Below are 115,343 nucleotides of genomic sequence, written 5' to 3'. Positions count from 1 at the left end.
ATAAGGCGTGTTTACACCTATTTATGGCTAAAAATTCGCGCTAACAAGTCTGTGTAAATGGCCTCAATTTTAAGTAAATCATCAACCGGGACATGCTCATTTACCTGGTGAATAGTACTGTTTTTAACGCCACACTCAATAACTTGGGTATGCTGGTTTGCAAAAAATCGCCCATCCGATGTACCGCCACTGGTACTTAACATGGGGTAATTCCCTGTTTGCGCATAAATGGTGTGCTCTAATTGCTGCAATAAACTCCACCCGTTTGTTGGTGCTGTATAATAGGGCTCACACGCTCGTTCCCATTCCATCTCAAGGTGCTGGGCGTATTCACTCAGTGCTGTTGATATACAGTGCTTTATTGTACTGCTTGTATAACCATGGCTATAGCGCACATTAAAGGTAATTTCGCATTCACTAGGGACTAAATTATCAATAACATTGTTTATATTAATGCCGGTCACTTGCAAGGTGGTTTTAGAGCTTGGCTCATCTTCAGGCCATGTTAAATTACTTAAACAATTTACAATATTACCCGCAATATGCGCCGCATTTATAGTGTTCTGCGGGTAAGCAACATGCCCGGCCTTGCCGTGTACTTTTATTCGAGAAGAAATAGCGCCTCGACGACCATTTTTAATTGTATCGCCTACGTGTGTAGAGCTTGTCGGTTCACCAACAATACAGCCATCAAGTTGTATATTATTTTTTGCAAGGCGCGCGGCTATTACTTCTGAGCCAAATTCCGCCTCTCCTTCCTCATCTGAGGTAATAAGCCAGTAAAAACGCCCTTTTTTATTTTTTGTATCGTTTAATAGTGCCTTAGTAGCACCAAGCATAGCCGCCACGCCGCCCTTCATATCGGCAGCGCCGCGACCATATACGGCATTATTAATAATATTGCCGGCAAAAGGTGGGCTTAACCAGTTGCCGGACTCTGCAGGTACAACATCAATATGCCCAGAAAACGCAACACATGGCCCTTCTTGCTCAAAATTTACGTAGGCAATTAAATTAGTAACACCTTCACAAATAAACTGCTCACAATTAAAACCAAGCACAGTTAACTCATTACTAAGCCAATCTATGGCACCGCCTTGGCTAGGCGTTACAGACTCAAATCTTATAAGCGTTTGTGTATTTTTTACCACCGCGCTTAAAGGCTTACTTACACTGTTTTGCGATACTTTTGCAAAAGACATAACAACACACTCAATAACCACAAGATAGGTTATTAGAGCGCGACAATATGACCAAATAATGGCAAAGATAATACAGTGCGATGACCGTTAAATACCTACCTGTGTCAATTAATTAAAATACTTTTTACAGCAACTTTAATCTAAATCAATAAAGTGATTCATACGCTTCAAACATTTTTGAAACTTTGATCTAGAACAGGTTTTTAGCGCTTGGAGGTTGTAATAATAACGTCAATCAAAAAGTAGTTATTGGAGCACAACATGAAAACCCAAATCAGCATTGCATTACTTACCTCTTTACTTGCTATCACCCCTGCGGCACACGCTAACCTAAGCGTTAATGTTGGCGCTATTAATGTAAATCCAGATAACAGCAGCTCGACAATTAACGAAGCGCCAACACTGGGTCTAAAAGGCGACTCTGATACGCAGCTGGGTATTACAATCGACTATGCATTTAACGATAAGTGGGTGGTAGAGCTTATTGCCGCTACGCCGTTTTCACACGATGTAAATGGCGCAGGTGGGTTAGCTGGTAATAAAATTGCCGACATCAAACAGCTTCCGCCATCATTGGTTGCGCAATACCACTTTTTAGATACAAGTTACGCACTACGCCCGTTTATTGGTGTAGGGCTTAATTACACCACCTTTTTTGACGAGCAGCCTTCACAAGCGCTAAAAGCAACCCTAGGCACTGATGATGTTGAAGTAAAGCTAGATGATTCGTTTGGCTTTATCGCACAAGTGGGCGCTAACTATAAAATAGACCACAACTGGGGGTTACATGCCATGGTATCACTGATTGATATAGATACCGACGCCACAGTGTATGCAAACGGTGCAAAAGCCCTTACATCAACCGTTGAGCTTGACCCAGTCGTTGCTATGTTTGGCGTAAGATACCGCTTTTAATTAAGCTTATAGCGCCCATGTTCTATGTGTTTAAGGCCGAAAGGCCTTATTTTATGAAAATTATTTAGGAAGGTTGTTCACCTTTTTTTGCTCAAGCATTTCTTTCCAGTGCATAATTTCAGCGGGTAAAATAGGCGCTACACCATCAAAGCCCGCTACTTCAAGCATTTCTTCAATAGTTATAATGCCTTTTTTGTTTTTAAACACACCGCGCACATACGCTATAGCGTGCAGGCCACGGGCAGAATGAAACTTTTGTTCAATATAAAAATACTTGTGATCCCACCCCACCAGCTTGGTACTAATGGTATAACGCTGCATAGGTTTAATATCGCGAATATAAGTGATGGCTGTGGCATTAACAATAGGGAACCAACGGCGTTTCATTACTTGTTTTAATAGGCCAATTCGCTCAATCATCCAAGTGCGCGACAAGTCCATCATAGCCAAATAACGCGAGTTTGTTAGGTGCAGGTTTATATCGCAGTCTGTTGGCAGCGCTTTATAATCAATATCTACCGTATCAAGTAACTGTTGATAGTCACGGTTGCGCTTAATTTTAAAAAATAATAAAAGAAGTCTAATATATAAGTTCACGATAAGGTCTTACCAGTATAAAGTTAACTCAGTGTAACATAGCCACTTGTTAAGGCGAATGTTCTGTTTTAATCTCAAATTATAAATATAAAAAAGCCATAGTATGAAATATAAATTAGCGACACTTTTTACCATCAGTTTATTATGCATTAGCACCTGCGCACTGGCCGATTTTACTATTAAAGGCCCAGGCACAGTGACGTACCCAACGGGTGTAGAAAAAACATTTAATTTTGGCTTTGCATGGCAACAGCAACTTGGTAAATTTTCAATAGGTAGTAAAAGCTACGATATGTCGCAATTACCTAACTCATACTCGGTAGCAATAACTTTGGCTAAAGACGATAGCCAAGTGTGGGTACAAGAGTTTAACAATGGCTTTATTGAAGCGTTTGACTGGCAAATTGGCAAACACACTGTCTCTTTAAAAAAGCAGCAGTTTAAAGACCCTGTAAAAGGCAATTACGTGATTGAGCTCAATGGCCGCAGTTACTTTTTTACGCGTAATAACGCAAGCATAGTGATTAATTTTGATGAAAATGGCATAGAAACAATTGCCATTGATGGGGTTACTAAAAACATGGGCACTAAAAACTAGGGCCTGTTGACCTTTGCGGATTGAAATTTGTTCAACCATCAAAGAACAACACGCCCTAGCGCCCATTAAATCGGCTATTAAACTTTAACCGTTTTGCGATTAATACCGTAATCTCGTAGTTTATTTGCCACTGCGGTATGACTTAGCCCTAAACGCTTAGCTAATTGTCTTGAGCTTGGGTAAGCCGGATACAATTTACGTAGCAAGGTTGCTTCAAAACGTTTTACAGCTTGATCTAACGACCCTTCAAAGTCTGACTCTAAATAACCTAAATCAGGGGTAAAGGTAGGCAATTGTAAATGCTCTACGCGTAGCTCACTATCATCAAGTAACGACACCGCCCGATAAATTGCATTTTCTAGCTGACGCACATTACCTGGCCACGGGTACTCTTGTAAAAAGCGCAGGCACTCTTGCGATAAAAGCGGAATTGCATGGCCGTTTTGCTGTGCGTACTTTTGAATAAAATGCTCAGCTAATGGACCTACATCCGCTTTACGATCTCTCAGTGGTGCAATCTCTAATGTGAGTACATTAATTCGATAGTATAAGTCTTCTCTAAATACGCCCTCTTGCACCATGGCCGGTAAATCTTTTTGTGTGGCTGCAATAATACGCACGTTTACTTTTACTTCGTTCTCGTCGCCTACTTTTCTGAATGTACCGTCTTGCAAAAAGCGCAGCAGCTTTGTTTGTAGCTGTGTAGACATTTCGCCTACTTCATCTAAAAACACAGTACCGCCATCTGCTTGCTCTAGTACCCCGCGTTTAGGTGCGGTGTTTTCTTCATATCCGGCGTAACCAAATAGTTCAGATTCAGCCACATCATCAGGCAAAGATGCGCACGAAAGTGCAATAAACGGCTTAACCGAACGATTAGAGGCATAGTGGCACGCACGGGCAAGGAGCTCTTTACCTGTGCCAGTTTCTCCGGTTATTAAAATGGGGGCTTCTAGCTGTGACATTTTTCGTGCTTCGCGCACTACACGGCGCATAGCAGTACTAAAGTTATGAATAGTTGCAAAGCTTTCTTGTCCATAACGCCTAAAGGCACTGACCTGCTGACCAAGACGGCTTTGCGATTTTATATTTATAACCGCACCAGCTAACACGTCACCTTCACCCCCTTGCGGGACGGCAATCGGTAAAATATCGGCTATAAAATCTTCACCGGCAACATCTACGCGGGTTGTTTGTCCAAGTACTTCTTTGCCTTCTAACCAACGCGTAAAGTTAAACCCTTTTAGTAGGTTATTAATATTGGCCCCTACCACTTCTTTTTCGCTAAGTTGCAGGTCTTTACAGGCGGCGTCGTTACACAAACGTACCCACCCTTTTGCGTCAATCGAGATAACGCCATCGGGAAGTGCACGCAGCAGTGTATTTAATTCGTTATGCTCTCGCTCAGAGGGTAAAAAAGCGGTTGTGCGAACATCATGTACGCCATCAATCAAACGAATAGAAGGCATAATCTTTTGAAACTGCTCAAATTCAATTTCAGGAAAGCTTACATACATACGGCAATTTACCGAATCAACCTCAATCCCCTTTAGGTCAACATCGTAGTTAACTAAAATATTTAGGATCTCTTGGGCTATACCTACGCGGTCGGCACAATGAATATCTAGACGCATACATCCTCGAATAAGGAAAAACTATATTAGCCGAATAATACGCTAACTCCGTTATTCAATACAGTAAATTGTAAACAAATTTGGACAAACCATCGTTTATATAGCTGTAAATTCATGTCTATGAACATCAAACTGTAATAACGAGTGGCTTAAAACAAAAACGCAGCGTGTTAGCTGCGTCTTAAAAGGGTAATACTTATATGCTATTAGTTTTGCGGGTATGGGGTCCAGTCTCCGCCATCTAATTGAATATAAGGGCGTTTATTAACATACATCATTATTGTATCCGCGTTTTCAGCGACTTTAGGTGCACGAGGCAGCGAATCAACTAAGTCGGCAATATTGCCGTTACCTGCAAAAAAGTTTGTGCTAAGCACGCCACTAATTAGCTCCGATAAACCAAAGTAACTTGTTGATTCGCTTACAAGCGTTTGTGAATAGCTTTGTACATTTTTACCAATAAACTTAATCGCCACCGGAACAGATACAATACTTGGGCTTGGTATCTCACGCAGCCCTGCAAATTGTACTTTATCACCTTTTAATGCCGCGCCGTGTTCAGGTACTATCATCAGCATGACATTACGGCCACGTTTTTCTAAGTTTTTAATAAACCTGTTAATGTCGTTAAATAAGTTTTTATGTCTAATCGGGTAGCTTTCAAGGCTACTCATGCGGGGCTGATTCGCTAATTGATTGCCATCATGTAAACTAGTTGTATTATAATACATAGCGCATGGCGCACAGTCTTCACCTTTTTCATTTAGCCAAGCGTTAAGAACCGCACCATCTGAATAAATAGGTTTATCGTCAAAGCCATATTGAGCTACAGGTAAGTTAGTTATATCGTAAGGCGGCTCATCTATTTTGCCAAACCTTTTCACCAAACCTTTGAACTCATCGAAGTGGCCGTCGTGATTCATAACCACACTACTTTTGTAACCTATGTTTTCTAAATTCTTAAACAAGTGGCACTGTTCAGGCGCATTTTCAAATAAAGCTGTTTGACTTGTTTGACCACAACTTGCTCGTAGCAGGCGAATTGCAGCAGGTCCAGAGTAAGAAGTAGCCGAATTAAAATCAGAAAACACTACATCAAAATCGCTGTATAAATCATCAAGGCTAACACCTATGGTCTCTAAATCAGCCACAGCCATCGAGCATATATTTAACACAATGACATCAAATAATTCGCCATTATATTGCTGAGGGAATTGGCTTGCTAACAAACTTTGCTGCTGATAAAACTCTTTTAATTGCTGATCAGGCGATTTTGCTTCTTGCGTTACCACCTGTGCTTGTAAACGAGGCGCCGCTGTTTGTACATTATTAGCCGCCACTGGCTGTGTAATTAAATTATCCTCATTGTTTGTGCCCTGCCACGCTACAAACATAAGCCCAACAATAGTTACTGTGGTAAAGCGTATCCACTGTGAGCAATACCAAAAGCACACAGTAATAACAAACAATGCTAATAGCATATCAACATTAATAACACGCGCCATGAGCTCTAAAAAATAGCCAAAGCTAAAGTCTTGTACGTTACCAGCTTGGCGAGTTAAACGGTCTATTGGCGGCAACCACGAATCTTTATAAAGTAAAACAATGGCCATTACCGCGCCTAACCAATGCTTGGCTTTATTTAATAAAGGGCGTGTGTAAGAAATAGCAAAAAAAGCAGCCAGTGCTGCATTTGCCAATAAGCCAAAGTCGATTACACCATAATAAAAAAGTGCAAACTTAACTAAAAAATAGAGGTTCCACACCCCTAAGCCTGATAATTTCACTATTTACCCTTCTTTATTCTATTAGGTTTGTAAGGTTCGAGTACTTCATGTTTAAACGTAAGCTGAGCATAATATTTTTTTATTTTTTTCAGTATCAACGACCCCGACATACATAAAAATACGCCAACTAGCATCGCTAAAATTGCTGTAATCAATAATTGATTAATACTCATACGTTACCCTTTATAGCCATTTTGAACGGCACGGCATCTGCGCGTTCGTTTTTAGTAAACTCGGGTGTTTCTAAATCAGCTGCAACACTTGCATCTATTTTGTGCGAAAATTTATAGCTGTCATTCTCTGTTAATTGGGCAGAATAATCGGTTATATCTTGGCCAGCATAATAACGCCTAAGCTGCTTACATTCTTGCTGAATATAAAAATGATCGGAAATAATATTTTGCTGCGCAAAAAAGTCGTTTGTTTCCAATTTAAACAAGTGCTTTATTGCATTGTTTACATCATTTTCGCGACACGCATGTAAATACAAATACACCGTATTTTCTACCAAGCTAAATACATCACCTTCACGTTTGATATGAAATAAATGCAAAGGGTGGATGGGGTCAATCCGGGGTAAAAGCTCAAGTTTAACCAACACGCCACTCACCCCTAAATTTACAGCAGAGTCACTATGAACTTCTACCTGTTTGGTAAAGTCCATAAATGGTAGGTAGCCTTTAGAAAAAGTATTTTCAGTAAACTGAAGTACATGTTCAATAGAAGGCGGTAATGGTCTTGAAAATTGAAACCCTTGAATTGACTGTACTTGTGAGAGCAACCTAGAAGGCTCTGAAAAACTATACAAAATAAGATTAACACCTAAGGTCAAAAATAAGCATTCATCTTGATGGCGGATCACGCCATCAACGTTTTGAATCACCAATTTAAGCCAGCGACCACAGTTTTTCCTCAGCTCAAAACATTGTTTAGCAAGCTGAGCTATATCAGTATAACGCGAGACTGCAAACACCAATGTTGCCGCCTCTAATTTAGGACCTTTTGAAAAAAGCGCATTGTTGTCTTTTATTATTTTATATTTTGCAGGAAGCTTGGTCCCTTCAGGAATAGCTCCTTGCACAATCCATACGTCATCTTCATCTGCAAATACACTCGATGTTGAGACTTGTTTTTCAGTAATGCTATCTTGCTGTACTTTAAAACAGTCACTTTCAATCATTAACGGATACTGCACAGAAGCTATGACACCTGTACTGTGGTGCCAATAATCGTACTCTAGCACGCGCACTGTTGAATCATTCTCGACATATACTAGCCCGTCAAGGTCCGAATTTAACCGCCTTAATAAAAAGCGATAGTTAGTCACCTCAGGGCCTGAAACTAAAAATAAAACGGTCGCCTCTGATTGTGTACTAAATTTTTTATAGGCCTGAAGACTTTGAATCAGTTGTTTTTCATTTAATGAGGCTAAATCAGTCGTACTAAAGTGAACAATAACTAATGCTTTATTTAGGTGTTTATAAGCATTTAGCTCTTTAAAAGTACTGTTAATTATTTGTTGCTTTGGCCAGTCGCGCGTATCTGCAGAAAACCTAAACGGATGCACTTTATGGTGGTCATATGCCTGATTTAAAGCACCGCTAAAAGGACCTTCAAAAAATATTTCTATCTGAGAAGAAACAATATAAATATCAGAGGTCGAGGTCTTATTAATTGCATGTAATGCTAGTTCAGTAGCAAAATTGTCTAAAGGGGCTAAAATTGCATATAACGATGCAGGTTTTAGCTCTGCAGCAGAGGGCTGCAAGCCTGAAATGTTAAAGTTATGCACTGAATTTAGCCTATAAAAAATACTTTTTTACTAGTTTTACCCGTTATTCTATATATAATAGACAAATATTGTCCACTTTAAATAAAAATAATAAACTTTCGTACAAAGGTAACAATGCACAATTTAACGACCAAAAGCTCTGAAACCTTAACATCAAATGACATTGAGAACCTTGCTCGACGTTTTGGTGGTAAGAGTGAAGATTACATTGAAATTGTTAATAAACAGAAGAATAAACAAACAATAAAGAAATATGCATTACTAAACGAAATACACCGTGTAGTAAATGCGTAAGTAGTTATTAAAACGACAGGTAAATAACCCTTTGCAAAGAATTTTTTTAAAAGGCATTAAAGGCGGTACTGGCGCTACCTCTATGGTTGCCAACTTAGCCTGCGTATTAAAAAAATCAGGCTCTGACGTAATTGCTGTAGATTTAGATTCTAAAAGCGACTTGGGTCTGCACTTTGGGCTACCCTGGCAATACAGTCAAGGTTGGAGTAATGAGGATCGCTTTGAAGAGGCTTTAGCGCACTTTCATCAAGATAGCGATGGCATTGTATTTTTACCCTTTGGTGATTCAAGTGTGAGTAATACAGCGTTATTTAGCCTTATTAACAATTGCAATAAGCTGGATTATAACAAAGATACTTGGCTCCTTTTTGATTGCCCAGCGCATATCAATATCACTGATTACCCACTAAATAAAAACGACATAGTAATTGAAATCGTTAATTGTGATGCTATTTGCCACAGCCTAATTTATAAAAAGCTACAAACGTTAAAGCATACTGATAATCAGTGGAAACACTTCTTTTTAGTTAATCGTTACAATTCTGCATCAACACTCGAATTTGATCTCTTTTCTTTGTGGCAATCGACTTTGCCACTTATGGCGCCTTTCTTTATAAATAGTGATGAAGTAATTAAAGAGTCCACAGCCTATAGAAATGTAGCGCTAAATTGTGCTCCCTACAGTGTTGCTAACGATGACTTTGAAACACTTGCCGGTTGGCTTGTAAGTAAATCGGCCTTGTAGTTATGAGCTTTTCTTTGTTTTATAAGCGCCCAATACACAGTACTTTGTATTTACTGTTAAGTGTTTTTTTTACTGAAAAACTTGTCCGTTATATTTTATTTAAGTTTCACAGTTATTTTAACCAGCACAAAGTAAACGTGATTGAGGCCTTTTTAATGCCTTTTATTACGCTAATTAGCTCATTGTTTATCAACATAAAAGACCACAGAATTAACTTTGAGCTCATTTTATATGATTACTATCCGCATCTTCGCCTGCCGTACCGCACGTTTATTTATACAAATATTTTGCGCTTTATCATCCAAAGCGTTTATTTATTATTTTTTAAATACAAACCAAAAAATAATTTTGTAAGAGAGCGGTTATCAAATCAGTTTTATAATGGGGTAAGTTATTTACTTAAACAGTTGCGTTGGTTTGATTTAAAACTGGGTAGGTTACTAAAACGTTTGCTATCAAAAAATGACAAAGGGCCAAAAAAGAGCGCTTTTAAAACCATGGCTGACGCTAAGATTTGGCAAAACAAACTAATCAAATATGTGGTTGTAGCCTTTATATTATTTTTACTGGCTATTTTTATAACCATTCCATTTAGCCTAGAAGCACAAGCCGTTTTTATTAGCTTTATTTTGATAGTGGCATACGGGCTTAAGCGCGTTAAAGGGCAAATGGCCACGATTGTAATGATCACCCTATCGGTAACCACTTCATCGCGTTATTTATGGTGGCGCTACACTGAAACCCTTAATTGGGATGACCCTGTAGCACTTACATTAGGCGCAGGCTTGCTGCTGGCAGAAACCTATGCGTGGCTAGTGCTCATTTTAGGCTTTTTTCAAACTATAAATCCGCTTGAGCGCAAACCTATTCCTTTACCTGAAAACACCGACTTATGGCCAACCGTAGATGTATATATACCCACTTATAATGAACCACTAAGCGTTGTACAACCAACCACACTGGCAGCAATGAGCATTGATTGGCCTGCAGATAAGCTCAACGTATACATTCTGGATGACGGCAAACGCCCTGAATTTAAAGAATTTGCCCAAAAAGTGGGAGTCGGTTATTTAACACGTCCTGATAATAACCACGCTAAAGCCGGTAACATGAACAGCGCCATGCGCTATACCAACGGCGACTATATCGCTATTTTTGACTGCGACCACGTACCTGCCCGCTCATTTTTACAAATGACCATGGGGCAATTTTTAAAAGACAGCAAAGTATGTTTAGTTCAAACGCCGCACCACTTTTTTTCTGCAGACCCATTTGAACGTAATTTAAATAACCACAGCCAAATACCTAATGAAAACATGCTTTTTTATGGGTTAATTCAAGATGGTAATGACATGTGGGATGCCACCTTTTTTTGTGGCTCATGTGCCGTATTAAAACGACAAGCACTTGATGATATTGGCGGCTTTGCATTTGAAACGGTAACCGAAGATGCTCACACTGCACTTCGTATGCAACGTGCCGGTTATAAAACCGCGTATATAAATATTCCTCAGGCTGCGGGCCTTGCCACCGATAGCTTATCAGCGCATATTGGTCAGCGTATTCGCTGGGCACGGGGTATGGCGCAAATATTTAGACTCGACAACCCTATTTTAGGTAAAGGGCTCGATATACCACAGCGCCTGTGCTACTTAAACGCCATGCTGCACTTTTTATCGGGCATTCCGCGCATAGTATTTTTAACCGCCCCCTTAGCACTTATATACTTTAATGCTTACATTATATATGCACCTTTTTTAGCTATTTTTATTTACGTTGTGCCTACGCTCATACAAATAAAAGCGACCAACTCACGGATTCAAGGAAAATATCGCTACTCTTTTTGGGGAGAGGTGTATGAGTCTGTTCTTGCATGGTACATATTAAAGCCGACCACCGTTGCGCTAATAAACCCTAATAAGGGTAAGTTTAACGTAACAGAAAAAGGCGGCTTAAATGATAAAGAGCATTATGATTGGGGTATATCTAAACCTTACTTGGTGCTTTTACTGATAAACTTAATCGGCATGCTGGTAGGTGTGTTACGTTTGGGTTTTGGCGATCCAAGCCAAGTGGGGGTTTTACTTATCAGCATGGGCTGGGCAATTTATAATATTATTATTTTAGGCGCTGCGGTTGCTGTTGCAGCAGAGGCAAGGCAAGTAAGGCAGTCGCACCGTATTAAAGCGAACTTTCCGGCGGGCGTGCGCTTAGCAAATGGGCATACGTTAAAAGTTAAAATTACCGATTACTCTGATAATGGGGTGGGTATTGAAACAGAACATGCTCATTTATGCCGTGTAAACGACAAAATAGAGCTTTTAATGAGCCGCGGTAATAAGCAATTTTCGTTTACAACGTATGTATGTAACACCCGAAACAAACAAATAGGCTTAACGTTAAAAGATCTTTCACTCGAAAAGCAAAAAGCATTTATACAATGTACTTTTTCAAGAGCGGATGCGTGGCTTGATTGGCAAAATAACTTTCGTCATGACCGCCCTTCTTATAGCTTTAAAGAAGTACAAAAAACAAGTTTAAGAGGATTTAGCAATTTATTGTTTCATGCTCCTAAACCATTACAACCCTTTGTAAAACTAATGACGAAAATTGTTGTTTATATAAACTCTTTCACCCCTAAAAAACCAATAGTGCATAATAATTATGATTAAAAATTTGCTTAATACATTTCTAATACTGTTTTTAACATGCAGTGCTTATAACGCATGTGCTATTGAGCCAATGCACGATAAGTCTGTATTTATAAATGGCTACCCTGAGAGCGCAAACGTGTCTAGCTTAAGGTTAGACTTTGCTGCTTTAGGCTTTAATGGCTACAAGCTTGATGGCATAAACAACAATTCAAGAGTGGATTTTACAAATCGCATTGACAAGTTAAGCACCGACTTACAGCTTAATTTCTCGTATACAAACTCGCCCTCGTTAATTGCAAACGTGTCGCATTTAAAAGTGTACTTTAATGAAAACTTAGTGACTGTACTGCCCATAAATGAGCAGCTGAGTGTTGTTAAAAATACCGTTAACCATAGCCTTAAACTCAATGCTAAATATGTGCAAGACTACAACCAAGTTCGTTTTGAGCTAGTTGGTTATTATGACTTACGTTGCCAAGACTACTTTAGCCGCTCTATCTGGACCGAAATTAATAAGTCGAGCAACATCACACTCAATCAAAAACAGCTGGCAATAGACAGTCGTTTAGAGTACTTACCAGAGCCCTTTTTTGATGCCAAAGATTACAATAAGTTAAGCTTACCGTTTGTATTTGCAAAAACACCTAGCACCAAAACGATTGAAGCCGCGGCGACTCTTTCTAGTTGGTTTGGTGCACAAGCTGACTGGCGTGGTGCTGATTTCCCGGTGGTGATTAATAAGTCATTAGATAAACACAGCGTGGTTTTTATTACCAACGATTCAAAACCTGACTTTTTAAAAGACTATCCAGATGTTGAAAAGCCAACCGTTGAGATTATTTCAAACCCAGAGAATAGATACAGCAAAATGTTGCTTATTTTAGGGCGTGATGAAGAGGATTTAAAAACCGCCGTCACGGGTTTGGCCTTTGGTCATACAGTAATGACCGGCAGAACAGCAAGCATAGAGGCTATTAAGCAACTGCCGCTGCGTAAAGCTTACGATGCTCCACGTTGGTTACGCGCCGATAGACCGGTGCATTTTGACGAATTAATTGATTTTGATACCCAGCTTCAAGCACAAGGGTTAAATAATGGTCCAGTTAAATTAAACGTGCGCTTTGCACCCGACTTATTTACCTGGCGCGAAAAAGGCATCCCCATTACATTACAGTATCGCAGCACACCCGAGAGCGAGTCTTTAGACTCTCGATTGAATATGTTGATTAATCAAAAGTTTATTAGTGGATACTTGCTAGATAATGACGACTCTACACTTAATACTACAAAAACCTTATTGCCACTTATAGCCAATACTGATACCACACAAAACGCAGAAAACTTTTCACTGAATGGCATCAACTTAGCCACTCGGAACGAGCTAAACTTTGATTTTAGATTTGCGGTATTGAAAAAAGGTGAATGTGCGATAGCGCCGCCAGGTGGTGAGTTTGGTGTTATTGATGGTAATTCAAATATTGATGTAAGCGGTTTTGATCATTACATTGCCTTGCCAGATTTAAATGTATTTGCAAACAGTGGCTTTCCGTACACTAAGTATGCTGATTTACAGCAAACGCTTGTACTGGTTGATCAGCAGCCTTCTGCAAAAGCGTTAACTTTGCTGTTTAACCTTACCGGTCATTTTGGCGCAATAACCGGTTACCCAACCCACAGAATGGCGGTTGCCCACTTAAATGAAAACGTTGATTTAGACAACAAAGATATTTTAGTTATTGCAAAGCCTAGCAGCACAGCTCAGCAACTGGATGAAGATGCGCAAACGCACGTGCTTTTAAATAATAACCAGCGCGAAATAAAGCAAGCTATTTACAACGGGGCATACGATGAGCTAGCCACAGATAAAATACAAGTCAGTGTAAAAAGTAGCGGAGACATGGCAGTCATTACAGCGTATCAATCGCCTTTTGATTCTGAGCGCTCTGTTGTGTCACTTAATGCCACCACTGAAAAAGCATTTGGCTTAATTGATAAAACCCTTATGGACTCACAAACATTAAGCCAATTAAAAGGCAGTGCTGCAGTTATTAACTCACAAGGTGTTAAAACAATAAAAACTGAAGAGCAATACTTTGTTGGTCATATTCCTGTACACACACTGGTGTGGTTCCATTTATCTGACCATCCATTTATTTTAGCTCTGCTTTCTATATTAACGCTGTTACTAATTTCATTTATTTTATGGCGATTACTACAAGCACTCACCCATAAACGTTTAGCTGAAGGAGATGAATAATGACATTACTTAACCGTGCATTATTAGTAGCCGCTTTTTTAAGTTTTTCTGTATCAGCGCAAACGCAACAGTGCGAGCCTTGGCAGGGGTGGCAAGTATTTAAAAACCACTTTATCAGTGATGAAGGTCGCGTAATAGACTTAGGCTCAAAGCAAAACATTACCACCTCAGAGGGGCAATCATACGCGCTATTTTTTGCATTGGTAGCAAACGATAAAGCCGCATTTGATACCATTTTAGATTGGACGCAAGAAAACCTCTCTGAAGGCGATTTAAGTACACGTCTGCCTGCTTGGCAATGGGGTGAAACAGGCAATGATACCAATGGCATTATAGACTCAAACCCAGCATCAGACTCTGATTTATGGATAGCATATAGCTTATCTCAAGCAGCTATTTTATGGGATGAACGCCGCTATAGTATTTTAGCCGCGGTGTTAGCACAGCGTATCATGCGAGAAGAAACCGCCTATATCTCAGGTTTAGGACTTACCTTATTGCCCGCCCCTGCAGGCTTTGAATTTGACAATGATACTTTTAAGCTCAACCCAAGCTATTCGCCTTTGTTTATTTATCAGCAGTTTAGTAAGTTATACCCGCATTCACCTTGGCAACAATTACATGAAGGCTCTGCAAAACTTATTTTAGATACCGCTAAAAATGGGGTTAGCCCTGATTGGGTGATGTATAGCCCAGCAAAAGGTTTTTATTACGATAAAAAAACAACCGATTTAGGCAGTTTTAATGCCATTAGGGTCTACTTATGGGCCAGTATGATGGCGAATGACGCCCCTTACAAAGCTCAGTTGAGCGAGCAGTTTGCACCTTTTGTAGAAGCTATAAACAACCGTGGCTATGTCCCTTTAAATACCTATGCGAGCTCAGGCAAAACCCAACAGCGAGGCCCATTAGGTTTTAATGCTGCCCTACTGCCAATGCTAAAAGAAAAAGGAGACGATTCATTGGTTATGGCCATTCAACAAAAGCTGATGGTCGATAAATCATTTACACGAACTCGCTATTACGACAGTGTGTTAAACCTCTTTGGTAACAGTGCGCTTAATAAACGCTTTTTAATAACAGCAGACGGGACGCTCAAGCCAAAGTGGAGCACTGAATGTCGTTAAAATGGGCTGTTGTTTGTTCGTTAGCAGTCAGCGCAAGTGTGAATGCTAAAACAAATAATGACATTGATACACACTCTGTTGAGTGGCTCTTGAGTCAGATCAATATTGGTGAAGTACAAGAAAATAAAGACTTAATTGCCGATAGCTTACAAAAGTTATTGGCAATTGCACCTAATCGAATAGAAAGCCAGTGTGCGCTTGCTCGTTATGAGTTTGCTAATGGTAAAGCGGTGCAAGCAAATCAAATTTTAAAAAAAATAGATAATAGCAACATACGCATTCACCCTTGTGTTGAGCAGCTAAGGTTAATTGCTCGGCTAGAAAACCAAGATAAAGCAGATATACAGCAAGCAAAATTACTTGCGCGTGCCGGGCGCTTTGAACAAGCACGATTAATTTACAACTCTCTTTTTAAAAACACCTATCCAAGCTTAGCATTTGAGCTAGAGCATTTAAGTTGGTACGCACAAGACCAAAGCCAATGGCAAAACGTAAAAAAAGGCTACGAAAGGCTACTACGCAGTTACGAAAACATCGGGGCGGTTGATATTGCATATGCACGCCATCTGTTGAGAAAAAACCCAACCGATGACAGTGCGTTAACTATTTTAAGTAAATATGGCTCGACTTCTCGCTACAGTAATGAAGTAGAAGCGATATGGTTAGGTGCTTTATCTAATATGCAATTAAATAGCACAACTGATAAACAGTTTCAGCGCTACTTTAGCGTGTATCCGTTTAGCAGCAAAGGTGAATTGCAATATCAAGATTTCAAAAAAGATCTAAAAGCACGACAAAAATTATTAGCCAACCCTGCCTACCAGCTATGGGTTAAAGGTGAAGCCTTACTTGAGCAAAACAAGCTCGTTGCCGCAGAGCCACTTTTATTAAAAGCACTCAGAGGGCGCCCGAAGGATGGCGCGATTATGCGTAGCTTGGGCATCTTATACTTACGAATGGGTAAAAATCAAAAGTCATATAATTACTTTACACGAGCACAAAGCAACACCGCTGATTTTGCAGAGCGTGAAACATTAAAAGAGTTAGCTGCAACGGCTAAGTTTTGGCTTTATATTCGTCAAGCGAAAGAAGCAACAAACGAACGCCAATTTAAAACTGCAAAATTAAAGTTAGACTTAGCTGATACCTTAAATCAAGACCCCGCTACTATTTTATATAACCGTGGCTTATTGCAATTTGCACAAGGTAACTACTCTCAGGCAGCCGCCATATACCAAACTGTGCTTAAAAATGAGCCTTTAAACAACGGCGCCTTAACAGGGTTATTAGAAATTGCTGAATTGGACAACAATGAACAATCGTTAATCAAATTTTATAATGCGTTATCTAGTGCCCAAAAAGCGCAACTAAAACCGATATATTCAGCAACGTTAAGTAGCCAGCTTCGCGAAAAAGCACGTCAATATAACGATGCAGGCGATACAGAGCTTGCTGAGAAAACCTTAAAAGAGGCCATTGAACTGGCCCCTGAGCAGCCTTGGCTTTATTACGATTTAGCGTTTATTTATCAACAAAATGGGTTAACTCAAAAGGCAAAAACGTTATTTAATAATGTGCTTTGGCAGTTTCCTCTTAATCCACAATTACGTTATAGCCATGCTTTATTTTTACGCTCAATAGATGATTATCAAGGCGCTTTAAACACCTTAGATTATGTGCCGGTTAATGAGCGAAATGACGACATAATTACTCTTGAGCAGCAGCTTAGGCTGAACGAATCTCTGCGACGAAGTGAGCGCCACTTAAATAGCAAAAATAGAACCACGGCTATTTTTCATTTAAGTAATTTAGAAGCGCAAAATTTAACACCAGTAATGAAAGCCGAGCTATCGCGTAGCTGGTATCAAATAGATGAGAAAAAACACGCCATAAAGTTAATTAATGATGCATTAAAGACTGAGCCTACTTTATCACCTTATTGGCATATGCTGTATGGAGAATGGCTACTCGAGCAAAATGAGCGCCCAACTGTAGAGCAATGGTTTACCAATTACAGCTTACCTAGTAATGCCAGTACTGGCGAAATAGAACAGTACGTCAATTTATACACTACATATATTAATGAGTATTACGAAGGCGGCGAACTACTAGCAAAGCTAAACCAGCTTGATCAAAAGTACCCAAGTACCCCCGCAACGACCACGGCATTAATAAATGCTAATTTAGCGCTTGAGCAGCGTGAGTCGGCAATTATTGTTTATCAACAAAAACTAAAAAACAATCAGCCAATCGACCCTCAAGCTATGTTAGCAGTTGCAAAAGCATACAGGGAGCTTGGCAACGACTTTCAAGCGAAAGAAGCCACTGAGCGCGCAATAGCACAAACAGATGATCAGCAAGCCTATTTACAACGCCAAATTATGGCCTCGTTAAATGACTTTAATTACGCAGGTGATGCGTTAGCTTTAGCCAATCAATTAATAGCTAAATCACCCAATGATAAAGAGCTTAGTTACTTGGGCGCTGAAGTTGCCCGAAATTTTAATGAGCAAGACCAAGCTAAGCAATGGTATTTAAAAACACTATCGAGCGAGCAACGCCTAAACGATGAATCGTTTTACAAACAAATTGCGCGTATAGATGAAAATGATGCGTGGTATATAAACGGTGCTAAACGCGAGCTTATAAATGAGCAAAGCAAAAACCAAGCATACATTGCCATTGGGGTTAACTTTAGTGGCCAAACAAGCACTGAAAGCGAAGCGACGCTTGGCGCTGGCTTAGTCCCTATTGAGGCCTATTTTCCACTTTGGCAGGGTCAAGGGTTTATTAAAATAGACCCAACTAGCATCAGTGCACAAACAACACGCTTTGATGAGCAATTTGCTGGTAGCCGCTACGGCCAAGGTGCACTGTGTATATTTACCTGCGATATTGATGAAGTAAGCCCTGAGCAAGATGGGGTCGATATAGGTATTGGCTGGCAAAATGAAAATTGGCGTGTTGATGTGGGTACTACCCCACTTGGCTTTTTAATTGAAGACATAGTATGGGGTGTAAACTACGCAAACAGCATTGGCGATTTTGGCTATAGCCTAGAGCTCGAAAAACGCCCTGTAACAAGCTCTGTGCTCTCTTATGCTGGGCTTGAAGATGTGAATACCGGTGAAATTTGGGGCGGCGTGCGTTCAACTGGCCTAACTGCCAACCTATCTCATGATTTAGGTGGCGATTGGGGCTTTTGGTCAAGCGCCGACTTTACGCTTTATAAAGGGCAAAATGTTAAAGATAACCAACGCTATAGAGTAATGGGTGGGTCGTATTATCGCGTAATTAGCAATCAAGAGCGCGAATTCACTGTCGGCGCAAGCCTATTACATTGGGCGTATCAGTATAATTTAAGTGAAGAAACATGGGGCCATGGCGGTTACTATAGCCCACAAAACTACGTTGGGTTGTCACTGCCTTTAAGCTACGATGCGCGCTGGGGTGATGATTTTGTTTATCGCTTAAAAACGGGCATATCGTATTCGCAAACAAAAACCCAAGCGATTGACTTTTATCCCAACGATACAGACTTGCAACTACAAGCCTACGATAGAGAGTCGATAACCGGAGTAGACCCTGTATTTGAGAGTGATGACAGCGCAGGAGTGTCATACAATCTTGAAGGGAGCTTTGAGTACCGTATAACACCGCATTGGTTTTTTGGTGGTTACTTAGCAATTGACCGCTCTGATTTTTATGAGCCGAACTTTGGCCAGCTGTATATTCGTTACTATTTCAATCCTGTGTACGGGACGTTAGAGTTTCCTGGCACCCCAATTATTCCTTATGCAGACTTTTAACGCAGTGCAAGGTGATACATCGCGAATGCTTCCCCTCGCACTAAGGTATATGTATACTTGAGCGCAATTGTAACTAGGATAAGGGTGTGTCTCTTACCTTATGGTGTTACTACCATTTAGCAAATCATTATCTTAGCTACAAATAATATACAGATGGTCGAGCGTTTTATACCAATCCGCATAATTAAGTGATCTATTTTGAGGATGGATAAACGTGTTGATAGCAAGGCAAAAATTCGCTAATTAGTTGTTCTAAATAAGAATTTTTTAACGCAGATAACGACACGTTTAGCCCCTGAAAATGATTAAGTATTAATACGGATTGGTATTAGTGCCCCAGGGCACAAAAAAGCTAAAGCAAAAAATTATAAGGCCATTACAACAATTCTTAAAGTTAGGAAGTAAATATGAGTTCAGCTCCAGATAGTGGTTGGTTTGGCCACCCTAAAGGACTTTCGACATTGTTTTTCACTGAGATGTGGGAACGAATGAGTTACTACGGCATGCGAGCTATGCTCGTATTGTTTATGACAGCAAGCTTACAACAAGAAGGGTTAGGCTTTACTGTTGCATCAGCAGCTGCAATTTACGGTTTATACACAGGTGCCGTTTATTTCTTAGGCTTACCTGGTGGTTGGCTAGCGGATAGATTATTCGGTGGCCAAAAAGCCGTATGGTACGGCGGTATCATTATCATGTGTGGCCATATTATTTTGGCCGTGCCTCATGAGTATTCATTTTTTATTGGTTTAATATTTGTAGCTACTGGTACTGGTTTACTTAAACCAAATATCAGCGCAATGGTAGGCCAGCTTTACAGCGATGCTGATGAGCGCCGTGATGGCGGTTACGCTATATACTACATGGGTATTAACTTAGGTTCTTTGATTGGTTACTACGTATGTGGCTACTTTATGGAAAATGTTGGCTGGCACTGGGCATTTGGTGCTGCAGCGGTAGGTATGGCGATTGGCTTAATCCAATATAAACGTACATTAAATAACTTACCAGAACACAGCGCACTACCTGCTAACCCTTTAAGCCCTCAAGGCACTACACGCACATGGGGTGCAATTGCATTGTTTGTTGCTGTTGTTACTGGCGTTACAGTAGCCGCTATGGCGGGTGTAATTGTTATCAATCCATCGGTTGTAGCCGGTTACACAGCCGTTATATTTACTGTTATATTTTTTGTATATTTTGGCCTTATTTACTTTAAAGGCAATTTAACCGGTGAAGAAAAACAAAGAATGTGGGCACTATTTTTAGTGTGTGTTGCTTCTGCGTGTTTTTGGTCTGGTTTTGAGCAAGCGGGTTCATCACTTAACCTATTTGCTCGTGATTACACAGACCGCCTTATCGGGACTTTTGAAATTCCCACTACGTGGTTTCAATCATTAAACTCACTGTTTATTATTGTACTGTCGCCGTTTTTTGCAGCGCTTTGGATTAACTTATCTAAAAAAATGATCTCGCCAACTTACAGCGTTAAATGTGCACTTGGCTTAATTATTATGGCTTCTGGCTTTTTAGTGATGTTTATGGCTGCTCAGTACGCTGCTGAAGGTTTAAAGGTTGCGCCTTACTGGCTTGTTACTACTTACTTTTTACATACAGTGGGTGAGCTTTGTCTAAGCCCTGTTGCATTGAGCGCAGTAAGTAAATTATCACCTCGGCGCTATACAGGCCAATTAATGGGTGTATTTGTTTTAACCTACTCTATTGGTAATGTTATCTCGGGCATACTGGCGGGTAACTTTGATCCAAACAATGTACAAGAAATCCCTAACTTATATTTACAAATTGCCTTATTTAGCATTGGCGTAGGTATTGTTCTAGTGCTTATGAGCTTTAAAGCAAAAGTATGGGAAAAACAAGGCTTAGAAGAAAATGTAGCATAATATTGTACGTTTAATTACGCATACTGCTATCTAATATTTCCTCCATAGCCAGCCGCTATGGGGGAAATTTTCTCAAATTTCTATATCACCTCACTGTAAACTGTTATTATCTGCTGATTAATTTTTAACTTGTCTCAGGGACGCAGTACATGCGCTTGTTAACTTTATATCGCACCCCATTTTTAATTTTTTGTATTTTTTTATTATCTGCCTGTGGTGGTTCAGACGATCAAGTTACAACTAACCCTAACGATCCTATTGAGCCAGAGCCAAGCGAGTTAACCGTATCTACAACGACCGGTTTAGATGTCAGCCTTGATGAAGGAAGCTTTTTACTGACTGTACCGGCCAATGCTGTATCTCAAAGCACTGAGCTTACCTACGAAAAAACAGTGCTAGATGATGCGAATGCACTGCTAAATATTATCTCAGATATACACCTACTGACTCCCAATACGCTTTCCTTTAGTAATCCAATTACAATTACCATAAAAATACCTGATGATTACCAATTAGGTGGCCAGCTATTTATTGCTAGACAATCTGGCGATAGCTGGGCAGTTATTGAAAACTCTTTTGTTGCAGATGGCTTTGTAAGTGCGCAAGTAACAACACTTGGAACCTTCGCTTTAATGATGCAGCGTAATGAGGCCTTTGCCGATATTGGCCCAACGTGTGATGCCACAGCCACAGAGCAATCAGTAAGGTTTATTCATGTTGCCGATTTACATGCACGATTTGGTTATGAGGAGCAGTATTTTAGCCGCATAAAGGCGTACTACAACCAAGCACTTGCACAAACGCCGCACACCCTGTTTACCAACGGGGGTGATGACTACGAAAAAGGCACGGTTGCTGAACAACTGTCACAAGGCAGTGCCACAGAAGAAGCCATTAAAGCCATGCAGTTTGATTTACGCGTAGTAGGAAATCACGACTATGCATGGGGCCCTGAAAAATTATTAAGTTATTCCCAAGATGAGAATGCCATCGTACTTGCTAGTAATACCCGCTATGAGGGTGAGCAGCTTCAAGACTTTGCAGCTGTAGGCTTTGCTAAAGTCCAAGTTGGTTGTGTTGCCTTGGGCGTATTTGGCATGACATCCGTACCATGGAACGAGCTAGACGAACCAATTGATGAGGAGCCTATTCCTGATTTTATCAAACAATTTAAAATGAGCTGGCAGTGGCAACAAATCGCACAAAGTATAGTAAGCCAATACCAAGACGAGGTTGACTATATGCTAATGCTAAGCCATTTAGGTGAAGGCCTAGATATTGATATGGCAACCGATGTAAGCGGTATTGACTTAGTGTTAGGTGGCCATACTCATGGCGGAGAAAGTTATAATACGCTCGAGAACGGCGCAGTGGTTATTCAACCAGACTTTTATGCCAAAGGGATCACTGATGTTACCCTTACCTTTAATCTGCAAGATAAAACATCGCCAACGATAGATTACAACACCATTGAAACTGACAGCATTAGCGAACGTGATGAACAAACCAAACTTGCGATTGATGAAATTATGGGGCGTTATGCGCCCGATGCAAACACAGAAATTGCTATTTCTGAAAATTACCCGAGTAGTTTAGAACTTACAGAAATAACGGCATTAGCTGCAGCCCATGCAAGTGATATAACGGCCGCTCTGCTCAACCCTGAATTAGTACAAACAAGATGGACACCCGGCACCTTAACACAAGAAGACTTTCATAAAGCCTACTATGTTGAGCGCCAGCCCTCTAACACTCCAGGCTTTAATTCGTTATATAGCGTAACGGTTACAGGTAGCGATTTAAACACCATGTTTGCCAGTCAGCCCGATTGGTTTTTACTCAAACCAGATGATATACAAGCTGCGAGCACTTACCAGGTTGCGTTGTTTAAAGGCGCAGCGCTTAATCCTGAGCTATTTTTTAGCGGAGTTACCTTTTCAAACGTAGAAGCCATTGACGAAGCATGGTGGTTACTCGATCAATATGCACGTTTTAGAACAAGCCAATGCTTATATCTAGATACCGATAATCAACTCTTTTCATGTAACGAGCAAAGCAATGTCACCGTGTGGAATTTTGACGATGCAAATAGCCCTTTAACGCCAGATTATGGTCCTTCAGTATTGAGCTATTTTGACCCAGAACAGACAAACTGGGGCCCTGAAGAAACGCAATATAATACAACTCAAGCACTTGGTATTTCAGATTTTTCTGATGGCAGCTCTGGTGTAATGGCGTTTTCACGCCACGCCCCTACTGAGGGGTTATTAATAACCTTAAATACACCTGCCAATGGTGATTATGCAAGTGAAGGCATGGTTTCTGATTACACCTTAGTAATGGATTTATATTGGCCTGAAGAAGGCAAAGATATTTATCGCGCTATCATGCAAGCAAACACACAAGATTACCTTACTGATGATGCCGATATGTTTATCGACCCAACGGGCGGTTATGGCAAATCAACCAGTGACAGTGGTTACTTTGGACAAACAGAGCCTGAAAACTGGCACCGAGTTGCATTTGTATTTTATACCGCCCCCAGTAATGGGGTATTTGAAGTGTACATAGACGGCGAGCTTGCTGGTGTGAAAGAAGACGGTGAAATAAATAACACCTGGGCATTAACGTCAGATGTTTTACTCTTTACAGACAACAACTTTGAAACAGTGCCTGGTTATTTAAACGCCCTTTTATATGCTGGGCGCGCCCTGACTCGAGACGAAATTAAAAGCATGGGCAGCGCACAATCAAAACTGACATTTACCCCTACAACACGGGTATTAAACCAAGCTATTGAGCGCCATTACCAAGCAGCACCAATGGTAAAACCTAACCTTTGGCTCGAGCAGCGCAACACGTTTTTTAACAACCGCACACAAAGTGTAAACAATTAAATACAAAAAACATTACGTAACTACATTTTAAAAGAGGTTTTATTTTTATAAAACCTCTTTTTTATTCATTTATATCAACACCTTAAACTTTAATAAACTAAAAGCATCTAGCTAATATATGCATATTTACTCTAAAGCGTAAGGTATAAACCTACTAAGTAAGTAAACGTCTTATTAAATTTACAGTTTGCTCAAATGCTAAATCTGCTCCCCCTCTTCCCCAAACTTAAAATCTAGTTGATTATCTAGCTCAACACGACAACAACACATAATCGCAGTAGCAATATTTATTGCAGGAGTAAAAAAAATGAGTGAAGCAAATAATCCACTAGGTTTAGTTGGTATTGAGTTTACTGAATACGCAACACCTGATGCAGACTACATGGATAAAGTGTTTACTGATTTTGGTTTTTCAAAATTAAAAAAATTTAAAGACAAAGATATTGTCTACTACAACCAAAACGACATTCACTTTTTACTAAATAACGAACGCGATGGTTTTTCTGCTGAATTTGCAAAAAGTCATGGTCCAGCAATTTGCTCCATGGGTTGGCGCGTAAACGATGCTCAGCATGCATTTGAAACAGCTGTAGCACGTGGTGCAAAACCCGCAACCGACTCAACCCATAAAGACTTACCTTACCCCGCAATTTACGGTATTGGCGATAGCCTGATTTACTTTATTGAGCAATTTGGTGATAAAGGGTCTATTTATGAGTCTGACTTTGAAGATTTATCATCACCTAATGTAGTTGAAGATAAAGGCTTTATACGTATAGATCACTTAACTAATAACGTTTATAAAGGCACTATGGAAACATGGGCAAACTTTTACAAAGACGTGTTTGGTTTTACAGAAGTACGCTATTTCGATATTAAAGGTCAAAAAACAGCGTTGCTATCGTATGCATTAAAATCACCCTGTGGCACCTTCTCAATTCCTATTAATGAAGGTAAAGGCAATAACAATAACCAAATCGACGAGTATTTAGGCGAATATAATGGCCCTGGTGTACAACATCTCGCGTTTTTAACTGACGATTTAGTAAGCTCGCTTGATAAGCTTGATAAATCGACCATTGCTACTTTAGACATTATTCCTGAGTACTACGACACTATTTTTGACCGTGTGCCTTGGGTTGCAGAAGACAAAGAAAAAATTCGCGAACATCAAATATTAGTCGATAGCCAAAGTGAAAATTGTTACTTATTACAAATATTTTCTAAGAATTTATTTGGGCCAATTTTCATTGAAATGATCCAACGTGTTGACGATGGTGGTTTTGGTGAAGGTAATTTCCAAGCATTGTTTGAGTCAATTGAGCGAGACCAAGAGCGCCGCGGCGTTTTATAACTTTTTTGAGTAAATTAAAAGCAGCGATTTTCGCTGCTTTTTGTCGTTTTAATATTTAAAAAGTAGGGTGCAAGATACAAGTATGCTTAAATAAATGCATGCACCTCACATCAAACCTAAAGGATAAGTAATGAGCCAAATTAACGAAACCCACGACATTAAATTAACCAGCTGGGTAGAGTCGGCCAATATTAAAGGCTGTGACTTCCCGATTCAAAATTTACCTTTTGCAGAATTTCGTACTAAAAACACAAATGAAGAATTTAGAGGCGGGGTTGCTATTGGCGATCTGGTTATTGATTTAGCAAAATTGAGCCGCTTAAACATTTTTACCGGTGATGCTAAAACAGCGCTTGATGCAGCAAGCGAATCAACATTAAATACATTTATGGGTTTAGGTGGGCAATACTGGTCAGCACTGCGTTTAGCGCTTTCAAAAGCATTGCGTGAAGGCGCACAGCAACAAAGTGAAATACAAAGTACGCTAATAGCTCAAGCTGATATAGAGTTTTCACTGCCGTGTCGTATTGGTGATTACACCGACTTTTATACCTCAATTTACCATGCAACAGCCGTTGGTAGCTTGTTTAGACCAGACAACCCGCTATTACCAAACTATAAATGGGTGCCGATTGGCTATCATGGTCGCTCATCATCTATTGATGTATCGGGGCAAACGTTTCATCGCCCTAAAGGGCAAACTAAAGCACCCGATGCAGATACCCCATCATTTGGCCCATGTAAACGCCTAGATTACGAGTTAGAGCTTGGTATTTACTTAGGTAAAGGCAATGCGCTGGGTGATGCTATCGCCATTGAAAACGCTGAAAACCATGTATTTGGCTTTTGTGTATTTAACGATTGGTCAGCACGAGATTTACAAGCATGGGAATACCAACCATTAGGCCCGTTTTTAGCTAAAAACTTTGCATCTACTGTATCGCCTTGGATTGTCACCACTGAAGCACTTGCACCTTTTAGAGCGGCTTGGACACGTGATGAAAACGACCCGCAACCAATGCCGTACTTAGAATCTGCTGCTAATCGCGAGCAAGGTGCTTTTGATATTCAAATGGATGTTAAAATTCAGACTCAAAAAATGCGTGATGAAAACCACCAACCTACGCAGGTCTCTGCCTCAAGCTTCAAACATTCATATTGGACTGTGGCGCAAATGGTGGCTCATCACACTGTTAATGGCTGTAACTTTATGCCAGGTGATATGCTCGGCTCTGGCACTCAGTCAGGCCCTACACATGAAGAAGCCGGCTCTTTATTAGAGCTTTCTCGTGGTGGTAAAGAAAAAATAACCCTGAGTAATGGAGAGCAACGCAGCTTTTTAGAAGATGGCGATAATGTAATTATGCGTGGCTGGTGTGAAAAAGAAGGCTATGCCCGTATCGGCTTTGGTAGTGTAGAAAGCACAGTGCTTCCTGCTAAATAACCCATTTATTTAAGGCAAATAAAAAGCCAGCTAGTTAATTAACTAGCTGGCTTTTTTTATACTTAACGTGCTGAGTGATTAAAGTTCTTTTTCAACTTCATCAAATAGCGCAGTAATATTTTGTGCAGGCTCTTTTGTCGCTAAGCTTACAACGACAATGGCAATACTTGCTAAAATAAAGCCTGGTACAATTTCGTACATGTAACTGCTTAAGCTTTGCCCATCAATCATAAACGGTGAGTAAATCCAAAACAGAACCGTGCCAGCACCCACAACCATACCTGCTAGTGCGCCTTCAAAGTTCATGCGTTTCCAGTACAGGCTAAATAGAACCAGTGGGCCAAATGCCGCACCAAAACCAGCCCATGCATTACTTACTAAGCTTAATATTGAACTGTCTCTATCGTACGCTAAGTAAATAGCACACAAGGCCACTGCTGCTACGCTAATACGCCCTACAGTGACAAGCTCTGTGTCGCTTGCTTCTTTGCGTAAAAACGTTTTGTAAAAATCTTCAGTTAACGAACTTGAGCTAACAAGTAATTGCGAAGAAATTGTACTCATGATAGCCGCCAAAATAGCCGCCAATAAAAAGCCAGCTATTAATGGATGGAACAACAGCTCAGAAAGAATTAAGAAAATAGTTTCTGGGTCTTCAACAACAATGTTGTTTTCATACGTATACGCGGCACCAAATAAACCTGTGCCCACAGCACCTATTGCAGCTACTATCATCCATGTCATACCGATACGGCGAGCTGTTGGCATATCACTTACGCTACGCACCGACATAAAACGTACAATAATATGAGGTTGACCAAAATAACCCAAGCCCCACGCCATTGCCGAAATAATCCCTAATGCAGAGCCTGCGCCTATCCAATTAAGCATATCTGGGTTAACGCTATGAAGCGTTGACTCTAGTGGCTGCTCTAATAAAGAGTAAGCAACTGTCGGTACAAGTATTAAGGCAATAAACATAATACAGCCTTGCACAAAGTCAGTTAGGCTAACAGCTAAAAAGCCACCAAATAAAGTATATAAAACAACAACACCGGTTGTGATATATAAACCCATTTCGTAACTTAAGCCAAACGAGCTTTCAAACAATTTACCGCCAGCGACAACGCCTGACGAAGTATAAAGTGTAAAGAACACAATAATTACTACCGCGGAAACTACACGTAAAAGGTTTGATTTATCATTAAAACGATTAGAGAAGTAGTCTGGAATTGTGATTGAATCGTTTGCTTTTTCTGTATAAACACGCAAACGCGGCGCGACTAATAAGTAGTTTAACCACGCACCAATAACCAAGCCTATTGCTATCCATGTACTGCTAAAGCCTGTAACAAACATAGCGCCGGGTAAACCCATTAAAATCCAACCACTCATATCCGACGCGCCAGCAGATAATGCTGCAACACTTGGAGATAAACTACGCCCGCCTAGCATATAACCCGATACATCACTTGTAGACTGTTTGTACGCATAAAGCCCAATGCCTAGCATGACTATAAAATACAATGCCAGTGAAATAATCATTCCTGTTTCCAAATTCGCCTCCACAAAGTTGTATAAAACAGGCTTTTAATCCGAATAATGACTCTTAAAATATTATAATAAAGTCACTATTGGGGTAAAAACCATCCGTCTTGACTATATCATGCTTAAAGGTGATAACTCCAACTTGTTACAGTGAAGTGAATAAAAAACAGTCACACTGACTATTTAGCCCTCAAACACTCGGCATATGGTAAATTTATTTACATAGATAGCTAATATTTAATAACAATTCATTAAATCAATAATAATTACCTAATGCTATTTTAAGCGTTTTACCATATATTATAGCCATTACGACTATTTATTATTTTGTACGGAACTATTTATGTATTTTTATGCTGCACGCCAACCTATTTTAGACCGCGAAAAGGAGCTTGTTGGATACGAGTTATTATTTCGTGATGGCGTTGATAATGTATTTCCAGACATAGACGGTGACGAAGCAACAACTAAATTAATTGAAGGGAGTCAGTTTAACTTTGGTTTAGAAGATTTAACTGGCAACAAACCCGCCTATATTAACTTTACCCTCGAAACCTTACTAAAAGGTTACCCTACTATGTTAGGTAAAGAGACGGTAGTGGTTGAGATCCTTGAAACAGTGCAACCAGGTAAGCGCTTGCTGGCTATTGTTAAAGATTTAAAAGAAAAGGGCTACACGCTAGCACTTGATGACTACATACACCAACCGGTATGGCGCCATTTTTATCCGTTTATTGATATTTTAAAAATAGACTTTTTAACCACGGATGAAAGTGCAATAAAAACCATAATTAACGATATTAAAGCCTACCCACACATTAAGCTTTTAGCTGAAAAAGTAGAGACTTACGAGGCTTATAACTTAGCGCTTGAGCTTGGGTTTGAGTATTTTCAGGGGTTCTTTTTTTCAAAGCCAGAAATGGTACAAAGTAAAGCACTGCCGCCATCTGAAATGGCATTAGCTGAGCTGCTTTACGAAACCTCATCTGTTGAAATGGATCTTAAAAAGATCACTGATGTGTTTGAACGCGACGTAAACTTATCCTACAAATTATTGCGTTATTCAAACTCAGCTGCGTTTGCACGCAGGGCAGAAATAAACACAATCAAACAAGCATTAATAGTGCTAGGCGCCAACGAAATTAAAAAGCTACTATCTTTGTTATTTGCAGCGCAAGTTTCTGCTGATAAACCAGTAGAGCTTATTAGATTATCGCTAACTCGTGCACGGTTTGGCGAACTCCTCGCTATTTCACACGGCCAGTTTAAAGATACCGGTATGGCTTTTTTAACGGGCATGATGTCGCTTATGGACGCCATTTTAGATGAAAGTATGGAAAGCGTTATGCAAAAACTTCCGCTTTCTACAGAGATAAAAGCTGCACTATTAAATGACGAAGGCTTACTCGCTAAATACCTAAACTTAGTTAAATATTATGAGCACGCAGAGTGGGAAGCTGCAAATAACATCGCAAAAGAATTAAATCTAGGAGGAGAGGTGGCCGATGCTTACCACGAATCTTTAGCCTGGGTAAATGAGCAGATGCAACTGATGGTTAAAGAATAATAAACATTAAGAGCCGTTTATTAAAGCTCAAAATGCTCATAAAAATGCCAGCAATTGCTGGCATTTTTATGGCTGTTATTTATAAGCTTTCTAAGAAGTCTTCATCAAAGTCTTCAGGTTCTTCTTTAATTGGTGGGTTGCCGTCATATAGCTCATAAAGCTGGCGCTGGAAGTATATATCTTTAACAAACAAATACGGGTCAAGAGAGTCATTAAGTAGGCCTTCTTGTGGGATAAGTGCCGCACGAGCTTCAACCGCTTTTAGCGCAAACACTAAAATAGTTTGCGGTGTAGTCAGTGCGATTTCTGGTAACACAAAGTTATCAACTACGTCGCCAGTTAAATTACGTGCTGTAGTTGGTCCCATCGCCGGCAACATAATATATGCGCCGTCGCCAACACCCCACACGCCCAATGTTTGCCCAAAGTCTTCATCTACCAGCTCAAGTCCGAGTGAACTTGCAACATCAAAAATACCAAACACCCCTACCGTAGAGTTAACTAAAAAGCGCGCTAAGCTTACGCCTGCGTTGCCTGCTTTACCTTGCAGCCCTGCATTTATCATATCAACAGGCGCACTAATATTATCGGTAAAGTTAACAATACCATTGCGTACAGGTACAGGGGTCACTTCTACATACCCTACAGCCACAGGGCGTAAAATATAGGCATCGAGAATATCCATATTAAAGTCGTACAATGGACGGTTAATGCTTTGCAGCGGGTCGCGCTCATCAACTTTGTTTTCTGGTACTTGTGCACATCCGGCTAGCACCAATAAACATAAAAAAGTAAAACTATGCTTTAACATCTAATGTCCTTAAGGTATTAATGTATTAATTTGAAGTTGGTAGTCACTTACGTTTTCACGTTGTAGTGCCTCAGAGTGACCCTCTAACTCACCACTACTTGGCATAACTGACTCATCAATTGAGATCCGCGCTGTGATCACAATATCTTTTGCACTTGATAAGTTTAACCCATCAACCATTGCATTAGCATCAGTTAGTTGCACTGTTAGCGGAAAGCGGTACTCAGTTAGTTTAACAACCGCTAATGGCATAGGAGAGCCTTGAGCAGCCTTTGCAAAAATAAATAAAGTTCCCTGCTGTGGCTGCTTATCGAAAAGCTCATCTGCTAAGCTCACAGTAACACTAATAGCGCTGTTAGCAGAGACAGGCATTACAGAGCCCTCATTTTGCATTTGTTGTTCAATATCTGAAATACGCTGCGCTATCATTGAGTAACGCGTATCACTTTTATCCATGCTGGCCAGTAATACTTCAAACGCCGCTTTAGCTTGCGGCCAGTCCTTGCGCTCATAAGCAATAAGCGCTAATAACGAAATAGCATCCAGGTTTGTCGGTTCAACCTTCAGTACTTTCGATAGCATACCCGCTGCACGTGTCATGTTCTCTTCACTGCCTTCAAGCAGTAAAACTTGGCTGTAGCTAATGAGTACTTGCATGTTGTCTGGGTTCATTCGCAGGGCTTTATCAAACGATTGCTGTGCCATATCAAATTCGTTTAACGACATAGCTACACGTCCAAGCAACATCCACGCAACTTCGTCATCCCCTGATTCACTAAGCTTAGTACGCAGCGCTAAAGCAAACGCTTGTAACTCGTTTTGGGTTAGTGGCTCACCTTTTTGCATTACTGCACGCTCGCCATAATCGGCAAGGTTATCCATTGCATCATACCATGCTGCTATTTGTTGTTGGCTCCCTGTAAAGGTGTAAAAAACGCCGGTGAGGGCTAATAAAAATGCCGCGCCTGTTAAAGCAAAAATACGGTTATTACCTTTGCTATTAAGCGATTTTTCCGGTGATAGCTCGTTCAATAAACGACGTTTTAACTCAATAACCGATTCACTATGACTTTGTGCATCAATACGTTGATTGTCTAAGTCGTTTTGCAGCTCAACTAAACGCTGCTCGTAAATGCTGATCAATTCTGCATTAGCATTGTGAGTAATGGTTTGCACGCGCTCTTTTTTTAAAAAAGGCAGCATAATAAAAGCCAGTGCAATTAGTGTGAGTAAAGCAAAACACGCCCACATTAAAATCATTAATTTTGCTCCTGACGTTTATTTTCTGCAATTAACTTAGCAAGTTTTGCTTCATCATCGCTGTTCCACGTTTGCTTAACCGATGCCTTACGCTGGCGAATAACAATAAAACCAAAACCCAAAATAACAATAAGTACAGGTAAAACCCAAAGTACTAATGTGGCCGGTGTCACAGGCGGATCGTAATGAACAAAATAACCGTATCTGTCGATCATGTAATCGATAACTTCGTCTTTTGTTTTACCTTCTTTTACCAGCGCTAGTACCTTATCGCGTAAATCTTTTGCAACAATGGCATCTGAGTCTGCAATATTTTGGTTTTGACATTTAGGGCACCTAAGCTCTTTGGTTAACTCTTCAAAGCGCACTGCTTGTTGGTTATTATCAAACTGGTAGAGATCTTGCTCGGCGTACACTGCCATACTTATAAAAAAACTAAGAGTTAATAAAAATAGCCTCATTAATTTAGCTCCTGCATAACAGGGGCAAATTTAGCACGCCATACACGCGGGTTTAAATCTCCCGTATGGTGTAATAAAATTTTACCCGTTTTATCCACTAAAAAAGTCTCTGGTGCACCCGACACGCCTAAATCAAGAGAAAGCGTACGATGCAAATCAAGTATATTAAACTGATATGGGTCCCCTGCACGGCCAAGCATATCTGTTACATCTGTGCGCAGCGCTTGCATATCAAACGGGCCATCAAAATCAGCGTCATAACCTTGTACATAGTACAAACCAATAATTTTTACGCCTTGCTCTCGAAGTTTAGTTAAATAACCAAGCTCTACCAAACATGTAGGGCACCAAGTCCCCCATACATTAAGTAAATAAACTTCGCCTTTTAGGCTTTCATCTGTCCAGCGCTTATCATCTTGCATTAAATCAGGCAGATTAAAGGCAGGCATAGTTTGGCCTAGCCGCCCCGTTTGTATCTCCCGAGGGTTGGCAAATAACCCTTGGTATAAAAATACGCATACAAAAGCAAACACTAAAAGTGGTGCAATAGCTAAAAGTTTACGGTTCATAAAACACTCTCCGATTCAGCCTTACGCATTGTTTTAGCTGATGTACGATAACGTTTATCAAATAAAATCATAAACCCTGCTAATGACATAAGTACGCCACCAATCCAAATCCAGCGGACATACGGTTTATGATAAATTCGAAGTGACCACGCATCACCACTTAACTTCTCCCCTAACGCTAAATATAAATCACGTTTAAAACCGGCATCTATTGCAGCCTCGGTCATAAATTGCATTCCGATGTCATATTTGCGTTTTTCAGCGTGTAACCGAGTTACTAGCTCATTATTTTTTAGAACTGATACAACGCCTGCATGGCCACTGTAATTTGGCCCTCTAATAGTCTTAACGCCATCAAAGCGATATTCATATTCGTTAAGCTGAGCTATGTCACCTGGCTTCATAGATACATCGCGCTCAACCGAATAAGCAGACGTAAGTGATACACCTGCAATAATAAATGCAATACCAATATGCCCAAGCACCATAGCCCAATAACTTACAGTAAGGCGTTTTAAACCTTCTGTTAAGGTGCCATGCACAGATGATTTAGTATAAATATCAATCGCTGTTGATACAGCAACCCAAACTGCAAGTGTTGTCGCTAGTAGCGTAAGTGGCTTTACGAGATCGTAACTTGAGAATAACCAAGCGCAGGTTATGACTACACTTGCTAATACACCCATTAAAATTTTGTTTTGTAAAAAAGCCCATTTATTTTGCTTCCAGCGTAAAAGTGGCCCTATTCCCATTAAAATAGCAAAAGGCACTAATAAAATGGCAAACATTTTATTAAAAAACGGTTCACCAATAGAAATACTGCCTAAGCCCATTTCTTTATGTACCATGGGTAATAACGTGCCTAACATAACAATTAATGTAGCAACTACTAAAAATATGTTATTAAGCCATAACGCCACTTCGCGAGATACAAATTTGTATCGACCTTCGCTGTATACCTGCGATACACGCAGTGCATACAAGGCTAAACCTCCACCTACAACAACACCTAAAAAGGCGAGAATAAATAATCCCCTATCTGGATCGGTAGCAAACGCATGCACCGATACAATAATACCCGAGCGAACAATAAAGGTGCCTAACAAGCTTAATGAAAAACCAGCTATTGCTAATAATACCGTCCACGATTTAAAAATACCGCGTTTTTCGGTTACGCTTAATGAATGCAGTAATGCGGTGGCGACAAGCCAAGGCATTAGTGCTGCATTTTCTACCGGGTCCCAAAACCACCAGCCGCCCCAGCCAAGTTCTGAATAAGCCCACCAACTGCCAATAGTAAGACCTAGGCCTAAGAAACCCCAAGCGGTCATTGTCCACGGGCGTGACCATTTAGCCCATGTGTTATCAAGCTTACCTGTTAAAAGTGCTGCAATAGCAAAAGAAAAAGCAACCGACAGCCCAACATAACCCATGTACAGTAGTGGCGGGTGAATGATCATACCAGGATCTTGTAGTAGCGGATTTAAATCGCGCCCTTCAACAGGAAAATAAGGTAGTAAACGCTCAAAAGGGCTTGAAAGTAATAAGGTGTACATCATGAAACCCACACCTAAAAAGCCAAGTACTCCCAACACACGTGCACGTAGTACCCACGGCAGCGATTTAGAGCGCACAGCTACCGCTGCAGTCCAACCAGCTTGCATCACTAGCCACAATAAAATAGCGCCTTCGTGTCCACCCCATGTAGAGGTGATTTTATAATACCAAGGCAGCGTACTACTTGAATGATACGCCACATAAGACACCGTAAAGTCATCTGTTAAGCTGGCATAGATAAGCGCAGCAAACGAGAGAAGTACAAAAGCAAACTGTCCAACGGCTAAAGACGGGGCCGCACGCATTAAACGAAGATTACCGGTATGCGCGCCCCACAGCGGAAAAATACACAGTAAAACGCTTAGCACCATGGCAAGCGTTAAAGAAAAATAACCAAGTTCTGGGATCATATTAGCTACCGCTATCTAGGTTGTATTTAGGTTTTTCGTGTTTAATTCCTTTTACGGCCTCTGCAACTTCTGCTGGCATGTATTCTTCATCATGCTTGGCCAGTACTTCAAACGCTTCAATTACGTTTGGCTCTACAAGTACACCTTGCGCTACAATACCTTGCCCTTCGCGAAATAAGTCAGGCAAAATGCCTTGGTATTTAATTGTTACCAATGGCCCTGTATCAATCAGCTTAAAGCTGACTTGCAAACTTTGCTCATTACGAATAACAGAGCCCGGCACAACCATGCCGCCAATACGCAGCTTTTGCCCTATTTGCGGTTTTTCTTTATCAGGGCCCTTACCTTCGATTAATTCGCTTGGTGTATAAAACAAGTTTATGTTTTCTTGAAGTGCATAAAGTACTAAGCCTATAGAAGCACCAATGCCAAACAACACTGCAATAATTACCAATAGGCGTTTTTTACGTCTTGGGTTCATGAGATTTGTTCCTGCTTCGCTTTTTTAATTCGCGCTTCGCGCGCAACTTGCTGCTCTACTGAGGCCATAATACGTTTTGTATCACGTAAAGAGCTAAATAAAATGCCCAACAAAATTAAGGCGCATGTACCAAAAGACAGCCACACGTAAAACCCGTAGCCCCCCATTGCAATAAAATCAGAAAAAGAGTCAAACTGCATAATTTACCCCTTACTTAGCATCGCTCGAACCCATGGCCGATGCTTTTCACGTTGTAATATTTCATTTTTTAAACGAATTAACGTTACAGTGCCAACAAAAGTACCAAACGCTAAAATATTCACCATTAGTGGCCAAAACATACTAGGGTCAATAGCTTTAGTATCAAATTTTGTGATTGTTGCGCCTTGGTGCAAAGTATTCCACCACTCTACCGAGTAATGAATAATAGGTAGGTTAATAACCCCAACAATGGCCAAAATAGACGCCGCTCGCCCTGCTGCTTTTTTATCTTCAAATGCATGATAAAGCGAAAGTACACCTAAGTATAAAAATAATAAAATAAGCTCAGAGGTTAAGCGTGCATCCCACACCCACCAAGCTCCCCACATAGGTTTGCCCCATGCAGCGCCGGTAATTAAGGCAATAGCTGTTACGCATGCTCCCACCGGGGCAATAGCAATTACAGCAAGTTCAGCGTTACGTAATTGCCACACTAAAGCGACAATAGCTGCTATAGCCATGGAAGAATACGCCCCCATAGACAAAATAGCCGACGGTACATGAATGAAAATAATACGGTAACTGTCTTTTTGTTGGTAATCAGCTGGCGCAAAACCTAAGCCCCAAATCCAACCAACAAGCATACTTATAACCGTAACAACGGCAAAATAAGGCAGTAACGTATTACATAACTGGTATGCGCGCTCTGCTTTTGCGTAGGGATGTAACCACTTCCACATATTAACTTACACTCACTTTTAATGCTGATGATATGGCGATGGGTGCACACATAATAGCAACTACTAACATGGCCCCAAGAATGGCAAGCTGCCCGCTATAGTCCAGCGACATAGTACTGGTATCAATGGCTGACGTTGCAAAAATTAAAACAGGAATATACAAAGGCAACACTAATAGGCTCATTAAAATACCGCCTTTTTGTAATCCCACAGTAAGGCCAGCCCCAATTGCACCAATAAAGCTTAATAATGGCGTGCCTAATAATAATGTTAATACGGTGGCTAACAGCGCTGAGCTCTCTAAATTAAGCAATAAAGCAAATAACGGTGTCATTAATACTAATGGTAAACCGGTAACAACCCAATGCGCCGCGACTTTAGCCAGTACAGTGAGTGATAGCGGGTACGATGAAGCAATAAGCTGCTCCAATGAACCATCGTTATAGTCGTCTCTGAATAATTTATCGAGTCCAAGCATGGTAGATAGCAAAGCGGCTACCCAAATAATACCTGGCGCCATTCTGTTTAACAGACCGGGCTCTGGGCCAATTGCTAACGGAAATAAAGAAATAACAATGAGAAAAAACAAGATAGGGTTGATAATTTCAGCACGCTGGCGAAACGCAAGCTTTACATCTTTACTAAATACCGCACTAAACAGCAGCCAATATGAATGTTGACGAGTCATCAGTAACGATACTCCAAGGTCACCGTTTGTAGGTTTTCAAACTGTGTTGATAGATCTTGATGGGTTGTTAGTAAAATAGCGCCACCACTTTTCAAATGCTCAGAAAAACGTTGTTGTAAAAATGCAACGCCATTTTTATCAAGTGCAGTAAAGGGTTCATCAAGCACCCATAGTTTTGCATCGCTTAACCATAAGCGTACTAAAGCCACACGACGCTGCTGCCCTGCCGAGAGCATTCTAACTGGCACATCTTCAAGACCCACTAAGCCAAGTTTGGCTAAAATTGGATATAAGTCGGGCTCATTTGTATAGCCATTAATGCGTAACCAATGGCGTACGTTTTCCAGTGCGCTGAGCTGTACATTGACACCGGTTTTATGGCCTATAAATAGTAAGTCTCTGGCGTACTCTTCATAATGTTTGGTAATAGCTTGCTGGTTATAAAAAATAGCGCCTTCATCAGGCACACTAAAGCCTGCGACAATACGCAATAATGATGTTTTACCAGCCCCGTTAGGACCCGCTAATTGCATGATTTGACCGCTATTTAGGCTAAAATTAAGATCCGCAAACAAACAACGTTCTTGCTTGATGCAGGTGACGGACTTAATGTGTAACAAGATGACGTTTCTCTATGCCAAAAATTAGGCGTTAGTCTACCATAATGATAGGGTAATACGAATATTGCTTTAAAATCGATTCACGAAAATTAGCGAAAACTTGATTTAAAATAATGAATAATCCAACGCAAATCACATTATCTAATTCATTGGTTAATAACCAAAGCGCCCCGAGCACTTCGGACGAATTAGTACAATTACCCGAGCAGGTACTTGCGGCTAAAAATATTCAGTTTTCAAAAGGCTCAATTACACTCGATGTTTTGATTGATAAACACTGGCAAACACTACGCTTAGGCATAACCCATGCCCCTCAAAACACAGATAAAATAGCAAGTGCTAACATACAGCTCAGCTCTGATGGAAAGCAGCTAAGTATAACTCCCAACAATACCAATATTACACTTAGCAGCGCATCACAACTGCAGCGTTTTTTGAATTATGTTAGTACCGGTAGTGAAATACAAAGTAAACCCTTGCCAGTCAATGTACAGCTCTCGCCGTCACCGCAGCTTGTTATTCCGAATCTTAATGCCAATATTGCAATCAATAAACAAACCGCACAGCTGTTAAATACCGAGCAGCCATTACAGGTACTTATTAATACAACCAATAAAGGCGCACAAATAAATGTTATTAACCGCTTTGCTGACACCGTTCATACTCAAACTCTCAGCCAACATAAAATTTCGCAGTTATTAACTAATTTACTGCCAAGCGCGCAGCTACAGGCAACGCCAAAATTAGCTATTATTTCGCACCCTAATCATAGCGGCTCGTTTACAACTCCGATAACCAATAAACAGCTTAGTGAATTGCCCAGTAAACCCATGGCAGTAAATATTATTCATCAAGCAGATAAGCTGCTCATTAAAACTAACTTACCTAAAATGCAGGTCGCACTTAACAACTCTTTTAGTAAACCCTTTACCGACTTAGTTTTATCACAGCAGCAAAGTGTAGTTAGCACCCCCGCTGATAAAACAAGTCCGCAGTTAAGTGCACAAAGCCCTATAAAGTCATGGTTACAAAGCAGCTTTAGTGATTTAAAAACGCGAATTAACGATGCCGTCAAATACTTTGAAAACAAACCTTTTACGAGTAAAACGCCACCTTTGCAAGTTCAACAAGCTAAGCTTGATGTAAATAAAGCATCTACACAAATAAACACGTTAACAAACCCTAATTTAAGCAAGCTAAATATAACCGCAGAAGTTGCTAATAATTCTTTTACTCCTAACAGCCCTTTAGCTAAACACTTTGCGCAGCTTCCTCCTTTAGTACAAATAACCCAGCAATTAAAGGCGAGTGTGTCGTTATGGCAATCAGTAAACAACATGGTTCAGCCGCAAGCAGTGAGCGCCCAACCAACAAATGCAAGTACCCAAGGCAACTCTTCTGCGCCGCTGAGTTTAAAAGTACTAAATACCACAACTTCACAGGTAAATACTCCCAATCAACCTAGTTTGTCTCACTCGCTTTTTAAAACCGCAGCAAGTCAACAATTACAACCTGTAGAGGCCAAATTATTAACCTCGCTTTTAAACTTGCCAACAGAGAGTGAACACCCAAATAGCGCTTCCAACCCTAAAACATTGTTGAGTAGCCAAATTACTGACATAGCAAGTAAAGCGACACAAAACACACCTGATCTAACGCGTCTAGTAAATCAAGCTTTTAATAGAATGGTCTCTAGTACTAATGTGCACCCAGCCACCATACAGCGAGAGCTTTTAAGTACCTTACAACCGCTTACTACGCCAAACGACACACTACAAAGTAGCTTTACAAAAGGGCTTGAGCAACTTGCGGTTACTATTTTAGCGGCGCCAATAATAAGCCAACCTAGTACTTCGCTAACGTTTAATAACCACACAGGCGTAGATGCCCTACTTAACGTGCTTTTACCTACTTTTAAAGTAGGTAATGGCGCAGATAAACTATTAGAGCAACTTCAACAAACACAAATACAAGAGCTTGCCCCAGAGCTGCTGCAAGTTAAAAATACCCTTAGCCAAGTACAAGTAACTACGCCAAACCAACAAAGCGACACAAACCCGCTAGCACAGTTTTTATTTCCGATGAAACTTCCGCCTGAAGCGGGACAAACAGAAATAACCTTAGGGCAATATAAAAAAGCCAGTGTAGATAAAGCCGAAAAAAACGTGTGGTTTGTTAGGTTAAATTTTGATTATGCACAGCAAGGACAATTACAAATAGTGGCAGAGCTTATGGACAAAGCACTCGATTGCCAGCTGCTTGCCTCTAGCCAAGAAGTAAGCGCAATGGCACACCCTCACTTAGACAGCCTTAGGGCTAAATTGGCTCAGCATGGCTTGCAAGTAGGCGAGCTAAACTTAAAACGTGGAGATGCTAGTCATCAAGCGTTTTATCAATCGCATGCCATTATAAATATTAAGGTTTAACATGACTGACACCTCTAATTTTGCTGCAAATAATAAATCCGCGATTGGCCTGTTATATGAAGCAGGAAGCACCCCATCGGTAAGTGTAAAAGGGTTTGGGGAGTTGGCCGATGAAATAATCAAAGCTGCAAAACAAAAAGGCATTATGATCCACCAAGATGAAGCACTTGCTAAAACACTCTCACACTTACAATTGGGAGAGGAAATACCTAAAGAGCTTTATTATGTTATTGCTGAATTGATTGCTTTTTCGTACGTGCTTCGTGGTCAGTTCCCACCTGGCTGGCAAGACTTTCAAGGTAAGCTAAATGTAAGGGCATAACTAGGTGGATGAATTATATCTACCCTTTAGTAAGTATGACTGCACATGGGTATTGTGTGTAGTTAAAAGCAAAAAAGACGCTAGGCGTCTTTTTGTTTATGTAACGAAAATAATAGTTCAGCCTCGGCTCTAGGAAGCTCGCACTCGCGTATAACCTCATCTAAATCTGCGCCAAGCTCAACCATTTTAACAGCACGAGAATATATTTTTGCGTCTGGGTCGTCATATTTTTGGGCAGCTTGCTGTTGCATCAACTCTTGATTTTGTTTCTCAACTTCAAGTACGCGCTTACCAATACTTAAAAGCCCGGTTCTGAGCTCAGACACTTCACTGCGTAATATATGTGTTTGCTCTGAGGTATCTTTTAATTGCTGTGATACCGCATTAAGCTCCGCCGACTGTTTATTTTTTAATGCAACAATTAGCGCCAGCGATATTAAACCTATCCCTAGCGCTGCTATTGCGATACTAAGTAACAACATAATTTTAGTGGTAAAGCTTAAATATCGCTTAACTCATCCCATTCGTCATCGCTAAGTAATTTATTTAAATCGACTAAAATAAGTAATTCGTTATCGCGGTTACATACGCCTTGAATAAACTTAGCGCTTTCTTCGGTACCAACATTTGGGGCGCTGTCTATTTCAGAGCTGCGTAAGTACACAACCTCAGAAACACTATCAGCTAAAATACCAATTACTTGCTCTTCTGCTTCAATAATTAAAATGCGAGAGTTGTCAGTTGCATCCGCAGCAGGCAAACCAAAGCGAGCACGAGTATCAATAACAGTGACTACGTTACCACGTAAATTTATAATGCCAATAACGTATGAAGGCGCACCAGGGACTGGCGCAATTTCGGTATAACGTAAAATTTCTTGCACCTGCATTACGTTTACGCCATACGTTTCTTCTTCAAGCTTAAACGTTACCCACTGTAAAATCTCATCGTTGTTATCTGCGTTTTTATTCGCTGATAATAGTCTATCTTCGCTCATGCTGTTACCCCGTAATGGTCGTTACTACTGACGGCTATCTAAGCCTTTTTCTAATAGTGCATTTAAATTATCTACATCTATTAAAGCACACATTTTTTCTTTAATAACACCAGCAAGCCAAGGGCGTTTGCCGCTGTTTTTTCGCCATTTTACATCTTCTTTACTCAATGTAATGTTATTTATTAACTTTTCGGCCAATAAACCCCAGTTGCTATCGCCTAGGGTTATTAAATACTGATAATTAAGAGAAGCCTCTAACTTTTCATCGTACTTTTCTGGCATTACCCAACGGGCAGTATCAACCACGTTTAGCTTTTCATCTCTATTAAGCATAACGCCTTTAAACCACTTTGGCTTACCAAATAAATGATTTACCTCACCTAATTGATGAATTCCTCCAAGTGCTTTTAAAGGAACAGCCAATGTTAAGCCAGCCACTTCAAAAAATAGAGCCTGAAACTCACCTTCAAAGTAATCTTCTTGGCTATGCAATAAAGGGGCAGATTCAGTACTTAACTGAGTTTGCACCTCAGGTGTTTCTAGTTGCTCAGGCTCAATAGGCACTGATTGTGAAATAGTAGCGTCAACCTCGCTAGTACTCTGTTTTACTTGCTCAGAATAAAGCTGCTCGGTCACTTTTAATTGCGCTTTGGGTTTTAAAAGTACCTCGTCGTTTTGTATGGCACTAGGTACTTGCTCAAGTAGCTTTGCTACAGGCTCAAGGTTTTCCTCAGGTTCGTCTTCGCATAATAGCGCCCCTAAGTATTGAGTCATTACTTTTTCATTAGCAAATAATTGCTTACTCATTCATTAACCTTGTCCAATTAAATAATCTAATAACGCTTTGTAAGCGTATACCCCACGCGAACGCGGGCAAAATTCTATGGGTACCTTTTGTGCAAGGCTTGCATCTCTAAACTTTGTATCAACGGGGATCACCCCTGGCCATACTTTATCTTTATATGTATTTTGCAATGTTTTGTAGGCTTCAAGCGACGCTTTAGTGCGCTTATCATACATAGTAGGGATTATAGTATATTGGTACTGTTTCGCTTGAGAGCTTTGCATTAATTCCATAGTGCGCATCATTCTATCAAGCCCTTTGAGCGCCAAAAACTCAGTTTGCACAGGCACTAAAATACGTTCGCTGGCGGCTAATGCGTTCACCATTAAAACACCTAAAACGGGCGGGCAATCAAGCAGCGCATAATCGTAATGTTCACTAATTTTTGCAAGTGTTTTTTTTAAAATTAAGCCCATCCCCGTTTTATTGCCCATGCTTCTATCAAGTGTTGCTATAGCCATCGTTGCGGGCAATATATCTAGATTTTCCATCGTAGAGGGGCACAATGCTTGCAGTATTTCTTCACTTTGCATTGAGGTGCCGCGGGCAAAAATATCGTACACACTGACTTCTAAATCTTCAGAATCAATACCAAAATAGTACGTTAGTGAGGCGTGAGGGTCGGTATCAATGAGTAATACGCGTTTACCTTGCAAGGCCAAAATACCCGCAAGACTAACAGCCGTTGTGGTTTTACCTACACCGCCTTTTTGATTTGCTACTGTCCAAATCTTCACATTAAGTCCTAATTACTGTCATTGCGCGTGGTGATTCTGATACCACCATGAGGTAAACGAATTATTTTAATAGAGTTATCATCAGAGGGAAGTTCGACCTCTGGCTCAGGCGCTGCTTCTTGCACTTGCTCATCAGATTCAGCTTTATTTTCATTTTCGGTGGTTTGTTGTACTAAGCCATACTTAGAAAGGGCAATAACAACTTTACGATTTTCTGCTCGACCTGCTGCGGTGTCGTTATCGGCAAAAGGTGAGTATTGCCCATAGCCCTCGATTGCCATTCGCGCTGGGTTAATTCCTAACGTTTCCAATTCAACTAAAATAGAGGTCGCACGTGCAACTGACAACTCCCAGTTAGAGCGAAACATTTCATTACGAATACTTTCGTTATCTGTGTAGCCTCTTACCCTTATGTAGTTATCTACTGGGGCAATAATGTCTTTTACAATTTTTACGACTTGTTTAGCTCGCGCGTGGGCCACTGAGCTACCACTAGAGAACAGCATTCCAGAACTTAGCTCAATAATAAGCCAATCTTGGTTGAGCTCTAAACTTGCTTCTCCGTCACGAATTTCATCAATAAGTGCCGAATGTAATTTAGTTAATAAGCTATCGAGTGGTTTACCTAAATGTTTTTGTTTTATATTGCTAGTGTCGCTTTGTCCGTCTAGCAGCTCTGGGCCAGACTCCTGCTTTTGAATGCTCTCACCGTACAATAACTCTTGCTCTGGGGTAACACGGTCGGTGAGTAGCCCTTCGCCTGTCACACCTTCGCCTTGTTGCGATTGTTGCCTTGCTGATTTGTCAAAAACCTGTTCAAGGGAGTCGGAGAGAATTTGAAAATTTTCTTCTTTATTGATGGCAATAGCATACATAACCACAAAAAAGGCAAACATAATAGTCATGTAATCAGCATAAGAGACTAACCAACGTTCTGTATGTTGATTTTTTTCTGCTGATTGACGTAAGCGCCTGCGTAACATAAAAGTTACTCTACCACGACATTAGGGCGCTCTGTGCGATAAGCTTCAAGCTTTAATTCTATGTTAATAGGACTTTCACCAAGGCTTATAGCAATCACCCCTTCGGCCATCATTTCATGGTAAAGCATTTTTTGCTCTATTCGTTGCTTAAGTTTATTGGCCATAGGTAAAAATAATAAGTTAGCTAAACCCACCCCATATATTGTTGCAATAAATGCGGTGGCGACCCCAGCACCTAGCTTTTGAGGATCGGTTATAAATGACATTGCTTGAATAAGGCCAAGTACAGCCCCTAAAATACCTATCGTTGGGCTATATCCACCCATGGCTTCGTACACTCTACTTGCTTCAAGTAGGCGGTCTCGTTCAAGCATTAAGTCTATCTCTAGGGTGTCACGTAACTTTTGCTCCGAGCAACCATCTACAAGTAAACTAAGTCCTTTAGCAGCATAAGGGTCAGGGTGACTAAGCGCCTCTTTTTCTAGCGCTAAGTACCCTTCTTGGCGCGCTTTGTGCGACCAGTTTTTAATTTGCTCTATGGCTTGCTCAATATTGTACTGAGGTGAAAAAAACACCCAATGACTCATGCTGAGCGTTTTTTTAAAGGTGCTTGTAGCCGTTTGCAACATAACAGCGCCTAAGGTGCCGCCAAGTACAATAATAAGTGCAGGGCCATTAAATAACGCCGTAACAACGCCCCCCTCTAAAGAGTAACCAATCGCTATAGCGCCCAGCGCAATGATTAATCCTAAAACAGAGAGCTTATCCACAACCAGTCTCTCTTTTTATTCTTGCTGCTACATCGTTTAGCGCTAAATGCTCTGAGGCAAGCCCTGCGTTGGCAATGGCTTGAGGCATACCGTATACCACACAGCTTTTTTCATCTTGCGCCCAAATTGTTGCCCCAGATTGCTTAAGCATTCGTGCACCATCACGCCCATCGGCGCCCATGCCAGTTAAAACAATGGCAAGTACGTCTCCTTGATAGCTTTTTGCAACACTTGCAAAAGTAACATCAACGCTTGGTTTGTAGCTTATACGTTCACTATTATCTTCAAATACACGCAGTGTTTTATTACCACTTCGCCCCTCTACCATCATTTGCTGTCCACCAGGGGCTAGGTAGGCTGTACCCGCTTCTAATTTATCACCTTGCTGTGCTTCTTTAACGCGTATTTTGCAAAGGCTATTTAAACGCGCAGCAAATGCAGGTGTAAACGCTGCCGGCATGTGCTGAATTAACAAAATAGGATGCGCAAAATTAGCAGGTAATTGGGTTAATATGGTTTGTAAAGCAACTGGCCCGCCAGTAGAAGTGCCAATCGCCACTATTTGATAATGTTTACCGCTGGCTCGTGTCGGCATACTGGGTGTCGCTGATGCTTGCCCCGATGCGGCACGTTGAAAACTTCTATCAGGTTGTTTGAGCGAAGAGCTTGAAGTGGCTAGTTTGCTTGCAGGTGGAGCAGTAATCTTACTTGATGTTAATGGCCTAACAGGGCGCGGTGCACGCCTACGACCAATTTCCTTCACTTTAGTTTGCAATAACTTAATAGCATCTTCGTTATTTCGTGCAATGTCTTCAAACTTTTTAGGTAAAAAGTCCATTGCTCCGGCATCAAGTGCATCTAACGTTGCTGTTGCACCATCGCGTGTTAGCGATGAAAACATAAGGATTGGCGTTGGGTTACTCGCCATAATTTCTTTCACTGCGCTAATCCCGTCAAGCACAGGCATTTCTACATCCATGGTGATCATATCTGGACGTAACTGCGCTGTTTTATCTACGGCTTCTCTACCGTTAACAGCAAAACCTATTACTTCAATACCGCTGTCTTGTTCAAGGATTTCGCTTACTCGGCGGCGAAAAAAACTAGAATCGTCAACAACTAAAACTTTTACGGCCATTGCGCTCTCTTATTAAATTTATGTATAGGCATACACAGGTATGCCTATATTTTATCCTGCGTAATGCTTAAGCATATTAGGTACATCCAAAATCAGCGCAATACCACCGTCAGATGTAATTGTTGCACCGGCCATTCCAGGCGTACCTTGTAATAACGCATCAAGAGGCTTAATAACAACTTCTTCTTGGCCAATTAATGAATCAACCACAAAGCCAACTTGCTGAGTACCTATTTGCACAATTACCACATGACCTTGCGCTTTACGCTGAGAACAATCAGCACCTTTGACTAACCAATGCTCTAAGTAAAATAGTGGTATCGCTTTTTTACGAACAATAATTGTAAGCTGACCATCTACCACATTAGTTTTAGTTAAATCTAAATGGAATATTTCACTCACGCCGGCTAGTGGTAACGCAAATGTTTGCTCACCAACAATAACCATCAGCGTTGGTAAAATGGCCAGCGTTAATGGTACTTTTATTTCTAAAATAGTCCCTACGCCCAACTCAGACTGGATATTAACAGAGCCATTAAGCTGGGTTATTTTAGTTTTTACTACATCCATGCCTACGCCACGGCCAGAAATGTCAGATATTTCTTCTTTGGTCGAAAAGCCAGGTGCGAATATTAAGTTATACGCTTCAGTGTCTGATAAGCGACTTGCCTGATCGTGATCAATAACGCCTTTACTAATCGCTATTTTTTTCAGTTTCTCAGCATCCATACCTGCACCATCGTCTTTAATGGTTAACAAAATATGGTCGCCTTCTTGCGAGGCCGATAAAGTCACATTACCTGTTCTGGGTTTACCCGCAGCTTCACGCGCTGCGGGCATTTCAATACCGTGGTCAACTGAATTTCGTACTAAATGCACTAACGGATCGGCCAGTGCCTCAACTAAGTTTTTGTCTAAATCGGTTTCTTCACCTACAAGCTGTAAGTTAATTTCTTTATTTAAACTACGTGCTAAATCACGTACTACGCGAGGAAAACGCCCAAATACTTTTTTGATAGGCTGCATTCGCGTTTGCATTACTGCGCCTTGAATATCTGCAGTGACCACATCGAGATTTGATATCGCCTTACCCATTGCTTCACTATCTGTATTGGTCGCTAAACTGACTAACCTATTTCGCACTAATACCAGCTCGCCAACCATATTCATTATTTGATCTAGACGTTTTGTATCAACCCGTACCGTGGTTTCAGCAGGCGGAGGCGTGGCTTTTTTAGGTGCCCCGCTGCTCGCTGGCTTTTCAACCACTTTAGGAGTAGGGGCAGCCGCTTTTGCCACAGGTGCTTGCTTAGCAGCAGGTGCTGGCGTAGGTTTTGCTGGTGTTTGTGCTACAGGAGGAGCAGCCTTAGGAGGCTGTGGCGCAGGTGCCTCAGCTTCTTTTGATTCTGGTGCACCGCCTTTGCCATGCAGTTCATCAAGCAGGGCTTCAAATTCATCATCGCTGATTTCATCATCACCGCTATCATTTGTAACGGCCGCAGGTGCTGTGTGTTTAACTTCGGGCTCATTGCTTGAGGTATCTGTCGCAACAGGGCCAAAACTACCCACACCATGTAATTCATCTAATAAGCTGTCAAATTCATCATCGGTAATATCTGAACTTGAATCAGGCTCTGCACTTGCACTTGGTTGCGATACTGGGCTTTGGCCTTTACCATGTAGCTCATCTAATAAGCTTTCAAATTCATCTTCTGTAATTTCATCAATTTGCGTGGTATCTGCTGATGGGCTTGAACCTGCTACATCAAATAATTCATCAAATGCAAATGGGTCTTCTTCATCAGTTGCGCTAACAGGTGCCGCAGCTTCTTGCTGAACAACCTCAGGGGCTGTTTCAGTAAGCTCATCATCCGTAGGTGGCTGGCCAAGTTTGTGAAGGGTTTCTAATAACTGAGGATCTGCTGGGTCTGGTTGTTCGCGGTTTTGAATAGTAGCAAACATTTCATTAATGGTATCTAGTGCTTGTAAAATCACATCCATCAGTTCTGAATTAACAGTTCTAACCCCTTGACGTAAGAGATCAAATACGTTTTCAGCACCATGACAGGCATCAACAAGCTCAGTCATAGCTAAAAAGCCTGCCCCCCCTTTTACGGTATGAAAGCCCCTAAAAATAGCGTTTAATAACTCAGTATCTTCTGGATTATTTTCTAGCTCAACTAACTGTTCAGATAAAAGCTCTAGGATTTCTCCGGCCTCTACAAGAAAGTCTTGTAAAATATCTTCATCGACTTCAAAGCTCATGCAGTTACTCTCCTCTTAGAAGCCCAAACTTGATAATAGGTCATCGACTTCGTCTTGGTCAGATACAACGTCATTTCGCGACTCTTTATCAATAATAGGGCCTTCAGGACCTGCTAATGTTTGTGCGGCAACCAATTCTTCTGATTCTTGTTGTTCTTTACTTTCAACATTGCTGTCATCTTGAGCAGCAAATGCTGTTAAAAGGTGGATTAAACTTTCTTCAACTTCTCTGACTAACTCAATTACTCGGCGGATAACCTGGCCGGTCAAATCTTGAAAATCTTGCGCCATGAGTACATTGGTCATTAAAGTTTGCAACTCATCGGTTTTATGATGAGAGCTATTCATAAACTTGTCGATGCTGTGGCATAAAGTTTTAAATTCGCCAAGCTCTATTTCACGGTTCATAAGCCTATCCCAAGTAGGCTTAATCTGTGCAATTTCATCTGCTAGCTGCTGTGCAATAGGGAGGCTTGCTTCTACCGCATCCATTGTCTTATTAGCAGCATTTTCTGTCATTTCCATGACATAGTTTAAGCGCTTTTTCGCATCAGGAATTGCATCGGTGGTTAAATCGGTTAAGCGCGTATCAAGTTCAAAGCTTTTGAGAGCTTCGTGTAATTGGCGCGTTAACTTACCTACTTCAGCAAAAAGCTGCGATTGCTCTTGAGAGGCAGTATCTAAAATTAATTGATCAGCTTTATCTTGCTCACCATTTTCTAAATAAACGACGAGCTGACGAGCTTGTTCTAAAGTAATTTGAGGCGCAGCTGGTGCTGACATAAGCCTCTCCTCTCATTAACCTAAGCGTTCAAACACTTTTTCTAATTTAGTTTTCAAAGTACCTGCAGTAAATGGCTTAACAATGTAACCATTAACACCTGCTTGCGCTGCCGCTATTATTTGTTCTTTTTTAGCTTCTGCCGTCACCATTAAAACCGGAATATGTTTTAATTTTTCGTCAGCTCTAATGGCTCTTAGCAAGTCAATACCCTGCATACCTGGCATGTTCCAATCGGTTACAACAAAGTCAAAAACCTGATTTTGCAACATAGGTAATGCTGTAGAACCATCGTCAGCTTCTTGAACATTCGTGAACCCTAGGTCACGCAACAGATTTTTTATAATACGTCTCATTGTAGAGAAATCATCAACAACAAGAATTTTCATGTTTTTATCCAAAACATCCTCCGGTGAGGTCTTAACCTATAATTTACTTACTACTAGTTTATCCAGTCATTGATTTTTGCTTTGAGCTTAATCATCGCCTGACCATGTATCTGACTTACACGCGATTCACTTACATCGAGTATATGCCCAATTTCTTTTAAATTCATTTCATCGTTGTAATACAAAGAAAGCACCATTGCATCTCGCTCTGGTAAAGACTTTATTGCCTCTAACAATGAATTATTAAACCGTTCATTTTTAACATTATTAAATGGTTTGTCTAGCGCTAAATCTTGGCCTGCAGGGCTAATAACATCTTCATCTACCCCAAGGTCTTCAATGCCTAGTACTTTACTGGAATTAACATCATTTAAAATATGATGGTATTCTTCTAGCGAAATATCAAGTTTTTCAGCTACTTCAGTATCTTTTGGTTCTCTATTTAAACTATTTTCTAATTCTGTAATGGTTTCTGCGACTAATCGGCTTTTACGGTGTACCGAACGGGGTGCCCAATCTCCTCTACGCATTTCATCAAGCATAGCGCCGCGAATACGAATACCAGCAAACGTTTCAAAGCTTGCCCCTTTACTAGCATCAAAGTTTTTTGAGGCCTCAATAAGGCCAATCATTCCTGATTGGATTAAGTCATCAAGCTGAACGCTAGGAGGAAGACGAGCTATTAAGTGACACGCCACTTTTTTGACAAGCGACGCGTGCTTTTCAACAATCACATTTAAATTTTGTGTTGATTGATATCCCATAGCTCTTTTCACCGATGTTGTCATAATCAGCCGTTTACTAGCTTCTCAATGAAAAACTCTAAATGTCCTGAAGGTTGATTAGGTATAGGCCATTTTACTGCTTTTGTCGCTAATGTTTTAAACGCGACTGCTGCTGGTGAATTAGGGAAAAGATCGACAATGACTTTTTGTTTACGCGTAGATTTACGCATATTTTCATCATATGGAATAGTCGCAACAAGCTCCATAGACACATCTAAAAAACGGTCTGTTACTTTAGACAGCTTTGCAAAAAGCTCTTGGCCCTCGCGCATACTGCGCACCATGTTTGCAACAATTTTAAATTTATAAACGCCGTGTTCGCGGCTAAGTACTTTAATAAGCGCGTAGGCATCAGTAATTGAGGTCGGCTCGTCACACACCACCACCATGACATCTTGCGCTGCACGAGAAAAACTCAGCACCATGTCAGAAATACCAGCGGCGGTATCCACAATTAAAATATCAAATTCGGTATTAAGCTCACTAAAGGCACGAATTAATCCAGCATGCTCAGAAGGTGTTAGTTCCACCATGCTTTGCGAGCCTGATGTAGCAGGCACGATTTTAATACCGCCTGGGCCTTCAACTAAAATCTCGTCAAGTTCGCACTCGCCTGAAAGGACATGAGACAAGTTTTTTTCAACACGTAGTCCTAGCATTACATCACAATTAGCTAGGCCTAAATCGGCATCTAATACTAATACACGGTTACCCTGCTGCCCTAAAGCAATAGCAGTATTTAAAGAGACATTGGTTTTACCCACTCCGCCTTTACCGCCGGTGACAGCGATAACTTTTACGCCGTTGTTATTGTTTTGACTCATTTTGCGCAGGCCGCTTGCTTGATCTAATACTGTGTTAATCATACATCCCTACTGTGCTTGGCGCCACTGCTTGGTGCCTTGAATGTTGTGCTTTTGCTCTTTTTAAATACAATTGCTCAGCTTTTTTTACTAGTTTTTCAGCATTTGCAACGCGAATATCTTCTGGTACACGCTGACCATTAGTAAGATACCCTATTGGAAGACGATTTTGAATCGCTATACTAATAATCTCACCTAAACTTAATGATTCATCTAACTTAGTGAAAATACAACCGCTTAGCTGAACCTTTTTAAAATGTCTTACGGTTTCTTGCAAAACATTTATTTGTGCTGTGGCACTTAATACTAAATAACTACGTATATCTACTCGTTGGTTGCGCATTAACGTATTTAATTGCTCGGTAAGGCGAAGATCACGCTGGCTCATACCCGCTGTATCAATTAATACTAGACGCTTATTGCGTAAATGATATAAAACTTCAGCTAATTCATTGGCATCTTTTACTTGTTTAACACCACAACCAATAATACGGCCATATGTAGCAAGCTGCTCATAAGCACCTATTCTGTATGTATCAGTCGTTATTAGGGCGACTTTATCGGCGCCATATTTTTGTGCCCCTAATGCTGCAAGTTTAGCAACTGTGGTTGTTTTACCTACACCAGTAGGTCCTACAAGTGCGTACACACCACCTTGGCGAAGAATTTCATTATTGGTGGTCTGCATTTGATCTTCAACCATTTGTAATAATGCTTTCCAACCTTGCTGGCGCGATACGTCATCAGGGATAAAACACGCCATTTGCTCTGCTACGTCTTTATCTATCCCCATGCCAACTAACCGATCAATCATGCATGCACGCGTTGGGTCACGACGGGCCATATCTTGCTGCATTAAACCCGATACTTGGTGCTCTAGTAACTGGCGAATTGCGTTCATTTCATCCCGCATTGCGCTCATTTCAACACTTTCTTTATTTTGTGCTTGGGGACGCGGAGCAACAGGTGCATCTAACTCGTCAAAATCGCGGTCTAAGTCATCGAAGCCTAAGCTATCTGCTTGGGTTTGCATACGTTTTGGTGCTTCATCTTCGCGGGCAAACATATTAGTCGTACGTGGCTGTGCTGGCTCTTGATAATGCTCAGACGTATCAATACCTGATTGCGAAAACATAGAAGCAAGCTCAGGAGAGCGAGGACGTGGCGACTGGCGCTCTAGTAAAGCTTGTAAGCTGTCGGCAACAGCCGCTTGTGGCTCAGGTTGTGCACGCTTTGGCTCAGGCTTTATAAAGTTATGAGTGTTTTGCTGCACAGCTCTTTGCGGAGCTGGCGCTGCCTGTGGTTGCGCTGCGGCTTTAGGGGCTGCTTTGTCGTAATCGACTGCGGCAACTATTTCTACACCATTAGCGAGTTTTTTGTTCGACATAATAACAGCATCCACACCCAACTCATCTTTAACTTCTTTCAGTGCGGTGCGCATATCTTTGGCAAAAAAACGTTTAATCTTCATGGTTCAACCCCTGTTAAAATCTTTATTGTTGGCCTACTGAGCTGACAATCTTGATCTGTCTTTCATCTGGTACCTCTTGGTAAGACATCACCCTTAAACCCGGTATGGTGTACTTAACAAAACGAGATAACACAGTGCGTAACATTCCTGACGTTAGCAATATTGAAGGTTCGCCAGCCATTTCTTGATTTTGATGCGCTTCGTTTAATGATGTTTGAAGTCGCTCAGCAAGACTTGGTTCTATTCCGGCACCTTCGTCGCCTGCATTTTGTAATGACTGATGCAACATCTGTTCCAACTCAGGCGCCAAGGTTATGACAGGAATTTCTGATGACATTCCCACAGCGTCTTGAACAATTAATCGACGCAGTGAGATACGCACTGCAGCTGTTAATACATCCGCATCTTGGCTACGTGGGCCGTACTCTACAAGGGTTTGAACAATAGAGCGCATATCACGAATAGCTACGCCTTCGTTTAATAAATTTTGCAGCACTTTTACAACAGTAGTCAGTGGTAATACTTCTGGTACTAACCCTTCAACTAAACGTGGATGGCTTTTAGCTAGCATATCAAGTAGGTTTTGAACCTCTTCATGACCTAGCAATAATGCAGCACTGTTCGTTAGTAATTGGCTAATGTGAGTGGCTACTACAGTGGCTGAGTCAACTACGGTATAGCCGAGTGATTGTGCTTCATCTTTTTGATCAGGCTTTATCCATACTGCATCCAAACCAAACGCTGGGTCTTTGGTTTCAACCCCTTTAATAGGACCAAACACTTGCCCTGGGTTGATGGCCAGTTCATCGCCATGTTTAAGCTCGCCTTCGCCACTTGAAACACCCATCATGGTAATACGATACGCATTTGGGTCTAATTCTAGGTTATCGCGTATATGCACAGGTGGCACCAAAAAGCCAAGTTCCTGCGATAGCTTTTTACGCACCCCTTTAATACGATTAAGCAGCTCACCACCTTGAGATTGATCAACCAGAGGGATCAACCTGTAACCTACTTCTAAACCTATTACATCTATTTGTTGTACATCGTCCCAACCTAGCTCTTTTTGTTCTTGCTTGTTTGCAACACCAGTACCTGGTGTTGCACCGCTTTGCGCTTCTTGCTCTGCTAAAGCAGCGGCTTTTAGCTTTTGCTGTTGCGTAAAGTAAGCTAAGTAGCCAAGTAATGCCCCTAAACTTAAAAAAGCAATGTGAGGCATACCCGGGACTAAACCCATAATGATCAAAATACCTGAAGCAATAAATAATGATTTTTCGTTACCTAATTGGGTTTTAAATTGCTCACCCATGTTGTGCGATTCGTTTTGGCGGGTAACAACAATAGCAGTACCAATAGAGAGCAGTAATGAAGGAAGCTGCGCAACAAGGCCGTCACCTATGGTGAGTAAAGTATAAACTTCCATGGCACGGCTAAAACTTAAATCATGTTGGATCATGCCTACAAATAAGCCACCAACAATATTAATAATTAATATCACGATACCAGCAATAGCATCACCCTTTACAAACTTACTCGCCCCATCCATAGAGCCATAAAAGTCAGCTTCTCGGGTTACTTCGCTACGACGTTCACGTGCTTGCTCTGCACTAATAAAGCCTGCGTTTAAGTCGGCATCTATCGCCATTTGTTTACCCGGCATAGCGTCTAATGTGAAACGTGCCGATACTTCTGAAATACGCCCAGCACCTTTGGTAATTACAACAAAGTTTATGATGATCAGGATCAAAAACACCACTAAACCTACCGCATAGTTTCCGCCAATAACGACTGAACCAAATGCTTCAATTACTTTACCTGCTGCATCGCCCCCGTTGTGACCCTCAAGGAGCACCACTCGCGTACTGGCAACATTGAGGGCTAAACGCATAATCGTAGCGATTAACAATACTGCGGGAAACATGCCAAATTCGAGCGGTTTCATGGTGTAAACAGTCACCAGTAAAACAACTAAGGCAAGGGCAATATTAAATGAAAATAATATATCTAGAAGAAATGGCGGCAACGGTAAGATAACCATACCCAGCGCTGCAAGCACTAATAATGGTGTGCCTACGCCTTTGGCATACTCTTTTTTATCTTTGTTAAGTTGTTGTAATACCGCTTTAAAATCCATAACTCTACAATTCAATAAATTGACACTAGCTTGAAATTGCAATAACTATTCCAAGTGTAGCCTCAGTAATAGATTCATTGAGCATTGATGTAAAATTTAAAGCAGATTAAAGCAAAACGAGGAGTTTTAAGGAACAAATTTGCTGTAGCGTGTAGGGTTTTAAGCAAGGCGAACTTGTAAAGTGTGGTTAGCCTAGCCTAATCGTATTTAAAATCATCCGGAATAGGTAGTTTAGATTTTAGAGGTATTGGGCGTTTACCTCTGCCCTTTTTGAACCGTTTGAGCTGAAACACATAAGCTAAAACTTGTGCTACCGCAGTAAATAATTGATCAGGTATTTGCTGGCCTACTTCAGCGGTATGGTAAAGCGCCCTTGTAAGCATTGGGGATTCTACAATCGGTACTTCGTTACCTTTGGCTATTTTACGAATCTGCATAGCCATTTCATCTATCCCTTTGGCAAGTACAATAGGCGCACCTGCACGCTCAGTATCGTATTTTAGCGCTACAGAGTAGTGAGTAGGGTTGGTTACAATTACGTCGGCATCGGGGACATCTTGCATCATTCTTCGCTGCGACATTTGCCTTTGCGTTTGCCTAATACGTGCTTTAATTTGCGGATCACCTTCTGAGTTTTTGTACTCATCTTTGATCTCCTGCATGGTCATTTTAAGTTGTTTGTTGTGGTTATAACTTTGATAAGGGGCATCTATTGCGGCAATAATCACTAAAGTGCACGATAAGCCTAAAAACATCCATGAGAGTATTTCAAGGGCATGAATTATATTACTCGGTGCACTTTCAATACTTAAATGTAAAATTTCATCAAAAAAAGTTTGAATCAAAAACACCGCAAAAATAGCCACCAGCGCAAACTTTAATATGGATTTTACCAGCTCTATCGCGGCTTGAGGGCCAAACATGCGTTTAAAGCCTTTCATTGGCGACATTTTACTAGGCTTAGGTGCTGCAGCTTCCCAACTAAAATTAAAACCACCGAGTAAGGTATTACCAATAAAGGCCGCAATAACAATAATTAAAACAAACATTGCCATAGGAAACAGCAGCGCACTGGCCACCTCACTCCACACCGCAAACATTTTAGTGGTGTCGTAAGCTTCAGTGCGATTTAAAGACAGCATCCTACCCATAATGTTGTACAAACCTTTGCCTATTTCTGGGCCATACAACAATAACGAAATGGCAGAAAAAATAAGTACAAACATAGTACCTAGCTCTTTTGAGCGCGCTATTTGCCCTTTCTTTTTAGCATCTTCGAGCTTTTTGGAGGTGGGTTCTTCTGTTTTTTCTTGTCCTGAATCTTCAGCCATCGCCCCTCCTACACCGTACAGCCAACAAGGCTACACATGAGCTCAATCATTTTTAACCACTGGAATTCAAACTGGGTGACAAAATTTCCCAAGGTGGCCCAAATAATCATTAAACCGGCAACTAATGTAAACGGAAAACCTATTGAGAAAATATTTAACTGTGGTGCTGCACGAGTCATAATACCAAATGAAATATTAATGATGAGCATGGCAGTAAGGGGAGCTAAAGCCAATACCAGTGCCGTAGTAAACATCCAGCTGCCCCACGTTACTATGTCCCAGTAATGGTCAACCGCCCACCAATCGCCGTTTATTGGCAGTACTTCAAAGCTGTGAACAACCATTTGAATCATCATTAAATGTCCATTAAAAACAAAAAATAACAAGGTTGCTAAAATTAAATAAAACTGGCCAACTGCAGGCACACTTGCACCATTTGAGGGGTCAATCACAGAGGCAAAGCCCAAACCGGTTTGCATTGCTAGTATTTGCCCAGCAAGCACAAAGGTATTTAGCATAAGCGTTGAGGCAAATCCTATCGCAACACCTATCAACATTTGCTGAATAACCACCAACACCATTTCAAAAGAAAATAAATTAGTAAATGTTGCGGGAGGCAGCACGGGCACGACTAAAAACGTGACCACTACCGCTAACCCCATTTTAATACGTGTAGGCACATTTTGTGCGCCTAAGCCCGCCATAATCATGATCATTGAGCTAATGCGAACAAGCGGTAGTAAAAAATCACTTAACCATTGAATAACAACAGAAAAAGGGAATTCCACAGTTAGCCTGCAATTTCTGGAATGAGTAACACTAAGCGGTTGAAAAAGTCCATTAGCTCTTGAGTAAGCCAATGCCCACCAACAATAAGTGCCCCTATGGTAATTAATAAACGCGGTAAAAAGCTTAAGGTTTGTTCATTAATGGAGGTCGCCGCCTGAAACACCGCCACCACTAAACCTACTAGCAAACCTGGTACCACAATAGCAGACACCAGCTTAATTACTAAAAACAGTGCATCACTAAGAATATCAACAAAAATTTCCGGTTCCATGTTGTACTCCTAATGTTTAAAAGTGCGAATGCTAAACATGGTTTAAGTCCCTAAGCCAAAACTTTTAGCGAGCGTTCCCATTACTAAGCTCCAGCCATCGACCAGTACAAATAGCATTATTTTAAATGGTAAGGACACTATCATGGGCGAGAGCATCATCATACCCATGGCCATTAATACTGAGGCCACCACTAAATCCACAATTAAAAAAGGAATAAAAAACATAAAACCAATAATAAACGCAGTTTGCAGTTCACTGGTCACAAATGCCGGGATGAGTACTATTAGCGGGGTCGCTTCTGGTGAATCAAGCTGCTCATAGCCTGCTATTTTGGCAAATGTTTCTAAATCTTTTAATCGTACCTGCGAGAGCATAAAGGCTTTCATAGGCTCTTTTGCAAGCTCTAATGCTTGTACCGAAGTAACTTGCTCATTTAAGTAAGGCTCTATCGCACGCTCATTAACTTGCTGATAAATAGGCGCCATAATAAAAATACTTAAAAATAGCGACATACCCAATAAAACTTGGTTTGAAGGTGTTGATTGTAAACCAATAGCTTGGCGCAAAATGGCCAATACAACAATAATACGAGTAAATGAAGTCATCATAATGATGGCGGCAGGAATAAAGCTCAATGCCGTCATAATTGCCAGTACTTGCAAGGTTACTGAGTAATCTTGCGTACCGTCGGCATTAGTTGTAATGGTTAGTGCGTCTATGCCCTCTGCACTGCTGGCGGTAGGCACAAATAACACAGCTAAAATAATCAGCAGCCACTTTATCATAGGGTTAATTCTTTTTATTTTGATTCGTTTGCGGGTTTAGTAGTTTGCTAAATCGTTTAGCAAGTTCTGGCAATTCTTTTTCACTTAACGGCGTTTCAAGTTTATGTAAGTAGTTAATACTGTGCGGGGTTACCCCTAATAAATGCTGAGCATTGTCTATTTCTACCACCATTAACCGCTCGCGCGAGCCAAGCGGTAAACTTCGTACTACTTTAAATTCTTCGCTATTGGCTAAATTTGGATTAAGCTTTCTTACAAAAAATGCCAGCACCACAATTAGCACTAGCACCATAACCAACGACAGCACCATAGACAAAATGTCGGCCGTTGGCGTGAGTGTATCTGCCTTTGTAAATACTGAGTTTGTTAAAGCAACAAGAGAACTCATCGTAATTTTTTGATCCGCTCTACCTGGCTTATAACGTCCGTTAAACGAATACCAAATTTATCATTTACTACAACCACTTCGCCATGAGCAATGAGCGTACCATTTACAAGTACATCTAATGGTTCACCTGCTACGCGGTCTAGCTCAACAACAGAGCCTTGGTTTAGCTGTAATAAATTACGGATATTTATTTTAGAACGCCCTACTTCCATAGAAATCGTCACAGGAATATCTAAAATTGTATCGAGTTTACGCTTTTCGTCACCGCTAAGCTCATGCTTAGCATCACTTAATTCATCAAGCTCAGCAACTTGCGCCTCTGCGCCTTCATCACCGCCTTCGGCTTCTGCTAGGGCTGCTGCCCATTCGTCCATTGTATCTTGATCATCGCTCATACTTTTAACCTTTTAATCAATTACCAGTCTAAGTCTACACCGTCAGAAAGGTGTAAATCATCTTCTAGTTCTGCTAATTCTGCATCTGAATCAATTTTCTTGCCGCCTTTGGTAAATACATGCAGCTCAGATTTAACTGAATCAGGGCGTTTAATTTTTTCACTAATTTGTAGCGCAACGTTATCGCGAGAGCGACCCATTTTAGCTCTAAATGTAGGTAACTCCTCAACAAATACCGTAATATGCTCTGGCATTTCTACCGGAATAATATCGCCCGCTTTAAGTTCCATTATCTGCTTGAGCGACAAGTCAACCTCAAGAAGCTGTGTTGATAAATCAACTTCAACATCCATAATTTCATCGCGCAACGCTTTACTCCAACGCAAGTCGGTATCTTCTGTATCCGATTGCACACCTGCATCTAGCAGCTCTCTAATTGGCTCAAGCATTGAATACGGCAGAGCAATGTGAAAATCGCCACCACCACCATCTAATTCGATGTGAAAAGAGCTAATAACCACAACCTCAGTAGGGCTAACAATATTAGCCATTGCTGGGTTTACTTCTGAATCGAGGTATTCAAACGATACGTCCATAACCGGTGCCCATGCTTCTTTGTAATCTTCAAAGATAATTTTTAGTAGCATTTGCACAATTCGACGTTCGGTAGGTGTAAATTCGCGACCTTCAATTTTGGCATGGTAACGCCCGTCACCACCAAAAAAGTTATCTACCAAAATAAACACTAAGCGTGCTTCCATGGTAATTAGGCCGGTGCCTTTTAGTGGTCTAAAACGCACCATATTTAAACTTGTAGGTACAAATAAGGTATGAATATATTCACCAAATTTGATCATTTGTACGCCATTAATCGACACCTCTGCGGTGCGGCGCATCATGTTAAATAAGCTTATTCGCATATGACGAGCAAACCGCTCGTTAACAATTTCCAGGGTCGGCATGCGACCACGCACGATCCGATCTTGCGAAGAAAAGTCGTACTGTAATGTACTGCCTTCGCTATCTTCACCTTCGTGTATATCTTCCTCTTCGACTTCATCAACGCCGTGTAAGAGTGCATCAATTTCGTCTTGGGATAATAAATCGCTCACACTAGCCCCTTATTGCATCACAAAGCCGGTAAACAATACCCGCTCAATTACTTTAGTGCCTTCAACATCATTTAACGCAGCTTGCACTTTTTCAAGCGCAGTAAAGCGTAATGTCTCTTTGCCCGCACTTGTGCTGAGCTCATCAGCTGTAGTGGTTGAAAACACGCTTAATAAGGTGCCTTCAATTAAAGGAATGTGCTTTTTAGCAGTTTCTTCATTTACGTCGCCACGCACAAGTAATTGCACTTTAATTTGTACAATTCTATCTCTGCTCGACCCTGGTACATTAAAAACAAAGGGTCTTGGCATAGCAACATACAAAGCACTGCCCATTTCAGCTGAAGATCCTGAAGGAGCGGCCGAGTCGCTCTGCGCTGCGGTTGTTGTTTCTTCATCTAATGTTTCAACGGGTGCATCATCCCCCGCCATGAAAAAATAGCCTGCACCACCGCCAACAACAAGCAGCACTGCCACTATAATTATGATCAGCTTTTTTTTGCTTTTACCGGTTTCTTCTATTTCTAAACTTGTTTCTTCGGCCATTGTGATTCCTATTTTAGCAAAGGTACTTGCTTGTTTTAGTTATTATAATAGCAGTACTTAGGCATAGTAATCTATTGATGATGAAGTTTGTTGTCGAGAACTTTGTGGGTTAGCGCCATCTTGCTCATCATTTTGATCCTGCGGTGTATTTTTATTAGCCATTTGACCTTGCGAGTGTCCCTCGCCTTCATCGCTTTGCTCATTACCCGATTGCCCGTAAGAAATAGAGCTTTCGCCTAAATCAATGCCTTGTTCGGCTAGCATTTCACGCAAGCGTGGCATTGACTGCTCAAGCGCTTCTTTAGCTTGCTGATTTTGTACCACGAAATTTATTTGTGCTTGCTCAGCATCACTTCTGATACGAATTTGCATACTGCCCATTTCTGGCGGATCTAAGCGAATTTCTGCTTCTTTATTGCTAATACTAAGCATAGAAGAAACTCGCTCTTGAAGCATTTTGGCTGCATCACTTTTAACAATGTTAATAGCCTGCATCATACTTGCGTCTATATTTATTTGCTTAACCTGCGCGGAGCTGGTTTGTAATTGCTGCGACTGTATTGCTTGGCTTTCTAAAATAGACTGCTCATAACGCGCGTTGTCATACTGAGTATTTATTTGTACCTGCGTGTTATTAATACCATCTGTTATCAACGAAAATACCTGAGCTACACGGGATAAACCAGTATTTGTTTTAGGCTCTTTGGGTAAGCTTTCCTGCTCGGCCTCTAAGGCATTTAACTCTTCTTTATTTACACCGTATTGCTCAATACTAGAAGGTGCTTGAGCATTAATCATGGCTTTATTTTGCGGTGTATTTGCATTCATTGCAGCATTACTGGCTTGCTGCGTATTTAAAGCCGCATTTGCAGAGCTCGACACACTTTGCGCTTTGCTCTCACTAAGCTGCGTATCAAGCATAGTTTGTAAGTTGTTTATTGTTTCATTTACTTTTTTGAGCGTATCACCTGTCGGTTGCTCGTCACTCACATAGCTTTTCAATTGGCTAAGTAGCGCCTGTTTTTCATCGCTATTTAAGTTTTTTAACTGAGATTGAACTAGCTCACCGCGCGTGCTTGTCTCTTTTTCGTTTTGTACTACAAACTCTGTAAGTAATTGTTTAACGACGCTTGCACGATCATCACCTTCACTTGGCGTGGTTTCAGTAAATGAGCTTTTAACTAGCTCGTTTAATTGTGCGCTTTGCGCTTCGCTTAATGAGTTGAGTACTTTAGATGTCGTTGGCAGCTGTGTCTGTGTAGATGAACGAGTCAGTTCTTTGGCTAATTGCTCTATGTCTGAATCGCTTATAGGCAGTACACCTTCAGCATTTAACGCAGTGCTTGACGCTTTTGTATTCTCAGCACTTTTACCTTCACTATTTACCACAGCTGCGCTGCTATTAGTTTTATTGATTTGTGTTTGCACCGCTTCTGCTATTGGGTTTTTAGCAGCACTACTTGCTAGGCTCTCATTTTTTAAAGAATTTACCGCAGCTGCGCTGCTATTAGTTTTATTGATTTGTGTTTGCACCGCTTCTGCTTTTGGGTTTTTAGCAGCACTACTTGCTAGGCTCTCATTTTTTAAAGAAGAGGCTAAATTTTCTCCAGCGCTTTGTTTAGCTGCTTTAGCTTCTAGCTCGGCGTTTGTAAACGCGCTTTTTTTGCCGTTGCTATTATTATCAGCTAAAAGAGTATCATCGACTTTAGTCGTTATGGCATCAGCATCATCAGTTTCACCTAATTGCGAAGCTAAAAAGCTCACACTTTTATCACTCTTTTTTGCACTTAAATCGCTAAAGTCACTATCGCTACTGCCGTGTTTTTTCACACTTACGTCAATAATTTGCGAGGAGTTTATTTGTGCTAAAACGCTGTCACCAGATAATAACGTATCTTGCGTGTCATCACTTGATGAACCATTGACTAGCTGCTTATCATCAGTTGGCAATAAAGAGCCAGCTTGGCTAGGAGCCTCAGAATTGGCTGGCAATGCGAAAGGTTTGTCTGCATCTTGTAGTTGGCTTAAAAAAGCATCGCCAGATTCGTTACCTGCAGGTAAGTTATTGTCTTTAAATGCTAAAAAAGAGTCTTTTTCAGCTGTTGCCAACATTGAAATATCGTTTATTGCCATAATTCACCTACACAGCACTGCGGCAAGTTGCCACCGCACTTTGCCAAAATTAATTACCACCTACCAACAAAGCAATAAACGCGCCAAAGTTATAAACTTTTACGGCGCTGAAAAAATTGATTAGCAGAAAACTCGTCCAGCATTTTTTGTTCACTCTTTGCCATCAACGACGCCGCTTTTAGGTTTTGTTTTTCAATTAATTTTGCTACGGCTTTTGCTTTTACCTGCTGCTTTAACCACAAAGCTTTACGCTGTGTTACAACTTGTTTAGCGGTATTTACCGTACTGGCTTGTTGGCGAATCGCTTCTTCAATTTTTGCTATAAAGGCATGGTACTGGCCAAAGCCCGCGCTTGATAAACCGGACTTTCCTTTCACATGTAATTGCTGAGAGTATTCTAATCTAAAGTTATTTAACCCTTGCAGCTTTTGTTGGTTAGCTTGTAAATTTTGATTGGCTTGTAAGTAGCTCATGCGCAGATTTTCTTCTTTGTCGTTTTCGAGCTTAAGCAATAAATCGAGCTTATTTTTTGCCATTATGCTTGTCCTAGTAATTGGGCTAGGCCGTGTAAACCGTCATCGTAACTTATTACATCGCGCATACCTTGTTGTAAAAACGCGTTAACACGCGGCATCATATTAATAGCTTGATCAAGCATTTGGTCAGCCCCTTTTTGATATGCACCTAGGGTGATCATATCTTTATTTTGCTGATACATTGAATACACTTGTTTTAATACTCGAGCTTGTTGCATATGAGGCTCAGACACCACTTGCGGCATAACACGAGAAATTGATTTTTCGATGTCTATTGCGGGGTAGTGACCGCTATCAGCTAAATCTCGCGAGAGTACAATATGCCCATCTAAAATTGCACGTGCTGCATCGGCTATTGGGTCTTGCATATCATCGCCCTCACTAAGCACTGTAAAAAATGCAGTAATAGACCCTTGCCCTTCACCACCATTACCCGCTCGTTCCACCAGCGCCGGTAATTTGGCAAATACAGAAGGCGGATAGCCTTTTGTCGCAGGCGGTTCGCCAACCGCTAGCGCGATTTCGCGTTGCGCCATGGCGTAACGGGTTACTGAATCAAGCAATAACAATACGTTTAAACCTTGATCACGAAAGTACTCTGCAATGGTCACCGCGCTTTCACAGCCTTTTAAGCGCATAAGGGGCGATGCATCAGCAGGAGCGGCTACAACAACTGAGCGTTTGCGCCCTTCTACACCGAGTATCTCTTCAATAAATTCTTTTACCTCTCGGCCACGCTCACCCACTAGGCCAACCACAATAACATCGGCTTCACTGCCGCGGGTCATCATCCCTAAGAGGACCGATTTACCAACACCAGAGCCTGCAAACAAACCCATACGCTGGCCTTGCCCTACAGTAATAACTGAGTTTATAGCCCGTACACCTACATCCATAGGTTGACTAATGGGTCTTCTAGCGAGGGGATTTATGGGGTTTTGTGCAAACTTTAAATAGTGTTCGGCGTTAATTTTCCCCAGGCCGTCAAGCGGTCGGCCTAAACCATCCACTACACGGCCGAGTAGGCTCATACCAACAGGCAAACCGGTATCATTTACTTGTGGAATAACACGCGCACCGGGTAACACACCAGAAATATGATCATTAGGCATCAAATATAGTGTTTGCTCACTAAAGCCCACCACTTCGGCATCTACAAAGCCTGACATAGTTTCTATTTTGCATTGACTGCCTACAGGCGCACGCAGCCCTTTCGCCTCAAGGGTTAAACCGACGACTCGGGTTAAAATACCCGCTACAGCAGGTTTAAACGCTGCGATATGGTGTTGGTATTGATTTAAGCGTTCGCTTAGAGGTGCACGTTGAGCTGCCATAACACGCCACAAAAAAGATTAGATACCGCTATTATGCAAAAAGCTATCCAACGTTTCTTTGACACGAGTTTTTAGGGTCATATCTAAAGAGGATTGTGGCGTTTTAACTTCGCAACCGCCTCGTTCAAGGGTTGGCTCTGCAATGAGCTGCCAATTATTATCTGTAATAGTTTGCTCACCATAGCTTTGCTTTACCAGTTCTAGGTCATCTGGGTTTAAATGCACGCGAACTTTTTCTTGCTCAGTATTGAGTGCGTCTATGCTTTTTTTAAGCGTATGTAAAATAACATCGGGCGATGTTTTAATTTCCTGATAGGTTATAGCCTCAGCCAACATAACTGCTAATTGCACTAAGTGCTTTTCTGCCAGTTCGTCCACTTTATCAAGCGGAGCGCTAAGGTTGTCGATTATGCTACGTAAGCTGGTTAACTGCTCTTCTATTAGCGGTTTTACGTCTTCTTGGCCTTGTGCTTTACCAAGCTCTACGCCTTCTTTGTAACCTGCTTCTTTGCCCTCGCCAACCCCTTTTTCAAAGCCATCTATGTAGCCTTGTTCGTGTCCTTGCTTTAAGCCTTCTTCATAAGCATCTTGTCTAATGCGCTCAAGCTCAGCCATAGTTAGAGAAGGCAGCTCAGGTTCTTGCGGCTGCTCGTCCTCTATGGCCTCTTCTTCAACTTCTTTTTTATATAAATCAGAAAGCGGTGTGCCAAAAGCCGTTGAACGGTTGCCAAAACTACGTTCATCAGGAGCAACATCCGGTATTGGCCAATTTTTTAAAAGCTCATCTGCTTCATCTGCATGCAAAGGGCGACCTTTTAATTTAGACATAGCTTACAGGAACTCCTCGCCGCCACCGCCGCCTAATTGAATCTCACCCGAGTCTGATAGACGCCTTGCTGTTGAAAGTACTTCTTTTTGGGCTGCTTCTACTTCACTTATTCTAACCGGTGCCATAGCTTCTAAGTCATCAGCAAGCATTTCGGCAGCACGTTTAGACATATTACCCAAAATTTTATCTTTAAGCGCTTCGTCAGTCCCTTTAATGGCTTTCATTAGTACGTCTTGCTGTACTTCACGCAGTATGGCTTGAATACCGCGATCATCCACATCCATAAGGTTTTCAAATACAAACATAAGATCTTGAATTTGCTGAGACATTTCTTCATCATGTTCACGAATAGAGTCCATCAACTGGCCTTCTACATTTGTATCTAGGTAGTTCATGATATCTGCCGCGGCTTTTAAGCCACCCATTTTAGCGGCTTGTGCACCTGCTTGGCCGGCAAATTGTTTTTCCATAATTTCGTTAAGTTCTTGCAAGGCTGCTGGTTGCACTTCTTCAAGGTTAGCAATACGCATGGTTAAATCTAGGCGCACTTTTTCAGGAAACTGCGCGAGGATTTCTGCCGATTGCTCCGGTTCTAGATACGATAAAACAATAGTTTGAATTTGCGGGTGCTCATTACGAATAATATTAGCCACTTGCTTTGAGTCCATCCATTTAAGTGAATCTAAGCCTTTAGCGCCCGAACCCATTACAATTTGGTCTATTAAGCTTGCGGCTTTATCTTCACCTAATGCGGCGGTAAGCGCCTTTTTAATAAAGTCTTCTGACTGGAAGCCAATTGTACTAAAGCTTTGTATTTGCTCTATAAACAAGTTATGAACTGCACTTATTTTTGATTGTGACAAATCATCTAGCGCAGCCATTGCCATACCCACTTTTTGCACTTGCTTTGGCTCTAAGTGTTTAAGTATTTGCGCTGCGTCTTCTTCTGATAAGCTCAATAAAAGAATCGCGGCTTTATCTACGCCATCTAACTTGTCAACATCAAACGCTGGCGGGAGTTGTTTTTGTTCTTGATCAGTCATCTTCTGTTAACCACGCTTTCACTACTTGTGATGAGAGTTCCGGTTCGTTCGCTACAAGTGCTCTTACCGCTTTGAGCAAATCTTCGTCGCCATGTAAGTCTGGCAGCTGCAGTGTACCATCACTTGAGAAGCCAACAGCAGCAGAATCAAAATCTTTATTTAGCATATCTAGCGTGCTATCGCCAATATCAACACCAGAGCTTAATGCATCTTCATCGTATTCTTCAAGCGTGTCATCTGGGTAGATTAAGCGCTTAAGCATAGGCTTAACAACTGCCATGATTAATACAATAATAACTAAAGCACCAAGCACAAGACGGATGATTTTCATAAACCAGTCTTGCTCCCACAGCGGCACTTCTAAGTCTAAATCAACCGCTTCACGCACAAATGGCACGGTTACTACTTCTAGTGCATCGCCACGTTGCATATCAAAGCCAACACCACCTTGTAATAAACGACGTATATTTGACAAAGCTTCTACTGAGCGTGGTGCCATGGTTGTTTCGCCGTTTTCACCTACTTTAGGGACGTAATCAACAGCTACCGAGACACTAATTCTGCGAATAACCCCTGTTTGTTGGCGCTTATGCGAAATAGTGGTGTCTAGTTCAAAGTTACGCGTGGCTTCTTTATGCACTCGGCTTGGATTGGTTGCCGTGCCTGCATTACCTTGCCCTGCCACCTCTGGAATAGTTGAATTCACAGGTGGTTGATTAGTGAGTGCCCCAGGAATACCTACCGCTAAGCCACCTATGTTGTTTTCTTCAAATGTAGTTTCGCTTCTTACCGCAGGTAAGTCTGGGTTGTAACGCTTTTGTGTTTCTTCTACTGAGCTAAAGTCCATATTTAAATCAACTTGCGCTGTGTAGTTACCTAAGCCGACTACAGGAATAAGAATACTGTCTATTTTTTCTAGATACTCTTGCTCACGCTTTCTCTCAATGTCGTATTCTTTACGCGAGCGCGCAGCTAATGAGTCTTGTGAACCTGAATTAAGTAGACGGCCATTTTGATCTGTTACCGTCACACGTGCAGGCTCTAGTCCTTGCACAGCAGAGGCAATCATATCAACTACTGAATCAATTTCTTCGCCATCAAGCGTACGCCCACGTTTAAGAGTCAATACCACTGTGGCTGATGGCTTTTTCTCTCTACGGGCAAATACGTTTTCTTTGGGTATAGCGAGTAAAACTTTAGCGCGCGTTACGTTGTTTAGCTCTTCTATGGTGCGGGCAAGTTGTTGCTCGCGGCCATGCTTTAAGCGCTCTCGCTCTAATCGTTGGCTCACACCAAAGCCCATATCTTGCATTATGATATCGGTGCCTGAGGCCGGGCCTTGCTCTAAGCCTTCACGAGCCATCAGCAATTTAATATTTTGGTACTCGCTTTCATCAACCGAAATTACGTTGCCGTCTAGCTCGTAGTCAATTTTTTGTGCATCTAAAAAATCAAGGGTTTGGATCAGCTCTTCTGTTGGCATTTTACCAAGTGGACGCATATCGGGTTGGCGCGCCCAAATAATCACAAATATGGCAATAGCTAAACAAATAGCCAGCGCAATAATTAGGGTGACTTGGCGAAGCACATCAACACCATTTAAGGCGCTTAAGTAGCCCGACTTTTGTTCTTGTTGCTCGTTGTCTTCGCTTTGGTCAATACCGCCGCCAGCAAGAGCAAGATCTGTTGATTGATTAGATTGCGCCACAATAATTCTCCACTACCTACTTAAACAGGCATGTTCATAATTTCTTGGTATGACTCAACAAGTTTATTTCTTACTTGTACTGTAGCCTCAAATGCCACTGACGATTTTTGTGAGGCAATCATTGCCTCAGCAAGCGATACACTTCTGTCACCCATTTCAACAGCCACTACTTTTTGTTTGGCATCTTGTTGTAAGCCATTAACCGTATTTAATGCATCGCTTAGTAAGTCACCAAATTGAGCAGATGACGTTGGCTGAGCTTGCGTTGGTAGCTTATTAATTTGATTTGTATGGCCTGCTTCTAAAGCCATTGATTGCATTTCTTGAAATAGCGCGCTGTTTTGAATTTTCATAATTTTCTCTGGCAAATGCAGTTAACGTTCATAAAAGGATTAAAGCACAAAGCGTGCCATAAAAATAAACCTTTAATTACAAATAGTTAACTGCAACTTTATAGAGTCAGAGATTTGACAACCCTAAACTAAGCGAGGTTAGTTTAGGGTTATTTATAGAGGAGGAGTAAATTTATGCGGGTAGTGAAATACCTAAATCGCGCATTTGCGCTAGTTTATAACGTAAAGTACGCGGGCTGATCCCAAGTGTTTGTGCAACATCTTTACGTTTACCTTGGCAGCGCGCGAGGGTTTCTAAAATTATTTTATGCTCTTTATCTTTTAACTCATCTTTATAGCTGCCAGTATCAACACTTGGCAGTGAGCTACTCGTCTCTAGAGGCGTTATTTTGTCATCATAATATGCGCCACTGGGGGTAGGTGCTCGTTCCGGCACTATCTCCTGTGTAGGCATACTGTTAACTGGCATTTGCATCAAGTTTTCAATAAAAATGGCTTGCTCGCCAATTACATTGCCCGTTCGCAAAATAAGCGCACGTTGAATTACATTATCAAGCTCGCGTACGTTACCAGGCCATGCGTGGCTTAGTAACTTTTGTTCTGCAGCACTATCGAGCGTTGCTAATGGCTCTTTATTTTTAACCAAATGGCGCTCTATTAAATGTTTTGCCAATACTATTATATCGCCTGGGCGCTCACAGAGCGGTCGCCACATTAGTGGAAACACATTTAAACGATAATATAAGTCTTCTCTAAATTGGTTGTCTGCAACGGCTTCTTTTAAATCGCGGTTACTGGTTGCGAGTACTCTTACGTCGAGTGAAATTGTTTTTCGGGCACCTAAACGCTCAACTTCACGCTCTTGCAATACCCGTAATAGCTTAGCTTGAAGCCCTAAGTCCATTTCGGTTATTTCATCAAGTAATATAGTGCCGCCCTGGGCTTGCTCAAATTTACCTGGGCATGCTTGTATTGCACCGGTAAAGGCGCCTTTTTCATAGCCAAATAAAGTGGCCTCAAGCATATTTTCGGGAATAGCCGCACAATTTATTGCCACAAAAGGCGCATCGCATCGGTTTGACTTATCGTGAATATATCGCGCTAATACCTCTTTACCTGAGCCGCTAGGGCCAAGTACCATAACGCTTGCATCTGAGCGCGCTACTTTACTTGCAAGCTCTAATAGTTGAATGCTACTAGGATCGGCTACGATTGGGCCATCAGTGTCTTTAGGTTTTTCGGGTAAATAGCGACTAACCATATTTAACAACACTTCAGGGGCAAAGGGTTTAGCCATATAGTCAATGGCGCCTAAGCGCATAGCCTCTACTGCATCATCAATCGTTGCGTAGGCTGTCATCATTAATACGGGCAGCTCTGGGTAGTTAAGTTTAATGCTTCTGAGTAAATCTAGGCCGCTCATTGTGCCCATTTGCACATCGCTGACCACTAATGAAAACTCAGACTTTTTTAACTGGATCATGGCTTGCTCAGCACTATCAGCTGCAACGCAGGCAATACCCGACATTTCTAACGTGTCTATGAGTGCCTCTCTTAAGCCTGCATCATCTTCAACTACTAATATAGTATTGCTCATGCTGTTTTCTCCTGCGTTGAGGCCGTGCATATTGGCAGCAATAAACTAAAACATGCACCACCATTGGCATTATTAACCACTTCAACACGTCCTTGATGCGCATTTGCCACAGAACTTACAACAGCAAGCCCAAGCCCTGTACCTTGGCTTTTTGTGGTATAAAACGGTTCAAAAATTTTCTCTATTTGGCTCAGCTCTACCCCAGGGCCATTATCGCAAACGCTAATACGTACGGTGTCAGCTTCGCTGCTATCGCGCTGCGCTTTTAATGTCACCTGTGCTTGGCTGCCAATAATTTGAATACTATTGTGAATAAGGTTTTGAATAGCGCTGGCCAGCGCGGTTTTATTACCGGTGATTTCTATATCTGGCTCTGGTAGCTCAACGGTAAGTTCACTGTTATTTAAGGCCACCATTGCATCAGCACCTAGTTTTACTTCGTTTAAAAGCTGCTGCATAGACACTTGCTCAACCACTTGCTGCTCACCACTTTTAGCAAAAAGCAGCATATCGTTAACTTGGGTTTCTAAATCTTTTAAACGCGACATAAGCTTGGTTTGAAAGTTATCACGCGATGACTCAGGCAGCTTTTTTGAGCCTAAATTTGCAGCATATAACATAGCGGCCGAAAGTGGCGTACGCACTTGGTGTGCAAGCGATGCCACCATTTTACCAAGCGCACTTAAGCGCTGCATGTGGGCAACGCGCTTTTGTAAACGGCGCGTTTCGGTTAAATCTGTCATTAATATTAACTGCCCTGGCTCTGGCGCCAGTGCTGTAATATCAAGTTTTATAAGACGACCATCTTTGAGCGACACTTCATGTCCATCATCTTGGTGAGGGCGAAAAGAGCGTTGAATAATGTTAAACCACTTCTCCCCTTCTAGCGGTTCGCCTAGCATATCAATTGCGATTTGATTGGCTTTTGCAATAAGCCCTTTACCATCAAGCACAACAACACCCGCTGGCATGGTATCAACTAAGTGCGACAGCCAACTTGCTTGCTGTCTTAAATCACTTAATTCGCCAATGTACTCTTCTTGAAGTAAACATGGGTTATACTGTTTTGCAGTAATAAACTGTGGTTTAAGTACACTTGCAAGGGCCATAATCAAATCTCTTAATGATGTAGATACAGGGCTAAATGCACAATTTATACCAATATTATTTTATATATTTTTCATTTAGTTATCATACAATAACGCGTAACAAAAAAATGACGCACACTAAAAGGAATAACAATGAGTGAGCAAAATAAATGCCGTTGTGCATGGCTCGACACCACAAAGCCTGATTATGTGAAATACCATGATGAAGAATGGGGAGTGCCACTTTATGACGACACGAAATTATTTGAATTTATCACGCTAGAATCAGCGCAAGCGGGCTTAAGTTGGTACACTATTTTAAAAAAGCGCGCTGGCTATAAAAAAGCATTTGCTAATTTTAATGTGCAAAAAGTGGCTAACTTTACAGCCGATGATATAGAACGGCTAATGCAAGATGAGAACATAGTGCGTAATCGCTTAAAGATTACTGCCACAGTTAATAATGCTCAACGGTTTATTGAGATTCAAAAAGAATTTGGCGGCTTTAGCCATTACCAATGGCAATTTGTGGGCAATAAACCAATTATTAATAATGTAAATAGTGTTGAAGACGCCCCTACAATGACCGAGGAATCAAAAGCGTTTGCAAAAGATTTAAAAAAGCGAGGCTTCAAGTTTTTAGGGCCTACAACAGTGTATGCACACATGCAGGCCTGCGGCATGGTTAACGATCATAGTCATGATTGTTTTAGAAGAGCCGAGATAATTAAAAGTTATTAGCTGTAAGCTGTAAGCTGTGAGCTGTGAGCTGTAAGCTGTAAGCAAAAGATTAATACAGCCAAACTCGGTAATTCATAATGGTTCGGCACTTGCTACGTTTGGCTAATCTCGCGATAGATTGTACTTTTTCATTTTTTCGACAAGCGTTGTACGCCTTACACCTAATATTTCTGCAGCGCGAGCAACAACGTAATCAAAACGCTCTAACGCTTGAGTAATTAAGCTTATTTCAAGCTCTGCTAAATAGTCTTTAAGTTCAATGCCCTCTTCGGGTAATACGCCAGATCCTGGTTGGCTAAATTCAGGCTCTGGTTCATTATCATAATCGCTAAAACCTGAACTAAAAATGTCGTTAAAGGCATCTTTTTCAAGTAGCTCTTCAGGGTATTCAGGCTCGTAGGCATCGACCTCAATATAGCGGTATTTATTAGGTAAATCGGGAACATCAACCACCTTTTCAGGGAACATAATCACCATGCGTTCCACTAAATTAGCAAGCTCTCGGATATTACCAGGCCAAGCATGTTCTTTGAGGCTCTCAACCGCGCGCTCTGTAAATTTAGCCGACGTACCACTTTGCTCATTCACACGGCGCATTAACTCTTTAAGTAATAAAGGTATGTCGTCAGCACGCTCATTAAGAGACGGGTTTTCAATAGGAAACACATTTAAACGGTAATATAAATCTTCCCTAAAGCTGCCCTTTTCAATCATTTCCTCAAGGTTACGGTGGGTAGCTGCAATCACTCGTACATCTGCTTGAATCGCTTTAGTGCCGCCTACACGCTCGTAGCTGCGCTCTTGTAATACGCGAAGTAGCTTAACTTGCATTTGCAGTGGCATATCACCAATTTCATCTAAAAACAGCGTACCGCCTTGCGCTAATTCAAACCGCCCTTTACGTGCAGAAATAGCGCCGGTAAACGCCCCTTTTTCATGGCCGAATAACTCGCTTTCAAGAAGCTCTCCTGGAATGGCACCACAGTTTACTGGTACAAATGGCCCAGTATTGCGTTTAGACAATAAATGTACATTACGCGCAACTACCTCTTTACCCGTACCCGATTCACCTAAAATAAGAACGTTTGCATCGGTTTTAGCCACTTGCTCAATTAAAAAGCGTACGTTTTTAACCGCGTCTGTTTCCCCTACTAAACCATCAAATGTTTTGTGTGATTTATGCTGCTTGTGACTACCAGGCAACATACGTTGGTACTGTTGGCAGTCGTGTAAAAGCTGTGTAGTTACTTCGTGATTAAACGGCTCACAAATTAGTCCTACCACATTTGCAATACTTAATAATGGCTTGAGTGTTTCACCAATCAGTAAAAAAGGCAGGGTTGGGTAGCGCTTGATTAAGCTTTCATGATCTAAGCTTTGCAATGCACCTAATATAACAATGCATTCTTGCTGTTGATACTTACTGCATACTTCTTCAAAGCCATTTTCATCAAGCAACTGCACAGCTTCCCCAATAAAGGTAAGCGATGCATTCAATCCTATTGCACGGTTATTATTATTATCTAAAATCAAGATCATAGTTAGCGAGCCATAATTTCACTAATTTATTATATTAGCTAAATTGTAAGCGAGATCTGAATGGATGCAAGTAATAGCGGCGGTTTTTTGACATAAACGCCAAAAAATAGTCACTTAGCACTAAAATTTAATACTAAATAATTAAAGTAAATCTAATATAGATTCGGCTGAACGATTAGCCTGTCCACGCAAGGTAATGGATGCTTGCGATAAAATACCATTAGCTACATGATAAAACACAGCTTTTGCATAGTCAGTATTTTCTATTCAGCTTTGGCTCGCCGCAGTATTCTCTTGCTGATTACCTAAACCTTTTATCGTACTCGCTAAGGTGTTTTGAAAAGCGCCTAGCTCAGCTCTTTGGCTGTTAATTTCCTCTGCTGCTTGGTCTTATATCAACGACAACTTGAGATCCTGTTCGACTTGTGGAAAGTGATTGAATATTCATGGCTGCCACCTACAAACCGATTGCTTAATTTGCCAAATTTTATACTTTGTACCATGGTTTAGATAAATTAACTTGGCATCTGACTTGCTTGTGTATTAGTTAATAGTTAAATTACTGAGAATTGTGTCAAAATTCTCAATTTGCGTACTTCACTTTTATAAACAACTACGCCAATGATAAATAACTTAGGTAACACTATGTTCGACAATAAAACGATTTTAATTACCGGTGGTACTGGTTCATTCGGCAAAAAATACGTCAAAACGCTACTAGAACGCTATAAACCGAAAAAGATCATCATCTTTTCTCGAGATGAGCTAAAACAGTTTGAAATGCAGCAAGAGTTTGACCAACCGTGCATGCGATACTTCATTGGTGATGTACGCGATAAAGAAAGACTTCGTCGTGCCATGCGTGGCGTAAACTATGTGATTCACGCTGCAGCATTAAAACAAGTACCCGCAGCTGAATATAACCCGATGGAGTGTATCAAAACCAATATAAATGGGGCTGAAAACGTTATTGATGCTGCCCTTGATAATAATGTAGAAAAAGTCATTGCACTGTCGACTGATAAAGCAGCGAACCCAATCAATTTATATGGTGCGACTAAACTTGCATCAGACAAATTATTTGTTGCTGCCAACAATATTGCAGGCGGCCATAAAACAACTTTTGCTGTAGTAAGATACGGTAACGTAGTGTGTTCTCGAGGCTCGGTCGTCCCTATATTTCAAAAGTTTATCGACCAAGGTCGCGACTACATTCCAATCACTCATGAAGAAATGACTCGCTTTTGGATCAGCCTCCAACAAGGTGTTGATTTTGTTTTGACTAACTTTGAACGAATGTTAGGCGGCGAAATTTTTGTACCCAAAATCCCTTCAATTCGCATTGTTGATCTTGCCAAAGCCATGGCCCCTGACTTACCAATTAAGATTATCGGTATTCGCCCAGGTGAAAAGTTACATGAGGTCATGTGCCCTGCCGATCTGTGTTTTGAAACCTATGAATATAGCGATCACTTTGTTATTGCGCCAGGCATCAAATTTAGCAGTCGTAGTAATGACTTTACAGTAAATGCGCTTGATGAAAAAGGAGAGAAAGTGAAGCAAGGCTTTGAATATAACTCTTTAAACAACCCCCATTACATGACGATTGAAGAAATTGAAGCCTTCAACATTGAAGCGTTAGTTTAAAAGTAATTACCCCATGATTCCATACGGCAAACAAGCTATTTCTCAACAAGACATCGACGCAGTAGTTGATGTCTTAAAATCCGACTGGTTAACGCAAGGCCCAAAAGTCCCCGCTTTTGAGCAAGCCATTGCGAATTATTGTGGCAGTAACTATGCGTGTGCAACAAACAGTGCCACATCAGCATTGCACGTTGCATGTTTAGCGTTAAATGTAGGGGAAGATGATATTGTATGGACCTCCCCTATTTCGTTCGTTGCTTCTGCAAATTGTGCACTGTACTGCGGTGCTCAAATAGATTTTGTGGATATTGATGTAGCAACAGGGAATATGTGTACTGATGAGTTAGAAAAAAAACTTATTATTGCTAAAGAAAATAATCGTTTACCAAAAGTAGTCATCCCAGTTCACCTAGCAGGTCAATCATGCGATATGAAGGCTATATATCAACTTGCAGTTGAATATAGCTTTAAGGTTATTGAAGATGCTTCACATGCTATTGGTGCAAAATATTTAGGAAAGCCTGTGGGCAGCTGTGAGTTTTCAGATATTTGCGTATTTAGCTTTCATCCAGTCAAAATAATCACCTCTGCTGAAGGAGGCATGGCGGTAACAAACAATAAGCAACTTGCTAAAAGAATGGAGCGTTTACGTAGCCATGGAATTACAGCCAACCCGAGTGAAATGACCGAACCAAGTCATGGCCCTTGGTACTATCAGCAAGTTGAACTCGGCTTTAATTATAGAATGACTGAGTTACAAGCGGCATTAGGACTTAGTCAGCTCTCAAAGCTTGATGAATTTGTTACAAAGCGCAACCAGCTAGCTAAAGTCTATTCTAGCAAATTAAAAGACTTGCCTATTAATCATTTAACTCAATCACAACAAAGCTACTCTAGTTACCATTTATATATTTTAACCTTATCTGGTGGTGCAGTTGTAAAACATGAGTCTATTATCTGTAGTTTAAGAGAGCAAGGCATAACGAGCCATTTACATTATATTCCAATTCATATACAACCTTATTATAAAGAGCTTGACTTTAAGGCAAATGACTTTCCAAATGCAATGAAATATTACAGTTGTGCTCTGACTATACCTTTGCATCCTGAATTAACCAATTCAGAACAAAATTTCATAATAAAAACACTAGCCGAACAACTATGAAAATCGCTTTAGGGACCGCCCAATTTGGTTTAGATTATGGCATTAGCAATCAACAAGGAAAGGTTAATATACCTGAGGTTGCAAATATACTAGAGCAAGCACTGTCACTAGGTATCGATACTATAGATTGTGCAGGAGCTTACGGAGATAGTGAAGCAGTGTTAGGAAAATTAGGTGCTAGTAAGCGTTTTAATTTAATTAGTAAAATTCCCGCATTATCAATAGAACAAAGCACTATCACTCAGTTTTTTGAACAAAGCTTAAACAACCTCAAATCAGATAGCCTAGATACTATGCTATTTCATCAAGCCGAAAATTTAATTGAGCATCCAAATAAATTACAGCTATTTACTCAATTAGCCCTGCTAAAAAAGCAGAAACTCATTAAAAACATTGGTGTTTCTGTATACAGCCCAGAACAATTAAAAATAATTGCTGAGAGCTTCCCTATTGATACAGCTCAAGTTCCGGTTAATATTTTTGACCAGCGCTTTCTCTCTCCTAGTGTAATGCAATTATGTAGCGATAAAAAAATAAAGTTACATGCCAGATCTATTTTTTTACAAGGGTTGCTTTTTATTGAAGAAGAAAAGCTAAGCCCATACTTTGAGCCATATAAAAACAAACTCAAAGCATTTAATGCATTAGCTAAACACTTATCTTGTACCAAATTAACATTAGCGTTAGCAATAGCGCTTTTGGCAAAAAGATCGACTTACAAAACTTGTAAGGAAGAAGAGTCTAGTTATTGCTTTGAAAAGTTAGTTATTGGAGTGTGCAGTACTAAACAATTAATTGAAGTAGTGAACGCTTATGAGCAGGTAAACCAATTAAGAATTACAAACGAAGAGCTATACTCATTAGCTGATACACGACTAGGTTTTATAAACCCTAGCCAATGGGTAGTTTAGTCGTTTCTATCTATTACAACCTTTAAAAACAGTGGCAAAAACTTAATGACTGACACTTTAATTATCTTACAAGCACGTATGTCATCCTCTAGATTACCAAACAAAGTATTGTTACCAATTCTTGATAAACCTATGCTTGCTCACCAAGTGGCAAGACTACAAAAAGTAAAAACAGCGCATAAACTTATTATTGCAACAAGTGATGAAGACAGTGATGACGATATTGAACTGCTTTGTCGACAATTAGACATTGATTGCTTCCGGGGTGATTTATCAGACGTTTTAGCGCGTTATTATCATGCTGCAATTAAATTTAAGTCGAATAATAACACTGACATTAAAAGCACTAATATAGTTCGCGTCACTGGCGACTGCCCGCTAATAGATGCCAACGTTATTGATGATGTTATTGAGTTATTCATAAAAAACAACTGTGATTATTGTTCAAACTGCGCACCTGCCACGTTACCTGATGGGTTAGATGTTGAAATATTTAGTTTTACCGCACTAGAAAAAGCTTATCAACTAGCTAAAAAACCCTCTGAACGTGAGCATGTAACTCCTTTTATTCGCAATAACCCGCAATTATTTACTTTAAGTAATTATGCTCATAACCCAGACTTATCTCATTATCGCTGGACGGTTGATGAACCAAAGGACTTTGAGTTCGTTACAAAAATATACGAATATTTATACCCTCAAAAACCTAATTTCACCCTAGCTGATATATTAATATTAATGCAAGAAAAACCAGAGTTAACAAAAATAAATCATCATATTATTCGCAATGAAGGCTTATTGAAGTCTGAAAAAGAAGATCAACAGCATTTAAAAAGTATACGACAAAATATAGGGCAAACTTCGCAATGAACAAACGCTATCAAGAATCATCAAAATGGCTCGCACGTGCTGAAAAAACCATTCCTTTAGGCTCACAAACCTTTAGTAAAAGCCGTGTTGCTTACCCTAAAAATGTTGCACCCTTGTTTATTAAACGTGGTGATGGTTGCCAAGTGTGGGACGCCGATGAAAACCAATACACTGATTTTGTTAGTGGTCTGCTTTCAGTTTCATTAGGGTATTGCAATAAAGCCGTTGATGATGCAGTTATCGAACAAATAAAATCAGGGGTAACTTTTTCTTTACCCCATAAGCTTGAAATGGACGTTGCCGAAAAGTTAGTAGAATTAATCCCTTGTGCAGAGATGGTGCGTTTTGGTAAAAACGGCAGTGACGCTACTTCAGCAGCAATTCGTTTAGCTCGTGCATTTACTAAGAGGGAGCATGTTGCTGTGTGCGGTTATCATGGTTGGCAAGACTGGTACATAGGCTCCACCACTCGAGACCTAGGTGTACCTGAAGCAACAAAATCATTGACCCATACGTTTAACTACAATGATATTTCATCGTTAGAGCAACTATTTTATCAACAGAAGAATAAAATCGCTGCCGTTATTCTAGAACCAATGAACACTCATTACCCAAAGGATAATTTTTTACAAAAAGTAAAAGAATTGTGTCAACTACACGGCGCAGTATTAATTTTTGATGAAACTATAACCGGCTTTCGCTTTTCAATGGGTGGGGCCCAACAGTTATTTAGTGTCACGCCAGATTTAGCTACATTTGGAAAAGGCATGGCCAATGGCTATCCCATCTCTGCGGTTGTTGGACGCAAAGATATCATGATGCTGATGGAAGATATTTTTTTCTCCGGTACCTTCGCTGGCGAAACTTTGTCATTAGCAGCAACAAAAGCCACATTAAACTTTATGACAGAGTATAAAGTCGTTTCACACTTAGCCACGATAGGAGAAAAACTACAAACCGGTTTAGCGCAAATAATTAATGATCTACAAGCGCAGCAGTGGTTAACCTTGTGCGGTCACCCTAGCTGGTCTTTCTTAATCATAAATGCCCAAGGAGGCTACAGCGCCCTTGAATTGAAATCTTTATTTTTGCAAGAAATGGCATTACGTGGCTTTTTACTCGGTGGCGGTCATAACTTAAATTACTCACATAAAAGCGAAGATATTGATGCTCTATTGATTAGTTATAGAGAAGTACTTAATATTTTAATGCAAACTATTGAAAATAAAGATTTTCATTGTAAATTCTATGGTGAGCTGTTATCACCCGTTTTTAAAGTTAGATAAAAGCTCACAATATGAATGAAAATAAAGTGAAATACTTCAATAATTTATTAAAATCATGATGCATGTAGTTTTTAGAGTAGATAGCTCATCTATTATTGGTTATGGCCATGTTATGCGTTGCCTTACATTAGCAAACGCATTAATGAGCAAAGGCGCGCAGATAAGCTTTATCTGTCGGAAGCATCAAGGACATATTAATCACTTGATTATTGAACAAAACTACTCGTTAACTTCCTTACCAGAAAGGAGTAGAGATATTGTTCAACATGATAGTGATACTTGGCTTGGCTGCACCTCAGAAGAAGACGCACAACAAACTATACGCGTGTTAGAAACGATTTCACCGATTGATTACGTTATAGCTGATCATTACGCTATAGATGCGACATGGCACTCATTAGTGGCTAGATACTGTAGAGAGCTCGTTGTCATTGATGACTTAGCTAATCGTCCCCTATTATGTGATGTGTTACTAGATCAGACTTTAAACCGCTGCGCTAAATCATACCAATACTTAGTCGCTGAGCATTGCACTATGTTATTAGGTAAAGATTATATGTTATTGAGAAATGAGTTTAATGATTATCGAACACAAGCAATAACTCAGCGTGATAAGCGAAGCAGACAATTAGGCAAAAATAATAGCAATGCCCATATTATGATTTCTATGGGAGGAAGTGACCCTGATAATTTATCCAAATTAGCATTGCTAGCATTAGAAAAGTTACACGCTATTATGCCAAACATTCAAGCTAGTGTGGTTATTTCCAGTCAATCAATACATTTTAATTCTTTACAGTCTATTTGTAATAGACTCATGTGGTGTACATTAATAGTAGATAGCAAAGATATGGCTAGTCAAATGATAGAAGCCGATATCGCCATTGGCGCGAGTGGCTCAACTGCATGGGAAAGATGCTGCTTAGGCTTGCCGTGCCTAACAACGGTCAATGCTAAAAACCAGCTATTAATTGCAAAAAACTTAAACAGCTCTGGTGCAACAATCAACTTAGGTTGGCATAAAGATATTAGTTCTGCCATGATTTGTGATCAAATAGAGCAACTAATCTTACAGCCCGATCAGTATAAAATGATGGTCAAAAACTGTTTCAATATTTGCGATGGACTCGGCGCTCATAGAGTCGCCAATATTTTAATAGATAGAATTAGCGAAGACTGTATAAATGAAACATGAAACCTTTAAAGCTATTACTATATTAGTTGATAATAATTCATGGATACTTCCATACGCTAAAGCATTGGTAACTTATTTTTCAGCTAATTATCAATGTAAGCTTGTCAGAAATGCCGATGACATTATGCAAGGCGATGTATGTTTCCTTCTGGGATGTACCCAAATAATCTCAGAAAAAATACTCCACCGAAATAAGCACAACCTTGTAGTTCATGAAAGTTCATTACCCAAAGGTAAAGGGTTTGCCCCTATGAGCTGGCAAATTATTGAAGGGCAAAGTTCTATCCCTGTGTGCTTGATAGAAGCTACTAAAAATGTCGATAGTGGCAAAATTTGGCTTCGAGACACTTTAGAGCTTAACGGCAGCGAACTTCATGACGAGTGGCGGTGTAAGCAAGGTGAAATAACAATAGCACTGGCAAAAAAATTTATTGAATGTTTTCCAAAATTAACCCCTACAGTACAACGTGGGCATGAAAGTTATTACGCAAAAAGAAACAAAAGTGATAGCGAATTAGATATTAATAAAAGCTTGGCTGAACAATTCAACTTACTTAGAGTCGTTAGTAATAATGATTATCCTGCTTTTTTTATTAAAGATGGTATCAAATATAAAATAGAAATATCTCGTTATGACTAATAATTATATAGTAGCAACAATAAAAAACTGGAATATCGAAGAGTTTGAACAAACCTCTCCTAGTCTTTCTGGTACTTGGACACTAATTAATGACCATAACCAACTGACTCTAAAGAATCTGAGGAAGCTAAACCCCAAGTATATTTTTTTCCCTCATTGGAGCTGGTTAGTTCCAGAGAGTATCCTTAATGAGTTCACCTGTATATGCTTTCATATGACAGATGTTCCTTATGGGCGGGGGGGCAGCCCTTTACAGAATTTAATTTGCCGCGGACATCAGACAACTAAATTAACCGCTTTAAAAATGACTAATCAACTAGATGCAGGTGACGTTTACTTAAAGGCACCTTTATCATTAGAAGGTAGCGCACAAGAGATATTTCAACGTTGCGCCAAACTTACCTTTGAGATGATAAAAAGCATTATAACCATAGAGCCTACACCCATAGCACAAGCAGGAGAAGTAACCACTTTTGCTAGGAGAACTCCAGAGCAAAGCAAGATTCAAGGTACTGAAACACTAACGGAACTTTATGATTTAATTCGTATGATGGATGCAGATAGCTACCCTAAAGCTTTTTTACATTATGGTAATTTCACACTAACTTTTGAGCAAGCAAACTTAACGTCTTCCAAGAGCAAAGAGCCAATCCTTAATACAAACGTCATCATCAAGAAACGTATAACAAATTTAAGCGAAAAAAATAATGACAAATAGATTTATCACTATCAATGGCACAAACATTGGACCTGACTTCCCTCCATATATAATTGCAGAATTATCTGCAAATCATAATGGAAGAATAGAACAAGCATTAAAAGGCATTGAAGAAGCAGCAAAATGCGGTGTAGATGCTATTAAAATTCAAAGTTATACACCTGATACCATGACGATAGATAGTGATAAGGATGATTTTAGAATCAAAGGTGGTTTATGGAATGGTTATAAACTTTACGACTTATATCAATGGGCACAAACACCATTCGAATGGCATCAACAGTTATTTGATAAAGCAAAAGAAGTCGGTATAACACTATTCTCCACCCCATTTGATGAATCAGCGGTAGAATTGCTAGAAAGCTTCGATGTACCTGCATATAAATTAGCCTCTTTTGAAATAACGGATTTACCACTAATAAAACGTATTGCACAAACCGGTAAACCACTAATCATTTCTACTGGTATGGCTAATATGGAAGAAATAGAGGAGGCAATTTCAACAGCTAGAGATAATGGTTGTAAAGAATTAGTCGTTTTACACTGCATCAGTGCATACCCTGCACCAGTAGAACAAGCAAACTTAGCAACTATAGCTGATATTAGTCAACGTTTTGACGTTATATCTGGACTTTCAGATCATAGCCTAGGTACCGTTGTTTCGGTCACAAGTATTGCTCTTGGTGCAAGTTTAATTGAAAAACATTTCACACTGGATAGAAATGATAAAGGGCCCGATGCTGAATTTTCTTTAGAGCCAGATGAATTTAAGCGGCTAGTTAAAGAAACTAAGGAGGCTTACCAAGCTATTGGTGTAGCAGGTTATGAGCGAAAACCAGTTGAACAAGCTAATATGACTTTCCGTCGCTCACTTTATTTTGTTGCCGACATTAAGCAGGGTGAAGTGATCACTGCAAAACATATAAGAAAAATACGCCCAGGCTATGGCTTAGCCCCTAAGTACTTCCAAAAAGTACTAGGTCAAACCGCTAGTCAAAACATAACTCGTGGTACAGCTGTTTCTTGGGAGCTAATTACTAATGATAAAAAATAACCACGTTCTCATTATAGCTGCTCATCCTGATGATGAAGCTTTAGGTTGCGCAGGAACAATTGCTAAGCACATTGCCAAGGGTGATAAGGTAAATGTTATATTTATGACAAATGGAATATCAGCTAGGAATGATATAACCCCTCCAGATAAGCTAGAACGAAGTGGAGGAATGGCTAATGCCATGAAAACACTTGGGGTAAATAATTATCAATGCTTTGATTTTCCTGACAATAAAATGGATACAGTGCCATTATTAACGATAGTTCAAGCCATAGAGAAAATCTTGAACAATACTAACCCAAATATTATTTATACTCATTTTGCTCATGATTTAAACATAGATCATAGAATAACCCACCAAGCCGTAATGACAGCATGCAGACCGATACTTGGCAGTTGCGTAAAAAAAATCTTCTCATTTGAGGTTCTATCAAGTACGGAGTGGCAATCTAACTCCATGCCAAAATTTTCAGGAAACTATATCGTTGATATTAGCCAGTACTGGCAGAAGAAAGAACAAGCACTTACTTGTTATCAAAAAGAACTGCGGGATTTTCCACATAGTCGAAGTTTAGAGTGTATAGAAGCACTAGCAACGCTACGCGGAGCTACTCATGGTTTTGCTAAAGCTGAAGTTTTCCAGGTCGAGCGTATACTAAATACCTAACAATCTAAATAAAAAGGAATACAGATGAAAAATATATATTTAAGGCCCCTAATAGAAACAGACATTACTGAGCCTTATTTAGAAAACTTCAAAGACGATGAAGTACTACTTTTTTTAGAAGTTACAAATACTGAACTTACTAAAAAATCTGTTACTGCGTATATAAAAAATGGACTTGATACAAAAACTTATTATATGTATGCAATATGTCTAATTGAAAATGATCAACATATCGGCAACTTGAAAATTGGGCCAATAAATAACAAACAAAAAATATCCGATCTAGTTACTGTTATTTGGAACAAGGCTTATTGGGGAAAAGGACTTGCCTCAGAGGCAATCAAAATAGGAAATAAATTAGCGTTTGAAAAACATAATATTAGAAAGCTTAGCGGGGGTATGTATAGTGACAATATAGGTAGCATTAAAGCCTATACTAGAGCCGGATGGGTTATTGAGGCTACTTTAAAAAATCACTATATGCTTAATGGAAAATTACAAGATAGAGTAGTTGTTAGTTGCTTTAACCCTTCATATTTTGATGAATAACTCTATTACTATGATTGTAGTGGTACAGTGATTTTGAACACCCATTAAGAAAGAAATGTTATGCTAATAAGCATACAAATTTGGGTGAAAAATAACGAAATTAAAGTACGCAACGAATTCAGCGGCAATTAAATTTGAAACAGCTCCGCTTAGAGTTGATCAAGGCTACGCACAAGAAGATGCAGCTAAAGCTATGGGTGTTGGTAAATCCACAGTAAGTAAGTGAGTGAGTTACTCAATTAAAGCAAGAACGAAATGGCCAAGCATCATCTGCTTCACCAATGACGCCCCAGCGGATTGAAATCCATGAAATTAAAAAGCAAATCCAACGCATTGAATTAGAAAAGCGTCCCGTCCTGAAATAGGTTGACGGTTTTAATGAAAGACTTGGTGCGAAAGCGCCAGGTCTTTTTTATGTACTTGATTCAGTGTTTTCATATCCAAACTTAAGTGCGGTCGCATTTCAGTGTATATAAATATTGATTCTTAAAAGAGCTGTTTTATGAGCAAAGGCAAACGGTATACCCAAGAATTTAAAATAGAAGCAGTTAAACAAATAACTGAACGTGGTTATTCAGTTGCTGAAGTATCAGAACGATTAGATATTTGTACCAAAACGTTATATCACTGGCGGAGCCAGTTATCAGAGAAACCCAAACAAACCAAATCATCAGATGAACAACTAAGGATCGCCAAACTTGAGGCCGAGCTAAAACGTGTCACGGAGGAACGCGACATTCTAAAAAAGGCCGCAAGGTACTTTGCCAGCAACCCCGAGTAAAGTACGCTTTTATTCGTGAGCATCAAAATGAGTTTTCTATTGTTGCGATGTGTAAACTATTTAAGCTACACCGCAGTGGCTTTTATGCGTGGTTAAAGAAGCCATAGAGTGACAGAGCAATCGGAGATAATCGTTTGCTTAAGCTTATTAGAGAGTTTTACGTTGCCAGTGGTAGCACTTACGGTAGTCCTTGGATACACGCAGATTTACGTGAAGCTGGTGAGCAATGTAGTGTTAATCGTGTCGCTAAGATCATGCGCCAACATAAACTCAAACCGCAAATAGGGTATAAACGTCGCCATATTAAAGGCGGTAAAACATCGCGCATTGCAGATAACTTGCTAGCTCGTCAGTTTAATCCTCCTGCGCCGAATCAAACTTGGGTAAGTGATATTACTTATGTGAGAACCTATGAAGGCTTCTTGTATGTAGCAACTGTCATGGATTTATTCTCTAGGCGCATCGTAGGCTGGTCGATGGATAAAAACATGGACAAGCACTTAGTAATTAAAGCATTGCTCATGGCAGTTTATCAGCGCCAACCCAAAGCTGACGTAATGGTACATAGTGATCAAGGAAGCCAGTATGGTAGCGCTGATTACTTAGCCTTTATGAAAGAACATAACCTTGCACCCTCGATGAGTCGAGCTGGGAATTGTCACGATAATGCAGTTGCTGAAAGCTTTTTTGCGACGATTAAAAAGCGAATAATTAAGCGTAAGATATATTCGACAAGAGAAGATGCGAAAGCTGAGATATTCAATTTTATAGAAATGTTCTACAATCCAAAAAAACGCCATTCACACACAGGCGGTGTTTCACCTGCTAAGTTTGAGGAAGCGTATTTTTCTGAGTTAGAAACTGTCTAGTGAAAGATGGGAAGTCCATACCGATAATTACCGTTTATACTTCCACTAAACACTAGAAAGCATTATTGCAATAAAATTAAAGTGACCTTTTAACCTCAGTTATTCAACTTAAGAAGCTGTAACTAAAATAGACAGGTCACTATTATTAATTATAATAAGTTGTTATCACTCCCTACCCCAAGTTTCTAAGTTCTCATTGCTTTAGTGTCATAGAATATGAACTCCTAATAAACTGATTTGTCGGCTTTAAAGTACATAAAATAATTAAGAAATACTGGTGCACTAAATCCAAAAAATTGAGTAATTTTAAACTTTAGCAGGCTTATTATAATATTTAATAAACTCTATATAAGTATCATTTACATGCTCATTAAACGCGTTAATACAAGAGTTTATAAACTCAGCTCGCTTATCTAAGTCACTATAGTAGTAAGAGCTCGCCATGATATATGTTTGAAAGTATTTGAATGTCCCTTGGACCAAAATAAAAACGGTCTCATCTTTATGTTGCATCTCTAATAACATTTTATTTTGTTCAGAAAAAGCTTGAGCCAACTGCTCTCTGGTATGAAAGTTAGGGGGAGTTAGCCCTAATAACTGTTCTAAAAAAACCTTTAATTTTGTTTTAACTTCGTCAATATGGCTATTGATATTACTATCAAATAACTGCTCTCTAGAAGATGCAGTTTTAAGTAGTGCCGTTATTTTTTTCCCTTTATTAATAAGTTTATTTTTTATTTTTATATCAGATATGTGTTTTGGAGTAGTGTTTTTGATAAAAGCACCATCTGAAGTATTAAAAGCATTGATATATGGTTTACTTTGCAGTAATAATTCAACGCCTGATTTTGATGAGTCAAATATATTTGTCGTGAATACTTCTTCTTTAAAGTTACCTTTCACAATCATATTAGTTTGCATGTTATCTTTTACTACTTCTTTGTGTTCAAAGTTGCTATCAAAGTAAATACTATCCTTGGAATGATGGTATTCTTGAGAAACAAAGCCAAAGTCGGTGCCCACTAAATATATTTTTTCGAACCCTAATTCAGTTGCAACAGCCAAACCTGTGTTAGTAACAGTTGGGTTAGTATACATAGGGTAGGAATATTTATTTCTTTTATCTAGGCGGCGGATTAGGAGTCCACCTGCATCATTCATTTTAGTTAGTAAATAAGCTGTTTTAAAACGCTTGAGTATCCCATCATATACCGTATTTAAAGCAACGATATTTAAATCGCTGAGTTTTATAGTTATATCTCTAGTCCGATCTACTACTTCTACAAAATTAGATAAGCCTGCAGTTCGTTCCATTTCAACATGAATATCAGGTTTAATATTATTTATTAGTAATGCTTTTAATGCTGTGCCACATGAGATAATAATCACGTTGTGTTGATTTTCCTTTAAAAACTCAATAGCAGAATCTAAAGAAGGGCCATTTGCAACAACAAAAACATCAGCCTTTTTCAATGGATTTTTAAAAGAATAAGCTGTTTTTAATATTGGAAATTTAGCATGTAGGTTTGATAATGTATGCGATACACCTATGGTCTCATCTTCAAAAAAGCCCCAACCGGCATGCCAACGATGCCCAAACTCTTTTATACTTTTCATTGTTTTCGTAATAAGTTCACTATCATAATGCTTAAAAAAATGAATAATACTAAGATTAAAATGGCCTTGCTTTGTTAATAATGCCGAAATTTGATTTACTGCAGAAAACTCATCTCCACCAACTGTTATGGTAAAGCCCCCGCCTTGATTCATACACTTATCAAACAAGGGTTTCAACTCTATACAGTGTAATAATGCATAAAAGCTACTAGGATTAGGTTCAAACAAAAAAACATTTAACACATTTTTAGTATTAAGTAATTCTTCTATTTGGTAGCCAAGGCCTCCCCCTAAAAAACATATAAAATCTAATCTACTTTCATTAGTCGGTTTGGGGATTTTACCACCAGTATCGGCATTTCTGACATTGCGAATTGATTTAAGCAAAGCAGCATGCTTAAAAGTAATATGCTCATCTGAGGAGTGCTTAATATCATAGCTAGAATAGATAGGATTATCTAAAAATACGGCAACCTGATTTTTTGCTAAATCACGTGGGTTTTCTGAGTAAGCAAATTGTCCGTTATTAAATAAGTTTTCGTTGCCATTATCATCAATTGCTACACCAGTGTCTATAGGTTGGAAGCTTTTAAAAGCATCATAAATGGTGGGCATAGCATTTTTTAGGAACTCTAAATTTGATAACAAGGTAGCTTGTAATATCATTTTTTTTAGCGTTAGCTCTTGTTCGCTCAAAATCTTCTCCAATATTATTGATAGTATATATAAATATTAATGCATAACTGAAAAGTATAAATAAGACGCTCCGTAAACTATACTTACACAGTCTAGGAAGCAAATTTTGTACCATTAATAATTTTCATTGGTAAACTAGACAATGAAACTGTTTATATCGCACGTTTAGATTTAAATTATGTCTTATGTAGGTAACTTAGAGCATATTTAGCCTAGATTACATTTTTTAATATTTATAAGTCTCACGTTAAACCCACACAGATTGAGACAAATTTTATCCATAGATGCCAACCCTACCTAGAGCAAAAAACTAACATGGCCTATTATTAACTAAAGTTTAAAATTAAAACGCCGATAAATAGATAAATTTAAAAACTGGCATTAATACTGCTTAGTTTAAATGTAACTTTCACATGATTTATTTAATTTAGGAATTCCTATGGCTCATGTTTCATTAAAAAAATATTCTCAAGTGCGTGCCAGCAACATCGCTGAAATGGCTCCTTACGAGCAAATTAACCTTATATTTAGCAACATTATTGGTCGCTTAGCTGCTACCAAGGGTTTTATTGAGCGCAAAGAAATAGAAAAAAAAGGTGAAAATATATCTGCTTGTATTTTACTGTTAGGTGCACTGCAAGATGCGCTTAATCTAGAAGTGGAGCAAGACCCAAGTATATCAAATAATCTACTCGCTCTTTATGATTACTGCCAAAGACGCTTAGTGCAAGCGAACGTTGATAACGACATTGACATTATTTCTGAAGTATCTGGTATTATTAAAGAAATAAAAGAAGGATGGGATAATATCCCTGTCGACCAACGTATTCCTGCGGTATAGACAAATGGGTTTGAAGCAGCCAGTAAAAGCTGAGTATATAAACAAATTGCTCAGCAACATCGAATCATTAGTAAACGATAATAACGCTGATGAAGCACAGTTAGTTATTCATACACTTAATGATGCGCTTAAGAACTGGTGTGAAAGTGATACCCCGCCAAATTCAGTACAACTTAAAGCTGTGCAAACTAAAATTAATGCTATTAGCGAACAAGCTAACGTAGCAAAAAACGAATCTTCAAAAGCCATAATTAAACAAAAAAAAACAGGTAAAGCTATTTCTGCTTATAAATCGGTTTAGCGATCCCTAGCAGCTTTTTAAACTGACTAAATACCTAGAACACAATATTTAGGCATAAAAAAACCGTTTTTAAACGGTTTTTTTTGTTCATAGTTAATATGATAAATTAAGAGTTATTACTTACCACACCAGGCATATTTTCAAGCTGGGCTTGTACATAGCTGCTAGTAGAGTTAAGGCTTGCTACCAATAGGTCCATGGCGTTATATTGAGCGTATAGCCTGTCAGATAACGATTCCATTTTATTTGTTAGGCTTTCGCGCTGCTCATCAATATCATCTAGTTGATTCGTTTTACTGTCAATACGGTTTTGGATGATGCCGTCAGTGTCGGTGTAAAAGCTCATTAGCTCATCAAAAGACTGGGCAAAGCCACCTTCGTCTTCATCAGTGCCTACAAAAAACTGTTGAACTAAATCGACATCTTCATCAATTTTTTCATTTAATGTTTCAGTATTTAAGGAAAGCACTCCATAACGATCTGCCTCAACCCCTAATTGCGAAAGTGACAATGAGTTGCCATTTCCTAAATCCAGAGAGTCAGTAATCTGCTCTCTTAACTTAGACATTACACCACGTAATAGCGAATCACCGGCCATCACACCAGCGCCATCTTCACTTGATGCCCCTAAGTTATTACTAAGTTCAAGTAATTCGTTATAGTTAGAAATAAAATTATTTAACCCTGCTTTTATATTGTTATTATTTTCAGTTACCGATATATCACTTATATCGTCGTCGACATCATGCATTTTTTTTGCGGTGATATCCACGCCATCAATTACATTGCTAAATTCATTTGTATTGCTTGATACCGTTAATGTGCCATCAATCGTTATTTGTGCATTTTGTGCAGCATTCACTTCAGTTAAGTTGGTAGTATGGTTTAATGGGTCGGCATCAGACACATCGTAAGCTAAACGCGATAACCCACCTGTATCGGTATTGTTTCCATCTTCATCTTGTACAGTAATAGTAATTGCGTTGTCTTCACCGGATTCTTTACTAGTAAGCACTAAATGCTGACCTGAATCACTGGTTACTATAGTCGCTACAACCGAGTCGTTACTGTCATTGCCTGTAAAAGGGCCATTATTAATTTGGTCGCGTAAATCTTCTAAGGTATTAGTTGCCGATAAAACAGTAGAAAAACTGTTTTCACCAGACCCAATTGTAATTACACCGGCGCCAATTGCTTCATCGGCCGCAAATGCAGGAGATGACAATTTATGAGCTTGGGCTAATGAATCAACTTTTACGTTGTAGCTACCTGGTTGAGCGTTTTCATCTGCACTTATCGATATATAATCATCATTGCCTGACGTACTACGTTTTTGGTAATTATCTGCATCACCTAGCGCTTCCATTGCTGTTTGCACTTGTTGTAGCGCAGATTTTAGAGCCCCTACTGCAGAGATATCAGTAGTTAAAGTGCTTGCTTGAGTATTTAAACGAGCCTCAGCAGGAGCCTGCTCAGCGTTAACTAATGCATCAACTATGTCTGATACAGCCAAGCCTGAGCCTAAGCCATTAAACGAAATAGACATACTTCACCTCTTTATACTCAAAAAATTTAACTAATAATATATCAGCGATACGTCGACTAAACGGTTTGGTCGATTAAAATACCCGCAGATTCAGAAAGCTTTGACACTAAACTCAACACCTCTTCCGAAGGGTATTGCTTAATTACATCACCACTGGTTTTATCAAGTATTTTAATTACATCACGCCCAGAGTCTTCATCAACTTGAAATTGTAGACTACGGTTCATATCACCCATAAAATCCTGCAATTGCTGTGCCACCTTTTCAAGCTGCTCACGCTCAAGCTGTTGATTTTGTGAACTATTACCCTCAGAGCTTTGTTGTGCGTATTGATTTTTTAACTGATTTTGTGGGCCTTGTTCATCCGTTTTATTTACGTCATCAACAGCGCGCTGAGTCAATACTGAACCAGACTGGCCTATTTGTTTATCTTCACCAGTTAAAGATGTTGATGGTATAGTAACTTCTGCGTTTGAAGTAATGGTGTTCATAACGCCTCCTAAAATTGCCGATTTTGTATAATTATCAGACTAACAATAGCTTAATTTATACCCTTAAACCACAAAAGGAGGTAGCTAAAGCCACCTCCTTGTTTTTTAAACTAATACTGACTTTTTGTACTAGCTAGCCACCCATTAAGCTATAACGTTTTACTTATTAACCTAATAAGCTAAGTGCTGTTTGTGGTAACTGATTCGCTTGCGATAAGATTGACGTACCTGCTTGTTGCAAGATTTGGTTTTTAGTCATCTCTGCTGTTTCAGTCGCAAAATCTGTATCTTGAATACGGCTACGTGACGCTGATACGTTTTCAGAAATGTTAGACAAGTTACTAATAGTGTGGTCAAAACGGTTTTGAACAGCACCTAAACTTGCACGCTGAGAGTCGATGTTTGCAATCGCATTATCAATAATAGCTAGCGCATCTTGCGAACCTCTTTGGTCAGTAATATCAACAGAGGCTACATCTTCAAGCGTGCTTACAGTTTCGGTGGTTGCACCGAGCGTTGCGCTACCTGTAACACTAAATACTTCAGATGAATTAACTTGAATAGAGCCAGTTGCCACAACTTCCCCTCCTCCAGCCACTGATAATGTAGCTGCTGTTGTTGATACAGCCCCATCGTATGATACGCCGGCTACTGTCATTGCAGTGGCAGTTGTGCCTGAAGTACCATTACTCTCTGCAAAACTAGAAATCTCAAGGTCTTTTCCTGTGTTGTTTGATATGGCTAATTTACCATTTTCAACAGTAGCTGTAACACCATGATCATCCGTTTTGGCATTAATAGCTTCAGCCATCGCTTGTTGGTCGCCTTCAATCGTACCTGTACCAACATACGACACTGCTACTTCATCACCACTAGCCAAACCAGCACCATCTATATCAAAACTAATTATTTCACCAACCTCTCCAGCAACAGTAATATCAATTTGAGCTTCCGCTCGAGCTTGTGCATCAACACCAGTTGAATCACTATAGCTATTTATAGAGTCTGCAATTTCCGCGGCAGTAGCACCAGTAGCGACTGCCACAGTTGCTTCTTCACGCCCTGAAATTGTATAGCTAGCACTCCCAACACCATTAGCTGTACTCGCTGCCGCCTGACCTAAACCTAAAGTGTCGCCACTTAAATTAACTTGGTTTGTACCAATTTTTTCAGCGGCTACACTTGATAACGAAACGTTAATAGTTTCATTTGAGTTAGCACCAATTTGAAAAGATTTAGAACCAAAACTACCATCTAAAAGCTGTTGACCACCAAATGATGTTGTATCTGCGATACGTGTTAATTCAACTTGCAATGCAGACACTTCCTTTTGAAGTGATTCACGGTCCTCAGTTGAGTTTGAGCCGTTAGCAGATTGTAGTGCTAGCTCACGCATACGTTGTAAAATGCTTGTAGACTCGCTCATTGCACCTTCAGCTGTTTGCGCCATTGAGATACCGTCGTTAGCGTTACGCTGTGCTACTGCTAAACCATTTACTTGTGATGTTAAACGGTTTGAAATTTGTAGACCTGCCGCATCATCTTTTGCGCTGTTGATACGCATACCTGATGATAAACGCTCCATTGACGTTGCAAGGTCAGAGCCTGAGGTAGATAGGTTACGCTGAGCGTTTAATGAAGATACATTTGTATTTACTGAAATCATAATAAAACTCCTGATTACTTTCGTAATGTGACTGTTTAGATTTAACCAAGAGCTGTCACAATTGTATGTTCAAGCTCTGTACTGGTTAAGTTAACGGCAGGAGAAAACTTATCTTTAGCAGTATTTTGATTTAATTTTGAATATTTCTAACAAAAAATAATAAACCTTTGATTTTATGTGCAATAATAATTTTTATTTTTTACATTATCCATATATTAGCTTTATAAATTGTACGCACATAAGTTAAAAATATAAAAACGCGCCTAAATAGGCGCGTTTTTATAATCACTCAAAGTAAGGTTTTTTAGCCACCTAACAAGCTAATTGCTGCCTGTGGAACCTGATTTGCTTGCGAAAGGATTGATGTGCCCGCCTGCTGCAGTATTTGGTTTTTGGTCATCTCAGCCGTTTCAGTAGCAAAATCGGTGTCTTGAATTCGACTACGTGATGCCGACACATTTTCTTCAATGTTTGCGAGGTTGTTAATTGTAAAGCTAAAGCGGTTTTGTACAGCACCTAAACTTGCTCGCTGTGCATCAATGTTTGCAATAGCGTTATCTATAATAGAAAGTGCGCCCTGAGAGCTTTTTTGGTCAGTTATGTTTATATCCGCTACATTTTCAAGCTGGCTAGTTACCTTCGTCGTCACATTATCAATCTCGTCATTTTGCGCTATTGTTGTAAATGTTTCTGATGAATTTAATTGAATGGCACCTGCGACTCTAGCTGAGTCTGTTGCGCCAGTTATTAATGTAACAGCCTCCCCTACAGTATCATCGTAGCCACGCGGAGTTATGAGTAATGAAGAGCTAGCTCCGCCAGCAAATTCTTCAATTTCTATATCATCGCCGCTATTATTCGATACTGAAAGTACACCATTGTCTAACGTTGCTGTTACACCATGCTCATCTGTTGCTTTATTGATAGCCTCAGCCATTGCTTGTTCATCGCCTGTTGCTGTTCCCGTAGCTACAAACGAAACTTTCTCACCATTCAGTTCAAAACTAACGGATTCACCCGGAGGTGTAGCTGTACCTGATATATCCAAGCGCGCTTCAGTTCTAGCTTGTGCAGTAACACCTGTAGCATCTTTAACACTGTTTATGGCATCAGCCGCTTCTGCAGCAGTAGAGCCACTTTGTATGGTTACTTGAGAGTCTTCTCGACCTGATATATCTAGCGTACCAAAAACAGTAGTGCTTGCAGATAATGCCCCCGCAGCAGTGGCTGTAACTTGGCCAAAGCCGTCAGAACCTGTAGTTAAGGTAGCCCCTTGAAGATTGACCTGGTTAGAACCGATTTTTTCAGCTGCTACACTTGATAGTGATACGTTAATAGTTTCATTTGCATTAGCGCCCACCTGGAAAGCTTTGCTACCGTAGCTGCCATCTAATAATTGCTGACCACCAAATGAGGTTGTGTCAGCAATACGGGTTAATTCAACCTGAAGTGCTGATACTTCTTTTTGAAGTGCTTCACGGTCTTCTGCTGAGTTTGAACCGTTTGCTGATTGTAGTGCAAGTTCACGCATTCGCTGTAATATATTAGTCGATTCATTCATTGCACCTTCAGCAGTTTGCGCCATTGAAATACCATCATTGGCATTACGTTGAGCCACTGATAAACCATTTATTTGTGAGGTTAAACGGTTTGAAATTTGTAAGCCTGCGGCATCATCTTTTGCGCTATTAATACGCATACCTGATGATAAACGTTCCATTGACGTTGCTAGGCCTTCGCCAGATTTTGTTAAGTTTCGCTGTGCGTTCAATGACGACACATTAGTATTTACTGTTAATGCCATTTGACCATCTCCTAGGTTTAAACAGAGTGTGGTTCAACACGTTTTAACAGGAACCACTATTCGATAATTTCTAATTATTAGAAAAGCATTTACTGTGCCAACTTTGAAATATATTTAAAACCTTGTTTTTAAACAATTTTATTTGAAGCATCACAGAGTTAACGAAGCGTTAAATGTTTAGGTATTAAAGTGACAAATTATTGCCACGCTAATGAGGGAGGTTTTTGCCGCTTTATGCTAACTAAAGCGGCAAGGTATTTCTGCTTATAATCTGTTTATAAGTAATCAAATAAAGAAAGGTTTGTTAAACGGCCAAATGTAGCCTGTGAGGCTTGCAGTGCGGTTTCTTGTTTAGTGAGTTCACTAATGGCTTCTGCCATGTCTACTTCTACTAAATCAGAAAGGTTGCTTTTGTTTTGAATATCTTGCGCAAGATTTGAGTCGCTTACGCTTTCAACCGCATTCATACGCCCGCCTAAGCTCGCTTGCGTATACACAACTTGCTCACTTGCATTTTGAAGCTGTACTACACCATCGGCTAACACTTGCTGAAAATCATCGTTTTCAAGTGTGCCATCATTTAACCCCGTAATGAGCGATTGTAATGTATTAAGCACATTTTCTTTGTGCGGCTTTTCGAGGGTAAAATCAAGCTGCCCGGGTGCTGCGCCTTCAAATTCGATTTTCATCCCTGCAAAATCGATTGGCTCATCCGTTACCTCGCCTACTTGTGCAGGGCTTAGCGACACGCCGTCACGCAAAATTTCATAAGTATCAGGGTCGTTAGCGGTAGCGCCTGGTGTTATTACAACATTATACGTGTTCGCTGTTGCCGCTGCGGTTGGATCTGCATTGTAATTATCTTGATGGAAACGGTCGAACTCTGTTTGACCATCTACATAAACCGTGCCCGCTGTAATATTATTTGCAGGCGTAGTTACCGGGATCGCAGCTTGATTATCAGTAACATCTAACCTTGCATCACTTTTCTCGAACGTATCAAAACCGTTATCGCTTGATTTAATACTCACGCCTTCAGCAATGGTTATAACATGCTGGCCTTGATCCCCATTATAGGTGTACTCACCTGTTGTAGAGTCAAATTGATAGGGTTGGGTGCTGTCTTGGTAGCCTGAAAATATAAACTTACCGTCTTCTGAGCGGGTATTCATTAAATTAACGAGTGTTTTTTGTATTTCACTCAGCTCTGCCGCGATTGACTCTAAATCATCTTGAGTATAAACACCATTGCCCGCTTGAATAGCTAGCTCTTGAGCTTGTTGAATATTGGTATTTATACTTTGTAAGATGGTTTCTTCGGTTTCAAGGCGGCCAGTTAATTGGTCAATATTTTTAGTATATTGCTCATTTGTTTGTATTTTATTTGAATACAGCATCCCTTGTGAAATAGCAGCAGGCGCTTCTGAGGTCGTTAAGTATTTTTTACCTGTTGTTACTTGCTCTTGTGCATTAGCAACACTTTGTTGATTATCGAGTATTTTATTAATGTTGTTTTGATACATTAAGTTATTTGATAAACGCATAATTACCTCGCCGCACTTAATAAGGTGTCAAAAACTTCTTGGGCAGCAGCCAATACTTGAGCTGATGCCGAATATGATTGTTGAAAACGTAATAAATTGGCAGCTTCTTCATCAAGGTTTACACCCGAGAGCGACTCATACCACGCTTCTGATTGCTCTGCTAACGCATTAAATGCGCTGGCACTGGTAATGGCTTGACCAGTGACTACGCCAATATCACTGACTAAACCAGAATAGGCTTGATTAAATGTGTCGTGATTGTCGGCAGTGGCTGTTGTCACTACATTTTTACGCACAAATTCGCCATTTTGTAAATCAGCGAGTTTTAAACCATTGCGGTTATCGTCAAAGCCGCCTTCGTTAAATTCAAGGGTAAAGGTGTCTCCGGTAGCTGGCGTGCCTTCAATGTCAAAATCAAAACCATAGCTGTCATAAGGCGGGCCTGCCTGTGAAAGCACACCTTCAGCTGGTGGTACTATGGTTATTGGTACATTAGTGCCATTACCGTCACTAATTAAATAATCATTGGTACCTGCAGCTTTAACTAAGGTTATTTCACCGTTTGTTAAGCCAGGAGCCGAATTAAAACCACCGGAGGTAACACTTGTTACCTCTCCTGCTGAAATAGTTGCTGTACTTGTATTGTCGATACTATTTGCTGTGCGAATTGGTGAAGCAAGCGCTAGGTCTTCACCGCGACTGGTAGCAAGTGAAATACTGGTTGCGGCTTCTGAGTTTAATTTTATTTGAAATTGGTCGCCTTCTATACCACTTCCTGTAACATTAATTTGCAGCCCAAATGACTCACCACCATTCGTAATGTCATCTGAGTCGATGACACCAGATGGTGGAATCGTCGCTAAAGAAGCGCTGCCTAGTGGCTCGCCTTTATTATCTATAGGCTGAATGCTCACTTCATTTGCATTAGCGGTATAAGTAACAATAAAGTCACTAGCAGGTAGCTCACTGCCTTTACCGGCCTCAAGCGTGGCGGTTAAACTGGCGCTGCCGGTATTAGCTTGGTATGCATAAGCACCCACGGTAGGTATGGTAAAAATATCACCGCCTAGCTCGCCATTAGCATCCATACCCAATTTATTTTGCTCGTTAAACGCATCAGCAATTGCCAATCCCATTTGGCCAATTTGATTTTGTGCAGGCACGAGTATGTCGTCTCTAAATGCGAGTAAGCCGCCAATTTTGCCTTTTAATTTAGTTGCATCTATTTCTAGCGGCACAGCTTTGCCGCCATTAAAGTCAAGCGTCAATTCTTTAAAATTAGGATCCGGGTCGCCCGACAGCGAAAACAAGTTAAATGTACCGTTTTCCATAACTAAAGATTCACCGCTCCCCATAAATACGAGTTTTTCGCCGTTAGGGCCATCGAGTGTTTCTATATCTACGAGCTCTGATAATTCACGAATTGCTAAGTCGCGCTGGTTATAAATAGAACTCGCGTCTGATGCGTTATTAGTACCATTTACGACTGCAATTTCTTGGTTTAACGTATTTATATTTTGTATGAGCGAATTGGCTTCTTCAGAAAAAATTTCAAGCTGTTCATTCACAATGCCTTGTTGCTCAAGCACAATATCTGAGAGCCTGTCCATTTGATCAACCAAACTTTGCGCGTCGGTCATTACGAGTGAGCGAGCAACTGATGAAGACGGCTGATTTAGCGCCTCTTGCACGTTATTAAATAATGAATTTATGCCCGTTGATAAGTTATTAGATTCTTCTGAAAAAATAGTATCAACACGGTTGGCTTCTGTTACAAACTGATCAAAAAACGATTTATTTGACGTGTCGCGGTTTAACTGCGACTGGGCAAACTCATTTAAAAGCCTATATGTTTCGCCGCGCCCTACTTGGTTATCTACCATCGTAGTAAATTCAGTGCGCTCACGAACGTAGCCTTCTGTATTTACATTGGTGATGTTTTTACTGGTCGTTTGCAACAGCTCAGAGCTTGAGCGTACCCCAGCACTGGCAATATTTAATAAACTAAACGACATATTACTTCACTCCTTTGGCAAACGCGCTTGTTGCAATATTTTTAAGCTCACTGCTATTTAGCACTTTTTTTATTTTACTCGCGTAATTAGGGTCTGTTGCATAGCCTGCTTTTTGTAGCGAATCTAAAAATTCATTTGGCTGTGCTGTTTTTTGTAATGCTTCTTCGTAACGTGGGTTTTGCGTTAAAAAATCGACAAAGTCGTTCACGCTTTCTTTTATAGAATCGTAAGCTCTAAAACTTGCTTGCTTTTTAACAGGCGTACCTTGCTCAAATTCAAGCGTAACTTTACTTGCTTTATCACCATCCCAACTTCTATCTGATTTAATATTGAACAGATTATTTGAGCTATTCCCATCGCTTTTATTAATTATGTGCTTGCCCCAACCCGTCTCAAGAGCCGCTTGGGCCACCATTACAGCAGGATTTAAACCAATTTTTTCGGCCGCTGCTTTAGCATGCTCCCACACGGAACTCACAAACTCTTCAGCATTATTAAACGACGACTGCTGTGTAGGCTGTGTTGTGGTTTTAGTTTGTGTTGCTTCACTGCTGGCTACTAAGTCATCTTTATTTGCTTGCTTTATACTGTGCACTTTTTCGTGCGGCAGCTCAGAGCCTGCGCGTTTATCGCTCATAAAGTCGTTGGTTGTTCTTAAAACTGAACCAGGCATAAAATTCTCAGCCTCTGGTGAGAGCTGCTGAACGATTAAATCAGCCAAACCCAAAGACCCATTTGATGAAAGCTCAGAAGAAAGTTGCTGATCGTGCATTTCTTCAAAAAACTTTACGCCGCTAGAGTTAAACGGACTGTCTTCATCTTCAAATGCTTCGTTGGCTTTACGCATCCCTTTTAACAGCATTTGTGTAAAAATAGCTTCAAATTGTGCTGCTGCTTTTTTTAGCGCTGCTTTAGAGGCATCTGTAGATGCATCACCGCTGTTTAAAGCGTCTTGACGTAAAGTATTAAGATTACTTAAATCAAAAAAGTTTTGCTTATCGAGGTGATTTGTTTCCATCAGCTTTTTGACACAAAAATGAATAATGTTTTAGAAAATGCAAAAATTGAGCCAAAGGTATTTTTAAAGGAAGGTTCTATTAAAAAAGCTCGGCTACATTACTGGAATACCGAGCTTTTAATAATTTTAGATAACAACAAGTTGTCCGTTAATTGCACCTGCTTCTTTTAGAGCTTCTAAAATAGCCATTAGATCGCCAGGTGCTGCACCTACTTCGTTTATTGCACGTACTAAGTCATCTAAACTTACACCGGGGTTAAATACAAACGCACGAGAATCATCTTGATTAACATCAATAATACTTTGCTGTGTAACAACGGTTTCGCCTTCTGCTAATGGGTTAGGCTGCGTCACATTTTGCTGCTCAGCAATAGTAACTGTTAGGCCGCCGTGGGTTATTGCCGCAGGCTGTAACTTCACATTTTTGCCAATAACAATCGTGCCCGTACGTGAATTGACAATAATTTTGGCTGAGGTGTCAGCAGGTTTAAACTCTAGGTTTTCAAGCGTTGATAAATAAGACACCCGTTGCGATGCATCACGTGGCGCAATAACGCGTACTGAGGCAGCATCAATAGCTTGTGCACTATTAGGGCCTACCAAATTGTTAATTGTTGTTTCTAGGCGTTTTGCCGTTGTAAAGTCTGGGCGGTTTAAGTTAAACGTAATGTAGTCGCCTTGCATAAAAGGGCTCTTAACTTCTCGCTCAACAGTGGCTCCGTTAGGTACGCGGCCAACTGTCGGGGTATTAATAACCACTTTACTGCCATCAAGCCCTTGAGCGCCTAAGCCACCTACAATTAAGCTACCTTGTGCTATGGCGTATACGTTACCATCAACCCCTTTTAAAAAGGTTTGCAACAACGTACCACCACGTAAACTGCCTGCGCTACCAATAGAAGAAACCGTAATATCGATTGTTTGACCAGGTTTTCTAAACGGCGGCAGCTCAGCATGGACTGCCACTGCAGCTACATTTTTAATTTTAGGGCTTTGTGTTGAAGGCAGCGTAATACCAAAACTGTTTAGCATGCCTCTAAAACTTTGTTGCGTGTAAGAGTTTTGCTCACCTGTACCAGGCAGCCCCACCACTAAACCATAGCCTACTAACTGGTTGGCCCGTACACCTTCAACCATAGAGACATCTTTTATACGCTCAGCGCTGGCAGAAAATTGCCAGCCTAGCAGTATGATTAAAATAATCGCTTTAATGCTTTTCATACTACTATCCTCTAAAACGGAAATAATGAGCTACTAAAGAAGCGGGTTAGCCACCCTGGGCTTTGCGCTTCTTGTGTTTGCCCTTTGCCTGAGTATTGAATACGGGCATTGGCAATTCTATTCGACTCAACCGTGTTATCGGCGCTCACATCTTGCGGACGCACAAGGCCTTCGAGCCTAATAAACTCCTCGCCGGTGTTAAGTGTTAGCCATTTTTCACCACGGATAACTAAGTTGCCATTGGGTAAAACGCGCATAACATTCACAGAAATATCGCCCACTAAACTGTTTGACTGATTTGATTTAGAATCTCCAGTGAATGATGAATCACTACCAATGCCAAACTGGATACTGTCGCCACCTATATTGACAGGTAAACCTCCTAACCCGATAACGGGGTCTAGGCTGGCTTCGGTTTCTTTATCAGTTTCGGTTTTAGCGGCTTTTGTAGCTTGTGTTGACTCTTCAAGCTTAACGGTGATGATATCGCCTGTTCTAAGTGCTTTTTTGTCTGAGTACAAATCATTAAATGTATTGGTGTTAAACAACGAGCCCGTTGCAACAACAGGCTCTGCTACAGGCTCTGGGTACATGGGTGCGTAGTATGGGTCATCTTGAACCACTTCACTATTTTGCGTAGAAACACAGCCAGTTAAAAATAAGCTGCCTGCTGCAAATAAAATAACATTACGCATAACTATCCCCTTGTGCACGGTTATAACTGTTGATTGATGTAGCTCATCATTTCGTCAACGGCCGAGATTACTTTTGAGTTCATTTCGTACACACGTTGAGTTTCGATAAGGTTTACCAACTCTTCCGTTACATTAACGTTTGATGTTTCAAGCGAGCCCTGAATAATAGTACCTAAGCCCTCTACACCCGGATTGCCTTGTACAGGCGCACCACTAACAGCGGTTTCGGTGTAAAGGTTTTGACCAATTGGCTCAAGACCCGATGGATTAATAAAGTCACTAATTGTTAGCTGGCCAATCACCACATTATCGGCTTGCCCTGCTACACGTACAGATACCTCGCCATCTTGCGAAACAGTGATTGATTGCGCATCATCCGGTACGTTCATTTCGGGCTGAACCACAAAACCCGCACCTGAGGTAACAATGCGGCCATCTTCATCGGTAGTAAATTGCCCATTACGCGAATAAGCAATATTGCCATCAGGCTGCAACACTTCAAAAAAACCTTCGCCAGAGATCATCCAGTCGAGTGAGTTTTCGGTGGTGAGCATATTACCTTGCGTAAACTCTTTTTGGTTAGCAACCACTTTTGCACCAGCACCTAGCATTAAGCCAGACGGCAACTCAGTATCTTGCGAAGAACGCCCGCCAGGCTGGTTGATGTTTTGATACAATAAATCTTCAAAAATAGCGCGGCTTTTTTTGTAACCTACGGTACTGGCATTCGCCAAGTTATTTGAAATAACTGAAATATCAGTTTGTTGAGCGTCTAGCCCTGTTTTACTTATCCACAATGCAGGATTCATAAGTATGCCCTCATTTTAAAGTTAAACTATGCGCATCAACTGATCTTGACGCTCGTCAATCTCTTCAGCTGTTTTCATTAGTTTTACTTGTAACTCAAATTGACGTTGGTGGTTGATCATATCGACCATTTCGTGAACTGGATTAACGTTAGACATTTCCAGTGCACCACTTAACACTTTTACATTTGCAGAAGTATCGACGGCTTGCCCAGGTACTGGTCTAAATAAGCCATCGTTGCCTTTTTCAAGCTGCCTGCTGTTTCCTTCAACAACACGTAGCGTATCTACTTCTTCTAAAAAATTGGCTGGTGCGCCTTGGGGGCGAACCTGTATGGCACCATCTTCACTAAAGCTTATTTTTTCAATAGGAACAGGTAGAATTACGGGGCCACCTTCGCCAATAACTTGACGACCGTGGCTCGTTACTAACATGCCTTGAGCAGTAATGTTCAGCGTACCTACTTTTGTGTATGCTTCATTTCCTGAGTCATCTTGAACGGCAAGCCAGGCGTTATCGCTCATGGCAATATCTAAATCTCGCCCTGTTTCGATTATGCCGCCAGAGGTCATGTTAGAACCTGGTCGCTCTTGCATTGAAAACACGCGTGTTGGTAAGCCCTCGCCAAATGCTTGCATAGAGCGCGCTTGCGCAAAGTCAGCTTTAAAGCCTGTGGTGTTTGCGTTTGCCAAATTATTGGCTTTGAGTGCAAGCCCTTGTAGGCTTTGCTTAGCACCAGAGGCTGCAATGTAGACCATTTTGTCCATAACATCGACTCACATAAAAAATCTCTGAGTTGATAAATGCAAAATAGATGCCAGATTAAATTTGACGCAATATTAGGAAGGTGGTGAGCGGTTCAGCTCCGCTAATTTTAGCCACTCAGCTACAAAAAAGGCTGCAAAAATGCAGCCTTAGAATTTTAACCAAAAATAAGATTAACTTATCGAATCTGCAAAATACTTTGCTGAATTGTTGAATTAACTTCAAGCGCTCGTGAGTTTGCTTGGTAGTTGCGTTGAGCGGTAATCAAATCAACTAACTCGTTTGTGAGGTTAGTATTTGATTGCTCAAGCGCAGATGAGTTAATACTACCAAAAGTACCCGAGCCTGCTTCACCGGCTACTGGCTCACCAGAGTCAATACTTTGCTTCCAACTGGTATCACCTACTTGTGATAAGCCTTGAGAGTTTGGAAAGCGTACCATAGCAACTTGGCCTAAGTAGGTTGAATCACCATTACTGTATGAGGCAACAATTTTACCATCTGTGCCAATATCAATACCCGCTAAACGACCCACTGTAGAGCCATCTTGGTCAAGTGCTTTTACTTCAAAACCACTTGAATACTGAGTAGGAATACGCCCTGCGGTATTGTTTTCATCGCGCCAGTTTAGCTCAATCCCTGTACTTGGGAAGGTTGCGCCGTTATCAAGCATTGACGATAAACCAGTACCTGCACCTGCCGGTAAATTAATTTCATCAAATGTAGTCGCGTTAGTATTTGCTACACCACCCGTTGTGGCAGGTAAACCGCTAGAATCAAAACCAAGTGTAGTAATCGGTGTATATGGCGTGGTTGTTTGCTCTGCACCAGATGTACCGTCTATTACCTTGCCATCAAGTGTGGCGTAGACTTCCCAGCTATTATCAGTACCACCGGAGGCAGCATCTTCTTCTTTTACAAAAAAGTATTGCAGAATATGTGGTTCACCTAATGAGTCATAAACTGTTGTAGACGTTGATGAGTTATAGGTGCCGTTAGATGTCGGATCAAAATCGAGGCCTGTTGCATCAGCTGTTGCATCTAAGTTAAACGATAAAAATACGTTCTCTGTAGCGCGAGGTGAACCAGACGAGTCAGGAATTTGAATCGGGTTTGTAGTACTTAAACTAACTGATGTGGTATCACCTGTAGATGAGTCTACTGGAAAAGCTTGTAAATAATTGCCTTTAGCATCAACCATAAAGTTATCTTGGTTAAGCTTAAATGCACCTGCACGAGTATAGGTTAAATCTTGCGACGAAATATCATCGGTCATTGCAAAATACCCTTCGCCAGTAATCGCTAAGTCTAATGAGTTATTAGTAAATTGCAGTGACCCTTGGTGAAATTGCTGTGCAACCATGGTTGTTTGCACACCATCACCATTTTTAGTTTTGCCTGCGCTAAACACAGATGCAGCGTAAACATCAGCAAATTCAGCACGCGATTCTTTAAAACCTGTGGTATTTACATTGGCAATGTTATTTGCCGTCACGTCTAAATCTTTTTGTGCGGCTGCTAGGCCTGTAAGTGCAATATTAAAGCTCATAATTCACCTCTAACTTTTGATCTAATAGCCTGCTAGCAGGCGAAATACTTTTTAATTGGTTATGCGATCTCTGCGACATCTGTCAACCTAACCGCGCCTTCTTTGGTGTTAATAATAATGCCACTAGAGCCATTGATATTAACGCTTTCAATGTTTTTGAATGTAGCCACCGGTAAGCTTGAAAACTCACCATTGGTGCTGCCCTCTGCAGTAATGGTGTATTCACCCTCTGGTAGGCGCTCACCGGATTCATTATTACCATCCCAGCTAAAGCGCACTGCTCCAGCTGCTTGCGAACCCATATCGATAGTTCTAACCAGTTGGCCAGAAGCATCTGTGACTTTAATTTTTAAATTATCAACGGCTTCTTCAGCAACCGCAGACCCTTTTGCTTCGCCGCTTTCGCCAAGCTCAAGCGTATTAGATTCTAAAAGCGCTTGCTTACCAACCAGCGTTGATGCTTGTAAGGCAGAGTTTGAGGTCATTGACGAGGCAAGTGACTCAAAGTTTGTGTTTAAATCTGTGATGCCTTGCGCCATAGTAAAATTAGTCATTTGCGCAATCATCTGATCGTTATCAGCCGGATTACTCGGGTCTTGATACGATAGCTGCTGAGTTAGCAACGAGAAAAAATCTTCTTGCGTTAAGGCATCGCTCTCTTCAGTGGATGTCGCTACTTGGGTTTCTTGCCAAGTTATCGAGTCCATAAAAGATGAACTAGTACTAATATCGTTACTCATAACCTACCCTCGGTTATCGCTGCCCAAGTAACAGCGTTTTGCTTAACATTTGCTTAGCTGCATCGGCAACTTGCACGTTTGTCTGATAAGAGCGAGAAGCAGAGATCATATTTGCCATCTCCTCAACAACATTAACGTTGGGTTTATAGATATAGCCATTTTCATCCGCACTTGGGTGATTAGGGTTATATTCAATTTGTAGTGGTTTGTTACTCTCAACAATTCCCAGCACTTTAACACCAACAGCGGAGCCCTGAGGGTTGCTAGCTGAGGCAGACGCTTTAGTCAGCTCGGCAGCAAATACAGGTTGGCGTGCTCGGTAAGTTTTATCTTGGGATGAGCTAATTGTATTAGCATTCGAAATATTACTTGCGGTAGTATTTAAGCGCACATTTTGCGCACTCATACCACTACCTGAAATATCAAAAACGTTATATAAACTCATAATTATTACCCTTGACTACCGAGCGCTTTATTCAGGCCCTTAAATTTACTACTTAAAAATTGCAGGCTTGCCTGATACTCCATCGCATTCTGTGTATACAAGTTTCGTTCCACCTGTATATCAACCGAGTTACCATCGCCTGTATCTCCTTGATTTGGTGTGCGAAATAATTCTACCCCACCTACACTGCGAGTACCGCCAGTAATATGTTTTTCATTGGTAGTAACCATGCTATTGCCGCTTTGCTGAGTTGACCTTGCCGCTTTTAATGCAGAAGCAAAGTCGATATCTTTTGCTTTATAGCCAGGCGTATCAGCATTCGCTATATTTGTGGCAAGTACTTCTGCCCGCTGTGAGCGGATCAACATTGCATGCGGGTGCACACCTAATGCTTTATCAAAACTGATAGCCATAACGTTCTCCAAAAAATTGACTTACCTAAGTTAAAGCAATTAATAAGCCAGTAGTATTGTGTTACGCTATTTTTTTATAGGGGCTTGTTATATAAATGAAAAAACGACGTTTAAACGTCGTTTTTAATGGGAAGGAAGGGCAAATTATTTTTTTTGGTAGATGATCCCAGGGTTACAACGAACCATCTCAAACTCATTACTTAAGCCAGTCATTGACTCTGAGGCACCCAAAAATAAATATCCTTTTGGGTTTAGTGCTTGGGCAAACTGGCTAATGATTTTTGCTTTCACCTCAGGTGAAAAATATATAAGTACATTGCGGCAAAAAATAATATCAAATTTGCCCATTAAGGCATAAGAATCAAGCAGGTTTAAATGCCTAAAGCTCACCTGCTTTCTGACTGAGTCGACAACTTTTGCCATACCGTTGCCGCTATCCATAAAGAACTTTTTACGGCGCTCTGCTGATAGGCCTCGTGCTAATGCCAACGCATCATATTCAGCGTTTTTACACATATCGAGCATTGTATTGGAAATATCAGTACCAATAATTTGTGCCCCCATACGCAGTACGCTCGGTTGATGTGCCTGAAACTCAGCCACAGACATGGCAATAGAATAAGGCTCTTGGCCTGAAGAGCTAGCCGCTGACCAAATTTTTAATGGCCTACGGAGGTCTTTAAACTCTGGAAACAATTTATTTTTTAAAAGCTCAAAAGGATATTGATCCCTAAACCATAAGGTTTCATTAGTGGTCATGGCATCGACCACAGCGGCTCTAAGTTGCCGCTCATGGGGGGCAAGCGTTTTAGTCACTAATTGTGATAAAGATTCGACATTAAAACGAGCCATAAGCGGAGCAAGCCTACTTTTTACTAAATATTGCTTGTTTTCCCCTAACACAATACCACATTGCTGCTCTAAAAATGAGCGAAATTGATCGTAGTCACTTTGCTGCAAATCTTTACTATTCAAATTACTAACACCTATTGTTGCTTAGTCACAGTGAACCCATTTTTTTACTGCTGTTGCCAATTCATCTGGGTTAAATTTTGCTATAAAGTCATCCGCGCCTACTTTTTCGATCATCGCCTGATTAAACACGCCACTCAAAGAAGTGTGTAAAATAACATGTAAAGGCGCTAATTTTGGATCTGCTTTAATTTCTGCCGTTAATGTATAGCCGTCCATTTCAGGCATTTCAACGTCAGATATCAATAAACCTACACGCTCAGTAATATCATTTTTACAATCAAGCTCGGCTATTTCTTTAAGCCTAACTAAAGCCTCTTTACCATTTTTTGCAAGTTCAGTTTGCACACCAAGTGGCTCAAGTGCTCTTTTTACTTGGTTACGTGCAACAGCTGAATCGTCGGCAATAAATACAATACGTTCACCTAAGTCTTTTTGTATTGCACTGTCGGCAGCAAGGTCGGCACTCACTTCGGTATTTACTGGGCAAATTTCGTTTAAGATTTTTTCTACATCGAGAATTTCGACCAGTTCGTTTTCAATCTCGGTAACGGCAGTTAAATAAGAGTAACGCCCTGCTCCCGATGGGGGTGGCATTATTTTTTCCCAGTTCATGTTAACTATTCGCTCAACGCCGCCAACTAAAAAGCCCTGCACTGAACGATTGTACTCTGCAATTATAATAAAGCTGTCTTTTACATTTTCGATAGGTCGACCGCCTACGGCCATTGATAAGTCGATAACTGAAATAGTTTGACCTCGAATATGCGCAACTCCTCTAATGTATGCATTTGATTTTGGCATACTTGTTAAAGGAGGACATTGTAGTACTTCTCTTACTTTAAATACGTTGATCCCAAAACGCTGACGCCCTCTGAGCTTAAATAATAGTAATTCTAGGCGGTTCTGCCCAACCAACTGGGTGCGTTGGTTTACTGAGTCTAAAATGCCTGCCATTCAAATCTCCTAAAGAAAACAAATAATGCGGAACGATAATTGCTTTCTGTTTATAAAGCTACATAACATCGCGGGAGCGTCTACTTTTTGACGCAAAATATTTATACCCTGTTTGAAACCATAAGCATAGTCGAAACATTATGAGTTTGTTAAAAAAGTCCAGAAGATACAATGTTTTTTATTTTCTTGCTAGCTTATGCTTTGCATTACCTACTCAGGCAAATGTGTATAGCAAAGATATATTACAAGAAATAGCAATTTCTCATATTGCTGAACAAGTTACCGTGCCACTTGAAAAAAATGTAGAGATTACCGCCCTTGCCCTCGATAGCCGTATTCCTGATAGAGTATGTGAAAACGAGCCAGAGCTAGTTGTACCAAATGAGCCACCCTTTACACGTCAGGTGACTGTACAAATAAAGTGTAACGATGCGCAAAGCTGGACTCAATATGTCCATGTAAGAATTGTTAAAATGGCACCCGTTGTGGTTGCCACGGCAAATCTAGCACGTGGTGAGGTTATTACTAAGTCTCATCTAAGCGTACAAATGAAGCCTTCGCAGTTTGTAAGAGTACAATATTTAGATGACCCTTTAATGCTCATTGGCAGTCGTAGTAAGCGAAATATTAGAAGCGGGATGCCTGTTTTGCTCAACCAAATTTGTATGGTTTGCAAAGGCGACGCTGTTAATATTTATGCGAGTATTAAAGGACTTAGAATAAAAACCACGGGGATAGCACTTGAAGATGGCACCCTTGGTGAGCAAGTACAGATCAAGAATAAAAAATCCGGTAAAATTTTGAATGCACGTGTAGATGGTGTAGAGTCTGTTCAAGTTAATATTTAATTTCGATTTATACTAAAGTATCCTATGTATATGCCGATAACTTGGCATAAGTTGGGTAATATACAGGTTTATTATTATGGTTAATCAAGTTAATGGTAGTAATCAACAAGCTAATGCGCTTACAAACGCTAAACAGCAACAAGTTGATATTAAAAAAGATAACGCTGCAAGTACACAAACAGCACACACTCCTTCGCCTAAAGCGGCGAGCGATTCAGTGAGCCTGACGCCACAAGCACAGCAGTTAAAAACTCTGCAAGATAAAGCGCAGCAGTCATCTGGCTTTGATAGTGAAAAAGTTGCTGAACTTAAAAAAGCGATTACCGAAGGTAAATACCAAATTGATGCCGAAAAGCTGACTAAAAACTTAGCTGATTTTGAGTTTAACGTATATGGCTGATCACAATAGTTTAATTAGCGTTAAATTAGATGAGCAAGTTAAATGCTTGGATTCATTATATGCGTTATTAAACGAAGAGCTTAGTATTATTGCCTCTCGCAGAGGTGAAGGTTTAAAAGAGCTTGCCCAACAAAAAATGTCTTTTTTAACCAAACTCACCCAGCTCGATAAAGAGTTAAATAAACTCTTTGCTGCTAATGATGAAAATGCCTCTGAAGTAACTGATCGAGTAGCGCAAGTTAAAGTGCAGTTAGCGCAGTGCCAAAAACAAAATAAAGTAAACTCACATGCTGCCCGCCAAGCGCACTTAAGTGTAAAACAACTAAAAGATATTTTAATAGGCGCCCCAACTAGCATGACTTACGACCAAGGCGGTAGCGTGGTTAATACCGACAGCAAGCTGGTTCGTAACCTAAAAGCTTAACTGCTTTTATTTATCCTATTTTATTTAAAAAGCCCTTATTGAAGTCTCAATAAGGGCTTTTTAGGTTCACTACTTAGACCAAACTTTTGATTAAGTGAGTTTTAGAAACCCACTTCAGCTATTTAACTGAAGTGGGTTAGTCATTTAAATATCTGTTTGATTGTTACCATTTTCAATTAAGTGTTTAATCATTTCCTCTGATTGGTTTTGAACATCAACGGCTGGCGCTGCCTCATCGGTACTTCCGCCACTTTGTGCAGATGAGTACGCAATTGCAGAGCCTTCTTCATCAAGTGAGTTATTTAATGCAAGCAATTGCTCTGTTTCAGAGTCAATAATTACATCGTTTATATTAAGTGGCTCTGTTTCGCTTACCTGTACAACTTGCTCAGATGAACTTGTCATACTTCCTATATTTTCAAGGTTTATCGTTTCTGTGCTTAACACTCCATCGCTCTGCGTATCACCCAATGCTGACTCATCAAAAAATGACGAAGGCATGGTATCGCCTGCCCCAGAGCCAGATTGTGACGTGTATATATTGCCAGACTGTTCTATCTCATTAGAAGTATTTTTGATTAAGTAGTTTCCTACCTCATCAACAGTAACGAAATAATATTGCTCCCCTCCACCAATGTTCAGATTAGCTAAGTTTAAGAACCCTCCCCAATCCCCATTATTATCTGAAGTAAAGCTACTTGATAGTTCTAATACATCTAAATCTAGACCGAGCAAGTCAACACCTAATAATGAAGAGCCAATAATATACACTTCGGTATCTGGCTCTGTTGTTCCTTGAACTGATGGAAGTACAACACCTAAAACCCCTGAACTAAAATTAGTAACCTCGAAACCTATTGGTGTTGTATCTATAACCAACCCAGATACGCTACCGCTTGATGTTGTATTGCCTGATGTATCAGTTGCTACTGCTGTTACAGTATAAGCCCCATCAGCTAACCCCGTATCCGGTGAAGCACTCCATGCCCCGGATGCGTCGGCAGTTACCTGTTTAGTTACTTCCGTTGCGCCGCTAAAGGTGACTAATATAGTTTCTCCAGCACCAGCAGTTCCTGTAATAAGTGGACTTTGATCCGCTGTTAGAGCGAGTCCCGAGTCAATCGTAATACCTGAGTCAATTACGCTACTTATGGATTGCGTACCTGTGTTGCCTGCAGCATCAACAATGTTTACATCCACACTGTAGTTACCTTCAGGTAGTACTTCTGTAGCAGTGACGCTCCAAGTTCCATCAGGTCCAACAGTTGTTTCAACATTATGAGTGGCACCCGCTGAATCAGTAAACATAACGACTACTAACGCGCCTGCGAAGCTTCCCGTTACTGAGCCTGTAACAGTAAGCGTAGTATCTTGCCCTCCCAATATTGGTTCTATGACGACAGTTGGCGCTGTGTAGTCTGTGCTTGACACCATAGTATCGCTAGCAGAGTTACCCGCAGTATCACTTATTGATGCTGTAGCGCTAAAGCCACCTTCACTCAGTATGGTAGTCGCTGTTACTGTCCATGTGCCATTTCCTGCGACTTGGGCAGTAATAGTTTGAGAATCGTTATTAGAATCTGTTATAACTACGCTCAGTGTTGTACCTGCTGGCGCATCACTTGTACCTGTAATAGTTGGTAGAGAGTTGTTAGTCACTGGTAGCTGGTCAATTTCGATTGCTGGCGGTGTTAAATCAACAATACCACTTAGGCTTGTAGAACTTGTAAGGTTTAAGTTTTCGACTGTCGCATCAACCGTAAACGCACCTTCAGCTAATGGAGTGGTTGGTATTAATGTCCACACTCCTGCAATAGCCTGTGTGTTGTAAGTAGTTGCTGTACCACTACTATCGGTTATTACAACTTCTACATCGCCATTTAACACATCGGTAGTACCGCTAATGGTAGGGGTTGTATCGCTTGTATCTATTATTGGGTTGATTAATAGGCCCGGTAAAGTAGTGCTAACGGTGCCCGTTTGTGTCACTGTTGCTATATTTCCTGCATCATCAATACTAATGGCTTCAACGGTTAAATCACCTTCAGCTAGAACCGGAGTAACAATAAGCCATGTCCCATCCCCTAATACCGTTGTAGTAACTACAAAGAGTGTACTTGTAGAGTCTGTAATGTTAACCGTGATTAAGCTACCGGTTTCTTCGTCACTGGTGCCAGTAATAGTTGGCGTTAATGTATTAAGTACACCAAAGGCGTCTATCCCTAGCGCTGGTGGAATGGTATCAATGGTCACTTGCTCAGTAACCGATTGACCTACGTTACCCGCAGCATCAGTAATACTTGCAAATACACTATATATACCATCGGGTAGGCTCGTGGTTAGTAATGACCACGTGCCATCACTCCCAACAAGGGCATCAAATACTGTTGCGTTGCCGTTATTATCAATTACAGTTACATCAATGTCTGTACCCGGAGCCTCCTCTGAAGTACCCGAAATAGTTAGTATGTCAGTATTACTTATGCTCAACGGTAAAATATCTACCACAGGTACTAACGTATCAACAACAAACTCAAGTGTTTGTGTTACTACATTGCCAGCATCATCAGTGATACTGACGTTGGCAACATGCTGCCCTTCAGTCAGCGCATCAACTTCCAGTGAAAATAGCCCTGCTGCATTCACTGTTGTTGTTAATACTGAACCTCCGTCCAGTTGAATCTCTACCACACCATTAATTAAATCACTGGTCCCTTGAATAATTGGAGTAGAATCTGACGTTGTACCAATCACTTGCAAATTAAGTGTTGGCGAGATGGTATCTACTACACTGCTTAGCAGCTGTGTAGCTGTGATCCCTACTTCACTTAATACATTTACAGTTACAGTAAACACGCCCTCAGCAAGTGATTGAGGAACTTGTACAAGCCATGAATTATCTGCCTGCACTATGGCAATCAAATCTTGCACTACGTTATCGCTATCTACTACTCTAACTAGCACTTCGGTGCCTGGGGCTTGGTCGGTCGTACCGCTAATTATTGGTAAATCTCCCTCGCCAGTTACAAAGTCAACCACCGCATTAAGTAATGGCGTTGAGGCATCTACATCTGCAGTCGTAATAGTGGTGGTGTTACCTGCATCGTCAGTGGCAGAGGCTTCAACAACTGATAAGCCAATAACATTAACTGCTAGACCCAATAACTCCCAATCGCCGTTGGCATCGGTGGTTACATCGTATGTTAAGTCAAGTAAATCACCTGCAAGCTCTAGAGTAACCGTAACGGTTTTACCTTCGCCCAAATCGGATGTACCAGATAAAGAAATCAACTGACCTAATAAGAACGAAGGAACAATAGTAAGCTCTGGAGGCACTGTATCCACTTCGCCACCTGTTTTACTGTCAACCGATGTGTTTCCTGCGTTATCAGTAATCGTTGCCGTAACACTGTAAACCCCTTCGGCTAATACGTTATCTGCAGCAGCTTGCCAGTCTCCATTAGCATCCGTTTGTACGGTAATTTGATGCGATGCGCCAGCTGAGTCCGTAAACGTAACGAAAACATTTGTATTTGGCTCGTTGGATGTGCCGCTAATTAATGGCGTGCTGTCTTGGGTAAGTATTAATGAACTTTGATCAATACTAATTTCTGGCGCAATTGTATCTATATTAGCGTTAGCGATATTGCTGCCTGTATTTCCGGCATTATCAGTAATAAATACTTCTACTGAATATGCCCCCTGAGAAAGGCTGTTGCTTGCCTCTACTGACCAAGTTCCACCGGCTTGCACCGTTGTATTGACAGTATGCGCATTACCTTGGAAGTCGGTAAATACCACAGCAACCACATCTCCTACAGCTGCACCTGTTACGCTGCCAGAAACGCTAGGTGTTAAGTCTGTACTACCTATAATATCGTTAATGCTTACTACTGGCGCAGTTATATCAACCACACCGGTAGTGCTAGTATTTACAGGATTACCCGCTGTATCACTGGTTGATGCAGTAACAGTATACGTACCTTCGCTAAGCGATAAAGGAGCAGCAACTGACCATGTACCATTTGCACCAACTGTGGCATTAACTGTTTGCTCTGCGCCTAAGCTATCTGTAATCAAAATAGCGACTATCGCGCCTTGTGGGGCTGTACTTGTACCTGAAATTGTAGGCGTTGTATCATTGCTCGTTAGTAGCGGTGTAATATTTAATACTGGGGCTGTTAAATCTATAAGCCCTGTATCTGTTGCACTGCTTGTTAAGCCACCTTCAGTTACACTGGCTGAAACAGTAAACGTGCCCTCAGGAAGAATATTTGTCGCATCTACACTCCATGTATTGTCAATTACAGTAGTTGTAACCGTATGCGAAACATTATTAACATCAGTAATAGTAACTGTAACTACCGTACCATTTTCAGCACTACTCGACCCAGAAAGCGTAGGCGTTTGATCGTTTGTATCAACAATGGTGTTTATATTAATGGTAGGTGCATTAGTGTTAAGTGTGGCAGTCGCATTTGCTTCACTGCTATTACCTGCAGTATCAGTAATGCTTGCTGAAACTGTCACTTGTCCATCAGTTAATGGCGTAGTTACATCAACACTCCATACCCCGCCTGCACCCACAGTCGTTGTGTAGGTATCAACGCTATCACCATCAGTAACTGTGACATTGATTGTAGTACCTTCAACCTCATTAGAGGTACCTGAAATAGTAGGCGTGCTGCTATTAATTGTACCTAATGCGTCAATGGTAATGGTTGGTGCTTGAGTATCAACAAGACCTGTTCCAGTCGCTGAACCAGTATTATTAGCATCATCGGTAATACTAACAACAACACTGTAATTTCCTTGTGGTAAATTGGGCGCTGTGGTTTGCCAATTACCATCTGTATCAACCGTAGCAGCTAACGTATGCGTATCCCCATTACTATCTGTAATAACAATATCTACATTTGTGCCAGTAGGCTCTGTTGATGTACCGCTAATAACTGGGGTATCTGTGTTAAATACGGTTATTTCATCCAATGTGACTATGGGTATCTGAGTATCAATTGTTAAGTCAATTGTTGTGCTAGTGATATTATTAGCGTCGTCAGCAACATTAATTTGCGCCGTATAGTTACCATCGGTAAGTGCAGATGGTACCTCTACCTGCCAATTTCCGTCAGTATCTACTACCGCAATAAAGGTTTGGCCATCAATGCTTATTATTACATCAGCACCTATGGCATCACTGGTGCCTGATAGGGTTGGCGTTGTATCTGCTGTAGTGTCGATAGGGTTAACGCTAAGAGTAGGTGCTATGCTGTCTATTTCACCTTGTGCTTGCTCAGAAGTTAAATTCCCAACGTCGTCTCTTACCTCAGCGGTAACCGTATATTGCCCTTGCGAAAGCTCGGTTGGCACTTCAACAGACCAACTTCCATTAGCTTGAACTATGGCCGTAAACTGCTGGCTTTGACCTGCACTATCTACAACGGTAAGTTGTATCTCGGTTCCTTGATCCATATCTGTAGTACCAGAAATCACTGGCGTTGCATCATTCGATAATGCATCTACAGTCACACTAAGCGCAGGTGCTTCATTATCAAAATTAAGTGAGTTAACGCTCGCAACATTGCCGGCCGCATCACTTGCAGTTGCAGTAACATATGCAAGGCTAAGCAAAGGTACTGTTATGTTTGCAAGTCCCCATGTGCCATCAGCATTCGTCGTCGCCGTATAGGTAGCGCCTACAGCACCGCCAACAAGATACTCGGTAATAGTGATCACTGACCCTTCGGGTAAATCAGAATCCCCAGAAAGAGAGACTAAGTTGCCAAGTAAGAACGAAGGAATGATCTCTAAAGTCGGTGGCGTTACATCCACTTCACCGTTGTCTGTGCCTGTGCCGGTGTTACCTGCTGCATCC

At 40.6% G+C, this 115,343-nt stretch carries 99 protein-coding genes and 4 pseudogenes; 34 read left to right on the top strand and 69 right to left on the bottom strand.

The genetic code is table 11. The annotated features are described in order from the left end of the window. Positions 1–17: 17 nt before the first annotated feature. Positions 18–1,202: a succinyl-diaminopimelate desuccinylase gene (dapE, locus tag WDB87_RS10510; RefSeq protein ID WP_337849850.1), complete on the bottom strand. Its 1,185-nt coding sequence runs from the start codon at positions 1,200–1,202 to the stop codon at positions 18–20. 261 nt (positions 1,203–1,463) lie between these two features. On the opposite strand from dapE, the gene WDB87_RS10505 reads away from it, so the two are divergent. Beyond that, entirely contained in the window at positions 1,464–2,117 is a 654-nt protein-coding gene (locus WDB87_RS10505) for an OmpW/AlkL family protein (RefSeq protein WP_337849849.1), read from the top strand. Between the two features lie 60 nt (positions 2,118–2,177). On the opposite strand, the gene WDB87_RS10500 is transcribed toward WDB87_RS10505, so the two are convergent. Further along, positions 2,178–2,714, bottom strand: a complete 537-nt coding sequence (locus WDB87_RS10500) for a thioesterase family protein (RefSeq protein ID WP_286244914.1) — start codon at positions 2,712–2,714, stop codon at positions 2,178–2,180. Between the two features lie 103 nt (positions 2,715–2,817). Here WDB87_RS10500 and WDB87_RS10495 point away from each other — a divergent pair, with 103 nt between their 5' ends. After that, on the top strand, positions 2,818–3,312 hold the full coding sequence (locus WDB87_RS10495; RefSeq protein ID WP_286244915.1) for a hypothetical protein: 495 nt from the start codon (positions 2,818–2,820) through the stop codon (positions 3,310–3,312). Between the two features lie 77 nt (positions 3,313–3,389). Here the strand turns inward: WDB87_RS10495 and tyrR are convergent, their stop codons facing one another. The 3 genes from tyrR to bcsE all read right to left on the bottom strand — a co-directional run bounded on the left by tyrR (position 3,390) and on the right by bcsE (position 8,525). After that, the gene (gene tyrR, locus WDB87_RS10490) at positions 3,390–4,946 is read right to left on the bottom strand and encodes a transcriptional regulator TyrR (RefSeq protein ID WP_286244916.1); all 1,557 of its coding nucleotides are present in this window, start codon (positions 4,944–4,946) and stop codon (positions 3,390–3,392) included. A 206-nt stretch (positions 4,947–5,152) separates the two neighbouring features. Next, on the bottom strand, positions 5,153–6,733 hold the full coding sequence (gene bcsG / locus WDB87_RS10485) for a cellulose biosynthesis protein BcsG (protein ID WP_337849848.1): 1,581 nt from the start codon (positions 6,731–6,733) through the stop codon (positions 5,153–5,155). A gap of 169 nt (positions 6,734–6,902) precedes the next feature. Further along, positions 6,903–8,525, bottom strand: coding sequence for a cellulose biosynthesis protein BcsE (gene bcsE, locus WDB87_RS10480; RefSeq protein ID WP_286244918.1), 1,623 nt, complete (start codon positions 8,523–8,525; stop codon positions 6,903–6,905). 114 nt (positions 8,526–8,639) lie between these two features. On the opposite strand from bcsE, the gene bcsR reads away from it, so the two are divergent. The 10 genes from bcsR to fahA all read left to right on the top strand — a co-directional run bounded on the left by bcsR (position 8,640) and on the right by fahA (position 27,007). Beyond that, positions 8,640–8,819, top strand: coding sequence for a BcsR/BcsP family cellulose biosynthesis protein (gene bcsR, locus WDB87_RS10475; RefSeq protein WP_286244919.1), 180 nt, complete (start codon positions 8,640–8,642; stop codon positions 8,817–8,819). 31 nt (positions 8,820–8,850) lie between these two features. After that, positions 8,851–9,564 carry a cellulose biosynthesis protein BcsQ gene (gene bcsQ / locus WDB87_RS10470; RefSeq protein WP_286244920.1) on the top strand — a complete coding sequence of 238 codons (714 nt, stop codon included), beginning with the start codon at positions 8,851–8,853 and terminating at the stop codon, positions 9,562–9,564. Between the two features lie 2 nt (positions 9,565–9,566). Then, complete coding sequence (gene bcsA, locus WDB87_RS10465) at positions 9,567–12,236, top strand: UDP-forming cellulose synthase catalytic subunit (protein WP_286244921.1); 2,670 nt, start codon at positions 9,567–9,569, stop codon at positions 12,234–12,236. Next, a complete protein-coding gene (gene bcsB / locus WDB87_RS10460) occupies positions 12,229–14,475 on the top strand; it encodes a cellulose biosynthesis cyclic di-GMP-binding regulatory protein BcsB (protein WP_337849847.1) in 2,247 nt (748 codons plus the stop codon). The genes bcsA and bcsB overlap by 8 nt, the downstream gene beginning before the upstream one ends. Then, positions 14,475–15,602 carry a cellulose synthase complex periplasmic endoglucanase BcsZ gene (gene bcsZ, locus WDB87_RS10455; protein ID WP_337849846.1) on the top strand — a complete coding sequence of 376 codons (1,128 nt, stop codon included), beginning with the start codon at positions 14,475–14,477 and terminating at the stop codon, positions 15,600–15,602. The genes bcsB and bcsZ overlap by 1 nt, the downstream gene beginning before the upstream one ends. Continuing rightward, positions 15,593–19,411 carry a cellulose synthase subunit BcsC-related outer membrane protein gene (locus WDB87_RS10450; RefSeq protein WP_337849845.1) on the top strand — a complete coding sequence of 1,273 codons (3,819 nt, stop codon included), beginning with the start codon at positions 15,593–15,595 and terminating at the stop codon, positions 19,409–19,411. Before bcsZ ends, WDB87_RS10450 begins: the two co-directional genes overlap by 10 nt. 407 nt (positions 19,412–19,818) lie before the next feature. Continuing rightward, positions 19,819–21,312, top strand: a complete 1,494-nt coding sequence (locus WDB87_RS10445; protein WP_286244925.1) for a peptide MFS transporter — start codon at positions 19,819–19,821, stop codon at positions 21,310–21,312. A gap of 149 nt (positions 21,313–21,461) precedes the next feature. Next, positions 21,462–24,209 (top strand): metallophosphoesterase, encoded by a 2,748-nt coding sequence (locus tag WDB87_RS10440; protein ID WP_337849844.1) that lies wholly within the window; start codon positions 21,462–21,464, stop codon positions 24,207–24,209. 307 nt (positions 24,210–24,516) lie between these two features. Further along, positions 24,517–25,563: a 4-hydroxyphenylpyruvate dioxygenase gene (gene hppD, locus WDB87_RS10435; protein WP_337849843.1), complete on the top strand. Its 1,047-nt coding sequence runs from the start codon at positions 24,517–24,519 to the stop codon at positions 25,561–25,563. Between the two features lie 130 nt (positions 25,564–25,693). Continuing rightward, the gene (gene fahA, locus WDB87_RS10430) at positions 25,694–27,007 is read left to right on the top strand and encodes a fumarylacetoacetase (RefSeq protein ID WP_286244928.1); all 1,314 of its coding nucleotides are present in this window, start codon (positions 25,694–25,696) and stop codon (positions 27,005–27,007) included. Positions 27,008–27,085: 78 nt separating this feature from the next. Here fahA and putP read toward each other — a convergent pair whose 3' ends face one another. Beyond that, positions 27,086–28,564 carry a sodium/proline symporter PutP gene (gene putP / locus WDB87_RS10425; protein WP_286244929.1) on the bottom strand — a complete coding sequence of 493 codons (1,479 nt, stop codon included), beginning with the start codon at positions 28,562–28,564 and terminating at the stop codon, positions 27,086–27,088. A gap of 334 nt (positions 28,565–28,898) precedes the next feature. Here putP and WDB87_RS10420 point away from each other — a divergent pair, with 334 nt between their 5' ends. Next, positions 28,899–30,122, top strand: coding sequence for an EAL and HDOD domain-containing protein (locus WDB87_RS10420; RefSeq protein WP_337849842.1), 1,224 nt, complete (start codon positions 28,899–28,901; stop codon positions 30,120–30,122). A gap of 79 nt (positions 30,123–30,201) precedes the next feature. On the opposite strand, the gene WDB87_RS10415 is transcribed toward WDB87_RS10420, so the two are convergent. From WDB87_RS10415 to ccmA, 10 genes are read right to left on the bottom strand one after another with little or no spacing between them, the layout of a single operon-like run. Then, a complete protein-coding gene (locus WDB87_RS10415; RefSeq protein ID WP_138540836.1) occupies positions 30,202–30,933 on the bottom strand; it encodes an MlaA family lipoprotein in 732 nt (243 codons plus the stop codon). Positions 30,934–30,942: 9 nt separating this feature from the next. Continuing rightward, positions 30,943–32,193, bottom strand: a complete 1,251-nt coding sequence (gene ccmI / locus WDB87_RS10410; RefSeq protein WP_286244931.1) for a c-type cytochrome biogenesis protein CcmI — start codon at positions 32,191–32,193, stop codon at positions 30,943–30,945. Continuing rightward, positions 32,193–32,654, bottom strand: coding sequence for a cytochrome c-type biogenesis protein (locus tag WDB87_RS10405; protein ID WP_337849841.1), 462 nt, complete (start codon positions 32,652–32,654; stop codon positions 32,193–32,195). Before WDB87_RS10405 ends, ccmI begins: the two co-directional genes overlap by 1 nt. Beyond that, a complete protein-coding gene (locus WDB87_RS10400; protein ID WP_286244933.1) occupies positions 32,654–33,223 on the bottom strand; it encodes a redoxin family protein in 570 nt (189 codons plus the stop codon). The genes WDB87_RS10405 and WDB87_RS10400 overlap by 1 nt, the downstream gene beginning before the upstream one ends. After that, a complete protein-coding gene (locus WDB87_RS10395; protein ID WP_337849840.1) occupies positions 33,220–35,190 on the bottom strand; it encodes a heme lyase CcmF/NrfE family subunit in 1,971 nt (656 codons plus the stop codon). Before WDB87_RS10395 ends, WDB87_RS10400 begins: the two co-directional genes overlap by 4 nt. Before the next feature lies 1 nt (position 35,191). After that, complete coding sequence (gene ccmE / locus WDB87_RS10390) at positions 35,192–35,671, bottom strand: cytochrome c maturation protein CcmE (protein ID WP_055015944.1); 480 nt, start codon at positions 35,669–35,671, stop codon at positions 35,192–35,194. Further along, complete coding sequence (gene ccmD / locus WDB87_RS10385) at positions 35,668–35,871, bottom strand: heme exporter protein CcmD (RefSeq protein WP_004588323.1); 204 nt, start codon at positions 35,869–35,871, stop codon at positions 35,668–35,670. The genes ccmE and ccmD overlap by 4 nt, the downstream gene beginning before the upstream one ends. Positions 35,872–35,874: 3 nt before the next feature. Continuing rightward, on the bottom strand, positions 35,875–36,612 hold the full coding sequence (locus tag WDB87_RS10380) for a heme ABC transporter permease (protein WP_337849839.1): 738 nt from the start codon (positions 36,610–36,612) through the stop codon (positions 35,875–35,877). 1 nt (position 36,613) lies between these two features. Further along, on the bottom strand, positions 36,614–37,300 hold the full coding sequence (ccmB, locus tag WDB87_RS10375; protein WP_004588321.1) for a heme exporter protein CcmB: 687 nt from the start codon (positions 37,298–37,300) through the stop codon (positions 36,614–36,616). After that, positions 37,300–37,920 carry a cytochrome c biogenesis heme-transporting ATPase CcmA gene (gene ccmA / locus WDB87_RS10370; protein ID WP_286244936.1) on the bottom strand — a complete coding sequence of 207 codons (621 nt, stop codon included), beginning with the start codon at positions 37,918–37,920 and terminating at the stop codon, positions 37,300–37,302. The genes ccmB and ccmA overlap by 1 nt, the downstream gene beginning before the upstream one ends. 113 nt (positions 37,921–38,033) lie before the next feature. Between ccmA and fliK the strand changes: the two genes are divergently transcribed. Both fliK and WDB87_RS10360 read left to right on the top strand, forming a co-directional pair. Then, the gene (fliK, locus tag WDB87_RS10365; RefSeq protein WP_337849838.1) at positions 38,034–40,346 is read left to right on the top strand and encodes a flagellar hook-length control protein FliK; all 2,313 of its coding nucleotides are present in this window, start codon (positions 38,034–38,036) and stop codon (positions 40,344–40,346) included. A gap of 1 nt (position 40,347) precedes the next feature. Beyond that, a complete protein-coding gene (locus WDB87_RS10360; protein ID WP_286244938.1) occupies positions 40,348–40,668 on the top strand; it encodes an EscU/YscU/HrcU family type III secretion system export apparatus switch protein in 321 nt (106 codons plus the stop codon). 80 nt (positions 40,669–40,748) lie between these two features. Here WDB87_RS10360 and WDB87_RS10355 read toward each other — a convergent pair whose 3' ends face one another. The 31 genes from WDB87_RS10355 to WDB87_RS10205 form a co-directional block, all read right to left on the bottom strand. Beyond that, positions 40,749–41,150 carry a DUF2802 domain-containing protein gene (locus WDB87_RS10355; RefSeq protein WP_337849837.1) on the bottom strand — a complete coding sequence of 134 codons (402 nt, stop codon included), beginning with the start codon at positions 41,148–41,150 and terminating at the stop codon, positions 40,749–40,751. Positions 41,151–41,167: 17 nt separating this feature from the next. Next, positions 41,168–41,665, bottom strand: a complete 498-nt coding sequence (locus tag WDB87_RS10350) for a chemotaxis protein CheW (RefSeq protein ID WP_004588316.1) — start codon at positions 41,663–41,665, stop codon at positions 41,168–41,170. 24 nt (positions 41,666–41,689) lie between these two features. Beyond that, entirely contained in the window at positions 41,690–42,472 is a 783-nt protein-coding gene (locus tag WDB87_RS10345) for a chemotaxis protein CheW (protein WP_337849836.1), read from the bottom strand. 3 nt (positions 42,473–42,475) lie between these two features. Continuing rightward, the gene (locus WDB87_RS10340) at positions 42,476–43,246 is read right to left on the bottom strand and encodes a ParA family protein (protein ID WP_004588314.1); all 771 of its coding nucleotides are present in this window, start codon (positions 43,244–43,246) and stop codon (positions 42,476–42,478) included. An 8-nt stretch (positions 43,247–43,254) separates the two neighbouring features. Next, the gene (locus WDB87_RS10335) at positions 43,255–44,229 is read right to left on the bottom strand and encodes a flagellar motor protein MotB (RefSeq protein ID WP_286244941.1); all 975 of its coding nucleotides are present in this window, start codon (positions 44,227–44,229) and stop codon (positions 43,255–43,257) included. 5 nt (positions 44,230–44,234) lie between these two features. After that, positions 44,235–44,999 carry a flagellar motor protein gene (locus WDB87_RS10330; protein ID WP_286244942.1) on the bottom strand — a complete coding sequence of 255 codons (765 nt, stop codon included), beginning with the start codon at positions 44,997–44,999 and terminating at the stop codon, positions 44,235–44,237. Continuing rightward, entirely contained in the window at positions 44,992–46,137 is a 1,146-nt protein-coding gene (locus WDB87_RS10325) for a protein-glutamate methylesterase/protein-glutamine glutaminase (protein WP_286244943.1), read from the bottom strand. The genes WDB87_RS10330 and WDB87_RS10325 overlap by 8 nt, the downstream gene beginning before the upstream one ends. A 51-nt stretch (positions 46,138–46,188) precedes the next feature. Beyond that, positions 46,189–48,402 carry a chemotaxis protein CheA gene (locus WDB87_RS10320; protein ID WP_337849835.1) on the bottom strand — a complete coding sequence of 738 codons (2,214 nt, stop codon included), beginning with the start codon at positions 48,400–48,402 and terminating at the stop codon, positions 46,189–46,191. 15 nt (positions 48,403–48,417) lie between these two features. Then, positions 48,418–49,185, bottom strand: a complete 768-nt coding sequence (locus WDB87_RS10315) for a protein phosphatase CheZ (protein WP_286244945.1) — start codon at positions 49,183–49,185, stop codon at positions 48,418–48,420. Positions 49,186–49,200: 15 nt separating this feature from the next. Next, the gene (gene cheY, locus WDB87_RS10310; RefSeq protein WP_004588308.1) at positions 49,201–49,584 is read right to left on the bottom strand and encodes a chemotaxis response regulator CheY; all 384 of its coding nucleotides are present in this window, start codon (positions 49,582–49,584) and stop codon (positions 49,201–49,203) included. A gap of 41 nt (positions 49,585–49,625) precedes the next feature. Beyond that, positions 49,626–50,336, bottom strand: a complete 711-nt coding sequence (locus WDB87_RS10305; RefSeq protein WP_024032309.1) for an RNA polymerase sigma factor FliA — start codon at positions 50,334–50,336, stop codon at positions 49,626–49,628. A gap of 26 nt (positions 50,337–50,362) precedes the next feature. Then, on the bottom strand, positions 50,363–51,223 hold the full coding sequence (locus tag WDB87_RS10300) for a MinD/ParA family ATP-binding protein (RefSeq protein WP_054983003.1): 861 nt from the start codon (positions 51,221–51,223) through the stop codon (positions 50,363–50,365). Further along, the gene (gene flhF, locus WDB87_RS10295) at positions 51,216–52,691 is read right to left on the bottom strand and encodes a flagellar biosynthesis protein FlhF (RefSeq protein ID WP_337849834.1); all 1,476 of its coding nucleotides are present in this window, start codon (positions 52,689–52,691) and stop codon (positions 51,216–51,218) included. Before flhF ends, WDB87_RS10300 begins: the two co-directional genes overlap by 8 nt. Before the next feature lie 22 nt (positions 52,692–52,713). Continuing rightward, a complete protein-coding gene (flhA, locus tag WDB87_RS10290; protein WP_286244947.1) occupies positions 52,714–54,825 on the bottom strand; it encodes a flagellar biosynthesis protein FlhA in 2,112 nt (703 codons plus the stop codon). Between the two features lie 197 nt (positions 54,826–55,022). Beyond that, complete coding sequence (flhB, locus tag WDB87_RS10285) at positions 55,023–56,156, bottom strand: flagellar biosynthesis protein FlhB (RefSeq protein ID WP_286244948.1); 1,134 nt, start codon at positions 56,154–56,156, stop codon at positions 55,023–55,025. 8 nt (positions 56,157–56,164) lie between these two features. After that, complete coding sequence (gene fliR, locus WDB87_RS10280) at positions 56,165–56,944, bottom strand: flagellar biosynthetic protein FliR (protein ID WP_337849833.1); 780 nt, start codon at positions 56,942–56,944, stop codon at positions 56,165–56,167. 2 nt (positions 56,945–56,946) lie between these two features. Then, the gene (fliQ, locus tag WDB87_RS10275; protein ID WP_055015929.1) at positions 56,947–57,216 is read right to left on the bottom strand and encodes a flagellar biosynthesis protein FliQ; all 270 of its coding nucleotides are present in this window, start codon (positions 57,214–57,216) and stop codon (positions 56,947–56,949) included. A 42-nt stretch (positions 57,217–57,258) separates the two neighbouring features. Next, a complete protein-coding gene (gene fliP, locus WDB87_RS10270) occupies positions 57,259–58,002 on the bottom strand; it encodes a flagellar type III secretion system pore protein FliP (protein WP_286244950.1) in 744 nt (247 codons plus the stop codon). Positions 58,003–58,006: 4 nt separating this feature from the next. Further along, positions 58,007–58,390, bottom strand: a complete 384-nt coding sequence (gene fliO, locus WDB87_RS10265) for a flagellar biosynthetic protein FliO (RefSeq protein ID WP_286244951.1) — start codon at positions 58,388–58,390, stop codon at positions 58,007–58,009. After that, entirely contained in the window at positions 58,387–58,785 is a 399-nt protein-coding gene (gene fliN, locus WDB87_RS10260) for a flagellar motor switch protein FliN (RefSeq protein WP_089348288.1), read from the bottom strand. The genes fliO and fliN overlap by 4 nt, the downstream gene beginning before the upstream one ends. A gap of 20 nt (positions 58,786–58,805) precedes the next feature. Beyond that, positions 58,806–59,897, bottom strand: a complete 1,092-nt coding sequence (fliM, locus tag WDB87_RS10255) for a flagellar motor switch protein FliM (protein ID WP_055015925.1) — start codon at positions 59,895–59,897, stop codon at positions 58,806–58,808. 9 nt (positions 59,898–59,906) lie between these two features. After that, positions 59,907–60,440, bottom strand: coding sequence for a flagellar basal body-associated protein FliL (gene fliL, locus WDB87_RS10250; RefSeq protein ID WP_055015924.1), 534 nt, complete (start codon positions 60,438–60,440; stop codon positions 59,907–59,909). A gap of 57 nt (positions 60,441–60,497) precedes the next feature. Next, complete coding sequence (locus tag WDB87_RS10245) at positions 60,498–62,573, bottom strand: flagellar hook-length control protein FliK (protein ID WP_337849832.1); 2,076 nt, start codon at positions 62,571–62,573, stop codon at positions 60,498–60,500. Positions 62,574–62,662: 89 nt separating this feature from the next. Continuing rightward, positions 62,663–63,109, bottom strand: a complete 447-nt coding sequence (fliJ, locus tag WDB87_RS10240; protein WP_286244953.1) for a flagellar export protein FliJ — start codon at positions 63,107–63,109, stop codon at positions 62,663–62,665. Continuing rightward, entirely contained in the window at positions 63,109–64,443 is a 1,335-nt protein-coding gene (gene fliI / locus WDB87_RS10235) for a flagellar protein export ATPase FliI (RefSeq protein ID WP_096041360.1), read from the bottom strand. The genes fliJ and fliI overlap by 1 nt, the downstream gene beginning before the upstream one ends. Before the next feature lie 18 nt (positions 64,444–64,461). Next, positions 64,462–65,271 carry a flagellar assembly protein FliH gene (gene fliH, locus WDB87_RS10230; RefSeq protein ID WP_337849831.1) on the bottom strand — a complete coding sequence of 270 codons (810 nt, stop codon included), beginning with the start codon at positions 65,269–65,271 and terminating at the stop codon, positions 64,462–64,464. A gap of 3 nt (positions 65,272–65,274) precedes the next feature. Further along, positions 65,275–66,315 carry a flagellar motor switch protein FliG gene (gene fliG, locus WDB87_RS10225; RefSeq protein ID WP_004588291.1) on the bottom strand — a complete coding sequence of 347 codons (1,041 nt, stop codon included), beginning with the start codon at positions 66,313–66,315 and terminating at the stop codon, positions 65,275–65,277. Continuing rightward, a complete protein-coding gene (gene fliF / locus WDB87_RS10220) occupies positions 66,308–68,023 on the bottom strand; it encodes a flagellar basal-body MS-ring/collar protein FliF (protein ID WP_286244955.1) in 1,716 nt (571 codons plus the stop codon). Before fliF ends, fliG begins: the two co-directional genes overlap by 8 nt. Positions 68,024–68,043: 20 nt before the next feature. Next, on the bottom strand, positions 68,044–68,376 hold the full coding sequence (gene fliE / locus WDB87_RS10215; RefSeq protein ID WP_004588289.1) for a flagellar hook-basal body complex protein FliE: 333 nt from the start codon (positions 68,374–68,376) through the stop codon (positions 68,044–68,046). A 172-nt stretch (positions 68,377–68,548) separates the two neighbouring features. Beyond that, entirely contained in the window at positions 68,549–69,973 is a 1,425-nt protein-coding gene (locus tag WDB87_RS10210; RefSeq protein ID WP_286244956.1) for a sigma-54-dependent transcriptional regulator, read from the bottom strand. Then, on the bottom strand, positions 69,970–71,082 hold the full coding sequence (locus WDB87_RS10205) for a sensor histidine kinase (protein ID WP_337849830.1): 1,113 nt from the start codon (positions 71,080–71,082) through the stop codon (positions 69,970–69,972). The genes WDB87_RS10210 and WDB87_RS10205 overlap by 4 nt, the downstream gene beginning before the upstream one ends. Positions 71,083–71,214: 132 nt before the next feature. On the opposite strand from WDB87_RS10205, the gene WDB87_RS10200 reads away from it, so the two are divergent. Further along, positions 71,215–71,802 (top strand): DNA-3-methyladenine glycosylase I, encoded by a 588-nt coding sequence (locus WDB87_RS10200; RefSeq protein WP_337849829.1) that lies wholly within the window; start codon positions 71,215–71,217, stop codon positions 71,800–71,802. Positions 71,803–71,904: 102 nt separating this feature from the next. On the opposite strand, the gene WDB87_RS10195 is transcribed toward WDB87_RS10200, so the two are convergent. Both WDB87_RS10195 and WDB87_RS15775 read right to left on the bottom strand, forming a co-directional pair. Next, positions 71,905–73,341 (bottom strand): sigma-54 dependent transcriptional regulator, encoded by a 1,437-nt coding sequence (locus tag WDB87_RS10195; RefSeq protein ID WP_286244959.1) that lies wholly within the window; start codon positions 73,339–73,341, stop codon positions 71,905–71,907. A gap of 141 nt (positions 73,342–73,482) precedes the next feature. Continuing rightward, positions 73,483–73,719, bottom strand: a pseudogene (locus WDB87_RS15775) (flagellin); the annotation flags it as partial. Between the two features lie 267 nt (positions 73,720–73,986). Between WDB87_RS15775 and pseB the strand changes: the two are divergent. From pseB to WDB87_RS10125, 13 genes and pseudogenes are all read left to right on the top strand, one after another. Continuing rightward, the gene (gene pseB, locus WDB87_RS10185) at positions 73,987–74,988 is read left to right on the top strand and encodes a UDP-N-acetylglucosamine 4,6-dehydratase (inverting) (RefSeq protein WP_337849828.1); all 1,002 of its coding nucleotides are present in this window, start codon (positions 73,987–73,989) and stop codon (positions 74,986–74,988) included. Between the two features lie 13 nt (positions 74,989–75,001). Continuing rightward, complete coding sequence (pseC, locus tag WDB87_RS10180) at positions 75,002–76,153, top strand: UDP-4-amino-4,6-dideoxy-N-acetyl-beta-L-altrosamine transaminase (protein ID WP_337849827.1); 1,152 nt, start codon at positions 75,002–75,004, stop codon at positions 76,151–76,153. Next, positions 76,150–77,064, top strand: coding sequence for an aldo/keto reductase (locus WDB87_RS10175; RefSeq protein WP_337849826.1), 915 nt, complete (start codon positions 76,150–76,152; stop codon positions 77,062–77,064). Before pseC ends, WDB87_RS10175 begins: the two co-directional genes overlap by 4 nt. 45 nt (positions 77,065–77,109) lie before the next feature. Continuing rightward, positions 77,110–77,934, top strand: a complete 825-nt coding sequence (locus WDB87_RS10170; RefSeq protein WP_337849825.1) for a glycosyltransferase family protein — start codon at positions 77,110–77,112, stop codon at positions 77,932–77,934. Then, on the top strand, positions 77,931–79,220 hold the full coding sequence (locus WDB87_RS10165; protein WP_337849824.1) for an aminotransferase class III-fold pyridoxal phosphate-dependent enzyme: 1,290 nt from the start codon (positions 77,931–77,933) through the stop codon (positions 79,218–79,220). Before WDB87_RS10170 ends, WDB87_RS10165 begins: the two co-directional genes overlap by 4 nt. A 55-nt stretch (positions 79,221–79,275) precedes the next feature. Next, complete coding sequence (gene pseG, locus WDB87_RS10160; RefSeq protein ID WP_337849823.1) at positions 79,276–80,415, top strand: UDP-2,4-diacetamido-2,4,6-trideoxy-beta-L-altropyranose hydrolase; 1,140 nt, start codon at positions 79,276–79,278, stop codon at positions 80,413–80,415. Further along, the gene (locus WDB87_RS10155) at positions 80,405–81,055 is read left to right on the top strand and encodes a formyltransferase family protein (RefSeq protein ID WP_337849822.1); all 651 of its coding nucleotides are present in this window, start codon (positions 80,405–80,407) and stop codon (positions 81,053–81,055) included. Before pseG ends, WDB87_RS10155 begins: the two co-directional genes overlap by 11 nt. Continuing rightward, complete coding sequence (locus WDB87_RS10150; protein WP_337849821.1) at positions 81,048–81,773, top strand: methionyl-tRNA formyltransferase; 726 nt, start codon at positions 81,048–81,050, stop codon at positions 81,771–81,773. Before WDB87_RS10155 ends, WDB87_RS10150 begins: the two co-directional genes overlap by 8 nt. After that, positions 81,763–82,827, top strand: a complete 1,065-nt coding sequence (gene pseI / locus WDB87_RS10145) for a pseudaminic acid synthase (protein ID WP_337849820.1) — start codon at positions 81,763–81,765, stop codon at positions 82,825–82,827. The genes WDB87_RS10150 and pseI overlap by 11 nt, the downstream gene beginning before the upstream one ends. Beyond that, a complete protein-coding gene (locus WDB87_RS10140; protein ID WP_337849819.1) occupies positions 82,814–83,494 on the top strand; it encodes a PIG-L deacetylase family protein in 681 nt (226 codons plus the stop codon). The genes pseI and WDB87_RS10140 overlap by 14 nt, the downstream gene beginning before the upstream one ends. Before the next feature lie 24 nt (positions 83,495–83,518). Next, entirely contained in the window at positions 83,519–84,043 is a 525-nt protein-coding gene (locus WDB87_RS10135; RefSeq protein WP_337849818.1) for a GNAT family N-acetyltransferase, read from the top strand. Positions 84,044–84,134: 91 nt separating this feature from the next. Beyond that, a pseudogene (locus tag WDB87_RS10130) lies at positions 84,135–84,405 on the top strand (IS3 family transposase); the annotation flags it as partial. A 140-nt stretch (positions 84,406–84,545) separates the two neighbouring features. Continuing rightward, positions 84,546–85,693: pseudogene (locus WDB87_RS10125) on the top strand (IS3 family transposase). Positions 85,694–85,999: 306 nt separating this feature from the next. On the opposite strand, the gene WDB87_RS10120 reads toward WDB87_RS10125, so the two are convergent. Beyond that, a complete protein-coding gene (locus WDB87_RS10120) occupies positions 86,000–88,006 on the bottom strand; it encodes a motility associated factor glycosyltransferase family protein (RefSeq protein ID WP_337849817.1) in 2,007 nt (668 codons plus the stop codon). Between the two features lie 439 nt (positions 88,007–88,445). On the opposite strand from WDB87_RS10120, the gene fliS reads away from it, so the two are divergent. Together fliS and WDB87_RS10110 are read left to right on the top strand one after the other, a co-directional pair. Continuing rightward, complete coding sequence (gene fliS, locus WDB87_RS10115) at positions 88,446–88,847, top strand: flagellar export chaperone FliS (RefSeq protein WP_337849816.1); 402 nt, start codon at positions 88,446–88,448, stop codon at positions 88,845–88,847. Positions 88,848–88,851: 4 nt separating this feature from the next. After that, positions 88,852–89,148, top strand: coding sequence for a hypothetical protein (locus tag WDB87_RS10110; protein WP_337849815.1), 297 nt, complete (start codon positions 88,852–88,854; stop codon positions 89,146–89,148). 106 nt (positions 89,149–89,254) lie between these two features. Here the strand turns inward: WDB87_RS10110 and fliD are convergent, their stop codons facing one another. The 18 genes and pseudogenes from fliD to WDB87_RS10025 all read right to left on the bottom strand — a co-directional run bounded on the left by fliD (position 89,255) and on the right by WDB87_RS10025 (position 107,796). After that, the gene (gene fliD / locus WDB87_RS10105) at positions 89,255–90,694 is read right to left on the bottom strand and encodes a flagellar filament capping protein FliD (protein WP_337849814.1); all 1,440 of its coding nucleotides are present in this window, start codon (positions 90,692–90,694) and stop codon (positions 89,255–89,257) included. A gap of 56 nt (positions 90,695–90,750) precedes the next feature. Then, the gene (locus WDB87_RS10100) at positions 90,751–91,185 is read right to left on the bottom strand and encodes a flagellar protein FlaG (protein WP_337849813.1); all 435 of its coding nucleotides are present in this window, start codon (positions 91,183–91,185) and stop codon (positions 90,751–90,753) included. 166 nt (positions 91,186–91,351) lie between these two features. Next, positions 91,352–91,843, bottom strand: coding sequence for a flagellin (locus WDB87_RS15770; protein WP_443197908.1), 492 nt, complete (start codon positions 91,841–91,843; stop codon positions 91,352–91,354). A gap of 600 nt (positions 91,844–92,443) precedes the next feature. Further along, positions 92,444–92,851: pseudogene (locus tag WDB87_RS15765) on the bottom strand (flagellin N-terminal helical domain-containing protein); the annotation flags it as partial. Positions 92,852–93,155: 304 nt separating this feature from the next. Next, on the bottom strand, positions 93,156–94,655 hold the full coding sequence (locus WDB87_RS10090) for a flagellin (protein WP_337849811.1): 1,500 nt from the start codon (positions 94,653–94,655) through the stop codon (positions 93,156–93,158). 275 nt (positions 94,656–94,930) lie between these two features. Continuing rightward, positions 94,931–96,199: a flagellar hook-associated protein FlgL gene (flgL, locus tag WDB87_RS10085; RefSeq protein ID WP_337849810.1), complete on the bottom strand. Its 1,269-nt coding sequence runs from the start codon at positions 96,197–96,199 to the stop codon at positions 94,931–94,933. Positions 96,200–96,201: 2 nt separating this feature from the next. Further along, the gene (gene flgK / locus WDB87_RS10080; RefSeq protein WP_337849809.1) at positions 96,202–98,214 is read right to left on the bottom strand and encodes a flagellar hook-associated protein FlgK; all 2,013 of its coding nucleotides are present in this window, start codon (positions 98,212–98,214) and stop codon (positions 96,202–96,204) included. A gap of 1 nt (position 98,215) precedes the next feature. Then, complete coding sequence (gene flgJ / locus WDB87_RS10075; protein WP_337849808.1) at positions 98,216–99,232, bottom strand: flagellar assembly peptidoglycan hydrolase FlgJ; 1,017 nt, start codon at positions 99,230–99,232, stop codon at positions 98,216–98,218. A gap of 126 nt (positions 99,233–99,358) precedes the next feature. After that, complete coding sequence (locus WDB87_RS10070) at positions 99,359–100,453, bottom strand: flagellar basal body P-ring protein FlgI (protein ID WP_286244968.1); 1,095 nt, start codon at positions 100,451–100,453, stop codon at positions 99,359–99,361. An 11-nt stretch (positions 100,454–100,464) separates the two neighbouring features. After that, on the bottom strand, positions 100,465–101,148 hold the full coding sequence (flgH, locus tag WDB87_RS10065) for a flagellar basal body L-ring protein FlgH (protein WP_286244969.1): 684 nt from the start codon (positions 101,146–101,148) through the stop codon (positions 100,465–100,467). 20 nt (positions 101,149–101,168) lie between these two features. Next, on the bottom strand, positions 101,169–101,957 hold the full coding sequence (flgG, locus tag WDB87_RS10060) for a flagellar basal-body rod protein FlgG (protein WP_004588020.1): 789 nt from the start codon (positions 101,955–101,957) through the stop codon (positions 101,169–101,171). Between the two features lie 21 nt (positions 101,958–101,978). Beyond that, a complete protein-coding gene (locus WDB87_RS10055; protein ID WP_126007876.1) occupies positions 101,979–102,722 on the bottom strand; it encodes a flagellar basal body rod protein FlgF in 744 nt (247 codons plus the stop codon). 176 nt (positions 102,723–102,898) lie between these two features. Continuing rightward, a complete protein-coding gene (gene flgE / locus WDB87_RS10050) occupies positions 102,899–104,269 on the bottom strand; it encodes a flagellar hook protein FlgE (protein ID WP_337849807.1) in 1,371 nt (456 codons plus the stop codon). A 59-nt stretch (positions 104,270–104,328) separates the two neighbouring features. Next, positions 104,329–105,009, bottom strand: coding sequence for a flagellar hook assembly protein FlgD (locus WDB87_RS10045; protein WP_055016786.1), 681 nt, complete (start codon positions 105,007–105,009; stop codon positions 104,329–104,331). A 13-nt stretch (positions 105,010–105,022) separates the two neighbouring features. Further along, positions 105,023–105,454, bottom strand: coding sequence for a flagellar basal body rod protein FlgC (gene flgC, locus WDB87_RS10040; protein ID WP_004588016.1), 432 nt, complete (start codon positions 105,452–105,454; stop codon positions 105,023–105,025). 5 nt (positions 105,455–105,459) lie between these two features. After that, the gene (gene flgB, locus WDB87_RS10035) at positions 105,460–105,867 is read right to left on the bottom strand and encodes a flagellar basal body rod protein FlgB (protein ID WP_337849806.1); all 408 of its coding nucleotides are present in this window, start codon (positions 105,865–105,867) and stop codon (positions 105,460–105,462) included. A 144-nt stretch (positions 105,868–106,011) separates the two neighbouring features. Next, positions 106,012–106,842 (bottom strand): CheR family methyltransferase, encoded by an 831-nt coding sequence (locus WDB87_RS10030; protein WP_337849805.1) that lies wholly within the window; start codon positions 106,840–106,842, stop codon positions 106,012–106,014. A 21-nt stretch (positions 106,843–106,863) separates the two neighbouring features. Then, on the bottom strand, positions 106,864–107,796 hold the full coding sequence (locus WDB87_RS10025) for a chemotaxis protein CheV (RefSeq protein WP_004588013.1): 933 nt from the start codon (positions 107,794–107,796) through the stop codon (positions 106,864–106,866). A gap of 140 nt (positions 107,797–107,936) precedes the next feature. On the opposite strand from WDB87_RS10025, the gene flgA reads away from it, so the two are divergent. The 3 genes from flgA (at position 107,937) to flgN (ending at position 109,468) form a co-directional block, all read left to right on the top strand. Further along, entirely contained in the window at positions 107,937–108,644 is a 708-nt protein-coding gene (gene flgA / locus WDB87_RS10020; RefSeq protein WP_286244975.1) for a flagellar basal body P-ring formation chaperone FlgA, read from the top strand. 76 nt (positions 108,645–108,720) lie between these two features. Beyond that, positions 108,721–109,044 carry a flagellar biosynthesis anti-sigma factor FlgM gene (gene flgM, locus WDB87_RS10015; protein WP_286244976.1) on the top strand — a complete coding sequence of 108 codons (324 nt, stop codon included), beginning with the start codon at positions 108,721–108,723 and terminating at the stop codon, positions 109,042–109,044. Then, positions 109,037–109,468, top strand: a complete 432-nt coding sequence (flgN, locus tag WDB87_RS10010; RefSeq protein WP_286244977.1) for a flagellar protein FlgN — start codon at positions 109,037–109,039, stop codon at positions 109,466–109,468. The genes flgM and flgN overlap by 8 nt, the downstream gene beginning before the upstream one ends. 144 nt (positions 109,469–109,612) lie before the next feature. Here the strand turns inward: flgN and WDB87_RS10005 are convergent. After that, positions 109,613–115,343 (bottom strand): beta strand repeat-containing protein (locus WDB87_RS10005; RefSeq protein ID WP_337849804.1); only part of this gene is annotated, 5,731 nt, incomplete at its 5' end.

Origin of the sequence: Pseudoalteromonas sp. C12FD-1 (assembly GCF_037414265.1) — a bacterium.
Lineage (GTDB): Bacteria > Pseudomonadota > Gammaproteobacteria > Enterobacterales > Alteromonadaceae > Pseudoalteromonas.
The sequence above is the reverse complement of the archived record's forward strand: the minus strand, read 5'-3'. Positions and strand labels throughout refer to the sequence as shown.

What these genes read in the sequence shown, in the direction of transcription:
- dapE (WP_337849850.1), bottom strand. Translation starts at nt 1,202, where the DNA reads ATGTCTTTTGCAAAAGTATCGCAAAACAGTGTAAGTAAGCCTTTAAGC.
- WDB87_RS10505 (WP_337849849.1), top strand. Translation starts at nt 1,464, where the DNA reads ATGAAAACCCAAATCAGCATTGCATTACTTACCTCTTTACTTGCTATC.
- WDB87_RS10495 (WP_286244915.1), top strand. Translation starts at nt 2,818, where the DNA reads ATGAAATATAAATTAGCGACACTTTTTACCATCAGTTTATTATGCATT.
- tyrR (WP_286244916.1), bottom strand. Translation starts at nt 4,946, where the DNA reads ATGCGTCTAGATATTCATTGTGCCGACCGCGTAGGTATAGCCCAAGAG.
- bcsR (WP_286244919.1), top strand. Translation starts at nt 8,640, where the DNA reads ATGCACAATTTAACGACCAAAAGCTCTGAAACCTTAACATCAAATGAC.
- bcsA (WP_286244921.1), top strand. Translation starts at nt 9,567, where the DNA reads ATGAGCTTTTCTTTGTTTTATAAGCGCCCAATACACAGTACTTTGTAT.
- bcsB (WP_337849847.1), top strand. Translation starts at nt 12,229, where the DNA reads ATGATTAAAAATTTGCTTAATACATTTCTAATACTGTTTTTAACATGC.
- bcsZ (WP_337849846.1), top strand. Translation starts at nt 14,475, where the DNA reads ATGACATTACTTAACCGTGCATTATTAGTAGCCGCTTTTTTAAGTTTT.
- WDB87_RS10450 (WP_337849845.1), top strand. Translation starts at nt 15,593, where the DNA reads ATGTCGTTAAAATGGGCTGTTGTTTGTTCGTTAGCAGTCAGCGCAAGT.
- WDB87_RS10445 (WP_286244925.1), top strand. Translation starts at nt 19,819, where the DNA reads ATGAGTTCAGCTCCAGATAGTGGTTGGTTTGGCCACCCTAAAGGACTT.
- WDB87_RS10440 (WP_337849844.1), top strand. Translation starts at nt 21,462, where the DNA reads ATGCGCTTGTTAACTTTATATCGCACCCCATTTTTAATTTTTTGTATT.
- hppD (WP_337849843.1), top strand. Translation starts at nt 24,517, where the DNA reads ATGAGTGAAGCAAATAATCCACTAGGTTTAGTTGGTATTGAGTTTACT.
- fahA (WP_286244928.1), top strand. Translation starts at nt 25,694, where the DNA reads ATGAGCCAAATTAACGAAACCCACGACATTAAATTAACCAGCTGGGTA.
- WDB87_RS10420 (WP_337849842.1), top strand. Translation starts at nt 28,899, where the DNA reads ATGTATTTTTATGCTGCACGCCAACCTATTTTAGACCGCGAAAAGGAG.
- WDB87_RS10415 (WP_138540836.1), bottom strand. Translation starts at nt 30,933, where the DNA reads ATGTTAAAGCATAGTTTTACTTTTTTATGTTTATTGGTGCTAGCCGGA.
- ccmI (WP_286244931.1), bottom strand. Translation starts at nt 32,193, where the DNA reads ATGATTTTAATGTGGGCGTGTTTTGCTTTACTCACACTAATTGCACTG.
- WDB87_RS10405 (WP_337849841.1), bottom strand. Translation starts at nt 32,654, where the DNA reads ATGAGGCTATTTTTATTAACTCTTAGTTTTTTTATAAGTATGGCAGTG.
- WDB87_RS10400 (WP_286244933.1), bottom strand. Translation starts at nt 33,223, where the DNA reads ATGAACCGTAAACTTTTAGCTATTGCACCACTTTTAGTGTTTGCTTTT.
- WDB87_RS10395 (WP_337849840.1), bottom strand. Translation starts at nt 35,190, where the DNA reads ATGATCCCAGAACTTGGTTATTTTTCTTTAACGCTTGCCATGGTGCTA.
- ccmE (WP_055015944.1), bottom strand. Translation starts at nt 35,671, where the DNA reads ATGAACCCAAGACGTAAAAAACGCCTATTGGTAATTATTGCAGTGTTG.
- ccmD (WP_004588323.1), bottom strand. Translation starts at nt 35,871, where the DNA reads ATGCAGTTTGACTCTTTTTCTGATTTTATTGCAATGGGGGGCTACGGG.
- WDB87_RS10380 (WP_337849839.1), bottom strand. Translation starts at nt 36,612, where the DNA reads ATGTGGAAGTGGTTACATCCCTACGCAAAAGCAGAGCGCGCATACCAG.
- ccmB (WP_004588321.1), bottom strand. Translation starts at nt 37,300, where the DNA reads ATGACTCGTCAACATTCATATTGGCTGCTGTTTAGTGCGGTATTTAGT.
- fliK (WP_337849838.1), top strand. Translation starts at nt 38,034, where the DNA reads ATGAATAATCCAACGCAAATCACATTATCTAATTCATTGGTTAATAAC.
- WDB87_RS10360 (WP_286244938.1), top strand. Translation starts at nt 40,348, where the DNA reads ATGACTGACACCTCTAATTTTGCTGCAAATAATAAATCCGCGATTGGC.
- WDB87_RS10355 (WP_337849837.1), bottom strand. Translation starts at nt 41,150, where the DNA reads ATGTTGTTACTTAGTATCGCAATAGCAGCGCTAGGGATAGGTTTAATA.
- WDB87_RS10350 (WP_004588316.1), bottom strand. Translation starts at nt 41,665, where the DNA reads ATGAGCGAAGATAGACTATTATCAGCGAATAAAAACGCAGATAACAAC.
- WDB87_RS10345 (WP_337849836.1), bottom strand. Translation starts at nt 42,472, where the DNA reads ATGAGTAAGCAATTATTTGCTAATGAAAAAGTAATGACTCAATACTTA.
- WDB87_RS10335 (WP_286244941.1), bottom strand. Translation starts at nt 44,229, where the DNA reads ATGTTACGCAGGCGCTTACGTCAATCAGCAGAAAAAAATCAACATACA.
- WDB87_RS10325 (WP_286244943.1), bottom strand. Translation starts at nt 46,137, where the DNA reads ATGGCCGTAAAAGTTTTAGTTGTTGACGATTCTAGTTTTTTTCGCCGC.
- WDB87_RS10320 (WP_337849835.1), bottom strand. Translation starts at nt 48,402, where the DNA reads ATGAGCTTTGAAGTCGATGAAGATATTTTACAAGACTTTCTTGTAGAG.
- WDB87_RS10315 (WP_286244945.1), bottom strand. Translation starts at nt 49,185, where the DNA reads ATGTCAGCACCAGCTGCGCCTCAAATTACTTTAGAACAAGCTCGTCAG.
- WDB87_RS10305 (WP_024032309.1), bottom strand. Translation starts at nt 50,336, where the DNA reads ATGGGATATCAATCAACACAAAATTTAAATGTGATTGTTGAAAAGCAC.
- WDB87_RS10300 (WP_054983003.1), bottom strand. Translation starts at nt 51,223, where the DNA reads ATGATTAACACAGTATTAGATCAAGCAAGCGGCCTGCGCAAAATGAGT.
- flhF (WP_337849834.1), bottom strand. Translation starts at nt 52,691, where the DNA reads ATGAAGATTAAACGTTTTTTTGCCAAAGATATGCGCACCGCACTGAAA.
- flhA (WP_286244947.1), bottom strand. Translation starts at nt 54,825, where the DNA reads ATGGATTTTAAAGCGGTATTACAACAACTTAACAAAGATAAAAAAGAG.
- flhB (WP_286244948.1), bottom strand. Translation starts at nt 56,156, where the DNA reads ATGGCTGAAGATTCAGGACAAGAAAAAACAGAAGAACCCACCTCCAAA.
- fliQ (WP_055015929.1), bottom strand. Translation starts at nt 57,216, where the DNA reads ATGGAACCGGAAATTTTTGTTGATATTCTTAGTGATGCACTGTTTTTA.
- fliP (WP_286244950.1), bottom strand. Translation starts at nt 58,002, where the DNA reads ATGATAAAGTGGCTGCTGATTATTTTAGCTGTGTTATTTGTGCCTACC.
- fliO (WP_286244951.1), bottom strand. Translation starts at nt 58,390, where the DNA reads ATGAGTTCTCTTGTTGCTTTAACAAACTCAGTATTTACAAAGGCAGAT.
- fliN (WP_089348288.1), bottom strand. Translation starts at nt 58,785, where the DNA reads ATGAGCGATGATCAAGATACAATGGACGAATGGGCAGCAGCCCTAGCA.
- fliL (WP_055015924.1), bottom strand. Translation starts at nt 60,440, where the DNA reads ATGGCCGAAGAAACAAGTTTAGAAATAGAAGAAACCGGTAAAAGCAAA.
- WDB87_RS10245 (WP_337849832.1), bottom strand. Translation starts at nt 62,573, where the DNA reads ATGGCAATAAACGATATTTCAATGTTGGCAACAGCTGAAAAAGACTCT.
- fliJ (WP_286244953.1), bottom strand. Translation starts at nt 63,109, where the DNA reads ATGGCAAAAAATAAGCTCGATTTATTGCTTAAGCTCGAAAACGACAAA.
- fliI (WP_096041360.1), bottom strand. Translation starts at nt 64,443, where the DNA reads ATGGCAGCTCAACGTGCACCTCTAAGCGAACGCTTAAATCAATACCAA.
- fliH (WP_337849831.1), bottom strand. Translation starts at nt 65,271, where the DNA reads ATGTCTAAATTAAAAGGTCGCCCTTTGCATGCAGATGAAGCAGATGAG.
- fliG (WP_004588291.1), bottom strand. Translation starts at nt 66,315, where the DNA reads ATGACTGATCAAGAACAAAAACAACTCCCGCCAGCGTTTGATGTTGAC.
- fliE (WP_004588289.1), bottom strand. Translation starts at nt 68,376, where the DNA reads ATGAAAATTCAAAACAGCGCGCTATTTCAAGAAATGCAATCAATGGCT.
- WDB87_RS10210 (WP_286244956.1), bottom strand. Translation starts at nt 69,973, where the DNA reads ATGAGCAATACTATATTAGTAGTTGAAGATGATGCAGGCTTAAGAGAG.
- WDB87_RS10205 (WP_337849830.1), bottom strand. Translation starts at nt 71,082, where the DNA reads ATGGCCCTTGCAAGTGTACTTAAACCACAGTTTATTACTGCAAAACAG.
- WDB87_RS10200 (WP_337849829.1), top strand. Translation starts at nt 71,215, where the DNA reads ATGAGTGAGCAAAATAAATGCCGTTGTGCATGGCTCGACACCACAAAG.
- WDB87_RS10195 (WP_286244959.1), bottom strand. Translation starts at nt 73,341, where the DNA reads ATGATCTTGATTTTAGATAATAATAATAACCGTGCAATAGGATTGAAT.
- pseB (WP_337849828.1), top strand. Translation starts at nt 73,987, where the DNA reads ATGTTCGACAATAAAACGATTTTAATTACCGGTGGTACTGGTTCATTC.
- pseC (WP_337849827.1), top strand. Translation starts at nt 75,002, where the DNA reads ATGATTCCATACGGCAAACAAGCTATTTCTCAACAAGACATCGACGCA.
- WDB87_RS10175 (WP_337849826.1), top strand. Translation starts at nt 76,150, where the DNA reads ATGAAAATCGCTTTAGGGACCGCCCAATTTGGTTTAGATTATGGCATT.
- WDB87_RS10170 (WP_337849825.1), top strand. Translation starts at nt 77,110, where the DNA reads ATGACTGACACTTTAATTATCTTACAAGCACGTATGTCATCCTCTAGA.
- WDB87_RS10165 (WP_337849824.1), top strand. Translation starts at nt 77,931, where the DNA reads ATGAACAAACGCTATCAAGAATCATCAAAATGGCTCGCACGTGCTGAA.
- pseG (WP_337849823.1), top strand. Translation starts at nt 79,276, where the DNA reads ATGATGCATGTAGTTTTTAGAGTAGATAGCTCATCTATTATTGGTTAT.
- WDB87_RS10155 (WP_337849822.1), top strand. Translation starts at nt 80,405, where the DNA reads ATGAAACATGAAACCTTTAAAGCTATTACTATATTAGTTGATAATAAT.
- WDB87_RS10150 (WP_337849821.1), top strand. Translation starts at nt 81,048, where the DNA reads ATGACTAATAATTATATAGTAGCAACAATAAAAAACTGGAATATCGAA.
- pseI (WP_337849820.1), top strand. Translation starts at nt 81,763, where the DNA reads ATGACAAATAGATTTATCACTATCAATGGCACAAACATTGGACCTGAC.
- WDB87_RS10140 (WP_337849819.1), top strand. Translation starts at nt 82,814, where the DNA reads ATGATAAAAAATAACCACGTTCTCATTATAGCTGCTCATCCTGATGAT.
- WDB87_RS10135 (WP_337849818.1), top strand. Translation starts at nt 83,519, where the DNA reads ATGAAAAATATATATTTAAGGCCCCTAATAGAAACAGACATTACTGAG.
- fliS (WP_337849816.1), top strand. Translation starts at nt 88,446, where the DNA reads ATGGCTCATGTTTCATTAAAAAAATATTCTCAAGTGCGTGCCAGCAAC.
- WDB87_RS10110 (WP_337849815.1), top strand. Translation starts at nt 88,852, where the DNA reads ATGGGTTTGAAGCAGCCAGTAAAAGCTGAGTATATAAACAAATTGCTC.
- fliD (WP_337849814.1), bottom strand. Translation starts at nt 90,694, where the DNA reads ATGTCTATTTCGTTTAATGGCTTAGGCTCAGGCTTGGCTGTATCAGAC.
- WDB87_RS10100 (WP_337849813.1), bottom strand. Translation starts at nt 91,185, where the DNA reads ATGAACACCATTACTTCAAACGCAGAAGTTACTATACCATCAACATCT.
- WDB87_RS15770 (WP_443197908.1), bottom strand. Translation starts at nt 91,843, where the DNA reads ATGACAGTAGCCGGCGTATCATACGATGGGGCTGTATCAACAACAGCA.
- WDB87_RS10090 (WP_337849811.1), bottom strand. Translation starts at nt 94,655, where the DNA reads ATGGCATTAACAGTAAATACTAATGTGTCGTCATTGAACGCACAGCGA.
- flgL (WP_337849810.1), bottom strand. Translation starts at nt 96,199, where the DNA reads ATGCGTTTATCAAATAACTTAATGTATCAAAACAACATTAATAAAATA.
- flgK (WP_337849809.1), bottom strand. Translation starts at nt 98,214, where the DNA reads ATGTCGTTTAGTTTATTAAATATTGCCAGTGCTGGGGTACGCTCAAGC.
- flgJ (WP_337849808.1), bottom strand. Translation starts at nt 99,232, where the DNA reads ATGGAAACAAATCACCTCGATAAGCAAAACTTTTTTGATTTAAGTAAT.
- WDB87_RS10070 (WP_286244968.1), bottom strand. Translation starts at nt 100,453, where the DNA reads ATGAAAAGCATTAAAGCGATTATTTTAATCATACTGCTAGGCTGGCAA.
- flgH (WP_286244969.1), bottom strand. Translation starts at nt 101,148, where the DNA reads ATGCGTAATGTTATTTTATTTGCAGCAGGCAGCTTATTTTTAACTGGC.
- flgG (WP_004588020.1), bottom strand. Translation starts at nt 101,957, where the DNA reads ATGAATCCTGCATTGTGGATAAGTAAAACAGGGCTAGACGCTCAACAA.
- WDB87_RS10055 (WP_126007876.1), bottom strand. Translation starts at nt 102,722, where the DNA reads ATGGACAAAATGGTCTACATTGCAGCCTCTGGTGCTAAGCAAAGCCTA.
- flgE (WP_337849807.1), bottom strand. Translation starts at nt 104,269, where the DNA reads ATGAGCTTTAATATTGCACTTACAGGCCTAGCAGCCGCACAAAAAGAT.
- WDB87_RS10045 (WP_055016786.1), bottom strand. Translation starts at nt 105,009, where the DNA reads ATGAGTAACGATATTAGTACTAGTTCATCTTTTATGGACTCGATAACT.
- flgC (WP_004588016.1), bottom strand. Translation starts at nt 105,454, where the DNA reads ATGAGTTTATATAACGTTTTTGATATTTCAGGTAGTGGTATGAGTGCG.
- flgB (WP_337849806.1), bottom strand. Translation starts at nt 105,867, where the DNA reads ATGGCTATCAGTTTTGATAAAGCATTAGGTGTGCACCCGCATGCAATG.
- WDB87_RS10025 (WP_004588013.1), bottom strand. Translation starts at nt 107,796, where the DNA reads ATGGCAGGCATTTTAGACTCAGTAAACCAACGCACCCAGTTGGTTGGG.
- flgA (WP_286244975.1), top strand. Translation starts at nt 107,937, where the DNA reads ATGAGTTTGTTAAAAAAGTCCAGAAGATACAATGTTTTTTATTTTCTT.
- flgM (WP_286244976.1), top strand. Translation starts at nt 108,721, where the DNA reads ATGGTTAATCAAGTTAATGGTAGTAATCAACAAGCTAATGCGCTTACA.
- flgN (WP_286244977.1), top strand. Translation starts at nt 109,037, where the DNA reads ATGGCTGATCACAATAGTTTAATTAGCGTTAAATTAGATGAGCAAGTT.